Consider the following 115,343-nt stretch of genomic DNA (forward strand, 5'->3'; position numbering starts at 1 on the left):
CATAATTTCATCCATAATTTAACTCTCCTTTAATTACTGATATAGCTGTTAATAAATTATCATAATCTTCAAATAAGGGACCAAGCCCCTTGTATTGCGTAGAATTTATCCGTATTTTCCATTTTTTCCTACTTGCTAAATTCAGCAAGTAAAATACTTTTAAACGGATTAGGACTGTTATCTCTACCCAAACTGTTCAAACTGACGACCAACGTATGATTGCCTCCAAGTGTACCTCCAGCAATCGTAGAAAACCCTAGAATGCCACCTGTGTGTCCCCATATCGAGACACCGTTTGGAAGCTTAGTTTCAAAGATTCCAAGACCATATCCATCGATTCCTGCTCTTCCTGTAGGAACTGTAGTAAGCATTTGTTTTAGTTGCTGTTTCTTGAGTAATTTGCCACCGAGCAAGGAAGAGAAGAATTTATTTAAGTTATCAGCAGTAGAAATCATATCTCCAGCCGAGCTACCTGCACTTGGATTATAATAAGTAACGTCTTTAATCTCACTTGCTTCGTCTGGTTGGGAATATCCCCGAGCATGCTTGGTGCCTGGAATAACGCTTGAATTGCCAGGTAGGAATGTATCCGACAATTCAAGGGGTTCAATAATCCGATTCTCAATCTCTTCCGCATAGCTGTTTCCGGTTAATTTCTCAATAAGAATACCCAGTAATACGTATCCTGTGTTTGAATAAGACCATCCCTTTCCTGGGACAAAATCTGGGGGCAGAGAAATCCCCATCTTAACTATTTCTTCAGCCGTATACGATTTTTTCGTATCCATAAAATCTGCGCCTTTGAATCTTGAGTATTCAGCGATACCACTTGTATGGTTCAATATCTGCCGGATGGTAATTTGTTTACCATTATATCCGTTTCCTTGAATGAAACCAGGCAGCCATTTTTCGATGGAGTCGTCTAGATTCAAGCGGTTCTCTCCAGCTAATTGAAGTACAACCGTTGCGGTGAACGTCTTCGTCACGCTGCCAATGCGAAATCGAAAATCTGTTTCCATTGGTTTCTTGGTGCTCAGATTCGCTACCCCAGCGGCATAACCCCACGTTTTTCCACCCTCAGAAGTTTTAGCAAGTATCCCTGGGAATCCAAGTTGCAAAGTATCCCGCATTGCTTGCTTGACGGAATTATGATCTCGTTGAGTGGTTGTTTGTAACGATCTAGATACATTTTGAGTGGGTTCTGCTTTTACAAATGAGCTTGGCGATGTGTATAGCAGGGAACTTCCAGTTATTAAAAGGGCCAGACTTGCAAATGTAATTTGACTACGCATTTTCATAAGGCATTCCTCTTCTCAATTAATATTGTAAGTTTGAAATCATCTTCCTAATTGTTGTTTTACAAAGTTGAGTCGTCTACTTATTCATCAAATTAATTTTAAATATATCACCCTCATTACCACCAAAAACGATCATCCCACCTACAGGTAGAACTACCGAATGAGTGCTCGTTGCCTTTGAAAAGTTCACAACCATTCCATCTGCGTCATAAACGGCAAATTCTCCACTTACTGGAGTATCAACGTTCATGACTCGATTGGCTGATTGATCATCAATTTTATACCATACAGCCTGACCACCCGATGGTATGGTGCAAAACGAGTCGTTCCCTTCATAAATGGGTTGAATAGCATCTTCACTTATATAGGATTGTCCGTCGATCTTTAAATACTCTTTATGGTTCTCATTATAGAAATTCAAATCGAAAGCATCTCTTCCGTTCAAAGTAGGAATCTCAATTACATTTACTGCTTTATTCTCGTCAACAATTTTAGTGCCGGATGCGTATCCATGGTTGATATCAACGGATATATTTTTGGCCAAAAGCGATTTGCTCAAATACAACATTGAAGTTATCTTTTCATCCAAAGAGTAGTAGTTTTTTTCATTTCTATGTTCCCATATCGTTTTAGTTGACTGATTTAGAGGATTGGAATCTAATTTTTGATATTCGTAGGTTACCGCAACTGTTTGACCTAATCCTGGAGTATCCGTATAAGCGTTAAGTTTTAAATAGGTTGTTCCATTCTTCTGGTGGTCAAAGCTTATGGTTGCATTCCCATCGTTGTTTTTAAATTGTCCATTGCCCGTATATACATATTTTTGAGGCGGTATCGATCCAAATCCTAGATCGGGTAAATCAATCTCTCCGTTCTTTATCTCCAGATTTACCGTTTTACCTACGGTACCGTATAATCCAGAGTAAGCAAGTAAATCGGATGGCATGTCCACTTTCAATGGAGGTTCAAATGTTTTTTTAGGTAGGATTTCTTTAATGATGCCTTTGGCGCTTATATATTCTAATAAAATATTAGATGCAAATATACTATTGTAAATACCACTACCTCCCGATGAAAGTACAGCTATAGAAATGTCATGTTCGGGTAGGGTAGTCAAAGCAGCATGATACATATACGTATCTCCACCTTTGAATAATGCGGTTATTCCGTAATCACTAAATGGTGCTAAACGGACGGCATCCCAACCCAGGCCATAATTAATGGTGTTTGTCTCTTCAGAAACCCACACACCCTTTCTATACTCATGACTTTGCATAGCCATTGCTGACTTCTCAGATAAAATATCCGTTCGATTCCCGATTAATACTTCAGCAAACTTACTTACTTCTTCGGCCGTGGAGTAGATGCCTCCTGTCCCAATGAGATTGGCATTCTCGGTGGGTAAAGCTTGATCGATCCCGGGAAAATAAGTTTTTGTGAGTCTGTCTCTATCAAACGAATCACGTGGTGTTTGGGTAGAGGTTAATTGAAGAGGCTTGCTAATATGGGTTTCAAGAAATTCGCTGTAACTTAAACCGCTCACTCTTTCAACCAAGATTTCAAGCAGTTGAAAACCATCATTACAATATACCGAAAATTCGCCGGGGTTTGACTTTAAGTTATCTGATTGTAATTTGACCAATAATTCATCATGATTTTTCGTGTCATTATCATCAAACAAAAAACTATTCCCATAGTGACTACCGTAAATTCCTGAAGAATGATTCATCAACATGCGTGGCGTAATCTCTTTATATCGTTCATCTGCCATTTTAAAGTCCTTAATGTACGTGGTTAGTGGTTGATCAATATCAACTTGATTAGAATCAGCTAGCATCATCGTTGCAGCAGACACATACGTTTTACTTACTGAGCCTATTCCAAACATCGTCTCTTTGGTTATCGGACTCTTGGTCGCTTTATCGTAGACACCAGCACTATCCGATAAAACAATGGATCCATGATCCAAAATTGCATACTGTAATCCACTTGCACCATAATCGGACACGATCTTCGAAGCCAGCTTCTGTGCCTTTTCTTTTACAGTATCATTATTCGTTAGAGCAAAAGCAGGGGTGACTGGTATTGCAAAAAGTATTGCAGTCATAACTACGGAAACCATCTTCTTCATTATTAATCCCTCCTCGTATTCCATCTAGATGTGACTTACTGAAATCATCATACAAGGAAGAACGCTGTTAGAATGAAAATGGCCCTGAAACGCAAAAAATAATCCCTAAACAACAGGTTGTCTAAGGATTATTGGTATATAATGGAATTAGTGCCATATTATTAAATATTTTATGTTTTGTTTCAATGGTCATATGACCACCGTACTTGTCGCAGATTCTAGCTATGTTCGTTAATCCAATACCATGAAATTCCGGGTTTGATTTTTGGCTGTTTAAGTGGGCAACTTCATTCTCCATATGATTCATGATGTGAATGAGAAGGGTAGACTCGGTAGAATGTATTTTTATAAGAATGTACCTATCTTCTGCGATCTTCAACTTTTTAGAAGCCTCTATTGCGTTATCTAGCATATTTCCAATGACAACACATAAGTCATAACGGTCAATATGGACTTTTTGTGAACATAAGCTAAGCTTTGTATCTATTCTTATGCCATTGGCTTGTCCAATATTAAGTGTATTTGTGACAAGGGCATCTATAACTAGATTCCCTGTGTTTACCCGTTGATAAGCCCCTTCAACTTTATTTAATGTAGTCTTAATATGTTCCCTTGCTGCTGCTAGCTCATTTCGCTCAATACACTCTTCAATATACAAAAACTGTTGATTCGTATCATGAATGATTCTTTTAATGGATTTAAAGCTGTGAACGACTTTTTCGTAATTCGCATCCTGATGGTCCATCTGCTGTTGCAGCTGAGCATTCTCATGCATGAATTGAAATTTATCAATGATATTATCAAAAACATAGAAAATCATAACGTTTAAGAATAGTAATACAATGACGGATATGAAAGAATAGGCGTCCTTATAAGTTAGAATATTCAGTTGGTTTATACTTACGATAGGAATAACCGAAAAAAATATGTAGTAACGATAATGCAAAGAGTAACTTCTACGTTTTGCAAGTAGGCGTATGATCTGAATGATAGCAAACATGATCATGCAACTGAGTAAAATAGCTTTTGTGTAAGCTATTTGATCATATTCATTTACAGGGTCAAAGCTAAACTCAATTGAATATAGGGTATAAAAAATATAAAGGGATATAAAATTAACGAGAGATATTAAAACACCGTAAAACATAGAAAAAATGATCTTGTCTTTAATTTTTACTTGATAAGATTGTGCAAAACTAAATATCATGAGCAAAGGTAGAATCAAAGATAAAATAGGAGAGATAGGAATAACCAGATACAGGTAATCAAGCAACCCAAACATAATGAAATAAATGAATCGGTTATGTTTTTTAGCTGATTTATCAAACACCGAGTTGAAGAAAAAATTAATTTGAACACCCATCACAAGGACAATGCTAAAGACAATAAGAAAATTATTTTGAATCATATCAATCGACCTTCATAATCATAAATTTGGTGTAAGTATCTTTAACCTCATTAATTTTAGAACGACCTATAGGTAATTCCAACCCATTGGACATTAGAACAACTCCGCTAGAAAATTTCTTCACATGAAGCAGATTAATAATAATAGAACGATGGATTTGCAAGAAGTTACAGTCTTTTAAGGCCAAAGCATAATCTGAAATGATGCCTTTGCTTTCATAGGTTTGATTAGTGGTCGTAAAATGTAGTTTGCTTTTTATAGTTAAGCTTTTGGCAGCTTGAATACTAATGAGGTCATCATATTTTAAAATGATTTCTTCATAGGTTGACTTGATAACCATAAACTTTTTATCAAGTGCTTGAAAGTATTGGCATATCTTGATTATTTTCTCCTCCAAGATCGAAGGAGCAATGGGTTTTATCAAATACTGAAATGTCATGACATCAAAACTTTCCACCATATATTCAGGATAGCTTGTCAGAAAAATAATTTGTTCATCTAGGTTATTTAACTCTCTTATTTTTCGGGCTGTTTGAATCCCGTTTATCCCCCCCATTTCAATATCCAAAATTAAAATATGGAATGGAGTTTCATAGCGCTCATAATGGGATACCAATTGCTCTCCCGAGCCGAATAATTCAATTTCAAAATCTATATTAGTCTTTATCGACAAAGTAATCAGGATACTTTTGACAAGCTCTCTTTGTTTTTCCTCATCATCGCAAATAGCCACTCTATACAAAAATGATACACCTCTCATTTTCTATACCTTTATTCTAAAACTCCATATAAACATGATACAACCTTTTGACTTTGTATAGATAGCTTTTGGATGAAATGCAAATTAAAATCCCTCAACACCACATGAACGAATATTTCTTTGACTGCATCTTACCAATTTTCAGAGGTGTTATGAATGTCTTTTTTATAACATCCATATGGAGTTAAGCGAGGAAATATCTGGGAAATGGAAGAGACAGATGACGCTCAGTAAACGAGGACGACCACGCCTGCGGCACTTCCTCTACCTAACCACGATGTGCATGTCAAGAATAACAAAGAATTCAAGGCTCTACATCTACTTAATGTCCAGTTTAAAAAAGCTTGAAAAAATGAAATCCATCATGAAGTTATGTGGAAAGCTGGCTCGACTTTTAGTAGGTCTGGCACGCAGTGAAGAAGCATACACCACAAAGAAAGTCTTTGCATTGGCAGCTTAAAAACTATGCATTACTAACGCAAGTTGGCGTATTCGCAGGATGACAAAGAAAGCACAGAGTATCGGGATACGTTACGCAAAAGGGATGAAATCCTGCGAATACACGAGCTTGCGTGAGGAAGTTAAATCATATCGAGGGAGTTTAGTTAAGCTATCATAGATGGCCTGAAAGATATTCAATTATTTTTTTAATAGCATAAGTTTGTTCCATGCTTTTTGCGATATCTAGAGCAGTTTGGCCTTTTTTATTTCTAGCTAATAGGTCAGCACCATTTACAATCAACATAGTTATCATTTCAAGGTTGGAATTTTCTACCGCAAACATTAAAGCAGTCTCTTCTTCATTTGTCTTATGATTGACGTCACATTTGTAACCTATTAGTAATCTAGCTGTTAAAAGCAGGTCTCTGAACATCAGAAGGCTTGCTTTTTTCCTAGTATATGGATCTATTAAATGTAAACACAGCACTGGGGGGCTCAAAGATACTGAGGGTCGACTAAATCGCTCACTGTAAATGACGAAATGTCGAATAAACCTGCAAAACTACATCTTTAAATGATACGTGGCGGACTAAAGTATAGATTCCTGCAAATTCACAGTAATTATTGCTTAAGAATAAGTCTTCGTGTCATAAGTACGGATATTCCTGTATATTCGCAGGTTTCGACCTAATAAAAGAAGAAATCTGCGCAAAAAGATGCACATTTGCAGTTTTCTTTTGTCTAGCGAAAGGTTTGTATGAATATGAGAAATAAATTCCATTCTAGGTTGTGAGTCGGTGCTCACGATTTATCTTTGTTAAACTCAGAATCAGGGTAGCATCGGAGTCCATGTTTTAAGGCGGTCAAACTCATAGATCGTTCGGAGATGATAGGGTTCTTTTTCATACACTCTTTCAAAAACACCCATGTACCCAACATCATTAAATACAACATATTCAAGAGTAACCAATGGATCGGGACGATTAATTTGCCAATAATAATGTAATTCTAACGGCGCCTTGTACCATAACCAATCTAAATCTTGAAGAGCTACATTTCTGTGTTGGAGAACCCATATACTGAAGGCTACATGAGGATCGTCTACAGGTATTTCTGAGTTTGGATTTTTATCTTTTAAATGAATTGCTGCCTTCTGGAGTACATTGTTAATATCTGATTCAATTTTATAATTAGAAACGGCTTTAACCTGATTAAATTGCTCCGTATATTTGTTACTCTCCGAAAGCGCTTTGATTTGTTGAAAGCTAATCTTAGGGGTATAGAAAATGACGAAGACGGTAATCAACCCATACATTAGCGCCTTTGCGTAAAGAAACTTTTTCTTTTTATTCATATAAATCAAGCCCATGATAAAACCCACAGGAATCAGTAACCCAAATAAATCGACATACAATTCACAAAGTAAAAAAGCTGCAATTATGATCACCCAGTCTTTTAACTTTAATATCTTTCGCTGATCCAAATAAGATAACAGTAATGAAACAAAAAAACAGATCCATAAAATCCAGCTCAATAGAATCAGTCCTCCCTTCTTTCATTATATACAAAACACCCGACAGACGAATCTGCCGGGTGTTTTATCATTATATTTTACAAATCAGGATGTTCATGTTTCGCTTTCAGACGACTCCAGCGACGCTCAACCTCTGCCTCGAAGCTGCGTAAAGCCGGCTCATTCTCAGGCTTCAGTAAATGACGGGTTTTGCCCATTGTCTTCAACCAAGCGGAGAGCTCAACGCGTTTGCCCTTATCCTCTGGATTGTACGTAATATTCGTAGAACCGTGCTCCACTTCATATAGAGGGAAGAAGCAAGATTCAACAGCCAGCGAAACGATGTTGGTACCCTCTTTATCCTCAGACATCCAGTTCAGTGGGCATGCGATCAGGATTTTACCATACACAAGTCCTTCGTTCTGGGCGTACCATTGTGCTTTTGCCGCTTTCTTCACAAGATCCTGCGGGTAAGCTTCGGAACCTGTGAAGACATATGGAATGTTAGTAGCTGCCATGATTTGCGCAGTATCCTTATGCTGTGTAACTTTACCTTGCTGATTCTTACCAATGCTGGATGTAGATGTACGGTGACCCAGTGGTGTGGAATAGGACTGCTGAGCACCTGTGTTCATGTAACCTTCGTTATCGTACTCTACGATAATCATTTTGTGACCGCGTAGTGCAGCCCCAATCGCAGGTCCCATTCCGATGTCCATACCGCCATCACCAGTTACCATTACAAATGTGAAGTCGTCTTGAAGCCCAAGTCCGTCCAATTCACCACGGCGTTTGCGTTCCCAGAACATTTCTACGACACCGGATAAGGTAGCTGCACCATTTTGGAACAGGTTATGAATAAAAGTAGATTTATGAGAAGAATATGGATAGCCCGTAGTTGTTACCATCGCACAACCCGTGTGATAAAGCGCTACGATATCCCCTTCGATGCCTTTGAAGAACGTCTCCAGTCCTGAGAAAATTCCACAACCTGGACAAGCGCCATGACCTGGTGCAAGCCGTTTAGGTTTCTTCGTCAAGCTGCGCAGTGGGGGTATCCGCACACTTAATTTCCCTGTTGCTTCATCCTGTTTAACCGTAATTAATCCTGTCTTCAGCGAATCAAAGTCCATCGGCTTCAATAGACGCTGTGGCGCTTTGTCCGGTGCACCTGGATTGTGACCATAGTAGTCAAATGGAACTTCAATACGGTCTGCAGCAACGGCATCCAATGCTAATTGGAAGAATGCATGACCATCTTCTGCGTAGAAGTCCTTACCGCCCAACCCGTAAATACGGCTAATTACCTTTGTAGTAGTGTTACCATAGGTGAACAAGGCTGCCTTGATCTCATTTACCATATTACCGCCGTGACCACCAACCGAATCCGCACGGTCGCCTACGGTGATTGCCTTAACATTTTTCAGCGCTTCAGCCATTTGCTTCTGCGGGAAAGGACGAATCATATTCGGCGAAATTGCACCTGCTTTGATCCCTTGCAAACGAAGCTGATCCACAACATCTTTAATGATCTCTGACGCAGAGTTCATCAAGAATACGGCTACTTCCGCATCTTCCATCCGATACTCTTCGATCATTGGATAGTGGCGTCCAGTCAATTCAGCGAATTCCTTAGCAATTTCTTCGAAGACTTCACCCGCATTATACATCGCTACCGACTGCTGATAACGGTTGTTGATATAATCAGGTTCGTTCATGTAAGGACCTACGGTAACTGGATTATTGCGGTCTAGTGTATCTGTGAAGCCTACCGGTGGTTGTGGGCCAACGAATTTATGAACATCCTCACGGTGAGTAAATGCCTGTACGCGACGTTTCTGGTGAGAAGTAAAATACCCATCTGATGCTACCATTACTGGAAGACGCACTTTGGCGTGCTCAGCAAGCTTAAGTGCCATCAGATTCATATCATAAACGGATTGTGGATCACGGCACATCAGAATCGGCCAGCCCGTATTTAGCGCAAAATACAAATCAGAATGGTCACCATGAATATTAAGCGGACCGGAAATCGAGCGGCAGATCAAATTCATTACCATAGGCATCCGTGTACCAGCTTGTACCGGCAATTGCTCTAGCATGAACATATAACCCTGGGCACTTGTAGCATTAAATACACGTCCACCAGCCGTCGAAGCCCCATAACAGATTCCTGCAGAACTGTGTTCGCCATCTGATGGAATAAGCATAATATCATGCTGACCGTTCGCTTTCATGGTATCAAGAAATTGAGCTACTTCTGTCGATGGGGAGATCGGAAAATAACCCATGACATGATAATTTATTTGATGGGCAGCATAAGCCGCCATTTCATTGCCGGATTCATATAGGAATTTCTGCTCTACCTTCGTAGAGCTTACTTCTTTTTCGTAATCAATAGCCACGTGTGTTCCACCTTTCCTCCATTAATTAAGCCTCAGTAACAAGATCAAAGATATGCCGGACCGTATGGCTCTCAGCGTAGCCATCTTCCTCGCGTTCGCCAGACAAAGCCGTTGTAGGACAAGCTTCTACGCATTTTAAACAGCCTTTGCAGTATTGATAATCAATGCCTTGAAGGAACATTTGCGGACGTCCCTTCTTATCAGGCTGCTCATCCCAAACAAAACATAAATCAGGACATACCGTATCGCACTGCGCACAATGAATACAATCCTCTAATTTAAAATGAGGCAATAAACCGGATCTTGAAATGCTAAGATTCTTTAAAAAGCTGCTGCCAGGATTCGTAATGGTACCACCAATAGGCTGAGTTTCATAACCTAAGGCCGAAATATCGGACCGAACGAACTCAGGCATAATCGCACCTTCAGGCAAAGGGAAATGCATGAAAGTAACTTCATTAAATCCACGTTCGAAAGTAGTTAGTGCGGATTGAACAGCCTGCGGATATTTTTTGCCAAGTGATTTCTCGATAACACCCTTCATAATTTCAGGATCCAAGAAATCACACATCCGGAACAACGCACCTAACATTGCCATGTTTACGCGGTTCTTCTCATCTAATGCGATCGATGTAGCATCAACGACAGCTATAGTTCCTGCCATCATGTTCAGGGAGGACTTCAATTCCTCTGGCGACTTAGCCGAGTTTACTAGCACCGTGCTATGATCATAAATTCCGCTAGTCACGTTGACGGTCTTTGCCAACGCTTCATGGAATATGCCTACGACGTGAGGTCGTTCTACCGGTGAAGTGTCACGAATATGTGTGTTCAAATCACAAAAACGGATATGTGCCTTTACCGCTGATCCCTTTTTCTCAGAACCATAGGATGAAAAGCTCACTCCATTCATTCCAGCACCGACAACGCCTGCTTCGGCAAGCATTTTACCAGCTAAGTTCGCGCCTAGCCCTCCAATTGATTCCAGACGAATCTCAAAAAATCCGAGTTCGTTCACTTTTGGTAACTGTACCACCGACATAGCCCCTTTCAGAATGTCATCAGTATAATATCCTTTTGACTTTTTCAACGATTGTATCTTGATTTTGGAAGTCGCGAAGTGACAAATCTTGCATTTTCCATGTGTTACCTAAGCTTATTTAGCTACTTTTATTTAGCAATAAAATTAAAAATTAAGATGTTAAATTCATCACATTCTGCATGATAAATATCACACTCCAGTGAAAAGTCACGCCTCTTCATAAAAATGTGTGTTATTTTTACTTTTCAACTAGTCCGTTTCAGGATAAACTGATGCTTGGTGTAATTTTTCGAAGACAGCTTAGGAGGCATTAATTGTGAAGTCAAACGAAGCATCATTACAGAAGAAATTGCTTCCTCGGCATATCAGCTTTATGGCGATGGGCGGAGTAATCGGTACGGGGATTTTTAAAGGAAGTTCTGAGACCATAAGCATTGCCGGACCTGCGGTTATTCTTACTTATGTATTAGCAGGCCTGCTACTCTTAGTGGTCATGGGGGCAATAGCCGAAATGGCTACGGTGTACCCGAATAGGAATATGAAGGACTTCATACGTGAGGCTTTTGGAGAACGACTCTCCTTTATCGTGGGGTGGTTATATTGCTTCATGTGGTTGACCGTTTGTGTGATTGAAGTGCTGGCAGCAGGCAGCTTCTTGCAATACTGGTTACCGGATGTTCCTTTATGGCTGCTCAGTCTTGCAAGTGGCGCTTTAATTATCGGCATCAACATGATGAGTGTAGGTGGTTATGGAGAAACGGAGTTTTGGTTAGCCGGGATCAAAATCGCAATGATCATCATCTTCATTATCTTAGGAAGCTCATTAATTTTTGGACTGTTGCCTATGTCTGAGGCTACGCCTTACTTACACAACTTTACAGACTATGGTGGATTTCTCCCGAGAGGCTGGGCTCCCATTTTCTCTGCCCTTCTTGTCGTCATGTTCTCCTACGGTGGGTCAGAGTTGATTGGGCTAACCTTGACGGAGACACAGGATGCAGAGAAGGTCTTACCTAAGGTTGTCAAAAGCTTCATTCTGCGCGTTATTCTGTTCTATACCTTGCCGATCCTAATCATCTGCGGATTAATACCCTGGAATCAACTGAATGAGCATACAAGCCCGTTTGTTCAGGTATTAGCCGCAACAGGACTTAAGGGTGCCGATCACATCATGAACTTTATTCTGATTACAGCGGTGCTCTCTGCTGCCAATTCTGGTATTTATGGCGCCACTCGGATGCTGCACTCTATGGCGTCACAGGGCGAAGCACCACGCAGCTTGGCAAAAACCTCTGCAAAAGGTGTACCCATCAACAGTCTGAAGCTCTGTGCCGTTGTTCTTGTTATTGGTTCCTTGTTAGCGTACTTCGCCCAGGATGGATTGTTCCGTTTGCTAATGGCGGTTCCAGGCTTTGTGGTTATTCTCGTATGGATCAGCATTTGTATGTCACAACTTAAACTGAGAAAATCTTATCCGAAAGAACCAACCTTTAAGGTATGGGGATTCCCTTATATAACCGTTGTTACACTTGTTTGTTTAACTGTTATCGCGGTTTCTTTTCTCTTCGATGTTCAGAACCGTATCAGTATAGGAACATGCCTAGCAGTTCTGTTGATGCTTACGATTTGGTCCTTCGTGAAATTTAAGAAGAAAAACTGAAGTATTTAGCTTGGACCGATCTATCAAAAAGAGGTGTATCCCTTGTTCTTCACACTAGCGAAGAGAGGGACACGCCTCTTTTTAATTATTGCCACTCTAAACCGAATGTCTTTATCGTGGAAGATTAATTACCATAGCGGGACGGACGCCGTCACGGGCTACACTGACATTCGCATAGCTGCGAATACTGTAACTCGGTCCGACAAAAAACGCACGCGAAGGTTTGTTTCCCTGTGTTCGCAGCCACCACCAAGAGCAGCCAACTTCTTCGCCGTCTTTAATTATATAGTTATCTTTATCCGTTTTATCGTAAACGTATAGGCTGCATCCATCGTGCTTTTTCATTTTAGCAAATTCCGTGCCAACCGCACGCCGTAGTTCTTTTCCGTGTATCTCTGAGAATGCCTTTATCTCATCAACGCTAAGCAAAAAAACGTTATCCTCTGTATCTGGGGTACCCTCTCCGTTATCTGAGCAACGGGTCGTTTTTATTAATACCTTCTCGGCAGCATTGAATGCGCTGTTATAGAATTCATCGTTCAGCCACTCACGCAAATCACAGTCGTGCCACGTAATATCCACGCAATCACGCCATTTAATATCTGCGCTCTTGCCGTGATACCTCTTGCATTCCAAAATGTCCTCGCTCAAAACGAACAGTTCGCTACCTGAGTTATGGAGAACACGCCATTCAATCGGCAGCTCTTTATCATCCGTCGATTGTGAATACGTGCCGAAAGTAATGATTTCGCCTGGCTTAACGTTCCTGTTCAGCGCTAAAGCAAGCTTCCCCTCTTCCATTAAGTTCTCCTCCTTATTTACAAGCCTCTGTAAAAACAAAAAAACGCGGGTATATCACTCTCCCGCGTTAACACTGTTGACAGAATTAATCCTGCAAAATCTATTCAATATCCGGTCGTATATGCTCAGCGATTAACTGCTGCTTGCTAGTCCAGACCTTTTCACTCAAATTCACCCGATATACTTCGGGATTCAGCTTACGTTGATACTCCGGCCAGAATAGGTCCTTTTGCTCCCGATGATAACGGCGAACCTCATTCAAATCCGGCAAAGTATACACTTGGAATCCGTTAACGTATATCGGTTCTAGCATAGGCAATGCCTCGTAACGCTCTACATACTTATGCATGTATGGATGGAGCGGATTAAACAGCTTCAACCGCGCACCGTTACGTGGAGCTTCCTCTTCTGGAAAGCAGATATAATCCGCAAGCGCTTTGCCATTTTTACCGATAATCCGAAATACGTCCTTCTTTCCAGGCGTGGATACTTTTTCAGGATTGGAAGAAATTTTGATCGTCGGGATCATTTCTCCAGTAGCGGACTCAATTTCCACCAGCTTGTAGACGCCACCCAGCGAGGGTTGGTCAGAGGCAGTGATCAGTTGTGTGCCCACACCCCAAGTATCAATCGCTGCGCCTTGCAGCTTTAGATCCATGATCGTGTTCTCATCCAAATCGTTGGAAGCGACTATCTTCACATAATCCAGGCCAGCATCATCCAACATCTTACGCGCTTGACGGGATAGATAAGCCAAGTCACCGCTATCCAAACGGATACCGACCATCTTTTTACCTTGTGCCTCAAGCTTCTTAGCTGTATTGATTGCATTAGGCACCCCACTACGGAGTGTATCAAAGGTGTCTACCAATAGCGTAACTTCGTCCGGCATCACCTTAGCATAGGCATCAAAAGCCTCCTGCTCGCTGCCAAAGCTCTGAACCCAGGAATGTGCATGTGTTCCCTTAGTCGGAATACTAAACATTTTGCCTGCCAGCATGTTTGAAGTAGCATCAAAGCCGCCAATATAGGCTGCTCTAGCCCCCCACACCGCTGCATCGGCTTCTTGCGCACGCCGGGTACCAAACTCCAGCAAGATGTCATTCGGAGCCACCTGCTTAATTCGTGAAGCCTTAGTAGCGATCAACGTCTGGTAGTTCATGAAGTTCAGAATGGCTGTCTCCACCAGCTGAGCCTCCATAATTGTCCCTTCCACACGGATTAATGGCTCATCTGGAAAAATCAAAGCGCCTTCTTTCATCGAATGAACGGTTCCCTGAAAATGAAACTGCAACAGTTCCTCCAAAAAAGCGGGAGCATAGTTTTCTTCTTGCTCAGACAAATAACGGATATCATCTTCGGTAAACCGCAAGCCGCCGATATAACCAACAATACGCTCTAACCCTGCGAACACAGCATAGCCGTTACCGAAAGGTAGCTTACGGAAATAAGCCTCAAATACAGCCTTCCGTTTATGAGTTCCATTCACCCAGTGAGCGTACATCATATTGATCTGATATTTATCCGTATGTAGCGCAAGTTCTCTTCTCAAGTCCTCATCTCCTAATATCTACGCTGCTATATGTGTATGTTCTGTTTTAGTATTATGCCTTAACAACGTCTGCTCCTAAACTTCCCCGGAAATGTTCTAACGCCCAAGTATGTCCATTTGGATTAAAACTGGCAACTGCATCTTCGTGCACAATAATTGCAAACCCTTTGTTATATGCATCTACTGCTGTGTGCAGTACACAAATATCTGTGCAGACCCCAATTAAATGAAGTTCAGTAATGCCACGCTCCCGCAGCTTGATTTCCAGATCAGTTCCACTAAAAGCACTATAACGCGTTTTGTTCATCCAATAGATGGAATCGCGGTTGTGCTCATACACAGATTTCAAACTTCCGAACAACTCACGTCCTTCACTCCCGCGTAGATTATGAGGAGGAAAAAGTTTGCTCTCCGGGTGGTAAGGGTCCTTCTCTTCATGTAAATCCACGGCCATAACGACATAATCGCCACTTTGGACAAACTCCGACGTTAATTGGCTGATTCTAGGCTCGATATCTACGGCTGGCTGACCAACCGGCAGATTTCCGTTAACAAAATCATTCGTAAAGTCGATCACTATTAGTGCTCTCATGAGATTAATCCCCTCTCCTGATTTAAGCCACTACGTGTAGATGGATAACAAAGGCTCATGATCTGTGAACATATAGAGCTGAGCGGGACGCTGGGAGTATTGATTTGAACTAAGCGCATTTCCCTCTTCATCTCTTACTTCTTTTAATATACCCTGACGACTACGTGTTGAAGTGATTTTACGAATAAAATTCGGTTCCTTAAATTCCGGCACTACCGTTTGAATGACTTGATAGAGCTCACTAAGGGTAAAATGTCTAGGTAAAAACTGTCTTGCGATCGTAGTCTGAAGCATTTGTTGTTGAATACGCAAGTATGCATCCTTGATAATATCATGGTGGTCAAAAGCGAGCTCCAGCTCTTCAAGTGCTTCCTGCAATGTAAATAAACCTACCTCGCCAGCATCATCCGAAGCTTGTCTTTGCTCCAACATCCATTCTTCTACAAGGGCAAAAAAAGCATGACTGATAATCCATCCGCGAGGGTCGCGGCCTGGTGTACTGTAAACGCCCAGATATTCCAAATGACCACCATCTACACCAGTCTCTTCTTTGAGTTCACGTGTAGCCGCAGCATAAATGGACTCATCCTCCTGACAGAATCCGCCTGGGAGAGCCCACATTCCAGCACATGGCCATTTCTTTCGTCTAATTAACATTACCTTAAGCTCACGTAAGGGAAGCGTCTTCGTGACCGTCTTACGTTCGCGTTTGGTCAGTGTAAACATTACGATGTCGGCCGGAACTCCGTCCGGTGTACGATATTTTTTGGCGTTATAGGTTTGTTCCCCATTTTCGCTCATATTTGCCCCATCCTTTTCCGAAGCTATAATTTTACTAAATCGTATCTTTAAATGTACCAAACCTTAACTTCTAAAATCAACAACTGGACATAGAAAGATTAGGATTATGTATAGTGTGAAACTTAAAGGGGCGGATCTGCATCCGCCCCCTAAACTGAGTGTGGGTTATCCGCATGTGGTCGGAGGCGCCTCGGTGCCGGCTTCCACATTTATTTTTTCCGAAACGGTATCTCTAATCACGGAAATAACAAGCTGGAGTAGATAATTGATGTCACTCTGGCTCTGCTGAAATTCGTTCACGACTGGAATGCCGTCAATTTCATCCTGTAACACTTCAATTTCATGCTCGATCTTGGCTACCATATCTTTATTTTTAAAGCTTTCGAAGGCGACAATCTCCTTCTGCTTTTTCTTAATCGTTGCAATCAGGCCTTGTACCCGTTCGTGGTTCAGGATTTTTTGCTCAGCCTGCTGAAAATGCTTTACTTCTTCACTTGTCGAGATCAATGTAGCCAGTTCTTTGGCTTTACCCATAATATCCTCGCGTACGATCAAGTCACGGGTATTATAAGTCTTCATTCCATATTTATTCAAACGTTGTTCCTCTGTACTCACAAGCCATCTCCCCATTCGTATGTGATGATTAATGAACAGCAGCAGCTTCTGCCACAATATCCCCTTTGATGTACCATGTTTTGGTATCTGTAATTCTCACTTTTACAAATGTGCCAATAAGCTCCTTCGAACCTTCAAAATGGACCAGCTTGTTCGCACGGGAACGGCCAGAAAGGACTTCCGAGTTATTCTTACTCTCGCCTTCTACCAGTACCTCGACGACTTCACCTAGCATACGGTCATTAATGATCCGGCTATTCTCTTTAATGAGATCATTGAGTCTTTGCAGACGCTCGCTCTTCACTGACATCGGTACATTGTCCTCCATAGCAGCTGCAGGGGTACCTTCACGAGGTGAATAAATGAACGTATATGCCATATCATACCCAACCTCGCGCACTAGCGAAAGAGTATTTTCGAATTGCTCATCCGTCTCACCAGGGAAACCAACGATAATATCGGTACTTAATACCGCATTAGGCACACTTATCTTGATCTTACGAACTAACTCCAGATAAGCTTCACGAGTATATTTGCGACTCATTTTCTTAAGTACGGCAGTACTTCCCGATTGAACCGGTAGATGGATATGCTCCACCAGGTTGCCGCCTTTGCCGAGTACTTCAATCAATTTATCGTCAAAATCACGTGGATGCGATGTCATGAAGCGGATGCGCGGGATATCAATTAAACGCATATCATCCATTAGGTCACCAAAGGTGTAATCGATGTCTGTAAAATCCTTACCGTATGCGTTTACGTTCTGCCCCAGCAAAGTCACTTCCTTGAATCCTTGACGCGCGAGCTCTCTTACTTCAGCAATGACGTCCTCCGGACGGCGGCTGCGTTCTTTTCCTCGTGTAAAAGGTACGATACAGTACGTACAGAACTTATCACAGCCATACATAATGTTTACCCAAGCCCGCATGCCTTCACGTTTTTTCGGTAAGTTCTCAATAATATCGCCCTCTTTAGACCATACCTCCACCACAAGCTCTTTACTGAATACAGCTTCTTTAATGAGGTGTGGCAGACGGTGAATATTATGCGTACCGAAGATCATATCCACGAATCCATGCTTAGACATAATTCGATTAACTACGCCTTCCTCCTGCGACATGCAGCCACACACGCCCAGCAAAAGACCTGGCTTCTCAATCTTCAAGTTCTTAAGGTGACCAAGCTCTCCAAACACCTTATCCTCGGCATTCTCGCGAATCGCACAAGTATTGAGCAGAATGAGATCCGCATGATTCCGATCATCGACGCTTTTGTAGCCCATCTGTTCCAACAGGCCCTTCATCGTTTCCGTGTCATGCTCATTCATTTGGCAGCCATAAGTCGTAATATGATAATATTTGTCTACTCCGAAATTCTGCATCTCTTCAGGAATCTCGAAATCATAATGCACTTCTATTTCTTCCTTGCCACGCCGTTTTCCTTCTTTATAATCAGGCTGGCTATTAATTTGAACGTTTCTTCCTTTAATCCGATAAGTAATCTTACCTTCTTCTTCACTAATTACCTTCGCATCGCTAAAATCAAAATATTTCGAATAATCTTTCGAACCCTTGCCGGATTTTAAGTCCGGTGAGTTATGGTTCCCCTTAGTCATGCTGTTTTCACGTCCTCTATCTCAAATGTAGCTTATTGATGTTTTAACCTAATATAAAATTATAGCACATTCTATAACATTACATCCATCTTAGATGTCCATCCCAATATGCACTGATTTAGGTTTATCAAGTAAAAACTTAACTTGCGTATTTTTTTAAAAAATCAGGTCTATTTTACCACAGCGTGAGAGCAGAGCATACTCTAAAAGAAAATTTTAATAGGTCAGGATAATAGCTCTTCTAAAGACTTCCATAAAAAAAATACCCTGCCGACGAGCGACAGGGCCAAATTATATTCTATAAAGGGGGGTATGATATTTATATACGCCATAAAAACTGTAATGAATCACAGTTCTTGTCTGAATATCGCTTTTAATGAAACTTGTAATAGTACGACTCTTGTTAAATCCCTTTTGTACCAAGTTTCTTTGCTAATTCAGTAAGATCCTGTCCTTTTAGTGCACCTTCTACTAACTGTGGCAGCAGTGCAGGTGTACACGCAAAACAGGGTGTTCCATCGCGAGTCAAAGATCTCGCCACATGCTCATCATAGAAAGGTTTGCCTTCATCAGATAAAGCCAGCAAGCACATCGTTCTAACTCCAGATTCCTTCAGATGACGCATACGACGGATTAAGCCTGCCTGGTTCCCACCTTCATAAAGATCCGAAATAACGATAAATAATGTCTTCTTCGGTTGATCAATAAACTGTTCGCAATAAGCAACAGACTTTTGTATATCTGTACCGCCGCCTAACTGAATCCCGAATAACATGTCAACAGGATCGTTCGCACATTGCTCTGTCAGATCAACGACCTCTGTATCAAATACAACTACTCGGGTACTAAGCGATGGGATGCTTGCAAAAATAGAACCAACTACTGAAGCCCAAATAATTGATTCTGCCATAGAACCACTCTGATCGATATCCACAATGACTGTCCATTCCTTACTGCGTCTTGCCCGATCATAAAAGTAGAATCTCTCAGGGATAATCTGTTGTCGCTCTGCATCATAATGCTTCAGATTGCGTTTTATCGTCCGTGTCCAGTCTATACCACTAAGTGACGGTAATGGAGAATGCTCTCTGCGATTCAGTGCACCCGTCACCGCCCGACGCAGATCTTCCTCCATACGCTTTACAAGATCATCCACAACCGCCTTCACTAACAGGCGAGCCGTATCTTTTGTCTTCTCAGGAATTTTCCCTTTTAGCGAAAGTAGTGTACCTACTAGCTGTATATCAGGCTTCACTGTTGCCAGAACTTCCGGCTCAAACAATAATTGCTTCCAGCCCTTCCGCTCCATCGCATCATGTTGAATAACCGATACGATATCCTCTGGGAAGAAATTGCGAACATCTCCTAACCATTTTGCCAACCGGGGTGCAGATTTACCTGATCCCGCTCCTCTTTGTCCCGTAGCCGAAGAGTTAGCAGCACCACTATTTACGATATCGCTCGTCTCATCATAGATAGCAGCCAGTGCTTGGTCCATGATGAGTTCATCTTCAGACAGGTGAATACTTGCGTTTCCGCTAGAAATCGTCAATTGCGCTTCTGCAGACTGACCAAGAATAAGGCGCCACCGAGCTACAACACTTGAATCCACGGATGTACTCATCGTCATATATCTCCAAAGTCAAATTCATTCAAATCCTCAATCATCTTCGCTTCGGCCTCCTTCAGCTCACCCGTCAGAATCTCAGCAGCCTGCTCGGTGTTCACACCCCACAACTCCCCTAGAAGTTCGGCAATCATCGTCTTTTCTCTTCGTTCAAAGGTGCTGAAAGCACGCCGTAAAAACACTAATGCACGTACAAATTCTTCATCATCTAATGAATTAATATACTCATTCAATTGTTCCCACAGACTTAATCGAGACAACAGTACATATCGATTACGCATAGACATCCCTTCGAACCAGCCTGCTCCAAGTTCTGCGGGTATACCTGGCGACAGGCGCCTCGATACTTCTTCTGAACATTGCTGTGCAGTCATCACATTACGCTCCAATAAAATGGAACACGCCACTCCAGATAAACGCGGATTGCAGTCATCCCTCTCTGACAAGTGTTTCAGCTCTTGTATCCACAACTGCTCATCTACTTCCACACTATGTTCAATTGCTGCCTGATTCAGTATGTTCATAGCTTTTAGCATCTCACCTGAAGCCTCATCGTTACATTGGCTCGCATCCAGCAAGAACAGACAGGCTCGTCTGAACAGTTGTTCAAGCAAAGGAATGAGCGGCTTGGTATCGATCCGTCGAACATCGCCATACTGAATCAGAAGTGATAACTCATGAATGGAAGCAGCAATCTGCACCACATCTCGAGTATCAACAGCTAGACGCTGAAGCGTCTGCCGTCCCGCTTCCATCTGGTGTATCATTCCACACTCATAAGCCGTTCGAATAAGTGCTGACGCTTCCGCAATGGTACTGCTGCCATCTAATTTTTGTTGCAATACATAAGCTGAAGCAATCTCAATTGTTTCCCCAAGTAGCGTAGATTCAACGACCTGGATCTCAACTTCAGGAGACCACTTCATTACCCAATGCTCTGCCCACGTTGCGCCAGTCTGACCACTTGCTCTTATGTTCACTAGATCGATCCCAAGTAATCTGAGCCTATGAAAAAGAAAGGAACGATTTAAGTCTAAATAAGCAGCTTCCTCAGAAGACACTCTTCGGTTCTCTCGGAGATCTAGTTCAAGATCATTTGCCACTGGGGTTTTATATTTCTCAAGCTTCAAGCGCTTTAATTGCCGATTCAGATCATCTTGAATCGGCGTCTGACTGATCCCCTCTGCCAGCTCACCAATAGCAGTACCGATATCTGTACGAGCAAGAGCTTCAGCGATCACACTAAGCTCTCCACGCCCCAGTAAAGTCAGCGCAGCATCTCTTAGATCTCTTAACGTCGGAGCACTTCCACCGTGAAGGGCAGCTAATGATTCAGCTAAGCGAACGGCTTCGATAATTTCCGCTGTGGAACGGTGTGTCCCTGTATTACGCAAGTATCTGGCTACGGTAGACAGATAATGATTCGGCAAGTCTTCAAGTGAGCCATTCATCATACGTTCCCACATCATTTGATAATAATGAGGAGCGAGGTTACCTGCTCCATAGCCAGACAAAGAAGATAACTTATAGTACGTGTAGGGCATAAGTGTTAGCTTCGAATTTAGAGAAGGAAGAGCATCTATCTCCTCATCTGACATACCAGATGCCAGATCAGCAAGCGCCGCTGCATGGTATGCTCCACATACAACAACGATCTTATTTGGTTGATGGCCAGCAGCGATTGTATCCTGAATCTGACGACGCATATAAGCTTCACGTATAGTATTGTGTGCATATTCTATTACGTTGTTATGTCTCTCATTTTCTTCAGAAATCTGACGCATTTGGGATGAGAAGGAAATAATTGCTTCCTGATATGCACCCTTGTTAGTGTTGTGTTCGAAATTGCGCTCCCAATACATATCATAATCAAGCTCACCAGCCAGCTCAGCTACTCTATCATATAGAGATGCTTCTTCAGGAGCCTTCTCAACTGTATTGTTAACTTCAGATTCATCGCTCTGTTCAACAGAATCTCTACTTTTGGTTCGTATATCCTGTAACGCGATGACCACTGATGAAGGTAAATCTATAAAAGCTGTATAAGCCCCTTGCTGCTCCGCCCATCTCATCGCTTGATATTCGGGGGAATATAGCGCAAGCGGCCATAAGGCTGTACGCACAGGAACTTCCTCCGTAAAAGCTAGAATGGCAATAGGAGGTTTGGTTGTCATGTTGATGACATGGCGAATCTCAGGTGTGGCATCCGATGGACCCTCAATTAACACAGCTGTGGGCTCTATTTCATGAAGAAAGCTCAATAGATGCTGCGCACCACCAGGAGACAAATGCCGCACCCCAAAAATATGCACGCCTGCTCCAGTAGTTTCGCTCTCCACTAGTTCATCTCCTTACAAGCCGTATATAACCCCCGCCAATCTGCGCCACGTTTCTTCATAATATTGTCTAGATACTCTCTCCAGACAAGTTGATCCTTATCATCATCTTTCACAATGGCACCTTGCAGCCCTGCGGCCAGATCTTCGTCCGTCAGTTCTCCATTACCGAAGCTTGCGGCCAGCGCCATACTATTCGTTAAGAGCGAAATCGCTTCAGCTGTGGAAATCACACCTGCTGGAGACTTCACCTTCTCCTTCTTATCCAATGTCATCCCGCTACGCAACTCACGGAAGATGGTCACGACCTTATGTAAAGCTTCATCTGCAGGGAGCGCCGCTTGCAAATCGTAGGAAGAGGCAATTTCACGAACCCGTTTCTTCACAATCTCAACTTCAGTATACAAATCCGCAGGGGCTGGAAGGACGATGATATTAAACCGTCGCTTCAAGGCAGTTGACATGTCATTTACACCACGGTCTCTCGTATTAGCTGTTGCAATGATCGAGAAGCCTTTGCGCGCACTCATCTCCTTACCTAGCTCAGGAACGGATATCGTCTTCTCCGATAAGATGGATATCAACGCATCCTGTACCTCAGATGCACAACGAGATATCTCCTCAAAACGTGCAATGCCGCCATCCTCCATCGCTCGCATAATGGGGCTCTTCACTAGCGCTTCCGCCGTAGGGCCTTGTGCCAGCAGCATTGCGTAGTTCCACGAATAGCGCACCTGCTCTTCACTCGTACCCGCAGTACCTTGTACGACAAGTCCTGATTGTCCATATATAGCAGCTGATAAATTCTCAGATAACCATGACTTTGCTGTACCCGGCTCACCGATTAACAGCAGCGCACGATCAGTTACCAGCGTGGCTATCGCCATCTCTATTAATCGCTTGTTACCAATGTACTTAGGTGTAATCTCGGTACTCCCTGCTTTACCGCCAACGATAAACTTCAGTACAGATTGGGGCGACATCTGCCATCCTGCTGGAACCTTACCTGTGTCCGCTTTACGAAGTGCTTCCAACTCATGCTCATACAATCTTTCTGCTGGAAGCCTCATAATATCTTGTAATAGTTCTTGACTCATCAGTAGCTACACCTCTTCTATTGGGTTTGATGATCCTTGCATGAGACGAATGACATACTCAAGTTGTTCTTCTGCAACCTCACTAAATCGAGGTAGAACAGTTATTATTCGACTCGCACAACTCGCTGGAAGCTGACATAGATGTTCAAACGTATACGGTTCAATTAATCGACATTCTGTATTTCTATCATCTTCCAAAGCCACTAGGAGAGCTTCTTGCAAGCGTTGTTTACTTATCCCTGTACGCGCTAAACCCATCAAGAGAATATTGGAAAACCGATGTCGGAATTCAGGATTATCGGTCAATTTACGAAGCAAATACTGCATTGCTTCGGCATGTCCCGGCCTTGCAAAGGCACTTACCAGTTCGTATTGATCCAGCTCTATAAAAGCGTCAAGCCACCGTGAATCCCATTGAACAGCCAGTACCTCGGGCGGCTGCATTTCGACCTTATACATATATTGAATCAGGTCTACAGGTGAATTCCAAACTGCATCATAAGTTCCATGATATCTTTGAACTACAACTTCAGATATGGTGCGTAGCAGTTGCTGCGCCATTGAAGAAGCATGGCTAGTTGAAGATGGCGCATAATGGTTTAGAACTTCAACATATTGTTCATACACACGCTCTGGTGACAAGTAGAGATACGCATCTTTAAAAACATCATTCACATATCTTCTATTGTTTCTATAGTAGACAAGATCACGCTCAAGTGTTTGCTGTAATATACGTCTCGCTTCGATAGAATCTATCTGTCTAAAATAGGAGTTTGCTTCCTCGATCAATGAATTCCACTTTAGCTGATTCATATATAATGGATACTGCTCGAGAACATTAAAATATAGTTTCTCTAGTTCAGGACTGCGTTTGTAAGATAAAACCCGAAGATACTGGACTACCTTATTCCATAATCCGTCTTTTTTCTTCGTATCGCCCATAATCTCTGAGACGGTTTGAAGCATATCTGATAACTCTACAACAAGTCGTTTTGTGAGCTCTTGGGCTTGACATTGTCTCAATGCAGGAACTACAAGTTCACTATCTTTTCCCGTAAATGCCTCATGCAGCCGATTCACCGCATTTACCGAGTCGCTCTTAGCCAGCGCATTATAGGCAGCTTCGCGAATCTTTTTCTTCTTATCTGTACTCCAAGCCAGTAATTCGATTTCAAATTGTCCCTGACCTGCGAGCAGAGAAATAGCCATGGCTCGAACATCTTCTGATCCTGAATCTGCAGCTTGATAGATCAGATCCTGAACGCTATCACCACCTAATACTGCGATCACGTACAGCTTTCTCGTCTCTACTATTCCTCCAGCAGGATCAAATTGATCGATAAGGATCGGAATAATCTGAGGCCCATAAGCTGGCAGGATCTGCTTCATCACAAGCTCGGCGATCTCAACATATGGATCTTGGAGAGCTGCTAACGCGGGATGAAACATTCGAAGATCTTGAAACAATCCTGTCTCAAAAGCTTCCTTGATAATCTCATATCGTCCTCCCCCACGAGTCTTTAATGCCGTCTGTACCGCTGACAGCTTACGATATGAGAACTGAGTAGGCAATCTCACCGGATGGACTTCCACCTCAAGCAGTTCACCATCAGGCGAAGTCGCCCCCTGTGTATATAGCACCGAGCTAAGCAGCACACTGAGCTCCTGTAGGTTCTGAGCAGAGGAAGATCCCTCGGAATGATCTGGTTCAATGACCGCAACGAGTCCCTCTCCTAACCTTTTGAATATGGGAGCACGTTCACCTAACTGTTGAAACTGTGGCAATAGCCGCTTTAAGCGGAAATCCTCAGCAGCGAGCTCACTGCCAGCTATATACAGCCGGTTTACTTCTTGATGAAGCTCTTGTAGTAAAGCTGTACTCATGGATATTCCTCCCAAAGTTTATGTGAAACTTATGCTTTCTTAATTTTCTTAATATAATAGACGGATCATCTCCATCCCTTTGATAAGGGTTAACGGTTGTGCTTTCAATCGTCCTGTATCGAGTTGATGTTCAAACATAAGCAGCATCGTAGTATCCGATAATTCTTCGAGTGTAAAGTATTGTAACAGTGCAAGTGTATCCTGCTCGAGTGCTACTATTTGGTCTAACACCAAATGCTGGCCCGATTCGTCCGTAATGACGAACTGATCTTGCTGCGATTTGCTAATCTTATTCACATGCAGCAGCAACACAGGATTCTTGTCCGCTAGCGGATTCTTCAACTGATTTTTTATCTGCTTGAAGCTGTCGGAATAAGAATGAACTGCCTTAGAAACGATCCACTCTACATCCTGATTAGTCAGAGGCCGTGTTGACATATTCTCGAAACGAACTCTCCGGTTCCGGTCACCAGGATAACGATAGAAAGAAGGAATAAGTGCAACATCAGTAAAGCTATCTTCTTCATGAATATACTTAGCTGCTTTATAAGGACGATATTGGAGCGTACGATGTATATCACCTGTAGATTTTTCTATCCAGTAGCCGAGGTCTACATATTCCTGTCTGGCTTCATCATCATAGCTGAGGAATGAAAGCTGGATCAGCTCTACATCCGAACTCATCAGACCGCATTCCTTAAGCTCCGTTAGCTGCCAAGCATGACCAAGCCATTCTTCAATCGTAGATTCATGATTCAAAGACATATCCGGATCTTCCAGCTTCATTGTTAAATGAGCGCGCCCTTTCTTAATGAACGCATGAATTCGGGTTAGCTGCTCTATTGCTAATGAATAAGTTTTCTCACGATTGTCAGAAGAAGAGAGCAATAAAGCTAATCGTCTTAATTCAATTTGTGCACCAGTTAAATAATAATTGCCCATCATCTTCACGTGCACCTGAATATCCTTTACACCTTTGGCGTCTATTGTTCCAAGTCCTGCACGTATAAGCGATTGGGTCAATTTCTCCAGTACAGCCAAGCCCTCCAGTTGAGCTCCAATCTTTTTCTTAAGTGCGGACTTGTTCACTTTCTTGGGCTTAACATTAGCCCCTTCCGCAGCAAGCTCAGATTTTCGTTCTTCACGCTTACTCATCTTCTCTCGTTTAAGAGCAAGATCTTCAGGTATCGTTGCAGATACGAAAGTCTCCTTGCCTACATAGGCATATAGCAATCCGAGGACATGCTTGCAAGGAATCTGCCTACTTGGACAAGTACAACGCATCACCGGTTTGTCAGAAACAACAAAATCAGCAGAAGGATAATAGTTGCTGCTACCGCTACCACCACATTCACCAAACAGAACCACGCCGTCTTCCGACTGATTCAATTGGACGAATCGTCTCTTCTTAACTAGTCCTTGCCCGTTCTTAATTGCTGCACTGTTCGGTGCTAGAGTATCTATGAAGACTTCTGTGATATCTATCAACCCATATCCTCCTTACCTATTACGCTTTTTAATATCTATGATAATATTAGCCCTTAATGAAAATTATTCTAAAAACAGAGCTGTCCATAACCCGCTGTTCTGTCCCGTTAGTATAGAGTTTTTGTCGATTCAGCCGTGAATGGAATGATCTCGTCTATTGCTCCACTTTGTACTTTGGCAGGCCAAGCCGGATCGCTAATTAATGCTCTGCCCACAGCAACCAAATCAAATTCCTCACGGTCCATTCTTTCTAGTAATTCATTAATGTTATCTTCTGTCTTCTGAGCTGAGTCTTCTGCAAAAAAATCACTGTGAAGACCGATAGAACCCACCGTAATTGATGGTTTCCCTGTGATTTTCTTGGTCCACCCTGCGAGATTAAGCTCAGATCCCTCAAATTCAGGTTGGCTGAAGCGACGAGTGGAGCAGTGGAAAATATCAACGCCAGCATCGCTAAGTGGAGTAAGGAATCTTTCGAGCTCATCTGCATTTTTTGCCAGCTTCTCATCATAGGCACCCAATTTCCATTGAGAAAAGCGTAGCACGATCGGAAAATCTGGCCCAACCGCTTTACGGCACGCTTCAATAACCTCTACTGCAAATGTAGTTCTACCAACCAAATCGCCACCGTAACGATCGGTACGTTTGTTCGTTCCTTCCCAGAAGAACTGGTCTATCAGATAACCATGTGCACCATGAATCTCGATACCATCAAAACCCACTTTTTTCGCGTTCGCTGCTGCTTGAGCAAATGCTGAGACTAAGCTTTCAACTTCAGCTGTAGTAAGTGGCTCTGTCACAGGTTCTCCTGCTAAATTCAGACCAGAAGGGCCAATAGGAAGGGCTTCAACATTTGGACCTTCCCCTATAGTTCGCGCCATTCCCACATGCCATAATTGGGGGATGATCTTACCTCCAGCTGCGTGAACTTCTTCTATTACCTGCTTCCAGCCCTCTAAAGCTGCTTCTTCATGTATATTGGGAATATTGGCGTGGCTGACTGCCGAAGGATGATTAATAGCTGTACCTTCGGTAACGATCAATCCTACTCCACCTTCTGCCCGTCTACGGTAATATGCGGCAACATTACTTCCTGGTACACCATCCGGTGAGTATACGCGAGTCATCGGCGCCATGACGATTCGGTTTGACAGCGAAAGATTCCCCACTTGAATAGGTGAAAATAATAGCTCAGTGTTCATACATATTACCTCCAATTGATTATTTGATTACTTTAAGTAAGGCTAATTATCTCCCCAGAAGATGGAAAATGCAAATTTTTAAGATCTTTATGTAGGAAAAAATCATAAAAAAACCGGACCCCGCTAAATCTGCGAACGCCCGGTTTTCATCCCATTACGAACTTCCTAAACCTCAAGAATACCAGCTTTTGGAGTTACTCCGAACGCCTTAGCTAAATCCCACAGTTGCTGATCTGTGATCTTTTGCTTAATTTCTCTTCCACCAATCAGGTTGTAGATCGTAGCAGCCTTTTCTACAGTCTCTACTAGACCAAAGGTGGCATCCATAGTGGAGCCAGTGCCGAAAATCCCGTGCTGCGGCCAGATCACTAGGCGGTGATCCTTCATTTTCTTCGCGGTTTCACGGCCGATTTCACTGCTGCCAGGAACAATCCATGGAATGACACTAACGCCATCCGGGAAAACAACAAGGCACTCTGTGCACATTTCCCAAAGCGTCTTCGTAAACTTCAATTCATCCAGATCATGCGTGAAGGTCATCGCGATAACATTCGTAGCATGTGTATGCAGTACGATACGGTGCGTAGGGTCCACCTTCAGTCGCTCAATATGGCTCATGAAATGGGAAGCCAATTCACTAGTAGGTACAGCCCCGTTTCGCAATCCCCATAACACTTCTACGCTTTCACCATTGGCACTAACACGAAGCACACCGAGATTGGCTTCCGGGTCTTTGATCACATTTCTAAAATACTTGCCAGAACCTGTCACGATGAAGTATTTGCCGGCTAATTCTTTTACAGGGAACGTAAGTTTAATGGTGCGTAGTGGCTCTAGAACGTTAATATATTTAGCAACCTCATTCTCATCCAGCAGATAGCTGACATTACCGCCATTCAGCTCATCCCAGCCAAGCTCCCACATATGACGGGTAATCTCTGACATTTCCTGAATAAATGGAGCCTCACTACTGGCAATATACCCTTTGGATTCTAATACAGATGTACTCATTGTCAATCTCTCCTTTGTATATGTTGCTCTCCACATCCACTCTAACACTCTATCTTGCAGACAGAACTTCCTGCTCATAACGCTTAACTTCAGCCAGCCATTGCTCCCGAACGGGTGTATCTTGCGATGCACAATAATAATCCCACACGGCTCCAAACGGATACGATTTGAATTCTTCCACCAACGCTAGTCGTGAAGTGTAATCACCTATCCGCTCGATTCGCTTCAATTCTTCCACCGGTTCGAGCATTGCTCGAAGTAACGCCTTAATGGTATTGCGTGTACCAATCACCCAAGCAGCGATATGATTAATACTGCCATCAAAGAAATCAAGTCCGATATTCGTTCGGGAGAGTAAATCCCCACGTACCAATTCACGGGCGATTTCTAGCAGCTCGTCGTCCATAGTTACAACGTGGTCACTGTCCCAACGGACGGGTCTGCTTACATGCAGCAGCAGCTGCTCACTAAACATAAGAATCGAAGATAGCTTATTTGAGATCATCTCAGTAGGATGGAAATGTCCGGCATCCAAACAGATAGCTTTGCCGCGAGTTAAACCATAGCCCATATAGAACTCATGTGAACCAACCACATAACTCTCAGAACCGATTCCGAACAATTTACTTTCTACAGCATCAATATTATAGAGAGGATCTATTTCCACACTAAAAATCTCATCCAGTGACTCTTTTAACCGTACTCTTGGAGCTAAACGATCGACTGGTGTATCTTTATATCCGTCTGGTACCCAAAAGTTAGTCACGCAAGGTTGACCGAGTTCTTTACCAAAATGCTCGGCAATCGTCCGAGAAGCCTTACAATGCTTAATCCAGAAGTTACGAATCTCATCGTCCGAGTGACTTAGCGTAAAACCGTCTGCAGCTTTAGGATGTGAGAAACAAGTAGGGTTAAAATCAAGTCCCAGCCCCCGCTCCTTCGCCCAGTCTACCCAAGATTGGAAATGGCGTGGCTCCAATTCATCTAAATCAACTTTTTCATCTGTATCTGCATAGATCGCATGTAAATTTACTTTGTGCTTGCCTGGAATGAGGGATAATGCCTTTTCTAAATCTTGGCGCAATTGATCTGGCGTGCCAGCTCGACCGGGATAACTTCCTGTTACTGCTATTCCCCCGCTTAGTTCTTTATCTTTAAAAAGAAACCCTTGTACATCATCGCCCTGCCAGCAATGGATGGAAATCTTAATTTGCGCGAGCCGCTCCAGCACTTTCTCCACATCGACCCCATGGGCTGCGTATAATTTTTTGGCTTCATTATAGCTAGTGATAATACTCTGATCCATGCTGTAGTTCCTCCTAAAATCATGTAGCATAAGTTTAATTAGATTTGATGTTGTATTTTGGACAACTGAAGCTCTTTCCAGCGATTTAGAATGTCTTCAAGATGAGCGATCGGGCGCGGTGTATACGACTTTATCTCAAATGATTCAGCGATAATATCTCTTGCTTCATTAATATCAGTTATGCTTCCCGTGCTAATCATCTGCACCACTATATTACCAAGTGCTGTGGATTCCGTTGGGCCAGCCTTAACTTCTCTGCCTATAACATCAGCAGTCAGTTGGCATAACAGACTGTTGTTAGCACCTCCACCCACAATCTGCAGAATCTCGATTCGGCTTTCTATTAGTTCTTCTAGTTCTTCCAAGTAAGTACGGTACGATAATGCCAAGCTGTCAAAAATACAGCGAGCCAACTGACCTGGCGTCTCAGGAACAGGCTGCCCGCTCTCTGCGCAGGCATTACGAATCTCTTCTATCATATTTGAAGGATTGAGAAATCTTGGATCATTACAGGAGATCAGGCTCCGGAAGCCTTCTTCTCCATGTGCAAGCTCTGCTAGTTCCGCAAAGCTATAACGATCGTCCATTAGCCTGCGAACCTCTTGGATGAGCCAAAGGCCCATAACATTTTTGAGGAATCTATAGGTTCCGTATGCGCCCCATTCATTGGTGTAATTGGCCTTCATGGCCATCATAAAATTGAGTGGCTGAGTTCGTTCAACACCGAGCAATGACCATGTTCCACTGCTGATATACGCGGAGTCTCTTTGAAGAGGAGCACCAAGCACTGCAGAAGCTGTATCATGTGTGGCTACACAGATCAGTTGGCAATCCGGAATATCATATTCCTGAAATAGTGCTTCATCTAGGGGGCCAATAATTACTCCAGGTTCAGTCAATGTAGCGAATTGATCTCTTTTAATATTCAGAAAATCCAACAGGTCATCGTCGAAATCTCGACTCTCTAGATTCAATAGCTGAGTTGAAGATGCGTTAGTAACCTCATTGATCTTGCGACCCGATAATCTGTAATACAAATAATCAGGCACGAGTAAGATTTGATCCGCTTTGGCTATTTCTTCTTCACTGTGAACATAAAGCTGATACAACGTATTAAATGATAACTGTTGAATACCCGTCTTTTCATATATAGTTTGAGGAGAAATATGCTTAGCTACCTCTTCCATAGCCTTATCAGTTCTACGATCACGATAAGCGTAAACCTCTTGAATACGGGTTCCCTCTGCATCCACAAGAACATAATCTACAGCCCATGTATCTATCCCCAGCGTACACGCTGTAATGCCTTGCCCCTTGGCTTTCTGAAGCCCTATAATAATCTGCTCGAATAAATAATCTATGTCCCAGAAACAAGAATCCTCTTGTTCTATAAAACGATTGCTAAACCGATGAAGCTCCTCTAAGGTGAGGACGCCCTCTTGCAGTATTCCGCGTACTAACCGCCCACTAGAGGCACCAATATCAACGGCGATATGATTATTCATAAAGAATCTCCTAAAGTAAGGGATGAGTTATAGTATTTTTTTGAATAGTGCAATGACTTCTTCCTTCGTAGGAATAAAAGGATTACCCGGTGCACAAGCGTCCTTCATGGAGTTCTTTGCTAAAAGATCAAGATCGACCTCATCTACTCCAAGCTCGGATAGTTTAGATGGAATGCCTACTTCTTTAGATAACGCCTTGATCGACTCAATTACGAAGTCCGCGCATTCCTTATCAGTTTGACTCTCAACGTTTAACCCTATCGCTTTAGCAATAGCCCTGAATTTCTCAGGCACATATTTGGCATTCTGTTCTTCCACATATGGGAGTAGCATTGCGTTACATACGCCATGTGGCAGATCATATACACCGCCAAGCTGATGCGCCATCGCGTGCACATAACCAAGCCCTGCATTATTGAAAGCAAGTCCGCCTAGGAAAATCGCATACACCATTTGCTCACGAGCCTCAATATCATGACCATTCTTCACAGTACGGGCCAAGTTAGCGAAAATAATCTCCACTGCGGCTAGTGCCGTAGCGTCAGTTACCGGATAAGCCCCTGGCGTTACCAGTGCCTCAATTGCATGTGTCAAAGCGTCCATTCCTGTTGCTGCCGTAAGTGCAGCGGGTTTATCAACCATAAGCTCTGGATCGTTAACTGAGATCGTAGCAATACTGTTCTTATCCACCATTACCATCTTCACTTTGCGTTCTTCGTCTGTGATTACATAATTAATAGTGACTTCAGCTGATGTCCCTGCGGTGGTATTCACAGCAACGATCGGCAGCGATTTATGTTTCGACTTGTGTACGCCCTCATATTCTTTGATGTGACCGCCATTTGTGGCAAGGATACCAATGGCTTTGGCAGTATCCTGTGGCGACCCACCGCCGATGGAAATCAGAGAATCACAATTCTGCGCTTTGAGATAATCTACGCCATCGTGGACATTTTTACAGGTCGGATTGGGCTTCACTTCATCATAAATGGCATATTCAATCCCCGCTTCGTCCAATACCGCCAGCAATTTACCGGCAATGCCGCTCTTCATAAGAAATTTGTCTGTAACTACAAGTGCCTTCTTCAAATTAAGTTCTTGAATGTAAGGACCAATCTCCTGTAAGCATCCCTTGCCCATAATATTGATCGATGGAACGTAATACACATGCGTGCTCATTGCTTGACCAGCCTCCTAATGAGTTCAATAATCGTTGTATTCCGTCTGCTGCGCCTCAGGCTGGCCTCTGAATAGCAGCTGGGCCGGCCTTGCATCACACTAACTCGATTAATCTCTAAGGGAATTATTTCCTTCTTCATCGTATGCTCCTAGATCTTTGTTGTCAACATTTTAAATATTAATTATGTTGTTTTTGTTTGTTTTATATCTGTTTTGTGAATATTATTGGAAAGTACAGAGGTTTTTAAGTTGTTTTTATTGCAAAACACAGATATTAAGCGCTATGATTGTAAAATATAGCTTTGGAAAGGTGATTCCTATGCTTGCAGCCGAAAGACGCAAAAAAATAATAGATCTCGTCCATCAAGATAAACGAGTTCTAGTCTCCGATCTAAGTAAAATGTTTGAGGTCACTGAAGAGACGATACGCAGAGATTTGGAGAAGCTAGAGAAGGATGGCATCCTTAGTCGTACCTATGGCGGAGCTATGCTGAATCGCCATACGAATGAGGATCTGCCTTTTGTTACACGTAATGCCTTGAATACAGATATTAAACGGGGAATCGCTTTGAAGGCGCTCGATTTAATCAATGATGGAGATACATTAATGGTAGATCCAAGCTCTACAGCCTTTGAGTTTCTAAAATTGCTGGGAAACAAAAACAATCTAACCATCATCACAAATTCTATTAACATTTTGCATGAGTTCTCGAATTCAGGGATGGATATCATCTCTACTGGCGGTTCACTTCGTTACCGATCGTTGTCGCTGGTAGGACCGGTAGCCCATGACACCATTCAAAGATACAATGTGGATACAGCGGTAATCAGTTGCAAAGGAATGGATATGGAACGAGGCATCACAGATTCCAACGAACCGGAGTGTGAGCTCAAGAAGTACATGCTACGACAAGCTAATAAGGTCATACTCCTGGCGGATCATACCAAATTCGATAAAACTGCTTTTACAAAGCTGGTTGAGCTTGCCCATATTGATTTCTTGATTACTGACCGTAAGCCTTCTGAAGCTTGGCTAAAACGTCTGAACGAGGACAATATTGAGGTTCTCTATTAACTGAGGTAATAACATACTGAGCCTAATTTAAAAAATGCCGTTCCCCAGTGAGCTATGGGTGACGGCATTTGTTGTATTATTCATCCTCATCTTTCCGTAGAAACCCTAGAAATTGATTTTACATCTATGGAAGAATGAATATGATCTGATTGCTTTACTTGCGTAGAAGCCTTCTTCCTACAAATATAAACAAGCGCTGGCGGGAAATTTAACAGCACCCATTTAACACTCACAATATCAAAATGCTGCATTAATTCCTTCTTCATTTGAGGAAAATATTCAAAAGTGATGAACCAGCCGCCCTCTTTTAAAGAAGATATGATTTGCTCAATGTAAAGCGTCCGATCTGAGGCTGAGAAATTCCTAAAAGACAAACTGCTTACAATGCAATCTAACTTCTCCAAACTTCTATTATGAAGCGCAAGCCTTAGCCGCAGGCAATCGTTAAAAAAAATACGGTCAGGGAATTTAAGTCTTAGTTGATGACGAAAATCAGGATCCTTCTCAAACAGGAGCACATTCATCCCGGTCTCTTCCCCGCTTGGAATAAATCTTGTGATGGCTCCAGTACCAGCACCCAGCTCAGCTATATTATGCATTTGTTGCCACAGAATGATGTCGAGCATCGTTTTTGCCAGCCAGCGCGAACTGGGAGTAACGCTTCCTAGTTGTCGGGGCGCATGCAGAAATTTATACAGAAAATGAAGTCTTTCTCGAATTCTGCTTCGCATGTCAACTCCCCCCTTATCGTAATTTCCCCATCTAACTCTAAAATATGTTAAAAAGGTTAAAGTCGTACTCGATCTATTCTCTCCATTTATTAATTTTCGCAAAACAAAAGCCCAAATCTCACCGCAGAATGAATTGCGAGGAAATTCGGGCCAATGATTAACATTAATTACTTCGTTTCAACGGCATGTCCACCAAATTCATTCCGAAGTGCAGCCACTACTTTACCCGTGAAGGTATCGGTCTCTAGTGAACGGTAGCGCATTAATAACGCCATCGCGATCACTGGTGTTGCAGCTTGCAGATCAAATGCAGTTTCGAGCGTCCATCTGCCTTCTCCGGAGGAGTGCATAATCCCTTTGATCTCATCCAATTTAGCATCTTTCGAGAACGCACGTTCAACCAGTTCCATCAGCCAAGAACGGATGACAGATCCATGATTCCACACCCGAGCGACTTCCTCAAAGTTGTAATCAAACTCACTCTTTTCCAGCACCTCAAAGCCTTCACCGATGGCAGCCATCATGCCGTATTCGATACCGTTATGAACCATTTTTAGAAAATGGCCACTACCAGCTTTGCCGGCATATAAAAAGCCGCTTTCCACAGCTGTATCACGGAAGATGGGCTCCACAACCTCCCAAGCTTCAGGATCTCCACCAACCATGTAACAAGCGCCGTTACGCGCTCCTTCCATCCCTCCGGATGTACCTGCGTCCATAAAGCTGATTCCATGTTCCTTCAATTGCTCATATCGGCGAATGGATTCCTTATAATGTGAATTGCCCGCTTCAATAACGATATCTCCTTTTGATAACAAAGGTGTGATCTCAGCAATGACAGAGTCCACAACCTGATGTGGAACCATAATCCAAATGATTCTAGGCGTTTCCAATTGTTGTACCAACTCAGGGAGCGTCACTGCTCCACTGGCACCTTTAGCTTTCATTTCCTCTACAGCAGGTGCATTCAAATCAAATGCAACAACCTCATGTCCATGATCCAGCAAATTCTGGCCCAAATTGAAGCCCATTTTTCCTAATCCAACTAATCCTACTTTCATGTAATTCCCCTCCGATATATAGATTCTTATGATGTAATTTCTCCAAAATTGGTAAAAAAAACAGGCAGGGGCTTACGCCCCTGGCCGTATAGATTCCTCTGTTGCTGCAACTTCTGCCATAGCAGAGAGAACTTCTGTCTCCTGATCTGCCTCATCGAACCACCAGCGATCTTCACCCAATAGCTCCATAGCCGCATCTGGACCATATGAACCTGAAGCATATGTGTGAAGTGGCATAAGCCCCTCTTCCATCGCTTCCTGAATAGGTGTAACCCACTGCCAAGACAGTTCTACTTCTCTCCAGTGAGCGAAGAAGGTAGCATCTCCACGAAGTGCATCGAAGATTAGATTCTCGTAGGCTTCCGGAACATCTGAAGTACCCGCTTCATAAGTAGCGCGGACAGGCTCAAGCTTTCCTTTTTGCAGCTGATCTTTCGTGTTAAGTTGTAGCGTTATGGCTTCATTCGGTCCAATCTCGATAATCAGTAAATTCGGTACATCATTTCCTTTATTCAAGTTATTACTATCATTAAACGGTTCTTTAAACTCAATAACAATACGTGTGGATTTCTCCTTCATTCTCTTACCTGTACGAACATAGAAAGGTACATCATTCCAGAGCGGATCATCTATAAATAAACGCGCTGCGATAAACGTCTCATTTTGCGAGGATTGGTTAATGCCTGGCTCATTCAAATAACCTGCAACAGGGTTCCCTTTGATTTCACCTTCTGTATATTGTCCACGGACAACATGTTTATTAACCTCATCTTTGCTAATTGGAATAAGATGCTCCATGACGTATATTTTCTTCCCACGGATTTCTTCAGGTGTACTGCCTTTGGGAAGCTGCATTGCCATCATCATCATCAACTGCAGCATATGGTTCTGGAACATATCACGAAGTGCGCCAGCTTTATCATAATAGCCTGCCCGCTCTTCAACGCCGACAGTCTCACTCGCCGTAATTTGAACATTCGCGATATATCTATTTTTCCACAGCGCTCTTAGCACTGGATTAGAATACTTCAGAACTTCCAAATTCTGCACCATCGGTTTACCTAGGAAGTGGTCAATCCGGAAGATTTCTTCTTCAGTAAATACGGCATTCAAGCTATCATTCAGCTCTCTTGCAGATTTCAAATCTGTGCCAAAAGGCTTCTCAATAATCAGACGCTTCCAGCCTTTCGTGGAACCCAGACCGCTTGAGTGAATATTAGCTGCGATTTCCTTGAAGAACTCAGGACCCACAGACAAATAGAACATCCGATTCTCCGGAATATTGAGCAACTGCTCGCGACGTTTAACATGCTCTAGCAGCTTGGAGTAATCTTCGGTATTCCCTACGTCTAGTACGCTATATTCAAAAGCCTCCAAGAACACCTGCAATTGCGGTGAGTCAACGGCTGGTTGTCTAGAAAAAGTCTGTAAGGATTGCAGTACTTGCTTACGGAAGGCTTCGTTCGAAACTTCTCTTCTTCCTAATCCAATCACAGAAAGAGGACCTGAAATTTGACCATCTAAAAAGAGGTTATATAGTGCAGGATAGATTTTACGTTTTGCCAAATCTCCTGTAGCGCCGAATAGCACAAATGTTGATGATTCCACTTTCATTCCTCCTGTTGTTATACATTATTTATATACTTACTTTTAATTACTAACATACTCAGTAGAATCAATCATACGACTGATATTTTCATACGTCAACCTCATTTCGACATTTACGAAAAGTTATTATTTTCACAAAGCTATGAATTGGTAATTATGATTAATGTCACAAAGAAAATAGTATTGGATCATTCGCATTAAATTACTCGGATATTCACGTTGATTAAAGAAAAATCTCAATCCCAGTACGGCTTTAGCCAAATCCCATCCACACCCTCCGATTAGAAAATCATCACAACAGCCACTTTGTAACAAGAATAAAATTTCCAGTCGCCACCTTTACTCGTGCTCGCTCGTATCTTCAAACTAACTTCAAGTAATTAATCATTTTGAAATGGACTACGTCCATAAAATATTACAAATCGATCTTGCTTTTAATCTCAACTTAGATTTTTAAGCATAAAAAAGGTCATCTTCGAGGAAGATTATCAGAGTACGCTTCGGAGAGATGATAAGAGCTATACAGTCCGATTTCTCTCAAAAATGCGCCAACTAAACAAATAGCTGCAATGCAGTCCTTTACGTCAACTCGCGCTGATCTCCTTGGTTGAATCGGACTCGGAAGTCCTTAATTCTTTGCTTGCTACCACTTCATGTAGGACGGTTACCTCCTTGTTCACCCTGCCTCTTGTTTAAGGCCAGTATTTTAAGTGTTATAATTAAAGAACGCATGAATTTCCATTCAGTTTACGAAAGGAAGGAGATTTTTTCATGAATATGAAGCAATGGGATCGAATTCGGACGGGACAGGGATTTATAGCTGCCTTGGACCAAAGTGGTGGAAGTACACCTAAAGCGCTGCTGCAATATGGCATTAAAGAGGACAGCTACTCAAATGAAGATCAAATGTATGCAATGGTTCACGAGATGCGAACGCGCATTATCAAAAGCCCTGCATTTGATTCGAAGAATATACTGGGTGCAATCTTATTTGAGAACACAATGGACCGTCTCATCGACGGAAAATATACTGCTGATTATCTGTGGGAGGAAAAAGGCATTGTCCCATTTCTGAAAATCGATAAAGGACTTGCCGAGCCAGAAAACGGGGTACAGCTCATGAAGCCAATTCCCGGCTTAAGTGATCTTCTGAAGCGGGCCAACGAACGGAATATCTTTGGAACGAAAATGCGCTCGGTGATTAAAGAAGCCAATCCTTCCGGCATCAAAAAAGTGGTTGAACAGCAGTTTGAAGTCGGCAAGCAAATTTTAGAAGCGGGACTGGTTCCGATTATCGAGCCTGAGGTTGATATCCATTCTGCTGATAAAACAGCGTCGGAAAAGCTGTTAAAAGAAGAACTTTCAGCTCAATTGTCTAAGCTGGGCCAAGACGTAAAGGTCATGCTTAAGCTCTCCATACCCACGGAGAATAACTTCTACCGCGAGTTAATGGACGATCCTCACGTTTTAAGAATTGTCGCTTTGTCCGGCGGTTACACTCAAGCTGAGGCCAACGATAAGCTCGCCCATAATCAAGGATTAATCGCCAGCTTCTCACGTGCTTTATCGCAAGGATTAAGTTCCGGGCAGTCAGACGAAGAGTTTAACGCGCTCCTCTCCAAATCTGTCGAAGCGATTTATGCCGCCTCTATTCAATAAATAGCTCTTCCCCTCGTGAAGACGTAAGACATAAAAAGGGCTGTTTCCCTGACAGGTAATTACCTGCCGGGAAACAGCCCTTTTTTTTTAATTTGGATTAACTTTTTTTAAGGGTTTTTCTCGCAAACAGTTAGTTGCCGCTTCTGCTTAAGTCACAGGAAAATAAGTCGAAACTACTAGTATTAAAGCGATGAAAGCTGGAAGGCCTTGCATAAACAAAATAGATTTTTTCACCGTCAGTGCACCATAAATCGCCGCCACTATAACAGTGCAGAGGAAAAAGATTACAACTTGGTGGCCGAAATTCACATTCGGATGAACCAGTCCCCAAATTAAACCAGCAGCTAAAAATCCATTATACAACCCTTGATTCGCTGCTAGAGTTTTAGAAGCATCCGCAACTTCCTGCGTCATTCCAAAAACTCGAAGCCCTTTGGGCTTTGACCAAGCGAACATTTCCAAATAGACAATATAAATATGTATTAACGCAACGAGACCGACCATGATATTACCTGCTATGATCATTTGATTAACTCCCCTTAATTTAATTTGTGTGCAATTTAATTGTATCACATATTAAATAAAAGTTGTACATTCCATCATCATTTTCATATTAAAGCCACTCAAATCCCCTTCTTTGTAATCAACAAAAGAATGCGGAAATCAAGCTACTGATTTATGAAGTTTTTAAAGTCCTATTCGTCTGGTCAACTAATAGAATCTTAACTATAATTAAATGTACGAGACGAAGAACGTCCCGATTCATTCCTTTTTGAATGGATCGGGACGTTCTTTTGTTGATTAAGGGGGAATGATTAAAGATGAACTTCGAAACGGCGCATGCTTCATTTATTCTATACCATTTACAAAAAAGATCAGGGGAACGCAAAGGTCGTTTGGAACGTGGACATCGGGAAGCGGAGAAGCTATTTTGCCGCAACGTTTGGTGGTCTCTTCGATTGAATTTTGACGATCTACATCCAGAATTCGAAGTGCTCGATTGGCGGGGTCAATCCTATTTCTGTGACTTTGCATACATCACTCGGTATGTGAAGCTAGTCATCGAAATCAAAGGTTTTGGTCCACATGTTCGAGATATGGATAGAAATAAATACTGTAATGAATTGAACAGAGAAACCTTCTTATCTGCAATGGGATTTCAAGTTATTTCATTTGCATACGACGACGTCGCTAGTCGTCCCGAGATTTGCATGACACTGTTGCGAATGCTGCTTAGCCGATATCAGTCAGAATCTTCTCCAGTTAGTCTGGAGAGTGTGGCGGAACGGGAAATCATCCGACTTGCCTATACGCTTGCTCGCCCATTACGCCCAATTGATGTAGAGATTCATTTAAATATCAATCATCGATCAGCCGTTCGAATGCTGCATTCCCTCTGCACCAAAGGGGTGCTCTCACCTGTAACCGGACCAGAAGGGAAATATGTTGTAAAGTATGAACTCCAGCCCAACGCGATGAACCGCTTGTAGAAATCCTGCAATTTTACATCTTTTAAGTCCTTTATTCATCCACGGAGGAGTTTTCCTGCATAAATACAGTTTTTCACTAATTTTAAGATAACCAAGGTTAATTTAGAGTCATATTCCTGTATATTTGCAGCAATATCCTTAACCAACACCTAATTAACTGATAAAAACTGCACTTTTGCAGTTTTTAAGTCGAGTTCAGCTTTAAGATTTTGAATTCTGGATTCTGGGCTTCTGTTTATGTAATTTAACATGGCGACCTGTCTCCCGATAGAATTACTCAATTCATTTTTATTGTATCGCTTTCATAACCCTTAAAGTTATAATGGAATTAAAAAAATGTTTGTATTTTGTCATCTTGGAGGGCCTATGAAGCAACTATTCGAACCCGTTGTTTTTGAAGAACATAAGACCTTAGTTTGGGATTACAAAATATATACAGACGACTATTACAAAGGTTATTATCACTGGCATCAATGCTGTGAAATCATGTTCGTGCATGGCGGTCAGGGAAATGTTGTTGTCAATCAGCAGATGTACGATATCCGCAGGGGGATGTTATTCTTTTTCCAGCCCTATCAGCTGCACCGGATCTATTCTGAGGTCTCTCCCGCTTGTCCTTTTGAAAGATCCATCTTCTATATTGATCCACATGTTGCGGAGAACCTGCCAACATTTTCACCATCCTCCAACCCTACATCATGACAATATTCAAACATTTCATTGTATCAAAACAAAACTTTTCAGCCACTAGGAAAGCTATACTCATAATATCTTAACCACCACACTGGAGGCAGTAATTATGACATCATCCTATTGGCAAGAGCTTATGTGCAGACTTGACACAAAAGTAGAACAGATGGTAGAGCAGATTGGTGACAAATGCCCACATTTTGCAGGAAAAGATGGAAAATTTGATGATATTGGTTCAGACTGGTGGACCACAGGCTTCTGGCCCGGGCTCCTCTGGATCATGCATGATATGACCAGAAAAGACTTATACAAGGAAGCCGCTTGGTATTGGGACGGAACCTTGGAGGAATGGTTTATCAAACCAACGGTTGAGATGCATCACGATGTAGGATTTCAATTCCTTCCGACGGGTGTAATCAAACATACGATTACGGGTGACGAAGATGCCCTGCGTAGGGGGATTGAAGCGGCGAATTTCCTCGCTGCCAGCTATAATCCTGTAGGCAAATTCATCCGCGCATGGAATGAAGATAAATATGGCTGGGTAATTATCGACTGCATGTTGAATATCTCTCTACTGTTCTGGGCCAGCAAAGTATCTGGTGATCCACGGTATAAGCATATTGCTATTAGCCATGCAGAGACGACGATGCAATATGGCATTCGCGAGGATGGATCAACCAAACATATTCTATCTTTCGATGCGGAGACCGGGGCATATATTGAGAATTTTGGCGGTCAAGGTTATTCAGCTGAATCCTCATGGAGCCGTGGAACGGCTTGGGGGCTGTACAGCTTCATCAATACCTATCGCCACAGTGGAGATGAACGGTTCTTGAACACCGCTAAGCGGATTGCCCATTATTTCATCTCGGCTTTACCTGAGGATCAAGTTCCTTATTGGGATTTCCGTCTAGCGGATGACGAACGGATGTTCAAAGATACTCTGCGGCATCTATCGCCGCTTCAGGTTTGTTAGAGCTTGCAGCGATCGTACCTGTAGGCGAAAAAAGCTTCTACGCTAATGCAGCGGAGCGAATTCTCCGCTCACTGACCGAAAATTACGCGACTTGGGAGCAGCCAGAGCATGAAGCAATTTTATTACATGGAACGGGCAGCGGCACTTCCTTTATCGATGTATCGCTGATGTATGGAGACTACTATTATATTGAAGCTGTCACTAAATTGAATGGTTGGAAACATCGGATTTTCTAACAGATAAACGATTAACTTAAAATAACAAAAAAGAAGCCTCTCTTTTTTTAAATGGAAGATCAATGCACCTTTTAAAAAGAGAAGCTTCTTTATACGCCTTTAAGTTACTCCCTCATGAGTACAGCGGCTCCTTCCAGCAACATCAAGCCACTGAGTTGAATACTCAGTTGAACCGGAAGCTCCGGTTTCAATTCCCACGATGGACTGCAAAGACCCAACTGTTTATCCAGACCTTTTTCCCATAACTGCTGAGCATTGGCCATGATTACCTCACGAATCCTGCTAGCCTCAGGAACCTCTCCACAAAGTTGAACCAGATAACGAATCAGAATCCCTTTGAATAATCCAGTATCATCGATGCCTTCATCAGGCAACATCATATTCATCGGATCGCATAGACGATCAATACAAGTATTAGCAGTTCGATTCGCATCTTCTAAGTAATGGACATCCCCCGTATTCTTATACAGCTCTAAGCCCGCACCTAGAAACACTCCCTGACAATAAGTAAATTCCCAATCGAAATCGATCTGGCCATCCCCGAGTCTGTTCACTCCATCCCACACAAAACCAGTCGCAGGATCCACTAAATATGTTTTGTTCCATTCATAGATACGGAGTGCCCACTCCAGATCCTCCTGCTTTTGAAAAAGTTCATATAACCTAGCTGCTAGAATGACGGCTGGTGCATTGGCAGGTGTGTTTTTATAATCGAGCTGATCCTTCTTCCAGGCCAAACCGCCTCCAAAATGTTCATTCCAAGCTGATTTTATATCCTCCCATAGATCTAGCACAGCGTCTAAGTAGGCTTCATATCCAGTTGCCCGATAAGCTCGTAGCAGCGCCAATGCCGTCCATTCCATATCATCATAGTAATTATGCCTGAAAGTCCCACCGTTATAAGCTTGGAGATGTTCACTCAATTCCTTGATTCTCAGTGAATATGCAGGATCTCCGCTACGCTCGTAGCCATCCACTAGAATATCAATGACATGAGCCTGCCACCAATAATAAAAATTCTCACCTGCAACGTTATACTCTCTGGGATACCATTGATTCATGATGCCTGGCTCCGCATTATAATAATTACGTTCTAGACATTGTTGGAGCCACTCCGACCTTCCCTGCCAGTTAAGCGCTTCTAGGGCTTCTTTTGCTTGTGTCATTAAAAGTTCACCTCAAATCTGATCCTTAGTTAATTCAGCCATCTTCTCCAATAACTTCATTGCACTAAGCTGGGAGCTGAGCTGAATTACACCAGTAGATGACAAAGTCCAATCTGTGCCAAACAAAGCTGCGTCCTCTGACTTTCCTTGCTCCCAGAGAGATTCAGCATTCCTAAGCAGAAAATCGACAGCTTCAACAGCTGCGGCATCAGCTTTGACCCATTCTGCCGTATACCGAATCAGGATTCCTTTGAACAATCCAGCATCTCCATTTCCTTCGTCTGGAAGTACACCGCCCTTAGCCTCAGCAAGCTCATGAGCAGCAGCGGAAAAAGTTAATCGAGCATCCTCCAAATAGGATGGGTCCTTAGTGATACGATAGAGTTCTACAGCTGCGCCAATATAGATACCTTGGTTATAGGAGTATCTCCAATCCTTATCGATCTGGCCATTGCCCGTGCGATTCATGCCATCCCATACAAAACCCGTCGTCGGGTCTACCAGTTGCTCTTTTTGCCATCTATAAATTTTTAGCGCCCATTCTAGATTCTCAGCTTCACCGAAGGCTTGATACAAACGAGCCGCCAGTATAGCTGCTGGTGCATTGGCAGGTGTATTTTTATAATCCAACTGTGACTTCTGCCAAGCGATCCCACCACCCATATACTCGTTCCAGCCTGTCTGAATGTCTTCCCATAAAAGAAGGGCTGTATCTTTATAAACTTCCTCTCCTGTTGCTTGATAGGCACGGAGCCACGCGAGAGCCATCCATTCCATATCATCATACAACTCGTTGGGCCACACTCCCCCATTTCGTCGCAAAAGACCTTCATGAAGCGCGGAAAGCCGTTCGGCATACCATTCCTCTCTAGTTCGCTGTAATCCATCTACCAATACATCCACAGCATGAGCCATCCACCAATAATGAAAAATGGTATTACATTCTCCGTTTGGACAAGGTGTTTCTATATTGTACATTTTGATCGCGTCATTCCAGAATAATGAATCCAGCGCGGCTTGTGCTTGATTCGCCCGTTCCTCCCAAATCCCGATCTCCAATTGGTTCATATAAACTCTCTCCCTGATTCGATTTTTATTGAATTAACCTTTAATGCCACTGAATGCAATCCCCTGCACAAAATAACGCTGAAGTGCCAGAAAGAGCACCAATATCGGCAAGATCGCAACAAGCGCACCAGCCATCATTGGACCGTAATCCGTTTGGAAATTATAGGAGAACGCTTGAAGTCCCATCTGGATCGTTGCTTTATCCGGGTCATTCAGTACAATCATGGGCCATAGGAAGCTGTTCCAGCCCGCTTGAAAAGTAAAGATGCTTAAAGTCGCCAGCGCTGGTTTGGTCAGCGGCAAATAAATACGCCAAAATATCTTAAACTCTCCACAGCCTTCGATCCGGGCCATTTCCATCATGTCACTAGGTAGGGTAAGAAAGAATTGCCGCATAAAGAACACAGCAAAAGTTCCTGAAGCTCCCGGAAGAATAATCCCCCAGAAGGAGTTCATCAACCCGTTCCCCCCGCTGCCAAAAATATCGTTACCTCCGAAAAATGGAATATGACGCATGACATAAACTGTAGGGATCATCGTCACTATGCCCGGTATCATCATCGCCGCTAGCAGCACGCGGAATATTGGCTTATTGAGCTTAAAATTCAACTTTGCGAATGCGTAGCCACTGATCGAACCAAAAAACAGATTCGCAAGTACACCAGCTACAGCAAGCACAAGTGAATTCCAGAAAAAGAGGGCAAATGGAACCGTTGTAAACGCCTTACGATAATGCTCTAAGGTCAAATGTGAAGGAAACCACCGAATAGGCATGGCGAATATTTCTTCGTCCGGCTTCAGGGATGTAAGTACACTCCAATAGAAAGGTAGAAACATTACGATTGCAATAACAATGCACACTATATAATATATAGATTTACTTAAGCGTCTTTTTAATAACGAACTTCCACTAGTATCCATACCTCTATCCCCTTTCTGCATGACAAGCCCGGCTTATACAATGGACTCCTCCGCCTTTGTGATCCGCATGTTTATAAGTGAGAATATGAGAATCGCCACAGCAAGCACAAAAGCTTGTGCAGACGCATACCCCATTTGCAATTGATTAAAGCCCTGTTGATAGATCAGATAAACCGGAGTCTTCGTCATATTCGCCGGACCACCCTGCGTCAGCACAAAAGCTTGGTCGAACAACTGTAACGCACCAATGATTGCCATCGTGCTGACTAGAAAGGTCGTAGGACGTAGCTGCGGCCAAGTAATATACCGGAAACAATCCAGTTTATTGGCACCGTCCAGCCTTGCGGATTCATACAAATAGTCAGGCACACCTTGCAGACCTGCCAAGTAGATAATCATATTAGAACCTACCGACTGCCAGAGGGTAAGCATAATAATGGACAACATCGCCGTTCGGGTCTCGGATAACCAAGCTGGACCTGTAATCCCAACATAGGACAACAATCCGTTAACCAAACCAAATTCAGGATGCAAAAGCCAGATCCAAACGGTAGCAGCAGCAACGGCGGATGTAAGAGTCGGCAGATAATTCAGAGTGCGGAACAACTTCACCCCACGCCAGCTTCGACTAAGTAGAATCGCGAGGAGCAGCGAAATCAGGATATTTAGCGGAACGAAAATGATAGAATAAAAAAATACATTTCGGAATGTTTTCCATAACAAACTATCTTCTATCAAACGGCGATAGTTATCAAAACCGATCCAATCATTTCTACTAAGTACATCGTAATTGGTAAAGCTTAAATACAACGCCATTACCACGGGGATGACCGTGAATACTGTAAACAACAATATCGTGGGTGTAATAAACAGATAAGCCGTCCGCGCCTGATGTTTCTCTAGCTTTCTGATGGAAGCCATTTCAGCTACCCCCTCCTAAGCAAAAGGGAGGCAAGACCTCCCCCTTACTTCAAATGTCTTACTTATTACTTCGCTACCTCATTATCCTTAAGCATTTTGTCGCCTTCTTCTTGTGATTTCTTCAAGGTTTCGTCAATACTCAGCTTGTTCTGCTGGTTTAGCTGCAAATTGGGTGCCAACGCGTCGGTTTCCATCACGGAATAACCAGGGTGGTTTGGACGAACCTTAGCGAACTCCAGTGTTTCTAGAAATGGCTGCCACTTGGGATCATCTTTGAAGAATGGATCTTCCATAGACGGCTTATAGCCAGGCAGATTCAGACTGGTCTTGGCCCAGAGCAATGCGTTATCCTTGTTCGCTGTCCACCATTTAATGAACTCCCACGCCTCTTCTTTATGTTTGGAGCCTTCTGGAATCACCAGACCAAATCCACCCATAACACTGCCTTTATCCCCGTTTGGTCCAGCTGGAGGGGGAACGATTCCATAATCTAGATCTTTACCATATTTGTTATAAGTGCTGAGCATCCACGGACCGGAATACAACATAGCAACCTTGCCTGTGACAAAAGCATCTTGCCCTTCCCCAAGTCCAAGCTCAAACCCTACTTTATACACCTTATCTTTGTTCATCAGGCGATCCCAGAACTCTAGCACCTGTTTGCCTTTATCATTATTAAAATTGGTCTTTCCATCCTCCGTAAGCATGGTGCCGCCAGCCTGTTGGAGATACATATTAAAAAGCCCCAAATCCCCCATTGAAAAACCTGCAATTTCTAATTTGTTGCCGTTCCATTTGGTGAGCTTCGTAGCAGCCGTCTCTAGCTCATCCCATGTTGTTGGAGGCTGAAGTCCTGCATCTGCGAGCAGCTTCTTATTATAGAAAAGAGCACGAGCATCTACCGTAAGCGGCAGCCCATATAATTTGTCATCGTATGAAAGCTCACGAAGGGATTCGCTGTAGAAGTCATCTTTGGAAATTCCGTCACGCGTTAAGTATTCGTCAACCGTATGCAGGACGTTTTTTGGAGCATACAATGAAGTTCTCCAGCGATCCCAAAACAGCACATCAGGAGTGCCGCCATTGGTTGCGGAAGTCAGGAACTTCGTGATCATATCCTGCTGCAGCACATACTTTACATGAATCTTATCCTGAGATTTATTAAAGGCATCGACCATAGTCTCAAATTGTTTCTGTCCCTCACCGCCCCAATCCCCCCAGAAGGTAAGCTCCGTCTTTTTTCCTTCACCACTCCCAGGTTTACTCGCATTTCCGGACTCTTTACCTGTAGATCCATTACTGCCACCGCAGCCCGTAGCAAGTGAAGCTGTCATAACCAAAGCAAGTGTGGTAACCAGCCATTTTTTCATGTTCTCTATCCCCTTTAGAGTCGATTGAAAAACTTGTAGACATTAACCCCGCTTAACTTGTAACCCGCAGCGCATAAGCACTAGCTCGCAGAACATCATATTTGCCCAAGAGAACCATGGACGTGTAAATTCGTCAGGATTATCCACATGAAACCCTTCATGCATAAATCCGGTGCCCGCATCTGTCTTCTCCAGCAGATTAAGCAAGGATTCCCGTTCCTCATTGCTGGTAGATGTCATACCCTGGATCGCTAAAGCTATAGGCCAGATATAACGACTAGGCGTATGTGGACTTCCAATACCTGAAGCCTCCTTTCCAGCGAAGAAATAAGGATTATTGCTACTTAGAATAAACTTTCGGGTATTTTTGTAGATAGGATCATCGGCACTCACATAAGACAAATAAGGGATTGAGAGCAGACTCGGCACATTTGCATCATCCATCAAATTCACTTGTCCACGGCCATCTACTTCATATGCATAGACTGACCCAAACTCTGGGTGGTCTACGATTCCATACTGGCGTATTCCCTCATTAATCTGTTCAGAAAGTCTTCTAGCTTTCAATTCCAGTTCCTGATCCCTTAGGATCTCTCGGGCAATTTCACTCACATACTCTAAAACAACCACAGCGAACATATTTGCAGGAACCAAATACCCGTATTCACAGGTATCATCGCTAGGACGAAATCCAGACCAAGTCATTCCTGTATATGCTGTCAACGTTCCTTTGCCTTCACGCGCTAATGTATCCGTAGGTGGACAGTTCATCCGTTGAAAAAGATAATTGGAATCGCTCTCATGTTTCTGTTCAGTAGTCCATAATGCAATAATTCTTTCTACACTCTTAACAAATGAATCATTAAACTGACTAGTTCGGCCCGAATTCTTCCAGAGCAGATAACCCAGTTGGATCGGATAACATAATGAATCAATCTCATATTTTCTTTCCCATACTCCTGGGCTCATCTCTGTAAGATCCTCCTGATGGCCATTCCCATTTTCTTCTTCATTGAACGCGTTCGCATAAGGGTCAAGCTGAATACAGGCGAATTGTCTTAGTACAAGTCCCTCAATCATGTCCGCAATTTCTTCATCCTCGGAGGCAAGGATCAGAAAGGGTCTAACCTGAGCGGCCGAGTCCCGCAGCCACATCGCTGGAATATCTCCGGTAATGACAAAAGTGGTGCCATTCGCCATTCTTTTTAAGGTTGTATTCCAGGTGTTAGCCATACATTTCTCGAACATTTCGGCTAATTTTGGACGATCACTCAGCTGCGCTTTTACATTAGATGCCAGTTTCTTCATCGACTCAGGGATTTCTCTGGTTGCTTTCAGTTATAATACCCCCTTTTTCTTTTTCCTTTGAAGCGCTTTCACAAATTAGTATATTGTCATGTGATTAGTATGTCAATATGTTTATTTATTGATAATGATATATCAATACTTCTGTAATGATAAACATCTATCTAAAACAAACAAAAAAACCCATCCAAAGAGATAGGTTTTTATAACAACTAATTTATGGATAATCGCATAAAATTAATTAGAATTAGATGGTTTAGCAGAACCCGTAGATTCACCAGAAATCAACTCAGCTTCCAACATTATCTTATTTGATACAGTCTGGCCGTTCATAATTTGCAGGACATTCTCAACTGCCAGTCGCCCCATTTCTTCTTCATTCTGCCGCAAATGAGTGAACGCATAACCCGAGCCGAGTGGAGTTGGTGGACTATCAAAGCAAATGATCGAAATATCCTCTGGAATCCGCAGCCCAAGTCGTTCAACCGCAGTTCTTGCCAGCAGGGCAATATTATATTCCACGGCAAAAAGCGCCGTTATTGTTGGATTCTCTTGTAAATGAGAAACTAGCCGTGAGATATCGTGTTCAATATTCTCATCATTAAAAGAATTTGGTAATGTTGAGGTTAAATCACTAACCCACAACCCCTTATCTACAGCTATCCCCCGCTCCGCATGTGCTTGTATAAATCCCTCCACCCGCTCCTCAAGAGCCGTCGTATCCGCTGGAGGTGGAGAGAGGAAAGAGATATGAGTATGCCCGAGATCAAATAAGTACTCCGTCCCTTTAAGTGCAGCCTTTAAGTTATCCGTGCCGATCGAAGCAGCCGCTACTCCTTTCAGATGGCGATCTACCAGAACTAATGGGAAACGCCCGATCACCAATTTTAGAATCTCAGCATTAAAAAATTCGCCTTGAGCTGGAAAAACAATCAGACCATCTACACCCAAGCTAAGCAACTTCTGAATAGACTGTTCTTCGTTCTCTGGTACGCCAAATGTTCTTCGTAGAACGAGGAAGCAATCATTATCACGGGAAGCCTGTTCCATCCCATAAATCAAGCCTGTTCCATAACTGTTGCCAAAGTCAGTAATAATCAGACCAATCGTCTTTTCCTCATGGTTAAAGGCATTAAAAACAGTCCCGTCGGAGGTCGTCTCAGGAGACATAACTGAATCTATGTAGTCAACTGCCGGATCAGCCACAAACGAACCTCTTCCCGGTTTTCTCACAATCAAATGCTCGGCGGCTAGCATTTCCAGAGCTTTTTTACTCGTAATCCGACTTACATTATAGGTTTCGGCCAGTTCTTTTTCTGAAGGAACTCGCTCCCCTTGTCCATAGGATTTATTTACAATAAGCTGCTTCACTTCATCAAATATTTTTTCATACATCGGTTTGGATGACATTGTCTCATTCATAACTTTCGTTATCTCCTGACTCTAATTTTTTCATCTTTATACATAATAATATATCATGATATATTAAGTTTGTCGACATTTGTACTGAAGCAGTTGAAAAAAGAGGGAGGAAGGGTTCAGAGGGTAAAGCGAAAAAATTCTAAGATTCGTATAGAAACAGAGATAAACCGTATTCTAAGAATACGGTTTAAGAGAGGCTAAGTAACAAAGCTCTGAATAGACTCCTTTAATTCTCGAGCTCCCAGTCTGGATTCCATGCGACTTCCCACAAATGCCCATCGGGGTCCATAAAGTGACCGGAATACCCTCCCCAAAAGGTATCATGTAAAGGGTCAACGATCTTCGCACCAGCCTTTTGAGCTAGCTCCATAACCTGATCTGCTTCCTTTTTACTTCCTACATTGTGGCCAATCGTTATTTCTGTTGAACTGGCTGGGGATAATGGAACCTTCGCCTCATAGGCCACATCTTTCCGATTCCAAAGTGCCAGCTTCAAGCCTGCCTGCAATTCAAAAAAGGCAACCGCTCCATGTTCAAATTCTTTGCCAATGATCCCTTCGGTCGGGAATCCTAATCCATCCCTATAAAAAACCAAAGCTCTCTCCAAATCATCCACACATAGTGTTATTACTGTAATTCGGGGTTTCATCTATATCGAGCCTCCTATTTTCGCTTCGTTAAATTGTACGAGTGCGCTCATTAATTGTATTCAGTACTTCTTCCCAAAGCATCTTCATCTGCTCTCGCATAACTGGATGGACCATTTTCTCTTGATAAGATCTACTATATTCATAGATAATATCAAACCACATTCCGCTTAACAAGTTTTTACACTTTTGTACATTTGTTCTTTTTTCGACCATAAAAAGCTTACACAGGTCTATCGTAAATGGCTGTTCAGATTATATAATAGAGACTATCTGGTATAGAAAGGAAGTTGATTTTTTTATGAAATTTGATGATTACCGCTATGAGCGTCCGGATGTAGAGAAATTCAAGCAAGACTTTAACGCCCTGCTGAAAGATCTCAACGACACATCACCACTAGAGGTGCAAAAAGCTTCCGTCACTGCCATTAACAAGCTTCGCAATGAGTTTGACACGATGCAGACATTGGTTAGCGTTCGTCATTCTATCAACACGACAGATGAATTTTACAAAGCCGAACAAGAATTCATGGACGAAATCGGGCCTGTCGTTCAGGAATACATAACTGACTACTACAAAGCACTCGTACATTCCAAATATAGAGCCGAGTTTGAAAAGGAATGGGGTGCGCAGTTACTCCAGCTTGCTGAAGTATCGCTACGGACGTTTAGTCCGGAAATCATTGAAGATTTACAATTGGAGAACAAACTATCAACTGAATACTCCCAGCTTATCGCATCTGCCAAGATTCTTTTCGAAGGTGAAGAGCGTACACTGCCTCAACTCGCACCTTTCGAATTGTCTACAGACCGTGATATGCGTAAAAGTGCTTCTGAAGCTCGTTTTGGTTTTATGTCAGAACACGAGACTGAATTTGACCGCATCTATGATGAGCTCGTAAAGGTCCGTGACCGCATAGCTAAAAAGCTTGGGTACAGTAACTTTGTTCAGCTAGGTTATGACCGTATGATGCGTACCGACTATAATGCTGAAATGGTTGCTAATTTCCGCAAACAAGTTCTTGAATATATCGTACCTGTCTCCCAGCAGTTAAAGAAGCGTCAGACTGAACGACTGGGTCTAGATGAATTGAAATACTACGACGAGAACTTTAGCTTTAAGACCGGGAACGCTACCCCTAAAGGGGATCCAGACTGGATTGTAGCTAACGGTAAGAAGATGTACAAAGAACTCTCCCCTGAAACGGATGAATTCTTCACCTTCATGCTGGACAATAATCTGGTGGATTTAGTAAGCAAAAAAGGAAAACAAGGCGGCGGATATTGCACCTATTTCAGCCAATACCAAGCCCCTTTTATTTTCTCAAATTTCAACGGAACCTCTGGGGATATTGATGTCTTAACTCACGAAGTGGGTCATGCGTTCCAGGTTTATGAAAGCCGCAATATTAATGTGCCAGAATATGCTTTTCCAACCTATGAAGCATGTGAGATTCATTCCATGAGTATGGAATTTTTCGCTTGGCCTTGGATGAATTTGTTCTTTGAAGAAGATGCAGATAAATACCGCTTTAATCACTTATCTGATAGCCTTCAGTTTATTCCTTACGGGGTATCTGTCGATGAATTCCAACATTTTGTTTATAGCAACCCTGAAGCAACTCCTGCTGAACGCAAGCAAGCTTGGAGAGACATCGAGAAGAAATACTTACCACATCGTAATTATGAAGGTAACACTTATCTGGAACAAGGGGGCTTCTGGCATAAACAAGGCCACATCTTTGCCTCACCGTTCTACTACATTGACTACACACTAGCACAGCTATGTGCCTTCCAATTCTGGAAACGTTCGAACGAAGATTTCAAATCTGCTTGGAGCGATTATTTGGAGCTATGCCAAGCTGGTGGAAGCAAGTCCTTTATTAAACTGGTTGAACTAGCGGGTCTGACTTCACCATTTGAAGATGGCTGCATTAGCTCCGTTATTGGGGATATTGAAGGTTGGCTGAACAGCATTAATGATAAAGAGCTTTAATCCATACTCTGATAAGCTCATCACAAAAAAAGCAATCCTTGCCTTATGGCTTGGATTGCTTTTTAAAATTGAATGATCCAACTTCACCCATGTATGTTATCGATAACGAATCAATAAATCTATAGGGTAACGACCCGCATTGCGACCATATAAGGCTAAGCCTCCACCCTCTGCTTGAAGCTCCAAACGGAAAGTACGATTGCGATCTAGTTTAGCTGCTAACTGCCCCGGTACACTTACTTTACACAGATAGCCGTAAGAGCCCGCCTCATCCAACTTATTCGCTAATGGCTGATAATGCCAAGATAATACACCTCGGCTGTCAGCCGGATCATCTGGCAAATAGAAGGAGCCAATCCGTTGACCTTCTATCAGAACATTCACACGTGAAGGATGACGTTCTTCGTCGGTCATATAATACGTATTCGAATTATACTCCACCCTAGCATCTGCACCATGCATGAGATCAAGTCCCATTTCATTTTGCTTTGCGCCTTCAACATTTCGAGCCAATACTCGCTTTGCGCTGGCTTCGAACATGATTTCGATCTCGCCAATCATCTTTTTCTCCATATCATCTGGAAGAGTTACATCATATGCATAACGGCCTTGCCCAGCTCCATTGATTTTTGCGCATTGAATAGCTTCCCATTGTTGTTCAAAGTTGTGTTCTTTATACGCACCAACAGGGATACTAATACAATCTCCATCCCCTTCAAACCTTACACCCTGATTACCGCTTCTTACATCAAACGTAATGAAGTTGCGAGTGATTACCTCTCCCTTATTATTTATCAAAGAAACTGCCAGCACTGCAACTGCATCCTGATCGGGCATAATGATAAATAGTGGTGGTAAATCTGCTACTCCATATCCGTCCCACTTCACTGATATATGCTCACTTTGTGTAACAACTCGTGTTCCCAAATTGTCGTACCAAAGTTCCCACTTCACCTGTAAATGCTGTCCATGATATTTATCTGAGAAACTGGAACGAAGAAGTGGAACTTTAACTTCATCCTTTGCGTTTACTGTCTGGCATGGCGGTGCATCGATCACGATGAAGTCCGGAGAATGCAGATCAGAAATCGTCATCCCTGGAACAAAGGCATCATAACCAAAATCTTTATCGCTACCGTCTAACCGATAATAACCATTGAACTCGTTCGTAACATCGCGAAATTCGGTAAATACGAAACCACATAGCTTATCATGCCGCCGGAATTCATTCATCATATAGCGGTAATGCCATGCTAAATCACTATCCCCTGCCCCGCCTTCGATACCCCATACGTTTCCACATTCACTGTTCATCAGCGGGGCATCAGATTGTACATTACCTCCGATACAGTTAAAGTCTGAACCTGGGAAAGTTTTGTCTACAACCTCATTCAAATGAAATCTAAGCTGATCATAACCATTAATGTAGAAATGCCAAGTATTGATATCAGATTCCACATGATCATAGTTACAAGGTGAGTTATCTTCAACGATTCTAGATGGATCTAGTCGTTTAGCAGAGCGATATTTTTCCCGAACCCATTCCTGTGTTTCTTTGAGATAACTAGTCTGCTGCTGTAAATCACTCGTCAGACTAGTGTCCTGAGCGTTCGTCTTCAAGCCCCATGTCTCGTTAAACATTACCCAAGAGAAAATCGATGGATGATTATAGTCTCGTTCAATAATCTCAAGTGCTTCACGTTCATACGCGTTACGTGCTTTTTCATCGGGATTTCCCCAAAAGCAAGGCATGTCTTCCATCACCAAAATACCCAGTTTATCCGCCCAATATAGTTTGCGTGGTTCTTCTGGCTTGATATGAATACGCACAAAGTTCAGTCCCAAACGTTTCATTAGATAGATTTCATCCCGCATATCTTCATCAGACGGATAAGTGAAATATCCCGTTTTGTGATAAGACTGGTCAAGGGTACCGTTTAAATAAATCGGCTTACCATTGAGGGTAATCCAGCGATAACCACGCTCATCAAAACGCACAGTTTGGATTTCTCGAACTCCGAAATAGGTACTGACTGTGTCTGTGCCAAAAGATCCGCTAAGTTGTAGTTCGCCTTCGTACAAATAAGGTGTATCTGGACTCCACAAAATTGGATCTGTTATATGAATAGAGAGCTTAAATTCATTCTCCCCTGCGATAAGATCTATTTTCTCAGTATGCAATATAGAATTCTCTGCGAATTTCAGCGTGAAATCTGCCGTACCAGTTTCTTGTGCAATGATTCTTGTAGTTACGTTCACTTGCCCATCAATAGTGGTCACAAACTTAGCATCTTTCATATAAGTCTGAGGCCGAGATTCTAGCCATACGGGCTGCCAGATTCCGCGAATTTCTCCATAACCTTGTTTGCCACGTGCTTGGTAATCATGATCGAAGTCCTCTACTCTAACGACAATTGTATTGTCTAAATCTTCAAACCAGTACTGAGTAACTTCGAACTCAAATGAACCATATCCACCTTGGTGTGAACCAACATGTACTCCGTTAATCCAAACGTCACATGAATAATCCACTGCCCCGAATCGCAAAAATAGTCGTGTCTGAGAGTCGGTAGTCTGCCATTTCAAAGTCCGCCGATACCATCCTATCCCTTTATGATCACTGACAATACCTGATAATGGACTTACCCAAGAAAAAGGAACAGTAATCATCGAACTGTAAGCGATTTCGGAATTGGAATACCAATGTTCGCTAATTCCTTCATTGCTCGGATCAAAGCTAAATGACCATTCCCCATTCAAATTCATCCATTCGTTGCGCTGCCAGTGTGGATGCGGATGTTCGGGACGAGGAATCGGAAGACTCTCAACATTCAGTACGGAAGTTGTCATGATATGAGCACAGCCTTTCAAAATAAGAAGTTGAGCTCATTTTAGCACCAGTATATAAAATTCGCAATGTATATTATAATTTTACAATATAGAATCTTCAGTGTACAATATCCTCAACCTATCCTAACGAAAAGGAATACAACCAATGAATGATATTTCGCAAGAAACGATACGATACCCCGCATCACGCATCTTAGATGTTGCTAAAGCACTTTCTGGAGATGTCAGAGTCCGCATTCTTGAAGCCCTTGGTGACAAGCCCATGAGTGTCAGTCAATTGGCCGAGACACTTGGCGTAGCTCAACCAACAATTTCAATCAATGTACAGACCCTTGAGCAAGTTAACTTAATCTCATCTACACAGGGTGCAAATCGCGAGAAAATATGCGCGGTCACCTGCCGATCCATCCATCTCGATCTTCCTTCGAAGCTAGGCGATGGTCTGCATCAAACGGAAGAAATACATATGCCCATCGGGATGTTCTCCCACTGTTCTATTCAACCCTCTTGTGGTATGGCTGGAAAAGACGGCGGAGTCATCGGTTCTCAGGATGATCCACGGGTATTCTACATGCCGGAACGAGTTGATGCATCTCTCTTATGGTTCGCTGACTCTGGGTATGTCGAATACTATTTTGCCAATCCACTACCCCCTGGTGTCGAGCTTGATGAGATTCGGATTTCGGCTGAGGTTTGTTCTGAAGCACCTGCATTTCGGGAAGATTGGGCAAGTGACATCACATTAACTATAAATGACCTACATGTCGGTACTTGGACTTGTCCATCAGATTTCGGTAACCGGAAAGGAAAGTTAACACCCGAACGATGGAAGGGTGGTACAGAATATGGAATGCTGACAGAGTGGAGTATCTCAGAACAGGGTAGCAAAATAAATGGAACTGCTTCTTCCCCTACTACAATTAGCTCACTGAAGCTGGCATTTAATGAGCCCATTCGAGTACGATTTGAGATTCGCGAGGATGCCCTCAATAGACGAGGACTTAATCTATTCGGAAGTGGTTTCGGAGACTACTCACAGGATATTATCCTGTCGTTTGTTCGTCGTTCAGTATCGGGTACATGATAACACGTAAGAATTGCACACCTGAAACCAGAGTAGATCGAAAGCTTCAGATGTGCCAGTGGACAATGTTTTCTTTACACACCAATTACTTACGCTTATCTTCAGCTTTTTTGATATTCTCAGCCACTCTAAACTTCACGATCTTACTAATTAATTCATAGGGCATCGGCTGATTAAGAGGGAATTGAATGGATCCTTTTGCTCCTTTATAGACTGATAATTCTTCTTTGAAAGCGTCAATACCATTAGGCGTTGGATAAAATCCAATATGGTTTTTGAAAGCCGCAAAATGCACCAGATTTCCGTGCAGTGTAAAAGTAGGCATCTGATAGCTAATCTTTTCAATCGCATCAGGTGCCGTTTCTTTTATTACTTTTCTTATTGTACTAAGGATTTCCTGAATCTCAGATGGAAACTTGGAAATATAGTCATCGATCGATTCATACGTGATTTTAGCCTCCACAATAAGTCCCCTCTCTGTTTCAAGTTCACATTTAACTTTGATGAAGTGCTGCCAATGCCTCGTCTTCTGTACTCTTGAACAATATTTTATTCCCCTGATTACATTCGTAAATAAAATCATTCAGACTTTTACTATTATAGCCAGTAAATTCTCCCACAATAGCAACTCGCATCTGATAGTTTGTATACTTTTGAAGAATCTCTCCGGCAAGGCCCGTCTTTAACTCAAAAAAATCATCTGTGATTTGCTCTTTTCTTAGAATCATTTTATCGCATTCTTGATATCTCACGTTTGCCATTAGATCGAGTGCATCATTTACATTATTAATTACAATACCTTCGCTGGAAATCAAAGCTACTGTTGAATTGTCTTTACGGTTTAATGTGATTTGCATTCTAAATTGCTCCTTTTTCAATAAGAAATTCTTTTACGTTGTGGTTTCCTTGTTGGATAGCTATAGCTAATACTGATTCACCACCTTCAATTTTAGCATGGATGTCTGCTTCGTGTTCGATTAACAAGCGTATCAGCTCCACATTATCCGAATGAAAAGCTGCAGAATGCAAGGCAGTGTGCCCATTGCTATCAAAAATATGTGTCTGAGCACCCTTGTTCAATAGCAGTTGGATAACACCCATATTCCGCTCCCCAGCAATTGCAGCATGAAGTGCAGTATTAGAAGGAATGAAATTAATCTTGGAATGGGATACTGCATCAACCTCAGCACCATGGTCTATCAATACCTGCACCGCTGCTTCTTTACCGAAATGTGCTGCATATCCCAAAGGTGTAAGGCCCTCGTTATTTTCCGTATTTGCAAGAGCCGGATGGAATTCTAAAATTTCTGTTAGCCGTGCAGCATCGCCATGTTGTGCCGACTGAAAAACTTCATTAATACTTTGCCGTAGTTCCATTAGATTTCGCCTCTTTTCAATTGATGAAGAAATGATTTAGCTTATTTTTTCTGGATAGTTAGGCCATTCTCCTGCTAACAAGAAGAAACGACGTTGTCGTTTTTTAAAGACGATAACCATTTCTCGTAAAAATATAAGGATAATGTAGAGCTTGAAACTTATACTTTCAACTATTTCAAAACAATAATAAACATAAAAAAACAATACAAATTTATTGTAAATCAATAAATTAAATGCTAAAATCATGAAGTTATTAAATAAGTGAGGTGTTTTAAATGAATGTTAAACGAGGTTCAACCACTTTCTTAAAAGTAATTATTTTTCTGGTTGGAATTGCAGTGCTTGCTTTGTGTATCTGGTTGCCTGAGATAGCGGTAAGAGATGCAAGGGTACATCCAGATACGGCTTACTTCCTGATTCCCTTTTTAGTATGTGCTTACGGATTCTGTATTGCATTTTCTGTTGCGCTGTATCAAGCATATAAACTATTAAACAACATCGAAAAGAACAATGCTTTCTCTGAATTATCCCTTAACTCTTTGAAGATTATAAAGAAATGTGCTTTTACAGTCATTTTCCTCATTTTGTTAGGAATAGTAAGCTTAAGGGTGCTTGCTAAAGTTACAGTTAGTGATGATGCAGCGGGTCCTACATCATTATGTCTAATGGGTCTTTTAGCAACAAGTATCATCGCAGCCATTGTGGACGCACTTCAAAAGCCATTAAAAATGACCCAGATATAAAGCCAAAAAATGTATGATTTACAGTCAAATATCAACATTAGAATTTAATATAGCCAAAAGAAAAGAGTATTCATTCGAAGGTTATCGAATGAATACTCTTTCTTTTTAATGTATATTGTGAGCCACTTCTTAAATTAAATCAGACTTTTGAAGAAGCCGCTTAACGATCGCTGCAACCTCAGCTCTGGTCATATCATCCTTGGGAGCAAGTACATTGCTGCTTCGTCCCATGATTACGCCTGCCTGCAAGCAGTCAGCAATTGCGCTAATCGCCCAGTCAGATGTTTTGCCGGCATCGGTATATGGGTTCAAGAAGCCTTCAGCGGATTGATTAGGAAGGTTAGCCTTTAGCGCTGTAATTTTCATCGCTTTGGCGATAATTAGCATCGCTTGTTCACGGGTAATTTGGTCATCAGGGCGGAACATGCCATCTTCAAAACCATTGATTAATTGATAAGCATATGCAGTATTAATCGCACTGTTATACCAATCCGTAGTTTTAACATCCGAAAATGGTGTTGCCGCTTGATCCAATTCAAGTCCAAGACCGCGAACGACAATCGCTGCAAACTCTGCACGGGTAATGGCTTGATCAGGAGAAAATTGACTATTACCTGTTCCTTCGACGACTAAACGGGAGCCCATATCATTCACTGCGTCTTTTGCCCAATGGTTAGCAACATCGCTAAATTCAAGCGGATGCCAGATTACAGAGTAAGTACCGCCACTAAGACTGTTGATGGTAGCAAAATACTCGCCGCCAATTACAACTACTTTAGTGGGTACATGATGAACTGTTCCATCAGCATCAACATATACTCCAGTTGTAATCTTGTTCGGGTCCATCCCCTCAGGAATAGCAATGGTACGCTTCACATACGTATTGAATTGTGAAAGTTCAATGCTCTTATCTCCGTAAATCCCTCTAACCGTAAAAGTTACTGGCGCAGAGATTAATGAAAATGATCCTTTTTGTGCAGCAGCCTCTAAAGCACTTACAGCATCGGCTGTTGGTTTACTAACTTCAATCTGTATCTTAATATCCTGTAAAGCCACAGACTGTCCCACCTGCTTGGATAGGGCGTCCAAGTTAATCTGCCCTGCAGGCAAAGTAATAGTCGCATTACCAGTTTTGATTTCAAGTACGGCTTGATTACCCTGCATATTTTTAACCATCTGTCCGTTTAGTTCGCCAACGATAACATCAGATTTACTAGTGGCAGTGATAGAAACCACAGCACCTTTACCTTCAGCGGCGAGCTTGTCTTCCAGCTTCTTCTGGTCTAAAGCAATGGTGGTTAGCGATTGATCATTCCGTTTACCATTCGTTGCAGTTCCCACGGTTTCCGCTTTACCATTGATTAAAATGGAAGCATCATTTGCCACAGGTGCCGGCGTTGCTGATGGAGTTGGTTGAGAAGGAACATCAACACTGGATGGAGCGCTCGGGATGACTGTATTGGATTCTGCAGATGATTCGCTAAAGCCAGCCTTATTGATGGCCTGTACCGTAAAGGTGTAGCTAGTACCATTCATTAAGCCACTGATAGTAAGCGGACTTCCAGTTCCAGAAACCGTTAATTCTCCCGGATTAGCCGTTACAAGATAACCTGTGATTTCGCTTCCTCCATCGTTGGTTGGTGGCGTAAAGGTGATGATCACTTGACCATTTTCTGCAGTTGCAGTTACGGATGTTGGAATACCCGGTGCTGTAATTGGCTTAGCAGGAGCCTTCACAGTAACGGTTGTTGAAGCTTTATAACTTCCATCTTTCGTTGTAACCGTAATGATGGCTGTTCCCTCACCAACTGGAGTTACTTCTCCATTCACAACCTTGGCTACAGTCTCATCGCTGGAGCTCCAGATCAGGTCTGGATCTGTTGCATTTGCAGGCTCTATTGTCGCTCTTAGTATTCCCACAGTTTCACCAGCTGTTAAATCGAGCGTCTCCTGATCTAGCCTCACCCCAGTTACATTCACAACTGGTGGAATTGGTTCACTTACATGTACTGTTGTTGAAGCAGTAAAACTTCCATCTTTAGTCGTAACCGTAATGGTGGCTGTTCCAACACCAACCGGGGTTACTACTCCGTAAACAACCTTAGCTACTGTTTCATCACTGGAGCTCCAGATTACCCCCTTATTGGTTGCATCGGCAGGTGCGACTGTCGCTTGTAGCGTTTTATCACCTTCTCTAACTGTTAAATCAAGTGTTGGCTGGTCTAAGGTTACTCCGGTTACTATAACAATTGGTGGCTTAGGTGCTGCCACATTCACAGTTGTTGAAGCCTTAAAACTTCCATCCTTAGTCGTTACAGTAATAATTGCTATTCCCTCACCAACTGGTGTAACCACTCCATCCACGACTGTTGCAACAGTTTCATCGCTGGAGCTCCAGATCACATCTGTATCTGTCGCATTTGCAGGTTCTATTGTCGCCTTTAGTAAGGCATCTGCTTCACCAGCAGTTAAGTCGAGCGTCTCCTGATCAAGCTTCACTCCGGTTACGTTCACAATTGGAGCACTCACAGTTACGGTGGATGTCGCAGTATAACTTCCGTCTGTTGTTGTTGCTGTTATCGTTGCCGTTCCAACGCCAACTGGGGTGACCACTCCATTTACAACTGTCGCCACAGTTGCATCACTGGAGCTCCAGATCACGGTTTTGTTCGTGGCATTAGCAGGTTCTATTACAGCATTTAGTGTATCTCCTTCTCCTCCCTCTGTTAAACTAAGTGATGTTTTATTCAAAGTCACTCCAGTTACGAGGACATCTCCCACATCGTTTACCTGCACATTGAAGGTGTATAAACTACTTATAGTGCCATCATTTACAGTAACAGTAATCACACTGTTTCCGTAGGCATTCTTCGCTGGTGTTATTTCTAACGTCCGCACATCCCCACTTCCACTTACTTTCAGTCCATTATTCGGAATTAGGGAAGTATTAGAAGATGTAGCTGATACATTTAGGTCATCCCCATCCACATCAATGACCTTAAAGGAGCGTGATACAGATTTATTTTTTTCCGTTGTAGTACTTCCCATAAAGCCTGTGTCCTGCTTCCAGCTTGCACCAGTGATTGAACCGTTCTTAGCTGAACCAGCCGGTGTATTGACAGCGATAATACCATCATTGCTATTCGAAAATTTATAGTTTAAAGCCAGATTAGGCTCTGATCCATTCAAATCGACGTTCATTTCGCGAACAATTTCGCTCTGGGTTTTAGCTTTACTCCAAAACCTTACGTCTCTCATCCCACCGCTGTAATCTCCGTCCTGTCTCCAGGTGCTTTTACCAAGCCAGTTGTTCGGACGTGCCATATTTCCAACTGTACTTAAATCCATAGCCCCTTCTGCCTTAAGAACACCATCCCAATAAATACGCCCCTTCTTCTGACTGTGATCGTAAACAATCGAGACATGTACCCACTTGGATATCGGGAAATCGTCTGTGACATTAATATCTCCTTTATTGGTGTAAGCGATGAAATGCATTTTTTTGCCGTTAAAGCCCACAAAAATATTGTGGTTCTGCTCTGCGATCGAAGATTCGAAGAATCTCATCCAGGTATTAAAACCATTGACTTTTAAATTACCTTCAATTGTAAAAGAATTCTTGTATAACAGTTGATCTGGGAACGTCACATAATCCCCATTGCCGTCAAAACTAAGATAGTCCCCACCATTCAGTTCTGTCAGATAAGGTGCATCGTTCACTGGATTTACAGTAATTGTAGCAGTACCTAGATCTGGGTTGAATGCTGCAGAAACAGTGGTATTCGCATTTTTTTGATAATTTTGATAGCCGACTGCTGTTGTGTCCCATAGCTTAAAGTCAATGGAAGCTGTTCCGTTCCAGTCTTTAGCGGGGACAAAACGAATTTTCTCCGATTTCAGCAGCAGAAAAGCTTTAGTGTCAGACACTGGCTCGATATTATACCAAATATTTGCTTGCGTGTTGTAATATTGCCAGGCCCCATTGGTATTATCAAATGACACCACAGCAATTCCTGTTGAAGCTGGGTCAGTTACCTTACCCGACAAAAGACTAGACACAACAACGCCTGCGTTGGAAGAATCGTCTTCATTGATGGACGGTATCACAGCTGGGCTATTCACGATCCAACCAAAATCCGATTTTGCACTCACTATTTGAGTGTGGATCGGCCCCACACCTTGCACCACAACTCCAGTGGCTAACGAAATACTAATGCCTATTTTCATAAATGATGGCTTCAAACTCTTTTTCCCCCTCTAGCTTAAATCATGTCATCATTTCGACAATAATCGAGAGTATTATACAAAATTATGATAAACGAAAAATAAACAAAAAAAGAACCTTCGAATTCTAATCGATTCGTCGGTTCGCTTTTTCTTTATACTAGTTCATCATCTTCTTAATCAGAGCTTTGAGCTTAGGATCAGGTGAAGTTCCAAGCTCCTGTTGAAGGGTCTCTTCCAATTGCCCATATCGCCGATAAGCTTCATTCATACGCCCTAGTTCAATATACAAATGAATGATTTCCTGATGGATATCTTCTCTCAAGGGATCCAATTTCAAGATTCTCTCAAAGTAGTGCAGCGATTGTTGACGCTCGTTCTGCTCCATATGAAATCTAGCAGCTAGTTCCAGCAGTCCAATAAAATCCTGTTCAAGTCGGCGTGTCTTCCCACTAGCCCAATCGTATGCTTTACCTTTGAGAAAGGACCCCGTATATAATGTTTCTACTTGATTGAACCATTCAGAATCTTTTTTCGAGACCTGCCTAATTTGCTTCAGCTGTCGCTTAAACTCATACAAATCACAATAAATACTGCGTTCCTCTATACTAATTTCGGTTCTGCTGGCTTTAATAAAGCTAGTTCCGATTGCTTTTCGAATATAGTATAGGGTTGAGTTCAGATTCTTCAACGCTTTATCAGGCTCCAGCCCGCTCCATAAGGTATCGATAATTTCATCTCGGCTAACCGTCCCTTTACTAATCAAAAAGACAAACAATTCTTCGGTTTTTGGGCTCCTTAGCTTGATGGGCTCTCTGTCTTGCGTACGGCGGTATATCTTTAGTCCATTAAATAAGAGAACTTCTATGACGGGCTGAACCGTCACACCTCTATTCATTTTTTTGATCTTATCCAAAGTTTTAGTTAAACGCTGTGCAGTTACAGGCTTCAGCAAATAATCCACAGCACTCAGTTCGAAGGCTTGCAGTGCGTATTCGTCATACCCTGTAACAAAAACCACATTAATCGATTCATCTAGTTCATGCAAAAGGGTGGAAAGCTTCATTCCATTTGTGTCAGGCATAGAAATGTCCAAAAAAGCTACATCAATCGAATTCCCCTTCACAAATTCATAGGCTTCCGTCGGATCCAGAAAAGTATCGTATACTTCAATCTCTCCACTCTGAGATAATATCCTTTTTAAGCGCTTTACTGATAATTCTTCATCATCCACGATAATGGCCCGCAGCATACTTCAACCTCCTATCCGCTTCATGTGTTGTTTGGGGATATCAAAAGAAACCCGTGTGCCTTTTCCTTCAACACTTTGAATACGAATGTTCTTTCCATAGAGAAGTTTGATGCGTTGACTAATATTCCAAAGCCCTACGCCTCTTTTATCTACATCTGATTTCATGATTTCCTCCAGCTTGTGCTCACTCATTCCGCGTCCATTATCTTCTACAACAAAGCTGACTACAGAAGGATCCGACTCTTTCACAGATATAGTTACCTTTCCTCCCCTTAAATTGGACATCAGTCCATGTCTTATAGCATTTTCTACTAATGGTTGTAGGATAAGTGGGGGAATCCGGCTATCCGTATTTGCGGTTATATCATATTCCACTTGTAATCTAGCACCAAAGCGCACTTTTTCAATATTAATATAGGCTTTAACTAGCTCTAGCTCACCCTCCAAGGTAGTTAACGAATCCAACTGTTTGAAGTCAAAGCTGCTTCTCAAATACTGTGACAGCTCCAGCGTTAATTCTTCCGCCTGCTCAGGTTCTTCCACACATAATGCAGCAATTGAATTCAGGGCATTGTACAAGAAATGCGGTTTGATCTGAGAACGTAAAAAGGCAATTTCGGCATCTTTAGCTTTCTTCACAGAAGCTCTCAATCGGGTCAGACTTTTCACACGCGCCATTAATTCTTCCGCTTCAAATGGCTTCCCCACATAATCATTTGCCCCATTATCCATGGACATTTTCATATCGCTAACTCTATTCTTCGCCGTTAGCATTAACACAGGCAGCTCAAAGGGTGTGAATCTCTCTCTAATCTTTTGCAGAACCTCATAGCCAGAAATATCCGGCATTGTAATGTCCAGTACAACGAGAAAGAAGTCTGAATTCTTCGATAACTCATCAAGTGCCAGCTGCCCGCGGTTCACAACAACAATGGAATATCCCTCAAGCTTGAACAAGTTGATCATAGATTGCAGGTTGGCAAAATCATCGTCCACGACCAAAATCGGCTCATTGATTTTACCTTTGATATATATAGGATACTCCTGGCGCGGAAAGAAAACTTCTCTATAAGGAAGAGTCTTATCCACGATTGGACCCGTGACTTGATTAGATGTTCGATCCCATCGTGGAAGAGTAAATATAAAGACCGATCCTGTACCAGTAACAGAGTCCACTCTAATGTTCCCGCCATGTAACTCAACCAGCTTCTTGGTAATGCTTAGTCCGAGACCTGTCCCACCATGACTGTGAATTTCAGCTTCGTCCACTTGCTCAAAGGCCATAAAAATACGTTTCTGCATATCCGGTGCAATTCCGATTCCCGAGTCTGCCACACGAACCTCAACCCATTCATGAGTAAATCTGGCACTAATATTTATTTCACCCTGCTCCGTGAATTTAATCGCATTATCTACCAAGTTGTGCAAAATCTGAATCAAACGGTTGCCATCTGCATGTACAGGTGGAAACTCTGAAGCAACATTGTTTACGAGAAAAATCGACTTTTCTCCGAGCAGAAACGAATGTATACCGATAACAGAATCTACAACAGCTTTCAGATCTAGGGTGCTTTTATATAAGGTGATATCTCCATGCTTCATTTTGGAATAATCGAGTAATTCGTTTACCATATAAGTTAATCTTCTTCCACTTCCCATTACGATCGCTAGATTCTGCGCTTGCCTTTCGGTAACTGGACCTTCAACCCCATTAAGTAGTGTAGCAGTAATGTTGACTATGGCATTCAGTGGTGTCTTCAGCTCATGAGAGGTATTGGAGAGAAACTCGTCCTTAATTTTGTCCAGACCGATCAGTTGGTTTTTCATTTCATCTATCGTATGATAAGCCTCGAAAAAACGGAGAACAATCAGAACGATCATAATGATATTAAAGGCTACAATGTAAAACTGTCCTAGCCAAAGATTTTCTTTCATCGAAAGAGCAAACAGAATGATGTCTATCGAGTACAGATTGATAGCAAGAATCGCCAAGAACAGCAGCAACGATTTGATCCGATTTACTTCAGGGCTTCTGATGTACAAGATAGCCACTCTAAACAACATCCAAATTAACATCAATTCATATACAATGATCACATAGGTAGAGAAAAGCGTGTAAGTACGAATAGGCAGGATTGCTACCAATATTATAAAGCTGCCTAGTATAATCGTTACGACTTGCGTAAGTTTTAAAGAGATTATGCTTTTGTGCATTTGGTAGAAAAATATAGCCAGAACAATAAAACACGATATGGAGCTAATATCCTTCACTTTGTATAACACAATGAACGAAAGGTTTGGGAAAAATAGTAACAGCGAACGTTCTCCAATCAAGCCATGATAGATCGCAAGCAGTAAACAAATAATAGCAAATACAAGTAAGGAGTAATCCTTCTTACGGTATAAAGCAGCCGCCACAAAGCAGATGACAAAAATAAGTGATAATGTTCCCAATATTGCAACTGTACTAAATTCACGAGCCGTACTCTTCTGCTGGTTCTCCAGCATAGCGGCTTCCTCGCCAAAAGTAAGAGATACGGGAATACCTGCATTTACATATTCATAGTTAGAAACTTGAATGATGATCTCTACATCACCTTTTTCAGACGAAAAAAGCCCAATCTGCGGAATATTCCCCGACTGGTAATCGGCAGTACTCATAGTGGGGTTTCCATCCTTAATGAGTAAATGCCCATTCACATAAATCGCACTCGAAAAGCGGATATTCGTTTTTTTCAATGCGAATACACCGTTTATAGGTAAGTTTTTCAGCACCATCCGATAAGTAGCAGAACCGAATGCAGGTAAAGGTTGTCCATCAACCACTTTGCCATTCCATCGTGAGGGGACCTCCATTAATGCTGTAGGAGCAGGTTTGTCTGTGCTTGATTCTATAAAATGCTCAGGCATTAGCAGCTGGTTCCAATAAAATTCCCACTCACCATCTAACTTGATGATCTTTTGTTGCCCATAATCCCAAGTTGAAAGATCCATGCTCCCCTTCTGAACTTGCAGATAATTCTCATGTTGATCATTATCTATAAAAATGGATAGTGGGATTGTTGCTAACGAGATGAAAGCAATTAAATAAATAAGTAACGTCCTTTTGAGCATCGTAGGCCCCTTTTCTATGGTGATGTTAAGCTGCGCAAACGCTTGGGGCATCGTGCAACACTTGGATTATATAGGATAGATAACGATAGATAACGATAGATAATTCTATAAAATTTTCTGTTTTCCTTCATGTTTCGACAAATTAAATGGTGATTAGCGATTACACGAAACTGAGATCCACGCTTGACCTTAGGTCAGACCTAAGGTTTATAGTTAAATCAACAAATACCAATATAGATAGGAGCACCTCCATTGAATCATTACATTACGATTGGTGAACTTTCAAAACTTATGAATGTATCCGTTCATCAAATCCGATATTTTGAAGAGAAAGAGATTTTATTTCCAGCCTATACCGATAGCAATCAATACCGGATGTACGGAATTAATGAGATTTATCAGTTGGCCCAGATCCTATTACTCCGCAAATTGAACGTGCCTGTCAGTACGATTAACAAAAGCATGAATAACTTCACCAAAAATGACTACCATCAACTTTTGGAGCAGTCTCTAAGTAAAATAAACTCTGAAATAAACCAGCTAATGTTGTTGCAGCAGTTTTTACAAAAGATACTTAAGGAATACGAGCACTCCGACATTCTAGAAGACAAATATCACATTAAACAATTGGATACTCGTCATTTAAAAAAATGGATGGAAATAGAGCAAGATGAGTCACTCACCGCTCGAAGTCTGTATGAAAAAAAGCCGCAACCAACTCATTTATTTGAAACAGATCTACATTATTTATACGGTACTGAACAAGTAACCTTATGTTTTGAAAGCACTCACTTACCGGACATCATCCTAGAAAAAGGCAGCTACTTATATAAAGCATTTTTCGTGACGGATGATCATGATATTGAACTTGAGATTGCTCAACTGGAACACTATATAACACAACATCACTATACAATTCAGGGACCATTGATCCTTTTGGAAAAATCATATCTATCCCTATTCAACAATGACAAGCTTCATTATGAAATCCAAATTAATATCAAGCATGACCCTGACGGTGTAGCATGATAAGTCCGAACAAGATAACAATCGCTCACTACCAAGAACAAGATCATAGAGCAGTGTGCAGTCTTTTAGTGGATGCGTTCCACGGTAAATTCCACTCCCTCATCTCATTAGAGGACGATGATATTGCTGAACTACTTTTTGGGCTCTGGGAGCATGATCAACCGTCCGCATCATCACAACAAATCGTAGCTAAAGAAAATGGAGAGGTTGTCGGTACGCTCAGCATTAAGTGGAAGGACAACCAAGCCTCAGACAGAAGTAAATTTATATCACCTCACCATAGTTCCTTTTCACAATTATTTAAGCAATTTGGATATCTAAATGTATGTAAGTTAATGGTTGGGTTACATTTTTTGAATTATCAGCCTCGCGCAAAAGAATGTTATGTCGATCATTTGGCCGTTCGATCTAGCCACTGTAATAAAGGAATCGGTAAGCAGTTGCTTAGTTGGGCAATAGATTTTGTAAACAGTCACTCCGAAGTGGACAAATTAACGCTACATGTTGCTAAAAATAATAAACGAGCTATTCATATGTACCAACAGATGGACTTTGCTATCGATCAATCAAACTATAGCGGGATTAGACACCTTCTTTTTAAAGAGGCTAATTGGCATTACATGACGAGGCGTTTACCACTACATCCTAGGAGCTCAATAAATGAAAAAAAATATTAAATTAACCGCATGCTTGATCATTGGCTTAATGGCAGCTTCAGTCTTATTCGTATTAAATCAGCATTCATATGCAATGAATGAGCAAAAGATAGAAATCGAAACCCCTCAGGGTAAACTAACAGGAACTTTAATTCTACCCCAGCACTATTCTGGAAACGTAGGGCTAATAGTTTTTGTTCATGGTGATGGTCCCATAAATGACACATACGATGACGGATATAAACCTTTATGGGAGAAATTCGCATCTGCCGGATATGCTTCTTTGTCTCTTAACAAGCCTGGTATTGGTGGTTCCTCTGGTAACTGGATGGAGCAAAGCATGGAAGATCGTGCTCAGGAAACGATATCTGCGATTAACTGGGCGAAGAACTTACCAATGATTGATAAGAAGTCTATTGGCTTGTGGGGAGCAAGTCAGGCCGGTTGGGTGATTCCCAAGATTGTAAAAGAAGTTCCTGATCTCGCGTTCAGTATTCTTGTATCGCCTGCGGTGAACTGGATTTCTCAAGGTAAATACAATACAAGATTAGAAATGAAACAAGAAGGCTTCTCGGAAAATGAGATCCAAGCCAAAGAACATTATAATGCTCAAGTATTACAATTACTTAACGAACGAGCATCTTACGAGGATTACTTGCGTATTGCACATTCCGAGAACTTGATTTCTAAGGAACGCTGGGGATTTATCGCCAAAAACTATCAGTCTGATGCCACCGAAGAACTTAGTTACTTCAATGCTCCTGTCCATTTAGTACTCGGCGGTCAAGATATCAATGTAGATATTGAGGAAACCGAACGTATTTACCGTGAAAAAATACCTGCCAACTTGCTCTCCGTCTCTTATTTTCCCAACGCTGACCACTCTATGCTGTCAAAGAAGAATGCCGCATCCCCCTTAAGGACTTATTTAACCGCTGTTTTCTTTCCACGACAATTGGTGGAAGATCAATATTTAGATGATCTAAGCCGATTTGTAAAGACACAACCGTAAACCTATTTTCAGATAAGAAGTCTGACTATTGACTTTACCCTTAGGGAAAGGTGCATAGTGGAATTGAACAAACCACCGAAATTCAAAGTTTATATATCATTAATTATCGAAGAAATGGAGATGAGATTGTTGCTGTCCATAGGAGAATTCTCGAAGATATGCGAAGTGTCAACCAAAACGCTGCGGTATTATGATGAAATTGGATTAATTCATCCCGATGAGATTAATCCCGAGAACGGTTATAGGTATTATTCCATCAAACAACTAACAAAAATGCTCTTTATCAATCGTTTGAAATCTTATCATTTCTCACTTGAAGAAATCAAAGATATTCTGGAATGGGAGCAGGATCATTTTGAAGAGAAGCTTAGTACAGCCCTAAATCTCAAAAAAAGAAAACTACAAGAGAAACTACGAACTTACGAATATACATTAAAGCAAATTAATAGTGATGTTCTAAATTTAGAAAAAGGAATATCGATGATGTCCTACCTAAATAAGATAGAAGTGCAACTTGTTGAAACCAAACCAATGAATATCCTATATACACGTCAAATGTTGAGCAGTGATGATTATGCGTTTGGATATGGTAAGTATTTTAGCAAACTGTATGAAACTATTGCCACTGAAAAGCTGACCTTGCTGGGCACGCCAATAACAATTTATCACAGTGAGGAATATAATCCTGCCGGGAATGATACAGAGTTTGCCCTACCTATTGAGGAGATCGTAAATGGAACGAGGGAATTACGTGAAGGGCTGTGTGCGAAGTCTGTTTATAAGGGCGCTTATTCAGAATTAACATCGGTTTATGCGAAGCTCACAGAATGGATAGAAAATGAAGGTTATGAAATGGCGAACTCACCCTATGAAAAATATATAACAGACCCCACGCAAACTTCTGATCCTGAGGATCTTGTTACTGAGGTGTATTTTCCAGTTAAGAAAAGATCGTAGCCACACTCATATTCACACCAAAATTTGATTAAAGGAGTTATCGATATGCACAGAAACTACTGGCCTACAAAAGACTGGCAAACTTCAGATCCGGCTACCTTAGGAATGGATGGTGAACAACTTTCACAACTAGAAGCTAAGATTAAAACCGACTATAGTAATATAAACGGAATTGTAGTGGTGAGAAATGGATATATTGCCTATGAACAATACTTCAATGGCTATGGTCCGAATGATCTGCATCATGTGGCTTCTGTAACGAAAAGCATCTTATCCGCCCTCATTGGTATTGCCATTGATGCCGGCTTTATCAAGCATGTTGATCAGGAGGTGCTGGATTTTTTCCCCGACTATGTTCCCGACGATGCTGCTGCCAATCTACAAAAACGAGAAATCACTATACGCCATTTGCTCACCATGACAGCTCCCTATGCTTTTGAAGACTGGCACGAGCCACTGGAGCAACTCTGTAAATCGTCCGACTGGGTCAAATACACACTTGATATCCTTGGCCACCAAGGGAATATCGGTGATTTTAAATATTCCACCTCAGGGGCGCACTTACTGTCAGCTGTCATCACTCGTTCCACAGGAAAAAGTGCCCGTGAGTTTGCTAACGAGCGATTATTCAGCCCTATCGGCATGACGGAAATCCCGGATTATGAGATGAAATCATTTGGGTTTGATGATTTATTTGGGGTAAATGTGAAGGGATGGGTGAAAGACCCCAATCATATCACCACAGGAGGATGGGGACTTACGTTGTCTTCACGTGATATGGCGCGTTTTGGTTTATTATATTCGAACCGTGGAAAATGGGAGAATAATCAGATTATTTCGGAGACATGGATTGAAGAATCAACAGCGATGAACCCTAATCATTACGGTTATTTGTGGTGGCTACGCGAAGAAGATGGGACTTACACTTACTCAGCGTTAGGGGATGGTGGTAATGTCATTTGCTGCATTCCAGAAAAAAAACTTGTCGTAGCTATCGCCTCAGAATTCACACTTCAGCCTCGTGACCGGTGGCCTCTGATTAAGGATTGTATTATTCCGTCTGTAGTAGAGTAAAGAAGATAGAAAACATGCTGGTTGCCACTACTTCATTAACAACTAGGAGAGCAACCAGCTGTCTACACTCTAAATCATTTTGCTTCAAGGAAAAATAATATCGCCTTCGTTGCTGCTTACATCAAAAAATCCTACTTTGTGTTTTATAGCCAACTTCCGCATCGCCGTGTAAGCTTCGTCAGCTACGGAATACGCGAACGCCGCATAGATGACGGATGTGCCAAGCGAGTAGTCAGTCAACCGGTTATCCGTTCCGGCTTCCTCCATCGCCTCAAAAATCTCATCCTCTACATTCATATTAGGAAATTGCTCGGACAACTCACTATAAAAGCGTTGCAGCGCCTCCGATAAAACTGATGGATCATTATAAGCATGGTCTTCCGACCACTGCACTTGCTGCTCATACCACTTCATAAATGCTGCTCTCTCTTGCGGTGCTTTAGACGTCTCGAACGCCATCAAATCATAACTCATTTAAAATCCTCCTCTAAACCACCCTAATCGTGCATTTTCAGTTTCTATAAATTGTTGGGCTGTTTTGATTATATATTAAAAATCATCAGACCCATACTATAGAATCATGATACTTACTCACCCATTAAATATTTAAATATCATGTGAGCTCAGGTGTATCTACAAAAGTAACCACTGGCTCCATTACGCCATGTAATTCAAACAAGATTAGTTCGTTCCCGCCTTGACGCAAAAGCGGTGCCGGTATGTAAAGCGTTTTTGTCGGACCCTCCTCCCAGTAACGACCTAGATTAAAGCCGTTTATAAAAACTTGACCTTTACTCCATCCGTCCAGCCGCAAAAAAGTATCCTCAGGCTTACTGACTTGAAAGCTCCCCCGGTAGAAAGTGGGCCGCTGACGTTCTTCGCAATCTATCGATGTGAATGATAATCCTTTAAGATCTGTTAATGGCAAGGAACGAATGGTCCAATCATGCAAAAATTGATAGCCGAGTCTAACGCCACAGGTTATGCCCTTCGGATCACGAAGCAGAGGGCCATAATTTACGCGTCCCATGTTCTCCACAAGAATGTCGATTTGCAGTCCCTCAATCGGGATCTCTAATGAAATTCCTCGCGGATCCCAGCGTTCAACTGTACCGACAAAGGCCCCATTCGCGAATACAAGCGCACGATCGCGAACTTCTTGAAGAACGAGCTCCGTACTGCTGCGGGGTCCACTGATCTTCGTTGAATACAAGATAAATCCATAATCTTGACCCAGTTTCTCCATTGGCTCGGGACATGCTCTACGTTCTGGACGAGACAAAACGTCTAACTGAGTGAACAGTGGTGCTGCTTCTGTCATCAACACTTTACCATAAGCTTGTGACTTTATTAACGGCGGTAATTCCAGTGGCGGCAACGTTACGTATTTCTCAATAATTTTTCGAGCTTCATAAAATTTTGCAGTTGGCTTACCCGATTCGTCCAGCAGTGTATCATAATCGTAGCTGGTTACGATGGGCTCATATTTGTCAAAAAGATTTGCCCCATTCATAAATCCAAAATTCGTCCCCCCATGAAACATGTAGAAGTTAACAGAGGCTCCTAGAGCCAGCATTTCATCCAAAGTCTCCGCTACTTCGGATTCGGGGCGGGTATTATGCGGTTTCATCCAGTGGTCAAACCATCCATTCCAGAATTCCATACACATCAACGGTCCCATAGGCTGATATTCACGTAGTTTAGCAAAGGCTTCCTTTGCCCGTGAACCGAAATTTACGGTGGCGAACACTCCGTCAATCATACCGCCTTGGAGCATATGATCTTCAGCTCCATCTGAAGTAAACAGCAGAACGTCCATGCCGCGGGCGATCATTCCTGCTTTTAGATCATTCAGGTAAGTCTTATCACTACCAAAGCTTCCATATTCGTTCTCTACTTGAAGGGCAAGCACAGGGCCACCGTTAGTGCTTAACAAAGGCCGCAGACGTGGAAGCAACTCATCGAAATATGCATCCAACTTAGATAAATAAACGTTATCATTACAACGCAGTTGGATGTTATCGTCCGCAAGTAACCAAGCTGGCAACCCACCGAATTCCCATTCCGCACAAATGTAAGGACTTGGCCGCAAAATCACGTGCAAACCAAGCGCTCCGGCAAGTCTAACGAAAGCCTCGATATCAGCAAAGCCGGCAAAATTGAAGCTACCCTCCTCAGGTTCATGTAAGTTCCAAGGAATATAGGTTTCAACAGTATTTAATCCGCAAGCCTTCAGCTTCAGCAAACGATCCTGCCAATATTCCGGAACGATCCGGAAATAATGAAGCGCACCAGAAAGTAACCGGATGGGTTGTTCGTCTAATATAAAATGATCCCCTGATATGGATAACTTCCGCATATAATTTCTCCTCCAACATTGAGATAGACTATTCAATTATAGGTAATAAAAATATCAACCCATATGGACAATTCTAATGAAATATATGGAGAATTCATTGGTTGCTAGAGGCTTTTGTGATGCTATAAACTATATTCATAGGAGGTTTTACGGATGTCAAAAAGAACTCATATTTGGTTAATTACCACAGATCAAATGCGTGCGGATGCACTAGGTATCGAGAACGCTCCCGTACTGACACCTGAGCTTGACAAGCTTGCTTCAGAAGGCACGCTTTTCACTGGAGCTTACTGCGCTAGTCCCGTTTGCACGCCCTCACGTTCCTCCATTTTTACTGGAAGGTACCCTCATGTCCATGGTGCTTGGAACATCGGTACTGCGCTTGGAGAAGACGAACTTACCTTGTGCGATCATTTAAAGACAGCGAATTATAAAACCATCGGTATAGGAAAGATGCATTTCCGTCCACAAATGAAAGGGGACTTTTCACAAGAATATGAAGATCCTGCTTATCGAGATCGCGGAAGAGCTTCCGATGGAACGTACTACGGATTTGATGAGCATCATATTACTGAAGACAATTGTATCGGGGAATATATGGAGTGGCTTAGGGAACGCAACCCGGAAGTAGCAGAACGATTCAGTAAAGACCGTTTCAGAGCCTCCGATGCTCAACACGATGTGTGGGAGAGCGAAATTCCTCCGGAGCTGCATCAGACTTACTGGATTGCTGAACGGAGTATCGATGCTATCCACGCCCACAAAACCGAGCAACCGTTATTCTTATGGTCCAGTTTCGTTGATCCGCATCATCCCTTTGACCCTCCAAAAGTTTATACGGATATGTACGCGGACATTGACATTCCATCACCAACCAGAGAAGCTGACGACGTTCATCTTCGTCCTCCACATCTGCTGCGTCAGAGTCAGGGAGGATATTGGCCTGGTGGCGGTGAGGAGCATTCTCTTAATGAAGCGCATATGAAACGGCTCACTCGAAATTATTATGCGATGATTACCTTCATTGATGAGCAGATCGGACGTATTATAAAAGCTTGGCGTCAAAAAGAAATGTATGATGATGTTGTTATCCTCTTTACCAGCGATCATGGAGAACTGCTCGGTGACCATGGACTAATTTACAAGGGACCGTGGTTTTATGAAGGGTTAACACGGATCCCGATGATCGTACGTGGTCCTGGGATTGCTTCCGGGCAACGGGTCTCTGCTTTGATGGAACATGTTGATATTGTCCCCACACTGCTTGAATCCGCAGGTCTCAAATTCCCCTACGGAATTCAAGGCATGTCACAGATGGAAGTGCTAGCTGGCAGGGAGTCCCATGTACGTAATTCTGCCCTAACTGCTTATATTGCTCATGATCGAGGCATAAACGCTAAGTGTTTGCGAACTACACGTTATAAGCTAGTTATCTTTGCAGGAGAGACCTACGGCGAATTATATGATCTGAAAGCGGATCCTCATGAAAACCACAATCGTTTTGAAGATCCAGATTATAGTGAAATTCGCCGATCGATGGTAGAATTGCTCGTCCATCGAATGATTCAAGATCAGGACCCATTGCCTCAGCGCCGGAGTAGCTGGTAAATCAAAACACATGCTAAACTCCTTAATCTTTCCGTAACAGGCGAAGGACAACCTGAATGTTCAGGTTGTCCTTCGTTAAGATCATTTCCCCAATTCGGATGCCTTTAGAATATGAGAAATTGGACGTCCGGCAATCAATTCGCCGTTGTTTACAAACCCTTCCTCTCGTCCCTCCAGCTCGTGAATAAGACGCTCTCTCCATTCACGTATACGCTCTAAATTATCGGTACATCCGATTGCATTAACCTTCTCTAAGGGATCGGTCACTAGGTTAAAGTACTGCTCTTCGCCTGTCTGAGAATACCATATGAATTTCTCTCTTCCATCCGTTAAAAAGTGGTGAGACTTTTCTCCATAGGCTTGCTCCCCATGAATATAAGACCGCCACACTATCTGATCTCCCTTACACAGCGGCAACACACTTTGCCCTTCTACTGTAACTGGTATTCGGACGCCAGCAGCTTCAAGAAACGTCGGCATAATATCGCGAAGCTCTACAATGGAATCAAGCCGGGAGCCTGCAAGAAGTCCAAGCGTTTCTCCCGGATCAAACACTATGAAAGGAATCTTAACACTTCCTTCATAAGGAAGTGATTTGCGGAAGTAATGATGATCCCCCATCATTTCACCATGATCAGAAGTAAATAGAATCAAAGTTTCATTTAAAACTCCATATTCCTGCAGCCCATTGATCAACCTCCCAATTTGGTCGTCAAGATGCGTTATTAGTGCATAATATGCGGCACGGGCACGATCCAATCTGCGCTTTGGCAAATGAGTGAACGAAGATGTTGGATCCTTAGCACTGTTTAAAGCTGCATTCTCGTCCACCCAATCTCCGACTGGAGGATCAGGAATTTCCAAATCCATGTACATATCTAGATAACATTGCGGCGGATCCAAGGGGGAATGTGGGCGAACGAAGGAGGACCATAGGAAAAATGGTTTTCCAGGGTCTCTTCTTCGTAAGAAGTCTAGCGATTCGGTTACGCACCAATTCGTTGGATGCATCGATTCAGGCAAATGCCAGGGGCGGGCAACCGTTGAGGCATTGCAATCAAGTCCTAAGTCAGTGATATCCGAATTAGCATTGGTTTGTCTTCGCAGCCACTGTAAATAATCATCTACTTGATCATAGTGTTCATCATATATGGCTTGGCTCTTGTCCCGATTGTAGTGAAGATATCCATCATGAAGCACTACATTATGAAATCCACATAGATTACGCGCAGGATACACATGCATCTTGCCAACACACTGCGTATGATAACCAGCTTGAGCAAGCTCTCCGGCAATCGTATGGGCGTAATTCCATTCAACCTTATCCTGATACCCCACCCGCCCATGTGATCGTTGGCCCAATCCTGTCATGATAGCAGCCCTCGCGGGAATACAACTCGGGGTAGCTGAGTAAGCGTGTTCAAATAATATCCCTCTTGATGCAAGAGAATCCAGGTTGGGTGTCTCAACGACGGGATGTCCCATGATGCTCAGGCAATCAAAACGCATCTGATCCACTGTGATAAGCATAAGGTTGGGCCGCTTTGAGCCATTTTGATGGTCCAGATTTGTGTCAATCATAACCTCACTCCCTTCTTATACTCCTGCGATGACGGACGGTGTTGCGATCGTGTGCCACAAATTCGCACTTATCGCCCTTGGGCCGTCATCGTCAACGAGACCGTCGAACGTCAGTAGCTCCTCTTCTAATTCAGCTATCTGTTCCACTTTCCCTTCGACATAACTATTGATTCGATGAATAGCCGTCCTAATCCTCTGAAGCATACCTCCCATACGAAGATCAAAAACATCAAGACCAAACACCTTATTTTCCAGCTCCCATTGCACTCGATAGTCGTCCATGAATTGTCTGGCCAAATCAGATAATTGTGGCAAAGTCACCTTGGCAAAGTGAGCCAATTCCTCTAAATTCCCACGATGATAAGCGTCGCGTATAGAAATCCCGATTTCGCTCTTTATTTCGAGCAAGCGACACAAGCTGGCTTGTACAGAGAATAAGGATTGCCAAGGCGAATTGCGAGTGATCGCCTGTTCGAGCTTTTCTGCACTTTGCTGATAATGCTTCGAATACGCGCTAGGAATAACATGTCGATCAAACAAACCACACAATATATCTTGATAAAGCAAGTATTTAGCCGGATTGATAGAACATCCCCCCGGTGCCGAATTACCCGGAACCAGGTTGGCCGCATCGAGTGCCATAAAGTCATCATAATTGCCTTGCACGCAGCTACTGAATCTTTCTTTGACATGGTTCTCCACGAAACATCCCGTGTAGCAGAGCTCAGCCCAAAGTTGAAGGGTAGGAAGAACCGAGAAAACGGAAGCTTCAGCACCATTATCTCCCCATGCAGTAACCAGCACTTCATGAATTCCATGCTTAACACAGCTATCATGTGCCAGCAGACTGACATGGCGGCTGAATTCATTGTTTGGAGCGAAGCCCATCCATTTCCAAGCACCACCTGCAAATCCAATATGATCATTCAGCTGCTTATGTTTGCGCAACATTCCGTCATATTTCTCCTGCGTTTCCGAATAGTAATCCCAATAGATCAAGGTAACATCTTCAGGAATCAGCTTAACAATATCAGGGCTGATTGGACTTTCAGAGTCGTAATATTCTCCGGAACTGGCCAGACGGAAAAACATGTCGCTCCACATCATCGTACGGAAACCATATTTCCAGGCGATTTCCATAACAGTACTAAAGTGTTTTAACATCAAGGAGGATCGATCTTGATACCCATGCTTGTCTAGATATTTACCAAGTCCCATCATATGCGCTTCGTCCATCCCAATATTTATGCGGCGACTGCTTACATGGGTCGCCATGAAAGCGAACATTCGATCAATTAATTCGTAAGTTCTCGGATCATCAATGAGGAGAATGTCTTGGAAATCCACTAGCGGTGCATGTACTTGCCATTTCAATGCTTGGCCCAGATGAGCCAGCGTCTGGATACAAGGAACTAATTCTATACCAAATAACGCGGCATACTGGTCCATCTCCCGAATTTGCTCCCCTGTATATCGACCTCTTAAATAACCAAAATAAGGATACCCCTCAAGTTCGTAGGTGTCTTCCGTATACAGTTGAACCGTCGAATATCCCATAAGCGCTAAGCGCAGAATCAATTCCTTATATCCTTCATGGTTAAGAACAGCATTTCTTGAGCAGTCTACCATGAAACCTAGCTGTTCATAAACGGGCATTTCATTAATTTCAACTCTCTCACCACGACGTAAATTCTCAAGCAATCGGCTGAGTGCCCGGATCAACTGATGTTCCTGTTCATACTCAATGGTGGCCTGAATCTTATCGTAAGATATTCGAATGCCCTTCCCTTGCTTCTTACAAATTACTGGAATCCCTGACCGTTCTATTCGAATACTCAATATTCCCGCTACATCTGAAACAGCTGCTAACTGTTTCTCGGTTAACCCTGTCAAGTGAATGCTATGTATCATAGACTTTACCCTCCTAATCTTATTATAAGTATGCGATCAGTAGCGCCGTACATTCTTGGTTCTTCTTCAAATCATTAAACGGAAGATCCGGGCTGCTTCAGCCCGGATCTTCTCTATCAATCAATTATTCAATACCTTGTTCTTTGGCCTTCGCATTTACTTCTTCTATCATTTTATCAAGACCTTTAGCCTTATAATCGTTCACAATGTTATTCCAGTAACTCTCAACGGGTTCTTTGGAAAGCATGATCTTAAGCAGATCATCATGGTCCAGCACAGTAAATTTATCCTTTGTTGGGGTGGACAAATACGTTAACCGAATGTCGTATTCTGGAACCTTCGTATTGTTCTGAATCCAATCGATATAATCGACAGCTTCTTTGCGGATCCCTTCGTTAGCGATCGTCGGGTTATCCATGTTATAGCTATCTGAAGTTTCATAAGCCACCAAATTTTTTAGAAATCTGCTAGCAGGGTACTTCTCATTTAATGAACTCTTTTCAATGACAACCTTCTGCCCATTTTCGATCTTGTAATCGACACCTTCAATGCCATAAGTCAACAGGTCCTTACCTTCAGGAGACAACACATAATCATAGAGTGCCATGATGCGATCCATCTTTTTATCGTCAACCTTATTGCTGAAATAACTTTCAGACCAGTACGTTTTAAAAATAGCATGTGAGCGTTCACCATCAGGTCCAATAAGTGGCTTGAGTGCCTTTACGCTCTCCATGATATCTTTATCCGGATAAGCTGTTTTCCAGCGTTTTTCATACATATCGCTATTTAAATTTATAAAACCGCCACCGCTTAGAAGAGCAGCTGCTTTACCTGCTACGAAATTGTCATAAGACTCTGCAGGCTTTACAAGCGCGATGTCTGGATCGATCAAACCTTTTTCGTACATATTCTTCATGTTTTGTAACGCCGGAAGTGCATTTTTCGAAAATACAGCAGGTATAAACTTACCGTCCTCTTTGATCCATTTAAAGTCACTGCCGCTTCCATCACTCGTGGCGACCGGGTTACCGTACAACCAGAAGAATCCGCCCAGCATCTTGGTAGTTGTCGTCGTAAGACCGGTAATATGCTTTCCTTCCGGATCCGACTTGACGATTGCATCAAGCATAGCTTCAAACTCTTCCCAGGTCTCGGGTTCTTTTGTGATTCCAGCTTTTTGAGCAAGATCCCATCGATAGAACACCATACGATCCAGCGCGCTCCAATCGACACTCGGGAACATCCGGCGAGGAACGGTATAATACTTTCCGTCTACACCTAAACCTTTAATGTCCGGCGATTCGAAGTATTTTGCAAGGTTAGGATACTTAGAAAGATCCGGAAGTGCTTTGACAACACCTTGTTCAACCCATTTACGCTGATATTGCGTACCGACAGCGTCGATTGCGAAAATATCAGGTAATTGACCGGAAGCAGCCCACATTTGAATCTTCTGGGTATAGTCATCCCAGGTCATATTGACAGGTTTTAATGTAATGTTGAATTTTTCTAATACTTGTTTGGCGATCGGGTCTTTTTCGATGTTAGCAATTTCAGCATCCGCGTCCCAGAAACCAAGAGAAATGGTCATTGGATCCTTGTAAGGGTTGTCCGTGGAATTAGAAGAATCCGGAGATACTTCACCGTTTGATGCCGCCTGCCCTTTGTCGTTATTGCCTCCACCACAAGCCGTGAGCACCGAAGCCAATAAAGTTATGCATAATGCCAGTGTCATCATTTTCTTTCTAAGCATGCTTGAAACCTCCCTTTATACTATTTTAGGATAGAATCAATCTATTTAAAATCTTTCTTATCCTTTTATCGAACCAACCATAATGCCTTTATTAAAATGCTTCTGCAGGAACGGATAAATAACAATAATCGGAATACTCGAAACTACAATTGCTGCCATTTGAAGTGCAGGTGTGTAGACCTTCCCCGTCTGCTCCTGCTCTGCCATCGTCTGTGCCATTTGACTTAGCAAGGAATTCGAAGTAATGAGTGTCTCACGTAAATAAATCTGAAGCGGGGCCTTTGAAGCGTCACTGATAAAGATCAACGCGTACCACCATTCATTCCATCTTTCCACGGCATAGAACAAAGCAAAGGTCGCCATGAATGGGGCAGAGATCGGAATAATGATTTTGTAAAGGATGTACAGATCATTTGCCCCATCCAGCTTAGCTGACTCTTCCAGACTTTCTGGAATCGTGTTGAAATAGTTTTTCATAATGATCAGGTAAAACGTATTGAGACCTGCGGGTATGATCATGACGAGTATATTGTTTACGAATCCTAGATCTTTAACGACTAGATAAAAGGGAATTAAACCGCCATTGAAAAACATAGTGAACAAGATCAAACTAAGCATTATGTTTCTTCCCGGCATGCCCCGTTTGGATAATGCGTATGCTCCCGCTACAGAGATCGTCATGCTGAACAAAACGCCAACCGCCGTTACGATGACAGAATTTAAAATCGAAGTCCAAAACTTCATATCCTGAAGCAACAGCTTGTATGCCGACAGGTCAAACGAAAGCGGAAAAATATAAAAGTCGCTTTTACTAATCGTTTCGAACTTTGCAACTGAGATAATAAGAACATTATAGAAGGGAAAAAATGTTACTAGTGCTAGAAGCCCCAGAACCACGAATGCGACGATATCGAAGACACTCCATTTTTTTCTCTTTTTAACCGTTGTGTCGGTCACTTGCTTCTCCCCTTTTCCTGCAAATTAATACAGTCCTTCCTCACCCATTTTCTTAGCGAACGAATTGGCCGCCCATAAAAGGATTAGGCTGATAATGGACTTGACGACACCCACGGCGGTCATATATCCAAAGTCGCCTCCAATCGTGAATGAAGTCCGATAAATGTATGTATCGATCGTGTCGGCAACCGAATATACCGGTGAACTATACAGATTGAATATTTGCTCGAAGCTCGAACCTTGCGTCAATAATTGTCCAACTTGAAGAATTAACAAAACTGCGACGGTACTCTTCAAGCCCGGCCATGCGATGTTTAGCAGACGGCGAAACCGGTTCGCTCCGTCCACTTCCGCCGCTTCAAACAGCTCAGGATTGATCCCTGCAAGCGCCGCTAAGTAAATGATTGAATCCCAACCGATCTCTCGCCACACATGTGTGATATACAGAACGGGTCTAAATGCACTTTCATCTACAAGCGGAGAATTTGGATCCCCGCCAAACAACATGATGATCTGGTTATAAATCCCGTCCTTGCTTAAAATATTGATGATAATCCCTGACAGCACAACCCACGAAATAAAATGTGGAAACGTCAGGATCGTCTGAAAAAACCGCTTCATTTTTGTCCTGGAAAACTCATATAAAACAATCGCCAGGATAATGGGCATCGGAAAATGAGTGATCAGCTTCATCAAGCTGATAATGACCGTATTCCAAAATGCCCTGCGAAAATCGGGGTCGGTCAACAGCGTTTGAAAATTCTCTAAGCCAATCCAGGGACTTCCCAGGATCCCCTTACTGTAATCAAATGATTTGAATGCTAACGTTACACCGTACATGGGAGCATAGCTGAAGAGGGCGTACCAGATTAACACCGGTAGAACCATGAGGTAAAAATACTTGTACTGTAAAATCGTTTTTCCTAGGCTTTGCTTAGGAGCACGAGTCTTTAAGCTTCGCTTAGGTGTACGAGCGGTTACAGATTCAGCCAATCTTCTCCCCACCTTTCTGTATGAGATTGTTTATGCTTGTAAGCGGTTTATATGGTAAATTATATCGGGAGTGTAAATTCTCTTGTATAGAGGATACAACTCCGGTCATGTGGATTTTTCACACCTTTGTGGGTGACCTTCCTGTGACACGTAATATCGGACATAGTGAGCGTAAGATAGTCCATACCCCCCTTGATCCACAATCGCTAGGATAAATCTAAGAGCTCCATATAGAAAGGGGGATTCACTTATGCGTTCAGTGATTATTGCAGATGATGAGAAGTGGATTGTAGAGGGAATTAAAGCAGGAGTGAATTGGAAGAAATACGGCTTTGAAGTGATCGACGATGCCGAAAACGGGCAAGAAGCCCTGCAATTAATTCAATCGCTTCGCCCCACCCTTGTTCTAACAGATATTAAAATGCCTGTAATGAATGGGCTAGAGCTCATTCAACGTGGCAAAGCCATCGCACCTGATACAATTTTCATCGTACTCAGCGGACATGCAGAGTTCGCTTATGCACAAAAAGCGATGAATTATGGTACGTTCGGATACTGCCTGAAACCTTTTGAAATCGAAGAAATTGAAGGAATGCTTAACCGAATAGCCCAGCAACACGAATCGAAGGTGGTTAAAGAAATCCCTGTCCATGACTTCGAACTATATGAAGCGGTTTGTTCCGGAGATCTTGAACGAATTAGCTTATGGTTGGACGAGAAGCGAATACCCTTGTCGGAAGATCGCCCTCATATCCCCATTGTTATCCAAGGGTTAAGTTCGCCCGCAGATGTCGGGCAATTCTCTTCCTTGGTCTTCCCGATGAGCCGCCGACGTTATGGTTACTTATTGGAAGAGTGCCAATACGAAGTCTTCCTTCGGGGTCTTGAACATACAGAGGTTGTACAAGAATGCGGGGTCGGGATCGGTCCTCCTATTTCGGATATACTTCAACTGGATGCGGCTTTAGAATCCGCTTCTCATGCTGCTTTCAGTATGTTCGCAACGGGGATGCCTGGATGTTATAGGGTGAATCCACAACAGGAAATACCGATCGACGAGAAGCTCAAAGAGATCTCCCGGATTCTTCATAATAAAGACCGGCTCGGTTTTATAGCAGCCATGGAATCGATAAAGAAATTATTCAAAGAGGGAACGTTCACCATTAAAGAAGCCTATTTGCTCTACACATCGATCCTCTACTTATTTCCTCGGGAAGGGACTCGGGTTAACGGCCGTTTTTTTGAAGGATATGAACAGCTCTATTATCGATACGGTACGGCTGAAGCTATGATCGATGATTTGATTCTTATGACACTTGATATTTTTATGAACAGAAACGAAACTGATATTTCACGAATTTCAAACCACAAAGTCAAAGAAATCATGTTGTATATCCGCAACCACTTCAATCAAGAAATTTCGATTCAGCATTTAGCCAATCAGTTCTTCTTAAGTCCAAATTACTTATGCCAACTATTCAAGAAAGAAGTCGGCGAGACCATCATCGAACATATCAGTCGTTTAAGAATTGAATACGCTTGTAAAATGCTGGTCGAGACCGACCTTTCCATTTACCAAATCGGTGAGAAATGCGGTTTTCAGGATTATTTCTACTTCACACGAATTTTTAAGCGGCATCTCAAAATGACACCTACGCAATATAGGGAACAAAGCAATGAAGACATTTAAGAGATTATCCATCCGTACTCAGGTTCTGTTATTTGGTTTATTTATTGTTGCCATTATCCCAATCATCGTTTCACGAGTCTACCAACTATCAAGCGAGACCATCATTAATCAAAATACGCAATACAATACGGAGCTGGTCTCCCTTCTCAAGCAACGGATTTCTAACAACTATGCCAACGTTTCTTCCATGATGATGAATGTAGGATACGATTCGACCGTCCAAAAGTTCCTAGTCGAGAATGATAAGCTTCGTGGCTACGACTTATCCCAAAAAGTAGAGGGGCTATTGAGTATCGCGCGAAATATGAATACGGACATTTTAGATATTATTATTATTGGTAGCTCTAACACACGTATTTCATTAGCGGGAAGAACCAAATATGCCGTCGATCTTATGAAGACGGCTGGGGATGATGGAATCGTTCATTATCGAGGATATAGTCCTCCAGACAAGGTCATCGACAAGAGAAAATTACTGTTCGGGATGAACATCTTTGCTTCAGGTGACACGTCCCTATATGGCGAAAAAATCGGCTACATCGCAGTTATTGTGGATATGAAGGCTATTCAAACTGAAATTTCAGAGTACCCTCGATTAGTCGGAACCAGCTTTTTTATGAGGGATGATAAAGGGCTGATCTACTCAAATAGTGATGAGCCGGAGGACATGCTCCAGCAGTTTCAAACTCGGGCAACTGGAAGAGATGGAGAGTCAATCGTCGATACAGTTAACGGAAAGAAATATGCAATTCAGTCCTTTATCTTACCGGAGATCTCCGGAAAAATTATAACCGCTGTTCCTGTCCATAATTTAATGAAAGAACTGGAGAAATTAAAGAAGGTCAGCTATGCTCTTCTAGCATTAATCTTATTGGTCGTCTCTATTCCCTACTCTGTACTCATGATGAATCTCTTAAGACCGTTGTCTAGGCTTATGCGCTATATGAATCAATTAAAAGGCGGAAGTCTAGGAATATTGAACAATAAGGTCGATTTAAAAGGCTATGCTGAAATTGAAATCATCTCTCGACAGTTCAATGATATGACAACGCGGATTCACGATTTGACGGACCAATTAATCGATGCAAACACCCAGCTTTACCAGACAGATCTGGAAAAGCAACGTGCCGAATACTCGTATTTGCAAAGTCAAATTAATCCCCATTTCTTAAGTAATACTTTAGATACAATCAAAGGCGTTGCGATCGTAAAAGGAAATCGGGAAATCTACGAAATGACTACCGCCTTAAGCACAATGCTCAAGTACAGCATCAAAGGCAAGGAGGAGGTAACTCTTGGGGAAGAGCTGAAAATCGCAGAATCTTGTGTGAGGATTTACCAAGGCCGTTTCCCTGACAAATTCAGTTACAAGCTGTTCTGTCCACAGGAATGGTTACACATTCCCGTACCTAAAATGATCCTTCAACCTATTGTCGAAAATGCGCTTGGTCATGGACTTGAGGCTCAAGGTCAGGGAGTCTTGCTGATCACAGTAGAGAAAAGCGAAGCGGGACTGCTTGAAATCGCTGTAGAAGATAATGGTGTAGGCATCGTTGCTGCGAGACTGGAACAGCTAACCGAGCTGCTGGCTGGTAAGAACATAGAATCCGGTGATCATATCGGGCTCCTAAACGTCAACAACCGTCTAAATCTTAAGTACGGTGATCCCTGCGGCGTTCTGCTGTACAGTAAGGAAGGTAGCGGGACGAAAACCGTTTTGAGCCTTCCCGGGGCTTTAATTGATCAGCAAGAAGCCAGAGAATAAAAAAGGAGGTTGCCCATTCAGGGGCAGCCTCCTTCTCAGTTGTCTTTCTTTCCTCATTCAAAGGGACAACGCTAAGCATCCTGTGAGGATGAGCTCGCGTACTCTTTCGCATGATAGGGTCCACCTTCCATAAGTACCGTCCATAATGGATCGATATCACAATCCATGGAGCTCATCATGTTGTCATGCCATTCATTCAACAGATAGACAGCCTTCATACAAATGTCTTTACGCACTTCGGCGAGATTATGTTGTTCGTAAGGATCATGCTTCAAATCAAACAACATTTCTTTCGGAAATCCATGGTGTCCGTCATGATAGGTGCGTATATATAACCAATCCTCAAATCGGATGCTGCGTTGACACACATGCGCGCATTGTGAGATTACGAGATACTCACGCCCTCCTGATTGTCCCTCCAGAATGGTATCAGCATAACTTTCACCATCCCAAGAAGGAGCCCCTTTCAAATTCAGAAGGCTTGCTAATGTCGGTCCGAGATCAAGGTGATAATGTAGCCCATCCTGCACTATTCCCTTCTTGCCGCCTGGCCAGCGAATAATCATCGGAACGCGGCAAGTCGCCTCGTCTGCCGTGCCGTGTTCGGAGTAAATCCCTAGCTCGCCCAGGCTCTCTCCGTGATCCGCTGAGATCAAGATAGCCGTATCTTCCATCACGCCAAGTTCTCTCAGCTTAGAAAATACTTTCCCGAGATGCTCGTCCAGATACTTAACTCCAGCATCATAGTTGTCAAAGATAACTCGCAGGTGATCACGATTCTCTATCTCCTGCTGATGCCTAAAATGCTGATGATAATGCGATTTCGCGAGTGCATTCATATCTTCAATACTATGCTGCCCCTTTTTACTCCGGTGAAGCTCAAACACGTCTTCCGTGATCCAATCAGGTAAAGGCTCCTTCTCGAACGGATTACCGTAGCTCTCGGGTGTACGATAAGGCGTATGAGGATCCCAGAAATTCAGGTGCAGAAACCAATTTTCGGACTCCCCATTATCCTCAAGCCATTTAAGTGCCACAGGAAGCACCTGCTCTGCCGTCTCATGCCCCCTTCCACCAACATTGAACACTTCTTGAAAACCGGCATTAAAAGTCCAGGCCGAGTGCCGTTCGGCGAAGGTGCTAATCGACGCGGTTTTCATGGCCGCTTGCCTTAATATAGCGGGAAGACTCTCCATTCCCAGCCGGTCATTAAATTCGCGTTTCGCCCCTTCTCTACGCATATCAGCAGCGGTCCCGCCATGTCCTACAATCCCATTATGAATGCCAAATCGTCCCGACATTAAAGCAGAACGGGACGGTAGACACGGCGCATCTGAACAATAGTAGTTGGTAAAGGTGACACCTTCTTTAGCGATTGAATCGATATTCGGGGAGGTATTCCGATGATAGCCATAACATCCCAGATGGTCCGGGCGAAGCGAATCCAAATCCAAATACAAGATTCTCATGAGTTATACCCTGCCTTTCCTTTTAATCGAAATGGTTACGCATCGATTCGGGCAGTTCAGAATGATCTGCTCATGCTTATAGAGTAAATGAATATGGAAAGCTCCGCTATGGAGTAGCGATGTTTGTTTTTGTATATTCGATACTTTTTCGGTACTCTGCCGGACCCCTGCCGTATTCGCCACGAAATACCTTACTGAAATGCGAAGCATCATAATAACCACATCTCTGGGAGATATGCTCGATGGTATAATCCGTATACTCCAACATTTGTTTAGCTTGCTGCAGCCGTAATTTTCGTAGCATTTGCATAGGTGTCAATTTATATATTTTCTGAAACGCCCGGCTAAAATAAACAGGATTCATATGATAGAGCTTGGAAAGCTCCCCTCTACTAATCTCCTGATCAAGTCTCTCCTCCATATATTGCAACGCCTCATTAAAGCGGTCCGTGACATAGGGATCTCGTGATGAGCGGCGCCCGCCAAGCTTGGTGCTCTCCATAATTTCATAAAGGAGAAGAAATGCCAATGAACCGACCTGAACATTTCTGAAATCATCCTCCTCCTGCAACCACAGGCTTCGCAGCTCGTCAAACCTTCGCTCATACTCGCTTTGATTCCGAATCCGAATCACCTTGCCTAGCGGGAATAACTTGAAGAAATCATCTCCGTCTTTAACTTTAGCGTTAATATTAAACAGATAATGTACGCCTTCCATTTTTGAGATTACATTAAAAGGCTCATTAGGACGGTGGATCATCACGTCTCCGGCAGAAGCAACATATTCTCCCTCGGAGGATGTCGTCAATACCTCACCTTTTTGGATATAAGAGACGGTATAACAAGACTGGACGTAATCGAATAAGACCCGCTTCTGATATTGAATTTTTATGACGTCCAGCACGGTGATATCAAACTGACTATGAATGATAGAGGACAAAGAAGTTCCTCCTTCTAATGTAGTATTCTTTATGTATTCTCAACCGGTATAATCAGCCGCACATCGAAAGCCAATATTTCCTGCAGAGCTGTCTGGTGTATTTTTGCTCCTGGCCGCCACCCGATAACGGTTACAATAAGATTTATGGCACAAATACGATCCTCCGCGCATCGACCTTGCTACACCACTTACCGGGCCTCTCGGATTCACTGATTCGGAAGTTAAATGATAAGCCTTAGTAAACCAATCCTCGCACCATTCCCACACGTTTCCTGACATATTATAAAGACCATATCCGTTAGGTAGATAGGATTTCACAGGTGCCGTACCTGCATAACCGTCGCTGGCATGATTTTTATCAGGGAACTTTCCTTGCCAAATATTGCAGCGATGCTCACCGCCCGGTTTTAATTCGTCCCCCCAAGGATATCGTTTCTGAACTAGACCCCCTCGTGCGGCATACTCCCACTCCGCTTCCGTAGGCAGACGTTTGCCGGCCCAGCTGCAATATGCATCAGCATCATGCCAAGATATGTGGATCACCGGATGATCAAGGCGTTCGTCTATTTGAGAATTCTGACCTTCCGGATGACACCAATTCGCTCCCTCTACCACCCACCACCAGGGAGTTTGAGTAGCTACTTGGGTCACCTTTTTCCCTGTCTCCATGGAAACAAAAGAATGAAACACATAAGACCAACCGAAACGCTCCGCATCTGTAACGTAGTTTGTTTCCTTGATAAAAGCAGCAAACTGCTTATTCGTAACTGCCGTTGCATCAATCAAAAAGGGAGATAAGGTAACATTCCTAGCAGGCCCTTCTCCGTCTGCGGGGAACCCTTCTTTGTCATCCGTCCCCATAAGAAAAGTGCCTCCAGGAATAAGGATCATGTCCGAGAAATCTTTATCCCCTTCTGGTCTTTGGATAGTTGTGTTCTCCTTACAAACATCGATGAAACCTTGTTTCTCGACTTGATTTCGACTAGCTGAACAGCAAGCCCGTATATTCTCTGACATGTACTTACCTCCAATCTGGGATCGTCTCGGCTCTGTCTAAAAAAAGGCTACACCAAGAATGCCAGAGGCAACGATAATGGTGAGCGGATGCAGCTTATATTTCATTAAACCATAAAGTGCAGCGAATACAATGATCAACGTGCCAATGGTTTGCCAAGTAACGAAGGCGTGTTCCACGCTATTTAAACCAAACCGAATCGCAGCATAGGCAATCAAACCTGTAATCACTGGTCGCAACCCATAAAATAACGTTTTAATCCATTGACTGTCCCTCACCCGATAAAAAAAGATGGAAATAACAATGATGATGATTAATGAAGGCAGAACCATGCCTAATGTGGACACAATCGCTCCTTCTATTCCGGCTACACGATATCCAATCAAGGTTGCACTGTTCGTTGCAACAGGGCCCGGTGACATCCCTGCGATGGAAACTACCTCTTGAAATTCCCTTTCAGATAACCAACCACCAGCCATAGCTTCATGCTGAATCATCGGAATGATGGCGTACCCTCCTCCAAAGGAGAGCAGTCCAATTTTTATAAAGATAAAAAATAAATTCCAAATCACATCGCTTCCCCCTAGATGTAATACTCCGGATAATTCGATTCTTCATCAGAAGCTTTCAAGGAATCCTTCTCTGTCCGAACTTGGAGCCCTAAGAGCTGTTTGATTGGCATATATACAAAACCGATAATCAATCCAACTGCGATCACGTAAATGGGATTGATTCCGAAAACTAATAAAACAATAGGTATAAGCAACGCCGTAACAGCCGTAGTCTTGTCAAATATAGCGTTCTTGGCCATTCGATATGCTGCTACTAGGATCAAGGCAATAACAGCACCATGAATCCCCTTCATGGCGGCAATAACTTTTGGTTGGTCGGCCAGTTGTGAGTAAACGGCGCTAAGCAAACAAACAATGATAAAGGTTGGAATCGTAATCCCAACGATTGCAGCAATCGCACCCTTCACTCCAGCAAGACGATAACCAATGAATGCTGCCGCATTTACACCTACCCCACCTGGTGCTGCGCCAGCTAAAGATAGAATTTCATCCATCTCCTCTTCAGCCAGCCATTTCCGTTTAGTGGAAATTTCCCGTTCGATCATAGGGATCATCGCATAACCTCCCCCGAAAGTTACGGGACCGATTCGAACAAATACCCAAAACAACTGGAACAATAGACTTATCCTTAGGTCTGTATTCGTCGTCGCATTTGTTTTCATAGTTGTTCTCATGGATTCCACCCTTATATTTTCTGTCGTAATTTCATTATATCACTTCTTCCCAAAATGGAATTAAGTTTTTTGAACGGTAAAATACAATCTATGGTTTATGCGTTATACTATATTAATGTTAATAAATACAAACTTTATAAAAAACGATCTTACTAGTTCATCCTATATATAGCTTGGAGGTATATCGTGGAAAAGCGCTCGACACACATTCCATCCCCAAAGAAACTCCTATACGACCGAATCGCCGAACAAGGCACAGTTTCCAAGTTAGATCTTCTACAAACATTTTCACTTACCAAAAGCACAATGACCCGAATATTAGATGAAATGACGGAAGAAGGCTTGCTGATAGAATGCGGATTCGGGGAATCAAGCGGAGGCAGAAGACCTATTTTATACCAGATCAATCCTTCCTACGGCTACATCATCGGTTTAGAGATTTCCAGGCTGTATTCTTCCCTTGGTTTATTTGATATGCAAATGAACCCAAAATCAATTGTTCACTGGCGAATGGATCAGGCATTCACACCTGAAAGATTTATGGATCACATAAGTAATCAAATACGCGCCTTCCTTAGAGACCATCAGCTGAAGAACAGTCAAATTATTGGGATAGGAATAGGAGCCGTGGGACCGCTTGACCGGGAAAATGGTTTAATCTTAAAACCGCTACACTTCCCTTCTTCTGGCTGGAACAATCTTCCTATTTGCAAACTGGTGGAGGAACGAACGGGCTTCAAAGCTTTACTCGACAACGGTGCCAATTCCGCACTCCTTGGAGAACGATGGTCCATCCGTCACGCTAACATTCAACATATGCTCTATGTTCATGCTGGAGCAGGACTCCGCTATGCGATGATGTCGCATGGAAGTATTGTTCATGGCACGATGGATATGGAAGATGCCATTGGTCAAATGATCATCCAGACAGATGGACCCCGATTAAATAATGAAGGGAACTACGGAGCTCTGGAAGCATTCGTATCTGTGCAGGCGCTAGAACAAAGTGCGCGCTCAGAGGCGAAAATAGACAACGATCTGATCTTCCAAAGATATAAAGTGGCGCCTGAGAAACTAACTTATGATGTATTGGTACAAGCCTTTAGAGACGGTAATCCACATGCGCGTGAATTATTTACTCAAGCCGCCATTCACTTCGGTATTGGCCTCGCCAACGTTATCAACCTGTTTCATCCTGGGACCATCATTCTAGGTGGTGCGCTCATCCACTCTCACGAGTTGTTTTTCCAAACGGCGGTTGAAGTGGCACAGCGAAACACTTACCGTTATCCTGAATACCAACCTCACTTCTCCCTAGGTACATTAAAAGAAGAAGCTGTGGTGACTGGTGCGGCTATTCTGGTGAGAAATCAAATGGTTCTTTAACATAATAAAAAGGTTGTCCCACAGCCATTTGCATGATTGTTGGGACAGCCTTTTTTTTAATTTGAGCTATAGTGGTTGACAGCAACTCTTAAATTTTTTCCCGCTTCCGCAGAGACATGGATCATTTCTACCTGGAAGTGGTTTGGCACTTTTCCTGAACTCCAGCATCTGCTCCGATTTAAGTCGGTTTGCTAGCAGTATCATCCGTTCATAGGCATATGAGTAGAACATTTTATAACTACGGCAGAAATAATCAACCTCAGTACGATCATGAACATCAAGCCAATTCCGGTTGCGCGGGCACCCCCCATTGCAAAAGCTAAGATACTCACACTTATAGCATGATTCATTCATATTGGGTTTCATTAACAAAAAGTCATCATATATGGGGCTGGTAAGCAATGCTTCAAGGTCGGTATGGCCGATATTTCCTAACTTGTGCTCTTCATCTATAAAGAAATCGCAAGGATAGGCATCCCCGTTCGTTTCAAGCACCATCATCTTCGGGCAGAATGAGTTATGGACGCATAACTCCGCCTCACGATGCATGAATACTAGAAGCATATTCTCAAAAATACGAATGGGAAGCTCCGGATACCCCTCGTTGTACCACAGATCAAATGTACGGCATAAAAACGCTCCGTATTGTTCAGGTGTAATTCGAAAGCGGCCGGACATATCACTCTTCTGTGAGACAAAATCCATGCAAGGGATAAACTGAATATAAGGAAATTGTTGTTCCTGGTAGAATGCCATCAATTCGTCTGGTTTCATCACATTATCTTCGTGAATCACCGTCAGAATACTATATTCCACACCTTCATTCTGTAGATGGCGAATCCCACGCATAACTAGATCATAACTACCTTTCCCCGAACCCGTTTTACGATGTGCATCATGAATGGGCTCAGGACCGTCCACACTAATCCCAACCAAAAAGTTGTACCGTTTAAAAAATCCCGCCCATTTCTCATGAATTAGCGTTCCGTTGGTCTGCAGCGCATTACTGATCATCGTATGAGGTGGAGCGTACTTAGCTTGGAGTGAAATCACGCGTTCAAAATATGAAAGTCCGGCTAATAGCGGCTCCCCTCCCTGCCAAGAGAAAGTCGCTATACCAGATGATCTTTTCATGTACTGAGCGATAAATCGCTCCAGAAGATCCGTATCCATCACTCGGATTGGTTGATGAGGATGTCCCCCTGCTGTGCTGTAATAGCAATAATCACAGGTTAAATTACAATCCTCTGAGACGGTTTTCCACATGACATGAAGAGTCTCAGGCCTTGAGATCTGTATGCAAGTTGTCATATGATTCTGCCCCTCCTATAAAAATACAACCTTAATGAAACCTATTTCCTATTTCTTCAATTAAATCATAGGTATGTGCATCAACGATGAGTAAAACATCATACTTTGTCGAATATCTAGAGATAAAAAAACACACTCCCCATTGTCTGTCGAGACAATGGGGAGTGTGTTTTCTTTGAAGATAAATAGAGCATTACCAGACACTGTTTCTTTAATTACGGACGTATTCCTTATTCGCTGTTTCCAACATTGATTTCCAATCCGCAAATTTAGTCTCTCTAACTACATGACGATCAAAAAGTTCATCAGGTATGTCAGCAACATCTTCTTCTGTCTTTACTTGAAAGTTTCCTTTGGTTACAAACTCATCGAAACTTTTGTAATTGGAATACTTACTCATAAACGCTTCATTAAACAATTTCTCGAAAGAGATGTGATTGGGATCTTCTTGATACGTTTTCTGTCCTTGTAACTCATTCATCAATTCTTCCATGGTCATTGGTTTTTGTCTTCTCAAATTACCACTCCTAATTTTCTGTTATAGTTGTAGAATATCATGTTAATCCATAAATCACACGAATCCTAAGCTTACCATAATTTTCGCTATTTCACCTTTCAAATTTCACTTAATATGCAAATGATCCGCCTCTATACTTAAAATACAACAAAAAACCTCCCTTATTCATAAGGAAGGCTCTTATTTTTAGGACAATTTCACCAGGCTGTAGTTTTTCTTACCCTTACGGATAATGATAAACCGGCCGCCGATAGCTTCGCTAGCTGTAACTTCCAGTGCTACGTCGCTAACTTTCTCACCATTCATGGAGATTGCTCCTTTGGTGATATCCTCACGTGCTTGACGCTTAGACGGCTCGATACCGAGATCAACCAACCACTCTACGATATTTTTAGATTCCAGTGTAGTTTCGTAGGTCGGCATTTCCTTGAAGCCTTGCTCGATCTCATCAGCAGTTAGGGATTTGATATCTCCACTGAACAGAGCAGCAGTAATACGTTTAGCCTGCTCCAGCAATTCTTCACCATGCACGAATCTGGTCATTTCTTCAGCAAGTGTTTTTTGTGCTTCGCGTTTATGCGGTTCAGTCTGTACTTTTTCCGCAAGTGCATCAATTTGCTCTTTAGATAGGAATGTAAAGTACTTCAAGTATTTCACAACATCACGGTCATCAGTGTTCGCCCAGAACTGGTAGAACTCAAACGCAGTCGTTTTGTTTGGATCGAGCCAGATTGCCCCTCCAGCTGATTTACCGAATTTTGTTCCATCAGCTTTCAACATAAGCGGGATCGTTAGACCGAATGCTTTTGCTTCAGGTCCTTCTTTTCTACGGATCAGATCCAGACCGCTTGTAATGTTGCCCCATTGATCGGAGCCACCAATTTGGAGCTGCACATCTTCATGCTGGTACAGATGCAGGTAATCTAGGGATTGCAGGATTTGGTAGGAGAATTCAGTAAAGGAAATTCCGCTGTCCAATCTGCTCGCTACAACATCTTTGGCAAGCATCGAATTGATGCTGAAGTTCTTACCATAGTCACGCAAAAATTCGATCACATTGATTTTATGCGTCCAATCGTAGTTATTCACCATACGAATTTGATTGTCGCCATCAGTAACGAACAGTTTTTTCATTTGTGCGGTAAGCGCATCTACGTTAGCTTGGATTTGCTCCAGCGTCTGCAATGAACGCTCGGATTGTCGTCCACTTGGATCACCTATCGTACCTGTAGCACCGCCAATCAGCATAACCGGACGATGTCCTGCAAGCTGGAATCTTTTGAGTACCATGAACGGAATCAAGTGACCAATATGCATACTGTCACCCGTCGGGTCTACACCGCAGTACACCGAAACGGATTTCTGGTTGGTCAATTCTCTAAGCCCTTCGGCATCGGTTTGTTGATTGATGGCATCGCGCCATTCTAGTTCATCGATAATATTCATTGCCTAACACCCCTTAAATTAGTAGATATCCTATAACGAATCATCAGTCCGCCAAGCGAATATAAGGATAGTTGATGAAGAGAAACATATAAATCCTTATATTTGAAAACAAAAAAAATCGTCCCCCTGTCTATTGTAGACATAGGGACGATTGAATAACCGTGTTACCACCCAGATTGCACCAATGAAACGCTAATGCTAAAACACAGCATTGATGCCACTCGTGACGAGATATCGTTCGCCATTCCGCTCGGTGTTAGCCGAGATACTCCAAAGTGTAATTCGTACTCTTAGTGTGTACCGGGTTTCATCAACCCCCAGCTTTCTGAAACAGGGACTAAGCTACTACTGGGCTTCTTCAACGTATATCGTATATAAGATTACAGCCAGTATAGTGAAATAATTCTTCAATGTCAACATCTTAAGCTGAGAATGCTGAGACACACTCCTGCTGTGACGCACTACTAGTCATTGCCTGTTTTTTTCTGTTACAATTACAAAAAAAGAGGTGAACGACTCCGTATGCTTGATCCAATCGATAATCATATTTTAGAACGCCTAACTCAAAACAGCAGAATTTCCTACACCGATCTAGCTAAAGAAGTTAATTTATCAAGTGTTGCGGTTAAGGATCGTATTGATCGGCTCGTCAATCAAGGAATTATTGAGCAATTCTCAATCGTCATCAACGCAGAAAAATTAGGAAAGAAAATTTCGGCGTATCTAGAGCTTGAAGTGGAGCCTGCCCATTTAAATTATATTGTCAGAGTCCTAAAAGAAAATGAACGCGTAGCCGTACTTTATGAAATGACAGGGCCATGCATTCTTCACATTCACATTCTAGTTGAGAACCTTGAAGAGATGGAGCGGTTTATGCATGAATCCATCTACTGTCTGGATGGTCTAGTCCGTGTAGAAAACCAAATCTTATTAAAACGCCACAAAAATCAGGATGGTCTAAATATATAAAAAAAAGAACCGACTTTAAGACGGTTCTTCTCTGGTTTGGATCTTATTATGATTATGAAATGATTGCTAATTCGACCTACTCTGTTTTAGATAGCTTAGCTTTATAAAATTTCGCGAAATATTCGCTGATCTCAACCTTCTCGTTCACAACACTTATTGGGGCTACAAGTTTCACTGTCTCTCCATTGTACATTCCTGTCGTCGCCCCGACTTTCATCTCTAGAACATTATTATTGTAGCTTATAGTTACTGTCTGAGTATCCGGTTTCCAGCTCACCTTCGCACCAAAGCTTTCAAAGCTGCTACGTAATGCCACTGCCTTGCGCTCCGAATCACCGAATTGGCCTTTATCGATCAAAGCATGCACACCCCAGTTTCCATCCACCACCTGTGTAATTCCAAAATCCGCTGACACAGACATCAGTGAGTACGCTTCATCCTCACTCAAATCCATGCCACCCATTAGAAAATCTTTCGTTTTATGAGCAGCATCCTTCATCGCTTTGTCGATGGAAGAGTTTTTAAAGATATCCTTTTGTGCACTTGCTCCGAGCGCTTCCAAATAATTCGCGTAGCTGAAGCCATGTACAACCCATTCGTTCTCATTCTCTAGTAATGGGAAACTTAACCCATTCAGTTTTTTGTTAAGCGTTGCTTTTTTATGAAGAATGACTTGAATATCACCCGTGACTGATGTCTCGATTGCTGTGCCGTTAATCTCCGAATCCCCTTGACCGGCATGCGGATCACCAATCGACAGTAACGCACCCGGTACGGATACAGGATAATACATCGTAGCACCTTCTGTAATCCGCCAATCATCAACGTTGCCACCATTGTATGAAGGAGGTACTGAATCTACGATATCCGCTTCTTTAGGCGCCACACCCATCGTACCGAAGTGGAGACGTACTGGAATCTTCACACCTTTCAATACATCAAAATTCTTATCAATCGTATTATGGTCTACAATAACACCTGGGTAGTCGATTGTCGGGTGCACTTGACCATCCGGATCAGTTTGCACTGTCCATTTGTAGTTATAAACAGCTGTTGCATAATCCGTCCCACCCTCAGTATCCATCTCATAGATAGTGACCACTTCACGTTTTTTCGGCTCCTCCACCATATCTCCGTATAGATAACCCCAGTTCGCCGCGGCATTCACGCCATAGGTTTTACCTGCGTATTTGTCATTTCCATTAGGTCTCAGCTTCATGTCCAGAATTTTCACTTCCAGAACATCCCCTGGCTCAGCGCCTTCTACTGCGATAGGTCCCGTCATAATATGTACGCCTGGTCCACGCAGCGCTTCGTTCTTCTCCCCTTCTATCCAGTGAAAAATATCTTCAACACCCGCATCCCCTTTAATCATTCGATCGTAGTCATCACCGGAATGATGCGTAATAGCCTCAACCGTCACAATATCTCCCGATTGTACCGTTAAAGCTGGGTCACCTTTACCAATATTCCCCCAGCGAACAGTCTCCGAATTCGCCTTTAGAACATGCGTTTTCGGTTTATACGCACTTTCCAGCGTGTCAGCAAAAATAACACCGACTGACGAGTCAGCTAACAAAACCGTCGATAAAATGACACTAACCTTCAGAAATGTTTGTCTTTTCATAGTCAAATCCTCCTAAACTCAATTCAATGTTATATTTTATAACATTTTGTGTTTTTGAGTATAACAGAAGGATTCCAGATTAACAATATAAATATTTATACGCTTCTAGGTTTAAATAATAAATCAGAACTATTAGATATCTTTAATTATCCAAGCCTCCTTCTTCGTTACAATAAAAAAACGCCAACACTTATTAGCTAATTAGCCATAGTGTTTGACGTTTATCATCCATTCTAAAGCGACAATTCATTTTCAACGTAGATCAGTAATACTCCTAGTTGCCCGTGTTACAATCCGTTTCGTTTCCTTGGAATCCGAAGAAATTAACCACTTCTCACTAAGCTGTTGCACCCAGTCTGGATTGCTTTTACTCGCATCGTTCAACCAATTACTTACAGAATCCTGAACGTATTTTGCCGGATCTGACTTAAGTGGTTCTAATAATGGAAGTGCTATTGCTGGGTTTTCTTTTAGCGCAGTAATATGCTTCGCCCATACCCCATGTGGCCGCGTCAATTCGATTGCATATCTCCTTATGTTCGTATCTTGATCATGAACCCAGCTCTCTAAGAACTTAATGGATTCATCCAATTCTGCAATGACCGATTCCCTTAAAGCCATCCATGAAATCTCACGTACCCCAAAATGATCATCCGCTGCAAAGGGACGGATATCCATTAGCTTTTGCGATAGGCTTAAAGATTGATTTAGACCGATCATATAGGCAGCCCAACAGCGGACACTATCGGAACGATGCTGCGCTAATGCTGAGAATACTCGGACTTGTTCCACCTCTGATTTACATTCCAATACCTGTTGCCACTCCCGCGCGATAGCCGGTATGAGCTTCATGATTTTCTTTTCCGATGAATCGCGAAGCCTTTTTAAAATTGGTTCGGATTCCTGTCCAAAACCTAGCTCGTCCAGCACATTTTCCAACAAAACCATATGGTCCACAGCAAGCCATTCCGTTAGATTTACAGTCTGTAATTGTCCTTTATGCAATAGTCCAACAACATCAGCAGGAATATCGCTAACTTTTCGAGCTCCCTTCCTATTCTCCATAGAAATCTTCCCTTCACCTATGATTTTAAAGGCTTGGATAACCTTCTTCTTATATCTAGGATACGGGTATTTCTAACCATAAAGATGTAATCTCATTTACAGCTCATAATCTTTATAAATTTCTTTCCAAAATCCTATCATGATGGATACGTATAGATCTGAACCCAGTCTGAAGCACCTCAGCTTTTACCAATTCTTGCAATGCCACAGTAACCGCTTCTCTGCTCGCACCAATCAAATTGGCGATTTCTTGATGTGACAGTGGAACATTGATTTTATAATAATCATCCTCACTTTTAACGCCTAGTTGATCCGATAGCTTTAAAAGAACGCACAATATTTTATCATGCAGATTTCCGATGGCTAGGTTTTGAATTAACTGACTCATACTTTTTATACGATCGCTCAATACTTGCATTAATGACATCAAAAATCTAGGTCGAGTAGCTACGAAATCTTCAAATCTAACAGGATCAATTGTACAGATATGACACTCTTCCATGGCTTCAATGTAATGATCTTTGGTTCCAAACGAAATCACGTTCATTTCACCAAAAACATTACCCTCACTCAGAATATCCGAAGTAAACTGCTTCCCATCCGCATTCAATCGGTATAAACGCACCTTTCCTTTTTTCACAAAAAATAATCCTTCAGAGAAGGTTGTCGGTGTCTGGATATATGTATTTTTCGGGACTACTGTTATTCGAGTTAACTCTTCCATTTCCATTAGATCTTCCAGCGCTAACGATTGAAGCAAATTGAATTGAGATAAATAATGAATAGTCTCCATTGCCCCTCCCTTATATAACGTTATTCGTTATTTTAGTATACCGCACAAAAAAAGCCACGTCCTAAGGACGCAGCTTATTCGTTAACTGTTACTTGCTTCCCAGCGCGCTACTTCTTCACGAACACGAGGAGCTACTTCCGTTCCCAGCAGTCTAATCGCCTGCATAACATCCTCATGAGGCATTGTACCGTGGGGCATATGTAAAAAGAATCGCGTAATTCCCACATGCTTGCGAAGATGAATGATTTTGTTCGCAACGGTTTCTGGATCACCTACGTACAGAGCGCCATCAAAGCTGCATGCTGCATCATAATCAGAACGATGGTATGGCGGTGTCCCTTTTTCCTTCGCCCGCACATTGGTCCGAGCATGCGTTGAAGGGAAAAATTTCTCCAGTGCTAACTCATTAGTCTCAGCAATAAACCCGTGTGAGTGTGAGGCAATAGGCAGGCTTGAAAGATCATAACCGGCTTCAGCCGCTGCTTTTTTGTAGAGCTGCACATGCTTCGTATAATCAAGCGGCTGAACATTTCCAATAATAGCTAATACAAAAGGTAAACCTAATGCTCCAGTGCGGATCGCAGACTCTGGACTGCCTGCACTCCCAATCCAAATCGGTAACGGATCTTGAACCGGACGCGGGTAAATCCCCAGATTGTTTATGGCTGCTCGATGTTTGCCACTCCAGGTTACTTTTTCTGACTTTTGGATGGCTAATAACAATTCCAGCTTCTCATTAAAGAGTTCTTCATAATCTTTCAGATCATAGCCGAATAATGGAAAAGACTCTGTAAACGAGCCGCGGCCGATCATAATTTCTGCGCGTCCATTCGAAATGCCATCTAGCGTTGCAAAATCTTGAAATACACGTACGGGATCTGCTGAAGAAAGGATCATTACGGCACTGGTCAAACGAATTTTCGAAGTCAACGATGCAGCTGCAGCTAACACAACCGCAGGTGATGAAGCCGCATAATCATTACGATGATGCTCGCCCACTCCGTATACATCTAGTCCCACCTCTTCGGCAAGTACAATTTCCTCCACTACTTCACGTAGTCGTTCCGCATGACTTATTGTCTCACCCGTTTGGACATCGGGCGTTGTCTCGACAAAGGTACTTATTCCAAGTTCCACTTTCGTTTCCTCCTAAAGTTCTGCACGATGCATTATTCTCTGGATGTAAATGTTTGAATATTCATAATTACATTTAATCAAGAAACCCATTATAATAGGATTCACCGATAATTCCAAGTATTTCAGATCCCCTCGATTATTGATCGGTCTGAGGAGCCCTTATTTTAATGATTTTGTCCATTTTGCGAGATTATCGGACTCAGATGCTGCTTTTTGCTCAAAACCAGTAGCACAATGTGTGTTTTTATGGAAATGAGAACCATACGGTCCGAAACTAGTGCGATGTAAGAGCCAAGACAATATTAAAAGACCACTAATCACCTGAAAAACGGAAATTTAGTGGTCTATTTTTAGCTAGTTCATGTTCCCTATACTCGAACTTATGGGCTTATCCAGCGGTTTCGGAGGTTTTCTGTGATTGATTCCAATCCCGACTCGACCGAACACAAAGGCTCCGCCTGGAATACGATTCGCTATGTTCATGATGATCGCCGATCCTACCACACATCCGACAAATTGGAGAAGCACACTGAATAGTCCAAGGTTTTGCAACCCGAACGAAGAAGGAAGTTTGACGAATAAAGCCAACAACAACGGGTGAAGCAAATATATGCCGAAGGAGTATCTACTGCTCCACTCCAGCACACGCGGCACTTTTTTCAATGAAGAAGCCACTGTGAAGAGTAGTAGAATCATGCTCATGGCGAAAAGTAACATATCAATTCTCTTGGAACTATGTGCCGTAATCCAGCCTTGCCCATTCACGAATAGCACAAACGCGCCTGTTACAACTGGAAGCACGTAGACAGCTAAACGGAACTGTTTTAATTTTTCCCGGAACCAAGCCTCATTTCGCCCCAAGTAATAAGCCACAGTAAAGTAGAAAATCCACCCCGGAGAGAAAACCCAATACAATTTATCCCAAATATATTGAGCAGCTACCGTATCTACGGGTTTGGTGAAATTGAAAAAACCTAAATAAGCCACATTTATAACGAATGACGCAATCAGTATAGAGCGTGGAGTGAATTTTTTGGCATGCTTTTGAAATAAGAGGAACAAGGCATAAAACTGAAAGATAATTAGGATAAAGTAGCCATGAAAATCGCCAAGTAACCAATGACGCCAGAGAAAGTACCAAAAAGCCTGAAGAAGCGGAATCCCCTCACTGCTCGCCATATCCAATCCTTTTAACCCTGCGTACAAAGCTCCGAAAAAAAAGTAAGGAAGCAAAATATACTTGATCCGTTTCTCCCAAAATTTCGCGGGAATTCCGTCCGGGTATGCAAAAGACAATACGAATTGCGAGATAAATACGAATACCGGTGTGCCAAATGTAAGCAGTAGACCCACTGACTCTACCCAAGGCGTGTTCCCATCCTCATAGACTCGATATAAAGCATGTAACAGCGCTATACTTAAGCAGGCTATACTTCGTAGAACAAACATTTCCGAATTTAATTTTCTTTCCATGGGGATAACCCCTTTCGATATTTGCGATTAATGGTCCACAGCACTGCCTACAGTCAATCGGGCTGCAATCGTCTTCTTGAGTCCCTGGTGAAGATCATGGTGAGGAGACCAGGACATCAACTCGTTTGCTTTACTATTGTTTAAGTAGCTGTGAAGAATATCTCCCGGTCGAGCCTGTTCATAGGTTGTCTGGGATTCCCGACCTGTAATACCGCCTATCATTTCTACAATCGTATTAATGGAGGTCGCCACCCCGCAGCTAATATTTATGATCTGATTATCCGCATTCTCATCTGTACAAGCCGCATTTACAAACGCCTGTGCAACATCCTCAACATAGACAAAATCCCTGGTCTGTTCTCCATCCCCATAAATCACAAGCTCCTTGCCTTGCTTTATGCGATCCAGAAAAATCGAAACGACACCAGCTTCACCATGCGAGCTTTGTCGAGGTCCATATACATTCGCAAGACGAAGAATGGTGTACTTTAGCCCATGCATGCTGGCAAACATCCGAATATAAGACTCAGGAACACTTTTTGATACCCCATAACAAGATTCAGGATTTAAGGGATGTTTCTCGTCAATGCTCAAATATTCAGGATTACCGTATACAGCGGCCGACGAGGCGTACACGATCTTTTCAACCTGATGCGCCTCACACATCCGCAGGACGTTAAGTGTGCCAACAATATTCACATTCGCATCAAACAATGGATTGCGCTGAGATTCTCTTACGTCAATCTGTGCAGCCAGATGAATGACCGCATCCGGTTTCTCACGGATAAAGACTTCACCCAGTGTCTCGTCCCGAATGTCGTACGGATATAAAAGAGCGGAAGGATTTCTATAGAATGAGCCGGAAGCACCCGATAAATTATCTACAATTACAGTTTCGATCCCCTCTCTTATAAGCCGGTCAACAACATGCGACCCAATAAAACCAAGCCCCCCAGTTACTAATACCTTCAAATAAAAAACTCCTTTCGCCCTGTAAAGTGCTCTTTGTACCATGCATCTGTAGAAAAGTTCACATAAAATACTTAAGAAGAAACGATGTTGTCATCCTTTATGGACGACAACCGTTACTCGTAGAAATATAAGGATGATTTATAACGTGAAACTTAGCCTTATATTTCAAATCAAAAAATAAAGGAGTGAAGTATATGGCAACTGCACCTATTCCAGATAACTCTGTAACAACGTCCGTTATTGCGGACGGAGCAGTCACTTCTATTAAATTAGATCCTGAAACTAACGGTTACGTGAATGTTCGATCTTATGGAGCTACAGGGAATGGTACCAAAGATGACACCGTCGCGATTCAAAATGCAATTAATGCTGGAAATGCCAAACGCAAGGTTGTTATTTTTCCGCCTGGTGTATATAAAGTCTCTTCCGGCCACATGCGTAACCCTTCAGTCCTAGATTGGTGGTGTCTTCGTATTCCAACCGGAACTAACCTAAGCTTTGATGCCGGCTCAAAATTGGTGCTTGCCCCTAACCCACCATCGGATACTCGAGTTCTTGTTATGTTAAATGCCTCAAACATCACGATATCCGGCAGCCTCGAAATAGACGGAAGTGCTTCGACTGTTAAAACAGCCGTCAACGATCAACTTCATGGCTTGTTCATTTCTTCTTCGCAAAATATAACGATCGAATCGGTGTACTCTCATGATTGCTATGGTGATAATATTTTCATTGGAGGGACAGAAGATATCCCATCCGTTAATGTGCATATCGGATATGCGTACTGTGAAACGGCTGGTCGAAAGAACTTTGTAGTCCATTTTGTAGACCAGCTTCATGTCAACAGAGCGGTATTAAATAACAGTCGAGGTGGTGCACCTGGGTTTAATGGCGCCAATTCACTCGATGTAGAACCCGACATCTTCAAGGGAACGCGTAGCTTTTATCAGCGATTCGACTCTTTGACAACAACTGGTTTCGGCAATGATATGACAACTGGACTTTCAGATGAGATAACGAGACTCTGGACTCTCGACATCGGTTCACTAGATATGCGTGTAAGTGGATCAGTAAGTCCAGCATTGCTGTCCTATGGATTGACGCTAAAAATCAGCCATTTGTCTATTCGCTCGACGGATCATAAAGCTAATTACGGTCTACAAACGATCTATTCACAATTTATTGATATCGGAAGCGCAAGGTTCGATGGAATCGGCGGCCCTGCGATCTACGCTGCGTTTAATGCTGCTGGAGGAAAACCAAGATTGCATATCGGCTCGTTAGGGATGTACGGCTCGGGTTCCACCTTAGCAAGCGGAGTCCGAATCGACGGAGGAGATCTTTATGTGGGGACGATAGATGCACAGGACTTAACGGGCAGTACCTTACAATTATTCACAACAGAGTCTGACGCGATGGTTACTGTCGACAATATGATTGTCCGTAACAGCGGGACGAATCAAGTCGTGCTAGCGTCATCTTATGGTGCAGCTAAGCCCTTCCTGCACCTGAACAATGTAGCAGTGTTCGATACCCGTTCTGTAAAGGTAAAACGCATTCTAGAATTCGAAACTTTGGTTGCCATGCAGGGTACTTCTCTTGGTACCTTGTATAATCCGTATGCTTTAACTGAATGGTTCTCTACCTATGGCAACTTCAAACGGGCAGTCCGACTCGTTGGTGGAACATTACTTCCTGCAGTATTTATTGTGGAAGGATCGCCTGAGGGAACGATTACCGCTCCGATTGGCAGTCTGGCTATGCGAACAGATGGTGTAGCGAAAGCCACTTTTTATGTGAAGGAAAGCGGAACCGGTGCTAACGGATGGATTGCTAAGTAATTTTTCAGTGGTTCTGAATACAAGACTCTATCGCATCCATTACGCGTACCAGATCATCATCCGATAAAGAGCTACCGGAAGGTAGACATACACCTTTTGTGAACAATTGATCAGATACACTATGTCCCTCCATGTATGGATAATAGAAGGCGTTCTCGAACAGAGGTTGCAAATGTAGAGGTTTCCATACAGGTCTAGCTTCTATATTGTTGAATTCCAGGCACTTTAAGAGTTGATTAGCGGAGAAGCCTGCAATTTCTTCATCAATCGTTAGCGCACTTAACCAGCGTGTACTGCGACAATTTGGCGCTTCCGGCATGAAATGAAGACCCGGAATGGATCCCAATCGATCTGAGTACACTTGAGAAATATATCTACGTCGTTCGACCTTTTCCTCAAGTAGCTCCAGTTGCCCTCGTCCTATGGCTGCCAACAGGTTACTTAGCCGGTAGTTATAACCCATTTCGGAATGCTGATAGTGTGGAGCAGTGTCACGTGCTTGGGTAGACCAGAAACGGGCTTGATCTAATGCATCGGTATCATCCGATACAAGCATACCTCCACCTGAGGTTGTAATAATTTTATTCCCGTTGAAAGAATAGATTCCGAAGCGGCCCCAAGTACCACTGGCCTTTCCGTGATAAAAGGCACCGAGGGATTCCGCAGCATCTTCTATTAAAACAATACCGTAACGATTCGCGATTTCTACAATTGGCTCCATGTCTGCGCTCTGCCCGTACAAATTGACAACAACAGCTGCTTTAGGCAGTATCCCTCTATCATTCAAATCCAGGCAGGCCCGCTGAAAGGCTAGTGGACACATATTCCATGTCTCTGGTTCTGAGTCTACGAATACAGGTGTAGCCCCCAAATATAAAATAGGATTGGCACTAGCTACGAACGTGAGCGTCGAACAAATCACGTAATCTCCTTGAGAAACGCCAGCAAGACGTAGTGCGAGATGAATTGCCGCTGTTCCAGAGCTTAACGCAAGTGCACCCTTTGAACCTGTATAGTCGGCCATCTCCCGCTCGAAAGCATCGACTTGTGGTCCGATGGGAGCGATCCAGCCAGAGTGAATTGCATCCTCCAAATAAGCCTGTTCACGTCCACTTACATGCGGTGGGGATAACAAGATTCGTGGTAGAATGCTTGGTTGACGAATACTCATGCCTTGCTCCTTTCTCCATTTGGATGCTTTAATCCAAATGGAATACATATCTTATTGTCTTACTTCAGAGCGTGGTCCATGATATTTTGATTCAACAGAGATGGATGCCGGTAGAGCGGAAAATAATTTCCCGCAACCCCAGTGTCACAGAGTGTAATCATTCGTTCATACACCTCAGGGAAAAATATTCGCTTACCTAAGTAATAGTCTAGTGGTTCTAGTTGAGTAGCGAATCTTAGCTTGAACTGAAACAACTCGTCATTCCCCTTATATCCCCCACCGAGATGGAATTTTTCGTATCCATTCTCCATCCCCCACACGGCTGCTGCGTGGATGAGAAATTTGGTGGGTGACCACTGCAGATAAGCTCGATCCCAACCGCATAAGTGATAATGCATCCATGGTCGATCAAGGAGTACAATACTTGCCCCTACACTCCTCTCCCCATCCATCGCCTCAAACAGCGCTACCCGTCCTTCTGGCATAAGGCTTGTATCTTCTATAAATTTTCGAGGGAAATAATAAAAGGGATCTGCTTGTAAATCATTTAACGTCCCGTAATATAACTCGATGAAAGGCTCGATCCGATCCTTAAGATCCGACTTTCGAATGGTGAATGGAGCTGACTTTAATTTACGGATATTTCTTTTATGATTGCTGCCATAGTTCTGGATTAGCACTGACTCTGAGCCAACTGTCAAATCCATGTATACTGTATTCCGATTGAGCTCCGTAGTAAGCCCTTTTTGGTATTCAGCGGCATTGCCTATGAAAGGATGGAATCTTACAAACTCGGTCATGATCTTTTTCTCTCTGCAGTAATCTGTAAACGTATCACTGAATTGTCGATACAATTCCGTTCGTTCCGCTCCTATAGGCACATTAGATATTGGCCCCCCGTATCCATAAGGTGTGCTGATGTCATACCATTCTCCTTCAAGTCCCAGCTGGATGACTGCGGGAAGATGGCTAATGGAGCGAAGTAAGTAAGGATAAATGATGAGCTTCTCACCCTGCTTAAAAACAAACAGCTCTGCCTGTTGATGATCATCATCCTCAAACAGCCGAAAAAAATCTGCAGAAAAATAGATATCCTTACTATCCATCTGATTCAAATAAGCATCCCATTCTTCAGAATGCGAGCTATTAAGCACAATGAAATCACTCATACGTCACCTCCTAAAAGTTATGTTAGCGCACGCTTCCTTGAGGTACTTCGACAAAACTTACTTTGGAAGCATTCGCTGCTAATCCAATATCTTGATCATACGTATACTTTCAGTGCTTAAGCTTAGCGCTGCGTCTCTCTCACGTAAGAATGCATCGGATGAAAGCAATAACAGCTTTCTCTCCCGGTCAAGGTCGAGTAACACATCGGTTAGTGGATATCCGCCGTCCCACTCATCACTTTGCAGTTGGATGCGAAAATACTGCTCGCCGAGCCGACCCACAACTGAAGTCTTCTGCTTCGTTCTAATCCTAAATGAAGAAAATCCGTATTTTAGATGATGTGCCTCTGCCATTGGGTAATCATCAATAATGTAATTCACTTCTTCATCATCTATATCCGCTCCAGAAGCAATAACATCTGCGCTAGCCGTTAATGAACGATCCAGATCCCTCACATACCAATAAGTACGTCCTTCTTCTACAAAGCCAAGCCGAAGGTACCAAGAATGCGCCTGTTCATTCCATGAGAACACATCCAGTACCAACTTCTTAATATCGTCCTTCTTGGCTAATTTCTCTCCGTACGCCATAAGCATTCCGCCAATACCGTCCTTGCGAAACGCCGCATCCACATTTAAATTATTCAGAACCAATATTTGTTCCATTCTTCGCCATTCCGCGAATCCAATGAGTACTTCTCCAATATAGGCTCCAATCAACAATGTGGCCGAATGACCTCCACACTTACAAGCCGCTTGTAGATATGCTGGATAACCCGTACAAGCAAATATCGTTTGATTGTACACATGCTCCGGTAAATTGCTCTTCAAGAGCCGGCATGCATGATGTATATCGTCTTCATGCAGCGGTCTAAACTGCACACTCATGCCTGGCCCTCCTTTTTATTCAGCCTATACTCATCCAGAGGCAGGCTATGCCGACCTGGATTGGCTACAACATCATCTTGGCGAATCACCTTCAAGACGGTCTTGCATAATATCAGCGCATCAAGTCTGAAACTTAAATTCTCGACATAGGTGACATCATACGAAAGCCGGTCTTTCCACGACGAAGTATTACGTCCTGACACCTGTGCTAATCCCGTAATTCCTGGTCTTACTGAGAAACGCAGCCTCTCCTGTTCGGAATAATATGGGCTATAACGCATGAGTAAGGGTCTTGGTCCAATCAGACTCATTTCTCCCTTCACAACATTCACCAATTGTGGTAGTTCATCCAGACTTAGCTTCCGGATGATTCCGCCAAATTTGATATATCGTCGCTCATCTGGTAACGGCTGACCCTGCGTGTCATACAGTTCAGCCATGGTCCGAAATTTGTAGATAAAGAAGGGTTTCTCTCCCCGTCCTGGTCGTTGCTGCTTGAACAAGATTGGGCTTCCAAGCTTCATTCGAATCAACAACGCCACCACAGCCATGACTGGACTAAATATACATAACATAACGATCGCTCCCACAAGATCGAAGCCTCGTTTCATATGGCGATACATGTTAGTACTCCTCCCGCCTTTCTCTTAATCCGTAAAAAGACGTTCCTTCAGTGAGTTCACCTGTTTTAAATCAGCACTCCAGTAGTACACCTTAGTTCTGACTAGCGGATCAGAACCAAAACTGTTGTTGCCTGGAATCTGCTCGTATTTAAAGTCCTCGGAAGTTATTCCCTTGAATAACCAAGCTAAGCTAAGCAAATCACTGTCACTGAAGCTTGTATCGATAATGTCTTTCTTTTCATGGAGCAATAATCCCGCCAGATCCGGAAGATGCTCAGGGCTCAACAGCTTATTGGCCACAGCTCTAACGATATTGAATTGCTCCTCTTGACGACTAAAGTCACCGTTCGGAGTAGAGTAACGCGCCCTAGCAAGGTAGAGAGCATGCACACCATCCAAATGCTGTTCGCCTTTTTTGATGGTAATCTCTGGGGTTATTGTGACATCCTGATCGATTACCATGTCGATCCCACCGATTGAATCGATGAAATCACGAACTCCAGAGAAATTCGTCTTGATGTAATGATGAATGGGAATATTCATAAAGTCGCTCACCGCTTGAATGAGCGTCAACGTTCCTTGCTCATTCCCACCTTTGGACTCACCAACAATATGAGCATGATTAATTTTGGTGTATCCAACATTTTGTACATAAACCCTTGTATCGCGCGGTACAGAGACGATGTTCACCTTCCGCTGTTCCGGCATTACATGCACAACCATTATCGTGTCTGCACGCGAGATTTCCCCACCCCACGTATCTGTTCCAATTAATACAACATTAAAGGATGAAGTTTTTTTATCGGTTGCTTCTGGCGATGCTGCTGGTTCAGTCGATGGTACTACCACGCCATCCGAATTTGCTGGACTTTTCGGAGTCCCATCCGACTGCGTCTTCCCCACAGGTACTGCAGAAATTTTCGAGTTAGGTATCGTTAATGGATTAAGGGCAGCCTTTTGAAATCGCTGCTCAGCATTTAATACCCCTCTAATCCAAATGCCACCAATTACAATCACAACCAGAAAACTAATCAGGGCGAATCTTCCAATTCGCCGCATGACTATTTGCTTTCTTGTGAAATTCTTGTCACTCTTGCCACGCAAACGCAATTTCTTGTTCCATCTACTCATAAACGACTTCATCACTTAGATCCCCGCATGAACTTCGGATTTGATCCGTTCAAGCTCATGAGTAGCCACCTGTGGTTCTTCCTGAAAGCCCGAATAGCTTGGAATAAGCTGCTTTAATAATTTCTTAATCTGATAACTGCTTGGCACAAATTCGTACCGTTTGCACAAATTCTCCAGCACACCAAGGACCAAATTCAATTCGGATCTGGAAACACTTTGAGGCCGACTGATCATGATGCGATAGTTATTAGTGACCATCAATCCCTCCTCTTCTGTCAGGAGTTCCTCAAATAATTTCTCTCCAGGACGAATGCCCGTGACCACGATAGGGATATCTTTATCGGGTTCTAAGCCCGACAGACGTATTAAATCTCTTGCTAGATCGTATATCCGAACCGGTTTACCCATATCAAGCACGAACACCTCGCCACCTTGTGCCAGTACGCTCGCCTGAATAACCAATTGCACTGCTTCAGGGATCGTCATGAAATACCGCACCATATCCATATGGGTAACCGTAACCGGGCCACCACTCTCAATCTGTCTTTTGAATAACGGAATAACACTCCCCCGACTACCGAGAACATTACCGAAACGGACAGCAGCAAAAACCGTTTTGCTGGATGAATTCTGATCATTAATAATCATTTCTGCCGCTCGCTTCGTAGCTCCCATAACACTTGTTGGATTAACCGCTTTGTCCGAAGAAATGAGAATGAACCGCTTAACACCATATTTGGCACTCGCTTCCGCTACATTCCTTGTTCCGATCACGTTGTTCTTAACCGCCTCCACCGGATTCATCTCCATAAGGGGCACATGTTTATGCGCAGCGGCGTGATACACAATCGTAGGTCGGAAATTCTGAAAAACACTATCGATCCGCGACACATCCTGAATATCAGCTATGATAGGTTGAATCTTCTGATCGGGATATAACTGGCGTAGCTCTTGTTCAATCAGGTAAATGCTGTTCTCACCATGACCAAGCAGCAACATTTCCTTCGGACGATACGCAGCTAGCTGACGGCACAGTTCTGAGCCAATAGAGCCTCCTGCACCTGTGATGAGAATACACTCACTCCCTAAATTCTCACGAATCTCTTCAGTATTAATCTCAACAGGAGTTCTACCCAGCAAGTCATTTACGGACACTTCACGGATTCGATTGACTGCCATTTTCCCGTCCAAAATTTCTGTCATACTAGGCATTAGCTTAATCTGTGCTTTTGTTGATTTGCAGATCTCGATAATCTCCATTAAGTCGTTATGTGGCGCTGTCGGGAGGGCAATAATAATGAACGCAATGTCCAGCTGTTTCACGGCCTCGGGAATGAAATTTCGGTTACCCACAATTGGCAGTCCCATTACTTCCAGCTTTTGTTTGGATGCATCATCATCAATGAAAGCGACCGGATGCATAAATTTGAACCTTGAATGCTTGATATCTTTCGTAACGAGGATTCCTGCTTTACCAGCCCCAACGATTAGAAGATTACCTTCGAAGGCATCCTTCACACCCGTTGTCTCAAATCCATCATTTAGAAGACGTTTAACCATTCGTAACCCAACTATTCCCAGAAACACATAACCCGCTGCAAAATAAATAGAAATCGGAAGTCGATAGGAAGGAATTACTGCATGGGTGGATACGTTGACAGCAATCACTCCCACGAGGGTTAATACACTCACTTTTAGAAGCTGCAGTAACTCTCTCATTCCGGTGTATCGCCAGATATTGTTATACACTTTGAATCCAAATGAGAAGGCCGCATACACCGCAATGTGAATCAATATTGCCCACGGAAGCATCCACACGTACATCTCAGGGATTTGAAAATCAAACCGAAGTAAAAACACAAGCCACACTGAAGCCGCAATAATCCCTGCATCCAACATGACCAAACGGACGATCCGCATTCTCATCACTTCTTTCTCCCTAATTAACTAAAAATTCATTTACTCGCCTTTTAAGTGAGAGTGAATATTCAATCCCCCGATAGGCTGGCATGCATTTCAGACGGAACCCGCTTTCTTTCCTCCTTGTTTAGCGCTTCTATATAGATCGAGTCCATTTCACGGAGCACCGCAGGCAACCCGTAACGAATGATCCTCTCCTTGTTTGCTTCTCCCATTGCCGTAGTTAATGCTGGATCATCACGTAATTGAGTAAAAGCCTTAGCGGTAGCGGTAATATCACCAACAGGAACCAACATGCCTGTTGACTCATGTTCGATCAAATCATGAATCCCCCGAATATGCGTACCTATAACGGGTTTCCCTATTGCCATCGCCTCCATAATCGCCCGAGGTAGCCCCTCGCGATAAGACACAAGTGCAGCAACATCACATGCTCTGAGTAGATCCGGAATATCTCTACGGTACCCAAGCATATGCACCCGATCGCTGACACCCAGCCGATTAGCAAGTTCCAATAGAGTCTGCTCGAACGGTCCTGTACCCGCAAAAGCCAGATGGATGTTGCCTGCTTGAGACCCCAACTGACCCAGCGCTTCGATCAACTGCTTCTGGTTCTTGTTGGCGTTCAATTCAGCAACGCATAGGATGACGAAGGGAGGTTCATCATGCTCACTCTTCGGCAGATCAAACAGTTGGCGTCGCCTATCTGCCTTCTCCGACGCAGTTTCAGGATGACTCTGTTCACTGCCGTAAACCTGGAGATCAAGTCCTACACCACTCACATAAGTCACCTTTTTCCGTATAGAAAATTTCTGGGCACGTTCATAATCTTCTCTATTTATGGTGATTAGCACATCTGTCCAGCGGGACATTAACCTTTCGAGCGGATAATAAAGCATCCAGTTCAGAAGAGGAGCTCCCTTGAAAAAATGAAAACCATGCGCTGTATACAATGTGCAAGGTACACCTGCTTTATGGGCCGCAATCCGTCCGAGAATCGAAGCGACTGGCGTATGTACATGGATGAACTGGAACCCCTCCTCCTTGAAGCTTTCCGTTAATATCCCTAGCGCCGCCCAGTTCTGCATCTGTAATGGGCTACGCTGAATGGGCACATCATGGCACACGATCCCCTTCTCTTCTAACCGTAATCTCGCTTCCCCGGGCTGCGCGTAAGCATGCACTTCACAACCTTTTTGCTGCAATAACGCCATGTAAGGTAGATGGAAACTCTCAAAATGCCCAAAAATGGAGGCTACAAAAGCAACTCTTACCGGCCCACAGTCTTCAGCAGGTATGCTCCCGAACACCTTATTATTGCGCTTGTTGCGCTTGTTCTGTTTGTTGTCGTAGGTTACGACCCGTTGACTTTTCAGTGCCCTTGGTTCGATATCGCTGCACTCCTTTCCATCCCGTATTCGTTAATCGGATGCAAGCTGCGTTCATAGCCATCATGAACCACCAATACCGCTGGAATAAGGCTTCAATACCCATCGAAAGTCCAATCATCGCTGCGTGAGACAGCAGTAATGCCATAATGATCGGTCTGTTCACCCTATCTGCCGCGCGATAAGAGCGGATCCCAACGATGAAGAACCAGATCATGAATCCGCCGTACACAATCAAGC

The 115,343-nt window shown here is 42.8% G+C and carries 95 protein-coding genes and 1 other annotated feature (2 of these 96 running past the window's edge); of the genes, 22 read left to right on the forward strand and 73 right to left on the reverse strand.

Translation table 11 applies throughout. From position 1 onward, the window contains the following. From MKY52_RS29545 to MKY52_RS29565, 5 genes are all read right to left on the reverse strand, one after another. Positions 1-15: the 5' end (the start) of a DUF1700 domain-containing protein gene (locus MKY52_RS29545; RefSeq protein ID WP_341055399.1), read on the reverse strand. It extends 540 nt beyond the left edge of the window; 15 of the gene's 555 nt are visible here — the first part of the coding sequence; its start codon is at positions 13-15; the stop codon falls past the left edge of the window. A 113-nt stretch (positions 16-128) separates the two neighbouring features. Next, positions 129-1,298, reverse strand: coding sequence for a serine hydrolase domain-containing protein (locus tag MKY52_RS29550; protein ID WP_341055400.1), 1,170 nt, complete (start codon positions 1,296-1,298; stop codon positions 129-131). A gap of 76 nt (positions 1,299-1,374) precedes the next feature. Then, a complete protein-coding gene (locus tag MKY52_RS29555) occupies positions 1,375-3,429 on the reverse strand; it encodes a serine hydrolase domain-containing protein (RefSeq protein ID WP_341055401.1) in 2,055 nt (684 codons plus the stop codon). Between the two features lie 121 nt (positions 3,430-3,550). Then, positions 3,551-4,837: an ATP-binding protein gene (locus MKY52_RS29560; protein ID WP_341055404.1), complete on the reverse strand. Its 1,287-nt coding sequence runs from the start codon at positions 4,835-4,837 to the stop codon at positions 3,551-3,553. Position 4,838: 1 nt separating this feature from the next. Beyond that, positions 4,839-5,579, reverse strand: coding sequence for a LytR/AlgR family response regulator transcription factor (locus MKY52_RS29565; protein WP_341055406.1), 741 nt, complete (start codon positions 5,577-5,579; stop codon positions 4,839-4,841). 196 nt (positions 5,580-5,775) lie between these two features. Here MKY52_RS29565 and MKY52_RS29570 point away from each other — a divergent pair, with 196 nt between their 5' ends. Beyond that, positions 5,776-6,057 (forward strand): transposase, encoded by a 282-nt coding sequence (locus tag MKY52_RS29570; protein WP_341055408.1) that lies wholly within the window; start codon positions 5,776-5,778, stop codon positions 6,055-6,057. A 153-nt stretch (positions 6,058-6,210) separates the two neighbouring features. Here the strand turns inward: MKY52_RS29570 and MKY52_RS29575 are convergent, their stop codons facing one another. The 4 genes from MKY52_RS29575 to MKY52_RS29590 form a co-directional block, all read right to left on the reverse strand. Next, positions 6,211-6,471 (reverse strand): ankyrin repeat domain-containing protein, encoded by a 261-nt coding sequence (locus MKY52_RS29575; RefSeq protein WP_341055410.1) that lies wholly within the window; start codon positions 6,469-6,471, stop codon positions 6,211-6,213. Between the two features lie 396 nt (positions 6,472-6,867). Then, complete coding sequence (locus MKY52_RS29580) at positions 6,868-7,572, reverse strand: hypothetical protein (protein ID WP_341055412.1); 705 nt, start codon at positions 7,570-7,572, stop codon at positions 6,868-6,870. Between the two features lie 77 nt (positions 7,573-7,649). Beyond that, entirely contained in the window at positions 7,650-9,956 is a 2,307-nt protein-coding gene (locus tag MKY52_RS29585) for a thiamine pyrophosphate-dependent enzyme (RefSeq protein WP_341055415.1), read from the reverse strand. Between the two features lie 25 nt (positions 9,957-9,981). Further along, entirely contained in the window at positions 9,982-10,992 is a 1,011-nt protein-coding gene (locus MKY52_RS29590; RefSeq protein ID WP_076283479.1) for a 2-oxoacid:acceptor oxidoreductase family protein, read from the reverse strand. Positions 10,993-11,314: 322 nt separating this feature from the next. Here MKY52_RS29590 and MKY52_RS29595 point away from each other — a divergent pair, with 322 nt between their 5' ends. Further along, complete coding sequence (locus tag MKY52_RS29595) at positions 11,315-12,658, forward strand: amino acid permease (protein WP_076283478.1); 1,344 nt, start codon at positions 11,315-11,317, stop codon at positions 12,656-12,658. Positions 12,659-12,769: 111 nt separating this feature from the next. Here MKY52_RS29595 and MKY52_RS29600 read toward each other — a convergent pair whose 3' ends face one another. From MKY52_RS29600 to MKY52_RS29675, 16 genes are all read right to left on the reverse strand, one after another. Continuing rightward, the gene (locus MKY52_RS29600; RefSeq protein WP_341055416.1) at positions 12,770-13,459 is read right to left on the reverse strand and encodes a DUF6273 domain-containing protein; all 690 of its coding nucleotides are present in this window, start codon (positions 13,457-13,459) and stop codon (positions 12,770-12,772) included. A 100-nt stretch (positions 13,460-13,559) separates the two neighbouring features. Then, positions 13,560-15,011: a nicotinate phosphoribosyltransferase gene (locus tag MKY52_RS29605; RefSeq protein ID WP_076283476.1), complete on the reverse strand. Its 1,452-nt coding sequence runs from the start codon at positions 15,009-15,011 to the stop codon at positions 13,560-13,562. Positions 15,012-15,063: 52 nt separating this feature from the next. Then, positions 15,064-15,603: a cysteine hydrolase family protein gene (locus MKY52_RS29610; protein ID WP_341055417.1), complete on the reverse strand. Its 540-nt coding sequence runs from the start codon at positions 15,601-15,603 to the stop codon at positions 15,064-15,066. A 30-nt stretch (positions 15,604-15,633) separates the two neighbouring features. After that, positions 15,634-16,404: an NUDIX domain-containing protein gene (locus MKY52_RS29615; protein ID WP_042128449.1), complete on the reverse strand. Its 771-nt coding sequence runs from the start codon at positions 16,402-16,404 to the stop codon at positions 15,634-15,636. Between the two features lie 165 nt (positions 16,405-16,569). Then, positions 16,570-17,019 (reverse strand): RicAFT regulatory complex protein RicA family protein, encoded by a 450-nt coding sequence (locus MKY52_RS29620; RefSeq protein WP_341055420.1) that lies wholly within the window; start codon positions 17,017-17,019, stop codon positions 16,570-16,572. Between the two features lie 28 nt (positions 17,020-17,047). Further along, positions 17,048-18,634: a tRNA (N6-isopentenyl adenosine(37)-C2)-methylthiotransferase MiaB gene (gene miaB, locus MKY52_RS29625; protein ID WP_341055423.1), complete on the reverse strand. Its 1,587-nt coding sequence runs from the start codon at positions 18,632-18,634 to the stop codon at positions 17,048-17,050. A gap of 403 nt (positions 18,635-19,037) precedes the next feature. Further along, positions 19,038-20,258: a VWA domain-containing protein gene (locus MKY52_RS29630; RefSeq protein WP_341055426.1), complete on the reverse strand. Its 1,221-nt coding sequence runs from the start codon at positions 20,256-20,258 to the stop codon at positions 19,038-19,040. A 2-nt stretch (positions 20,259-20,260) separates the two neighbouring features. Continuing rightward, positions 20,261-22,600, reverse strand: coding sequence for a DUF5682 family protein (locus MKY52_RS29635; RefSeq protein ID WP_341055427.1), 2,340 nt, complete (start codon positions 22,598-22,600; stop codon positions 20,261-20,263). Further along, complete coding sequence (locus tag MKY52_RS29640; protein WP_149647188.1) at positions 22,600-23,694, reverse strand: ATP-binding protein; 1,095 nt, start codon at positions 23,692-23,694, stop codon at positions 22,600-22,602. Before MKY52_RS29640 ends, MKY52_RS29635 begins: the two co-directional genes overlap by 1 nt. A 6-nt stretch (positions 23,695-23,700) precedes the next feature. After that, entirely contained in the window at positions 23,701-25,578 is a 1,878-nt protein-coding gene (locus MKY52_RS29645) for a HEAT repeat domain-containing protein (RefSeq protein ID WP_341055430.1), read from the reverse strand. A 48-nt stretch (positions 25,579-25,626) separates the two neighbouring features. Continuing rightward, positions 25,627-27,066, reverse strand: coding sequence for an SWIM zinc finger family protein (locus tag MKY52_RS29650; RefSeq protein ID WP_341055432.1), 1,440 nt, complete (start codon positions 27,064-27,066; stop codon positions 25,627-25,629). Positions 27,067-27,173: 107 nt separating this feature from the next. Next, the gene (locus MKY52_RS29655) at positions 27,174-28,268 is read right to left on the reverse strand and encodes an NADH:flavin oxidoreductase (protein WP_341055435.1); all 1,095 of its coding nucleotides are present in this window, start codon (positions 28,266-28,268) and stop codon (positions 27,174-27,176) included. Between the two features lie 165 nt (positions 28,269-28,433). Next, positions 28,434-29,279, reverse strand: a complete 846-nt coding sequence (gene rhaD, locus MKY52_RS29660) for a rhamnulose-1-phosphate aldolase (RefSeq protein ID WP_042128469.1) — start codon at positions 29,277-29,279, stop codon at positions 28,434-28,436. A 49-nt stretch (positions 29,280-29,328) separates the two neighbouring features. Further along, the gene (rhaA, locus tag MKY52_RS29665; protein WP_341055437.1) at positions 29,329-30,585 is read right to left on the reverse strand and encodes an L-rhamnose isomerase; all 1,257 of its coding nucleotides are present in this window, start codon (positions 30,583-30,585) and stop codon (positions 29,329-29,331) included. 38 nt (positions 30,586-30,623) lie between these two features. Continuing rightward, positions 30,624-32,090: a rhamnulokinase gene (gene rhaB / locus MKY52_RS29670; protein ID WP_341055439.1), complete on the reverse strand. Its 1,467-nt coding sequence runs from the start codon at positions 32,088-32,090 to the stop codon at positions 30,624-30,626. Positions 32,091-32,117: 27 nt separating this feature from the next. Then, positions 32,118-33,269 carry an iron-containing alcohol dehydrogenase gene (locus tag MKY52_RS29675; protein WP_341055441.1) on the reverse strand — a complete coding sequence of 384 codons (1,152 nt, stop codon included), beginning with the start codon at positions 33,267-33,269 and terminating at the stop codon, positions 32,118-32,120. 319 nt (positions 33,270-33,588) lie between these two features. Here MKY52_RS29675 and MKY52_RS29680 point away from each other — a divergent pair, with 319 nt between their 5' ends. Continuing rightward, a complete protein-coding gene (locus MKY52_RS29680; protein WP_076283464.1) occupies positions 33,589-34,344 on the forward strand; it encodes a DeoR/GlpR family DNA-binding transcription regulator in 756 nt (251 codons plus the stop codon). An 86-nt stretch (positions 34,345-34,430) separates the two neighbouring features. Here the strand turns inward: MKY52_RS29680 and MKY52_RS29685 are convergent, their stop codons facing one another. From MKY52_RS29685 to zwf, 3 genes are all read right to left on the reverse strand, one after another. Continuing rightward, positions 34,431-35,075 carry a class I SAM-dependent methyltransferase gene (locus MKY52_RS29685; protein ID WP_341055443.1) on the reverse strand — a complete coding sequence of 215 codons (645 nt, stop codon included), beginning with the start codon at positions 35,073-35,075 and terminating at the stop codon, positions 34,431-34,433. A 167-nt stretch (positions 35,076-35,242) separates the two neighbouring features. Beyond that, positions 35,243-36,136, reverse strand: a complete 894-nt coding sequence (gnd, locus tag MKY52_RS29690) for a phosphogluconate dehydrogenase (NAD(+)-dependent, decarboxylating) (RefSeq protein ID WP_042188983.1) — start codon at positions 36,134-36,136, stop codon at positions 35,243-35,245. Positions 36,137-36,208: 72 nt separating this feature from the next. After that, positions 36,209-37,744, reverse strand: a complete 1,536-nt coding sequence (gene zwf, locus MKY52_RS29695; protein ID WP_341055444.1) for a glucose-6-phosphate dehydrogenase — start codon at positions 37,742-37,744, stop codon at positions 36,209-36,211. Between the two features lie 771 nt (positions 37,745-38,515). On the opposite strand from zwf, the gene MKY52_RS29700 reads away from it, so the two are divergent. Then, a complete protein-coding gene (locus MKY52_RS29700) occupies positions 38,516-39,403 on the forward strand; it encodes a fructose bisphosphate aldolase (protein WP_341055445.1) in 888 nt (295 codons plus the stop codon). Positions 39,404-39,550: 147 nt separating this feature from the next. On the opposite strand, the gene MKY52_RS29705 is transcribed toward MKY52_RS29700, so the two are convergent. Further along, positions 39,551-39,928 (reverse strand): DUF1304 domain-containing protein, encoded by a 378-nt coding sequence (locus MKY52_RS29705; RefSeq protein WP_042188986.1) that lies wholly within the window; start codon positions 39,926-39,928, stop codon positions 39,551-39,553. A gap of 296 nt (positions 39,929-40,224) precedes the next feature. Here MKY52_RS29705 and MKY52_RS29710 point away from each other — a divergent pair, with 296 nt between their 5' ends. The 4 genes from MKY52_RS29710 to MKY52_RS29725 all read left to right on the forward strand — a co-directional run bounded on the left by MKY52_RS29710 (position 40,225) and on the right by MKY52_RS29725 (position 42,798). Beyond that, positions 40,225-40,893: a DUF559 domain-containing protein gene (locus MKY52_RS29710; protein ID WP_341055446.1), complete on the forward strand. Its 669-nt coding sequence runs from the start codon at positions 40,225-40,227 to the stop codon at positions 40,891-40,893. 366 nt (positions 40,894-41,259) lie between these two features. Beyond that, on the forward strand, positions 41,260-41,595 hold the full coding sequence (locus tag MKY52_RS29715; RefSeq protein WP_341055447.1) for an AraC family ligand binding domain-containing protein: 336 nt from the start codon (positions 41,260-41,262) through the stop codon (positions 41,593-41,595). A gap of 97 nt (positions 41,596-41,692) precedes the next feature. After that, a complete protein-coding gene (locus MKY52_RS29720) occupies positions 41,693-42,562 on the forward strand; it encodes a glycoside hydrolase family 88 protein (protein WP_341055448.1) in 870 nt (289 codons plus the stop codon). Continuing rightward, positions 42,556-42,798 carry a hypothetical protein gene (locus MKY52_RS29725; RefSeq protein WP_341055449.1) on the forward strand — a complete coding sequence of 81 codons (243 nt, stop codon included), beginning with the start codon at positions 42,556-42,558 and terminating at the stop codon, positions 42,796-42,798. The genes MKY52_RS29720 and MKY52_RS29725 overlap by 7 nt, the downstream gene beginning before the upstream one ends. Positions 42,799-42,902: 104 nt before the next feature. On the opposite strand, the gene MKY52_RS29730 is transcribed toward MKY52_RS29725, so the two are convergent. The 8 genes from MKY52_RS29730 to MKY52_RS29765 form a co-directional block, all read right to left on the reverse strand. Beyond that, the gene (locus MKY52_RS29730; RefSeq protein WP_341055451.1) at positions 42,903-43,964 is read right to left on the reverse strand and encodes a glycoside hydrolase family 76 protein; all 1,062 of its coding nucleotides are present in this window, start codon (positions 43,962-43,964) and stop codon (positions 42,903-42,905) included. A 12-nt stretch (positions 43,965-43,976) separates the two neighbouring features. Continuing rightward, a complete protein-coding gene (locus MKY52_RS29735; protein ID WP_341055453.1) occupies positions 43,977-45,032 on the reverse strand; it encodes a glycoside hydrolase family 76 protein in 1,056 nt (351 codons plus the stop codon). Between the two features lie 33 nt (positions 45,033-45,065). Further along, positions 45,066-45,953, reverse strand: coding sequence for a carbohydrate ABC transporter permease (locus MKY52_RS29740; RefSeq protein ID WP_340970470.1), 888 nt, complete (start codon positions 45,951-45,953; stop codon positions 45,066-45,068). A gap of 33 nt (positions 45,954-45,986) precedes the next feature. Further along, positions 45,987-46,874 (reverse strand): carbohydrate ABC transporter permease, encoded by an 888-nt coding sequence (locus MKY52_RS29745; RefSeq protein ID WP_076298808.1) that lies wholly within the window; start codon positions 46,872-46,874, stop codon positions 45,987-45,989. A 65-nt stretch (positions 46,875-46,939) separates the two neighbouring features. Beyond that, positions 46,940-48,244 carry an ABC transporter substrate-binding protein gene (locus tag MKY52_RS29750; RefSeq protein ID WP_341055455.1) on the reverse strand — a complete coding sequence of 435 codons (1,305 nt, stop codon included), beginning with the start codon at positions 48,242-48,244 and terminating at the stop codon, positions 46,940-46,942. 42 nt (positions 48,245-48,286) lie between these two features. Beyond that, positions 48,287-49,552: a glycoside hydrolase family 125 protein gene (locus MKY52_RS29755; protein WP_341055457.1), complete on the reverse strand. Its 1,266-nt coding sequence runs from the start codon at positions 49,550-49,552 to the stop codon at positions 48,287-48,289. Positions 49,553-49,786: 234 nt separating this feature from the next. Next, the gene (locus tag MKY52_RS29760) at positions 49,787-50,971 is read right to left on the reverse strand and encodes a GntR family transcriptional regulator (RefSeq protein ID WP_341055459.1); all 1,185 of its coding nucleotides are present in this window, start codon (positions 50,969-50,971) and stop codon (positions 49,787-49,789) included. A gap of 226 nt (positions 50,972-51,197) precedes the next feature. Continuing rightward, positions 51,198-51,620 carry a VOC family protein gene (locus MKY52_RS29765; RefSeq protein ID WP_341055460.1) on the reverse strand — a complete coding sequence of 141 codons (423 nt, stop codon included), beginning with the start codon at positions 51,618-51,620 and terminating at the stop codon, positions 51,198-51,200. A gap of 299 nt (positions 51,621-51,919) precedes the next feature. Between MKY52_RS29765 and MKY52_RS29770 the strand changes: the two genes are divergently transcribed. Then, the gene (locus MKY52_RS29770; RefSeq protein ID WP_341055462.1) at positions 51,920-53,614 is read left to right on the forward strand and encodes a M3 family oligoendopeptidase; all 1,695 of its coding nucleotides are present in this window, start codon (positions 51,920-51,922) and stop codon (positions 53,612-53,614) included. Positions 53,615-53,710: 96 nt separating this feature from the next. Here MKY52_RS29770 and MKY52_RS29775 read toward each other — a convergent pair whose 3' ends face one another. Then, positions 53,711-56,464, reverse strand: a complete 2,754-nt coding sequence (locus MKY52_RS29775; RefSeq protein ID WP_341055465.1) for a glycoside hydrolase family 2 protein — start codon at positions 56,462-56,464, stop codon at positions 53,711-53,713. Positions 56,465-56,609: 145 nt separating this feature from the next. Between MKY52_RS29775 and MKY52_RS29780 the strand changes: the two genes are divergently transcribed. Continuing rightward, complete coding sequence (locus tag MKY52_RS29780; RefSeq protein WP_042189014.1) at positions 56,610-57,548, forward strand: ArsR/SmtB family transcription factor; 939 nt, start codon at positions 56,610-56,612, stop codon at positions 57,546-57,548. A gap of 85 nt (positions 57,549-57,633) precedes the next feature. On the opposite strand, the gene MKY52_RS29785 is transcribed toward MKY52_RS29780, so the two are convergent. Genes MKY52_RS29785 through MKY52_RS29795 form a run of 3 tightly spaced genes read right to left on the reverse strand, consistent with a single transcriptional unit; the run spans position 57,634 to position 58,925 of the window. Continuing rightward, positions 57,634-58,014 carry an iron chaperone gene (locus MKY52_RS29785; RefSeq protein ID WP_042194061.1) on the reverse strand — a complete coding sequence of 127 codons (381 nt, stop codon included), beginning with the start codon at positions 58,012-58,014 and terminating at the stop codon, positions 57,634-57,636. Between the two features lie 28 nt (positions 58,015-58,042). Then, positions 58,043-58,405: a DUF4180 domain-containing protein gene (locus tag MKY52_RS29790; RefSeq protein ID WP_076283444.1), complete on the reverse strand. Its 363-nt coding sequence runs from the start codon at positions 58,403-58,405 to the stop codon at positions 58,043-58,045. 1 nt (position 58,406) lies between these two features. Then, on the reverse strand, positions 58,407-58,925 hold the full coding sequence (locus MKY52_RS29795) for an ankyrin repeat domain-containing protein (protein WP_341055468.1): 519 nt from the start codon (positions 58,923-58,925) through the stop codon (positions 58,407-58,409). 275 nt (positions 58,926-59,200) lie between these two features. Here MKY52_RS29795 and MKY52_RS29800 point away from each other — a divergent pair, with 275 nt between their 5' ends. After that, positions 59,201-59,668, forward strand: a complete 468-nt coding sequence (locus MKY52_RS29800) for a DUF2975 domain-containing protein (RefSeq protein ID WP_341055471.1) — start codon at positions 59,201-59,203, stop codon at positions 59,666-59,668. A 129-nt stretch (positions 59,669-59,797) separates the two neighbouring features. Here MKY52_RS29800 and MKY52_RS29805 read toward each other — a convergent pair whose 3' ends face one another. From MKY52_RS29805 to MKY52_RS29815, 3 genes are all read right to left on the reverse strand, one after another. Further along, positions 59,798-63,910: an S-layer homology domain-containing protein gene (locus MKY52_RS29805; protein WP_341055473.1), complete on the reverse strand. Its 4,113-nt coding sequence runs from the start codon at positions 63,908-63,910 to the stop codon at positions 59,798-59,800. A 142-nt stretch (positions 63,911-64,052) separates the two neighbouring features. After that, complete coding sequence (locus MKY52_RS29810; RefSeq protein WP_341055475.1) at positions 64,053-65,144, reverse strand: response regulator; 1,092 nt, start codon at positions 65,142-65,144, stop codon at positions 64,053-64,055. A 3-nt stretch (positions 65,145-65,147) separates the two neighbouring features. Further along, the gene (locus MKY52_RS29815) at positions 65,148-68,258 is read right to left on the reverse strand and encodes a hybrid sensor histidine kinase/response regulator (RefSeq protein WP_341055478.1); all 3,111 of its coding nucleotides are present in this window, start codon (positions 68,256-68,258) and stop codon (positions 65,148-65,150) included. A gap of 252 nt (positions 68,259-68,510) precedes the next feature. Here MKY52_RS29815 and MKY52_RS29820 point away from each other — a divergent pair, with 252 nt between their 5' ends. From MKY52_RS29820 to MKY52_RS29840, 5 genes are all read left to right on the forward strand, one after another. Beyond that, complete coding sequence (locus MKY52_RS29820; RefSeq protein WP_341055481.1) at positions 68,511-69,287, forward strand: helix-turn-helix domain-containing protein; 777 nt, start codon at positions 68,511-68,513, stop codon at positions 69,285-69,287. Next, the gene (locus MKY52_RS29825) at positions 69,284-69,964 is read left to right on the forward strand and encodes a GNAT family N-acetyltransferase (RefSeq protein WP_341055482.1); all 681 of its coding nucleotides are present in this window, start codon (positions 69,284-69,286) and stop codon (positions 69,962-69,964) included. Before MKY52_RS29820 ends, MKY52_RS29825 begins: the two co-directional genes overlap by 4 nt. After that, on the forward strand, positions 69,948-70,955 hold the full coding sequence (locus tag MKY52_RS29830; protein WP_341055484.1) for an alpha/beta hydrolase family protein: 1,008 nt from the start codon (positions 69,948-69,950) through the stop codon (positions 70,953-70,955). The genes MKY52_RS29825 and MKY52_RS29830 overlap by 17 nt, the downstream gene beginning before the upstream one ends. A 129-nt stretch (positions 70,956-71,084) precedes the next feature. Next, positions 71,085-71,912: a MerR family transcriptional regulator gene (locus MKY52_RS29835; RefSeq protein WP_341055685.1), complete on the forward strand. Its 828-nt coding sequence runs from the start codon at positions 71,085-71,087 to the stop codon at positions 71,910-71,912. A gap of 45 nt (positions 71,913-71,957) precedes the next feature. Continuing rightward, complete coding sequence (locus MKY52_RS29840; protein WP_341055486.1) at positions 71,958-72,986, forward strand: serine hydrolase domain-containing protein; 1,029 nt, start codon at positions 71,958-71,960, stop codon at positions 72,984-72,986. Positions 72,987-73,070: 84 nt separating this feature from the next. Here the strand turns inward: MKY52_RS29840 and MKY52_RS29845 are convergent, their stop codons facing one another. Continuing rightward, the gene (locus MKY52_RS29845; RefSeq protein WP_341055488.1) at positions 73,071-73,460 is read right to left on the reverse strand and encodes a hypothetical protein; all 390 of its coding nucleotides are present in this window, start codon (positions 73,458-73,460) and stop codon (positions 73,071-73,073) included. A 139-nt stretch (positions 73,461-73,599) separates the two neighbouring features. Continuing rightward, positions 73,600-75,345 carry a glycoside hydrolase family 35 protein gene (locus tag MKY52_RS29850; protein WP_341055490.1) on the reverse strand — a complete coding sequence of 582 codons (1,746 nt, stop codon included), beginning with the start codon at positions 75,343-75,345 and terminating at the stop codon, positions 73,600-73,602. A 153-nt stretch (positions 75,346-75,498) separates the two neighbouring features. On the opposite strand from MKY52_RS29850, the gene MKY52_RS29855 reads away from it, so the two are divergent. Beyond that, the gene (locus MKY52_RS29855; protein WP_341055494.1) at positions 75,499-76,953 is read left to right on the forward strand and encodes a sulfatase family protein; all 1,455 of its coding nucleotides are present in this window, start codon (positions 75,499-75,501) and stop codon (positions 76,951-76,953) included. A gap of 81 nt (positions 76,954-77,034) precedes the next feature. Here the strand turns inward: MKY52_RS29855 and MKY52_RS29860 are convergent, their stop codons facing one another. The 5 genes from MKY52_RS29860 to MKY52_RS29880 all read right to left on the reverse strand — a co-directional run bounded on the left by MKY52_RS29860 (position 77,035) and on the right by MKY52_RS29880 (position 84,151). After that, positions 77,035-78,534 carry an arylsulfatase gene (locus MKY52_RS29860; protein WP_341055498.1) on the reverse strand — a complete coding sequence of 500 codons (1,500 nt, stop codon included), beginning with the start codon at positions 78,532-78,534 and terminating at the stop codon, positions 77,035-77,037. A 15-nt stretch (positions 78,535-78,549) separates the two neighbouring features. Beyond that, positions 78,550-80,445, reverse strand: a complete 1,896-nt coding sequence (locus MKY52_RS29865) for a family 20 glycosylhydrolase (RefSeq protein WP_341055499.1) — start codon at positions 80,443-80,445, stop codon at positions 78,550-78,552. A 124-nt stretch (positions 80,446-80,569) separates the two neighbouring features. Continuing rightward, entirely contained in the window at positions 80,570-82,201 is a 1,632-nt protein-coding gene (locus MKY52_RS29870) for an extracellular solute-binding protein (protein WP_341055501.1), read from the reverse strand. Positions 82,202-82,258: 57 nt separating this feature from the next. Continuing rightward, positions 82,259-83,158 carry a carbohydrate ABC transporter permease gene (locus MKY52_RS29875; RefSeq protein WP_341055503.1) on the reverse strand — a complete coding sequence of 300 codons (900 nt, stop codon included), beginning with the start codon at positions 83,156-83,158 and terminating at the stop codon, positions 82,259-82,261. A gap of 24 nt (positions 83,159-83,182) precedes the next feature. Beyond that, positions 83,183-84,151 carry an ABC transporter permease gene (locus MKY52_RS29880; RefSeq protein ID WP_341055505.1) on the reverse strand — a complete coding sequence of 323 codons (969 nt, stop codon included), beginning with the start codon at positions 84,149-84,151 and terminating at the stop codon, positions 83,183-83,185. Positions 84,152-84,401: 250 nt separating this feature from the next. Here MKY52_RS29880 and MKY52_RS29885 point away from each other — a divergent pair, with 250 nt between their 5' ends. Further along, positions 84,402-85,841, forward strand: coding sequence for a response regulator (locus MKY52_RS29885; protein ID WP_341055506.1), 1,440 nt, complete (start codon positions 84,402-84,404; stop codon positions 85,839-85,841). Beyond that, positions 85,828-87,606 carry a sensor histidine kinase gene (locus tag MKY52_RS29890; RefSeq protein WP_341055507.1) on the forward strand — a complete coding sequence of 593 codons (1,779 nt, stop codon included), beginning with the start codon at positions 85,828-85,830 and terminating at the stop codon, positions 87,604-87,606. Before MKY52_RS29885 ends, MKY52_RS29890 begins: the two co-directional genes overlap by 14 nt. Before the next feature lie 71 nt (positions 87,607-87,677). Here MKY52_RS29890 and MKY52_RS29895 read toward each other — a convergent pair whose 3' ends face one another. The 5 genes from MKY52_RS29895 to MKY52_RS29915 form a co-directional block, all read right to left on the reverse strand. Beyond that, positions 87,678-89,075, reverse strand: coding sequence for a sulfatase (locus tag MKY52_RS29895; protein WP_341055508.1), 1,398 nt, complete (start codon positions 89,073-89,075; stop codon positions 87,678-87,680). A 106-nt stretch (positions 89,076-89,181) separates the two neighbouring features. Further along, positions 89,182-90,015, reverse strand: a complete 834-nt coding sequence (locus tag MKY52_RS29900; RefSeq protein WP_341055510.1) for an AraC family transcriptional regulator — start codon at positions 90,013-90,015, stop codon at positions 89,182-89,184. Between the two features lie 39 nt (positions 90,016-90,054). Further along, positions 90,055-91,032, reverse strand: a complete 978-nt coding sequence (locus tag MKY52_RS29905; RefSeq protein ID WP_341055511.1) for a formylglycine-generating enzyme family protein — start codon at positions 91,030-91,032, stop codon at positions 90,055-90,057. A gap of 36 nt (positions 91,033-91,068) precedes the next feature. Next, a complete protein-coding gene (locus tag MKY52_RS29910; protein ID WP_076298782.1) occupies positions 91,069-91,602 on the reverse strand; it encodes a chromate transporter in 534 nt (177 codons plus the stop codon). A gap of 11 nt (positions 91,603-91,613) precedes the next feature. Then, positions 91,614-92,276: a chromate transporter gene (locus tag MKY52_RS29915; RefSeq protein ID WP_341055513.1), complete on the reverse strand. Its 663-nt coding sequence runs from the start codon at positions 92,274-92,276 to the stop codon at positions 91,614-91,616. A gap of 186 nt (positions 92,277-92,462) precedes the next feature. On the opposite strand from MKY52_RS29915, the gene MKY52_RS29920 reads away from it, so the two are divergent. After that, positions 92,463-93,662: an ROK family protein gene (locus tag MKY52_RS29920; protein ID WP_341055514.1), complete on the forward strand. Its 1,200-nt coding sequence runs from the start codon at positions 92,463-92,465 to the stop codon at positions 93,660-93,662. Between the two features lie 66 nt (positions 93,663-93,728). Here MKY52_RS29920 and MKY52_RS29925 read toward each other — a convergent pair whose 3' ends face one another. The 3 genes from MKY52_RS29925 to tyrS all read right to left on the reverse strand — a co-directional run bounded on the left by MKY52_RS29925 (position 93,729) and on the right by tyrS (position 96,936). After that, positions 93,729-94,973: an anaerobic sulfatase maturase gene (locus MKY52_RS29925; RefSeq protein WP_341055516.1), complete on the reverse strand. Its 1,245-nt coding sequence runs from the start codon at positions 94,971-94,973 to the stop codon at positions 93,729-93,731. Positions 94,974-95,184: 211 nt separating this feature from the next. Then, a complete protein-coding gene (locus MKY52_RS29930; protein WP_042189061.1) occupies positions 95,185-95,472 on the reverse strand; it encodes a hypothetical protein in 288 nt (95 codons plus the stop codon). A 204-nt stretch (positions 95,473-95,676) separates the two neighbouring features. Beyond that, entirely contained in the window at positions 95,677-96,936 is a 1,260-nt protein-coding gene (gene tyrS, locus MKY52_RS29935; RefSeq protein WP_060624193.1) for a tyrosine--tRNA ligase, read from the reverse strand. 140 nt (positions 96,937-97,076) lie between these two features. Continuing rightward, positions 97,077-97,307 (reverse strand) — a binding site (T-box leader). Positions 97,308-97,458: 151 nt separating this feature from the next. Between tyrS and MKY52_RS29940 the strand changes: the two genes are divergently transcribed. Further along, positions 97,459-97,905 (forward strand): Lrp/AsnC family transcriptional regulator, encoded by a 447-nt coding sequence (locus MKY52_RS29940; RefSeq protein WP_341055519.1) that lies wholly within the window; start codon positions 97,459-97,461, stop codon positions 97,903-97,905. A gap of 76 nt (positions 97,906-97,981) precedes the next feature. Here the strand turns inward: MKY52_RS29940 and MKY52_RS29945 are convergent, their stop codons facing one another. The 6 genes from MKY52_RS29945 to MKY52_RS29970 form a co-directional block, all read right to left on the reverse strand. Further along, positions 97,982-99,532: an acetamidase/formamidase family protein gene (locus MKY52_RS29945; RefSeq protein ID WP_341055521.1), complete on the reverse strand. Its 1,551-nt coding sequence runs from the start codon at positions 99,530-99,532 to the stop codon at positions 97,982-97,984. A gap of 252 nt (positions 99,533-99,784) precedes the next feature. Further along, positions 99,785-100,597 (reverse strand): DNA alkylation repair protein, encoded by an 813-nt coding sequence (locus MKY52_RS29950; protein WP_341055523.1) that lies wholly within the window; start codon positions 100,595-100,597, stop codon positions 99,785-99,787. 112 nt (positions 100,598-100,709) lie between these two features. Continuing rightward, positions 100,710-101,390 carry a Crp/Fnr family transcriptional regulator gene (locus tag MKY52_RS29955; RefSeq protein WP_341055525.1) on the reverse strand — a complete coding sequence of 227 codons (681 nt, stop codon included), beginning with the start codon at positions 101,388-101,390 and terminating at the stop codon, positions 100,710-100,712. 81 nt (positions 101,391-101,471) lie between these two features. Next, positions 101,472-102,527 carry an LLM class flavin-dependent oxidoreductase gene (locus tag MKY52_RS29960; RefSeq protein WP_341055527.1) on the reverse strand — a complete coding sequence of 352 codons (1,056 nt, stop codon included), beginning with the start codon at positions 102,525-102,527 and terminating at the stop codon, positions 101,472-101,474. Positions 102,528-102,881: 354 nt separating this feature from the next. Next, on the reverse strand, positions 102,882-104,000 hold the full coding sequence (locus tag MKY52_RS29965; protein WP_341055528.1) for an acyltransferase family protein: 1,119 nt from the start codon (positions 103,998-104,000) through the stop codon (positions 102,882-102,884). A gap of 27 nt (positions 104,001-104,027) precedes the next feature. Next, positions 104,028-104,972: an NAD-dependent epimerase/dehydratase family protein gene (locus tag MKY52_RS29970; RefSeq protein ID WP_341055529.1), complete on the reverse strand. Its 945-nt coding sequence runs from the start codon at positions 104,970-104,972 to the stop codon at positions 104,028-104,030. A gap of 194 nt (positions 104,973-105,166) precedes the next feature. Here MKY52_RS29970 and MKY52_RS29975 point away from each other — a divergent pair, with 194 nt between their 5' ends. Further along, positions 105,167-106,813: a glycosyl hydrolase family 28-related protein gene (locus tag MKY52_RS29975; RefSeq protein WP_188114681.1), complete on the forward strand. Its 1,647-nt coding sequence runs from the start codon at positions 105,167-105,169 to the stop codon at positions 106,811-106,813. A gap of 4 nt (positions 106,814-106,817) precedes the next feature. On the opposite strand, the gene MKY52_RS29980 is transcribed toward MKY52_RS29975, so the two are convergent. The 8 genes from MKY52_RS29980 to MKY52_RS30015 form a co-directional block, all read right to left on the reverse strand. Then, positions 106,818-107,984: a DegT/DnrJ/EryC1/StrS family aminotransferase gene (locus MKY52_RS29980; protein ID WP_341055532.1), complete on the reverse strand. Its 1,167-nt coding sequence runs from the start codon at positions 107,982-107,984 to the stop codon at positions 106,818-106,820. A gap of 59 nt (positions 107,985-108,043) precedes the next feature. Further along, complete coding sequence (locus MKY52_RS29985; protein WP_341055534.1) at positions 108,044-109,153, reverse strand: GNAT family N-acetyltransferase; 1,110 nt, start codon at positions 109,151-109,153, stop codon at positions 108,044-108,046. A 78-nt stretch (positions 109,154-109,231) separates the two neighbouring features. Continuing rightward, the gene (locus MKY52_RS29990) at positions 109,232-110,041 is read right to left on the reverse strand and encodes a GNAT family N-acetyltransferase (RefSeq protein WP_341055535.1); all 810 of its coding nucleotides are present in this window, start codon (positions 110,039-110,041) and stop codon (positions 109,232-109,234) included. Then, positions 110,038-110,664 (reverse strand): sugar transferase, encoded by a 627-nt coding sequence (locus MKY52_RS29995; protein WP_143759584.1) that lies wholly within the window; start codon positions 110,662-110,664, stop codon positions 110,038-110,040. Before MKY52_RS29995 ends, MKY52_RS29990 begins: the two co-directional genes overlap by 4 nt. Positions 110,665-110,688: 24 nt before the next feature. Next, complete coding sequence (locus tag MKY52_RS30000; protein WP_341055536.1) at positions 110,689-111,807, reverse strand: LCP family protein; 1,119 nt, start codon at positions 111,805-111,807, stop codon at positions 110,689-110,691. A 3-nt stretch (positions 111,808-111,810) separates the two neighbouring features. Then, positions 111,811-113,721 (reverse strand): polysaccharide biosynthesis protein, encoded by a 1,911-nt coding sequence (locus MKY52_RS30005; protein WP_341055537.1) that lies wholly within the window; start codon positions 113,719-113,721, stop codon positions 111,811-111,813. A gap of 62 nt (positions 113,722-113,783) precedes the next feature. Next, a complete protein-coding gene (locus MKY52_RS30010) occupies positions 113,784-115,025 on the reverse strand; it encodes a glycosyltransferase family 4 protein (protein ID WP_341055539.1) in 1,242 nt (413 codons plus the stop codon). Between the two features lie 4 nt (positions 115,026-115,029). After that, positions 115,030-115,343 carry the final stretch of an O-antigen ligase family protein gene (locus MKY52_RS30015; RefSeq protein ID WP_341055542.1) on the reverse strand. The gene runs 958 nt beyond the window's last position, so 314 of the gene's 1,272 nt are visible here — the last part of the coding sequence; the start codon falls outside the window, past its right edge — the gene reads right to left on this strand; the stop codon is at positions 115,030-115,032.

It is taken from the genome of Paenibacillus sp. FSL P4-0184 (assembly GCF_038004625.1).
GTDB lineage: Bacteria > Bacillota > Bacilli > Paenibacillales > Paenibacillaceae > Paenibacillus_AQ.

What these genes read in the sequence shown, in the direction of transcription:
- MKY52_RS29550 (WP_341055400.1), bottom strand. Translation starts at nt 1,298, where the DNA reads ATGAAAATGCGTAGTCAAATTACATTTGCAAGTCTGGCCCTTTTAATA.
- MKY52_RS29555 (WP_341055401.1), bottom strand. Translation starts at nt 3,429, where the DNA reads ATGAAGAAGATGGTTTCCGTAGTTATGACTGCAATACTTTTTGCAATA.
- MKY52_RS29560 (WP_341055404.1), bottom strand. Translation starts at nt 4,837, where the DNA reads ATGATTCAAAATAATTTTCTTATTGTCTTTAGCATTGTCCTTGTGATG.
- MKY52_RS29570 (WP_341055408.1), top strand. Translation starts at nt 5,776, where the DNA reads ATGGAGTTAAGCGAGGAAATATCTGGGAAATGGAAGAGACAGATGACG.
- MKY52_RS29575 (WP_341055410.1), bottom strand. Translation starts at nt 6,471, where the DNA reads ATGTTCAGAGACCTGCTTTTAACAGCTAGATTACTAATAGGTTACAAA.
- MKY52_RS29600 (WP_341055416.1), bottom strand. Translation starts at nt 13,459, where the DNA reads ATGGAAGAGGGGAAGCTTGCTTTAGCGCTGAACAGGAACGTTAAGCCA.
- MKY52_RS29610 (WP_341055417.1), bottom strand. Translation starts at nt 15,603, where the DNA reads ATGAGAGCACTAATAGTGATCGACTTTACGAATGATTTTGTTAACGGA.
- MKY52_RS29615 (WP_042128449.1), bottom strand. Translation starts at nt 16,404, where the DNA reads ATGAGCGAAAATGGGGAACAAACCTATAACGCCAAAAAATATCGTACA.
- miaB (WP_341055423.1), bottom strand. Translation starts at nt 18,634, where the DNA reads ATGACTAAGGGGAACCATAACTCACCGGACTTAAAATCCGGCAAGGGT.
- MKY52_RS29630 (WP_341055426.1), bottom strand. Translation starts at nt 20,258, where the DNA reads ATGAGTACATCCGTGGATTCAAGTGTTGTAGCTCGGTGGCGCCTTATT.
- MKY52_RS29640 (WP_149647188.1), bottom strand. Translation starts at nt 23,694, where the DNA reads ATGAGTCAAGAACTATTACAAGATATTATGAGGCTTCCAGCAGAAAGA.
- MKY52_RS29645 (WP_341055430.1), bottom strand. Translation starts at nt 25,578, where the DNA reads ATGAGTACAGCTTTACTACAAGAGCTTCATCAAGAAGTAAACCGGCTG.
- MKY52_RS29655 (WP_341055435.1), bottom strand. Translation starts at nt 28,268, where the DNA reads ATGAACACTGAGCTATTATTTTCACCTATTCAAGTGGGGAATCTTTCG.
- rhaD (WP_042128469.1), bottom strand. Translation starts at nt 29,279, where the DNA reads ATGAGTACATCTGTATTAGAATCCAAAGGGTATATTGCCAGTAGTGAG.
- rhaA (WP_341055437.1), bottom strand. Translation starts at nt 30,585, where the DNA reads ATGGATCAGAGTATTATCACTAGCTATAATGAAGCCAAAAAATTATAC.
- rhaB (WP_341055439.1), bottom strand. Translation starts at nt 32,090, where the DNA reads ATGAATAATCATATCGCCGTTGATATTGGTGCCTCTAGTGGGCGGTTA.
- MKY52_RS29675 (WP_341055441.1), bottom strand. Translation starts at nt 33,269, where the DNA reads ATGAGCACGCATGTGTATTACGTTCCATCGATCAATATTATGGGCAAG.
- MKY52_RS29680 (WP_076283464.1), top strand. Translation starts at nt 33,589, where the DNA reads ATGCTTGCAGCCGAAAGACGCAAAAAAATAATAGATCTCGTCCATCAA.
- MKY52_RS29685 (WP_341055443.1), bottom strand. Translation starts at nt 35,075, where the DNA reads ATGCGAAGCAGAATTCGAGAAAGACTTCATTTTCTGTATAAATTTCTG.
- gnd (WP_042188983.1), bottom strand. Translation starts at nt 36,136, where the DNA reads ATGAAAGTAGGATTAGTTGGATTAGGAAAAATGGGCTTCAATTTGGGC.
- MKY52_RS29700 (WP_341055445.1), top strand. Translation starts at nt 38,516, where the DNA reads ATGAATATGAAGCAATGGGATCGAATTCGGACGGGACAGGGATTTATA.
- MKY52_RS29705 (WP_042188986.1), bottom strand. Translation starts at nt 39,928, where the DNA reads ATGATCATAGCAGGTAATATCATGGTCGGTCTCGTTGCGTTAATACAT.
- MKY52_RS29710 (WP_341055446.1), top strand. Translation starts at nt 40,225, where the DNA reads ATGAACTTCGAAACGGCGCATGCTTCATTTATTCTATACCATTTACAA.
- MKY52_RS29715 (WP_341055447.1), top strand. Translation starts at nt 41,260, where the DNA reads ATGAAGCAACTATTCGAACCCGTTGTTTTTGAAGAACATAAGACCTTA.
- MKY52_RS29720 (WP_341055448.1), top strand. Translation starts at nt 41,693, where the DNA reads ATGACATCATCCTATTGGCAAGAGCTTATGTGCAGACTTGACACAAAA.
- MKY52_RS29730 (WP_341055451.1), bottom strand. Translation starts at nt 43,964, where the DNA reads ATGACACAAGCAAAAGAAGCCCTAGAAGCGCTTAACTGGCAGGGAAGG.
- MKY52_RS29735 (WP_341055453.1), bottom strand. Translation starts at nt 45,032, where the DNA reads ATGAACCAATTGGAGATCGGGATTTGGGAGGAACGGGCGAATCAAGCA.
- MKY52_RS29740 (WP_340970470.1), bottom strand. Translation starts at nt 45,953, where the DNA reads ATGGATACTAGTGGAAGTTCGTTATTAAAAAGACGCTTAAGTAAATCT.
- MKY52_RS29745 (WP_076298808.1), bottom strand. Translation starts at nt 46,874, where the DNA reads ATGGCTTCCATCAGAAAGCTAGAGAAACATCAGGCGCGGACGGCTTAT.
- MKY52_RS29750 (WP_341055455.1), bottom strand. Translation starts at nt 48,244, where the DNA reads ATGAAAAAATGGCTGGTTACCACACTTGCTTTGGTTATGACAGCTTCA.
- MKY52_RS29755 (WP_341055457.1), bottom strand. Translation starts at nt 49,552, where the DNA reads ATGAAGAAACTGGCATCTAATGTAAAAGCGCAGCTGAGTGATCGTCCA.
- MKY52_RS29760 (WP_341055459.1), bottom strand. Translation starts at nt 50,971, where the DNA reads ATGAATGAGACAATGTCATCCAAACCGATGTATGAAAAAATATTTGAT.
- MKY52_RS29765 (WP_341055460.1), bottom strand. Translation starts at nt 51,620, where the DNA reads ATGAAACCCCGAATTACAGTAATAACACTATGTGTGGATGATTTGGAG.
- MKY52_RS29770 (WP_341055462.1), top strand. Translation starts at nt 51,920, where the DNA reads ATGAAATTTGATGATTACCGCTATGAGCGTCCGGATGTAGAGAAATTC.
- MKY52_RS29775 (WP_341055465.1), bottom strand. Translation starts at nt 56,464, where the DNA reads ATGACAACTTCCGTACTGAATGTTGAGAGTCTTCCGATTCCTCGTCCC.
- MKY52_RS29780 (WP_042189014.1), top strand. Translation starts at nt 56,610, where the DNA reads ATGAATGATATTTCGCAAGAAACGATACGATACCCCGCATCACGCATC.
- MKY52_RS29790 (WP_076283444.1), bottom strand. Translation starts at nt 58,405, where the DNA reads ATGCAAATCACATTAAACCGTAAAGACAATTCAACAGTAGCTTTGATT.
- MKY52_RS29795 (WP_341055468.1), bottom strand. Translation starts at nt 58,925, where the DNA reads ATGGAACTACGGCAAAGTATTAATGAAGTTTTTCAGTCGGCACAACAT.
- MKY52_RS29800 (WP_341055471.1), top strand. Translation starts at nt 59,201, where the DNA reads ATGAATGTTAAACGAGGTTCAACCACTTTCTTAAAAGTAATTATTTTT.
- MKY52_RS29810 (WP_341055475.1), bottom strand. Translation starts at nt 65,144, where the DNA reads ATGCTGCGGGCCATTATCGTGGATGATGAAGAATTATCAGTAAAGCGC.
- MKY52_RS29815 (WP_341055478.1), bottom strand. Translation starts at nt 68,258, where the DNA reads ATGCTCAAAAGGACGTTACTTATTTATTTAATTGCTTTCATCTCGTTA.
- MKY52_RS29825 (WP_341055482.1), top strand. Translation starts at nt 69,284, where the DNA reads ATGATAAGTCCGAACAAGATAACAATCGCTCACTACCAAGAACAAGAT.
- MKY52_RS29830 (WP_341055484.1), top strand. Translation starts at nt 69,948, where the DNA reads ATGAAAAAAAATATTAAATTAACCGCATGCTTGATCATTGGCTTAATG.
- MKY52_RS29840 (WP_341055486.1), top strand. Translation starts at nt 71,958, where the DNA reads ATGCACAGAAACTACTGGCCTACAAAAGACTGGCAAACTTCAGATCCG.
- MKY52_RS29845 (WP_341055488.1), bottom strand. Translation starts at nt 73,460, where the DNA reads ATGAGTTATGATTTGATGGCGTTCGAGACGTCTAAAGCACCGCAAGAG.
- MKY52_RS29850 (WP_341055490.1), bottom strand. Translation starts at nt 75,345, where the DNA reads ATGCGGAAGTTATCCATATCAGGGGATCATTTTATATTAGACGAACAA.
- MKY52_RS29855 (WP_341055494.1), top strand. Translation starts at nt 75,499, where the DNA reads ATGTCAAAAAGAACTCATATTTGGTTAATTACCACAGATCAAATGCGT.
- MKY52_RS29860 (WP_341055498.1), bottom strand. Translation starts at nt 78,534, where the DNA reads ATGATTGACACAAATCTGGACCATCAAAATGGCTCAAAGCGGCCCAAC.
- MKY52_RS29865 (WP_341055499.1), bottom strand. Translation starts at nt 80,445, where the DNA reads ATGATACATAGCATTCACTTGACAGGGTTAACCGAGAAACAGTTAGCA.
- MKY52_RS29870 (WP_341055501.1), bottom strand. Translation starts at nt 82,201, where the DNA reads ATGCTTAGAAAGAAAATGATGACACTGGCATTATGCATAACTTTATTG.
- MKY52_RS29885 (WP_341055506.1), top strand. Translation starts at nt 84,402, where the DNA reads ATGCGTTCAGTGATTATTGCAGATGATGAGAAGTGGATTGTAGAGGGA.
- MKY52_RS29890 (WP_341055507.1), top strand. Translation starts at nt 85,828, where the DNA reads ATGAAGACATTTAAGAGATTATCCATCCGTACTCAGGTTCTGTTATTT.
- MKY52_RS29895 (WP_341055508.1), bottom strand. Translation starts at nt 89,075, where the DNA reads ATGAGAATCTTGTATTTGGATTTGGATTCGCTTCGCCCGGACCATCTG.
- MKY52_RS29905 (WP_341055511.1), bottom strand. Translation starts at nt 91,032, where the DNA reads ATGTCAGAGAATATACGGGCTTGCTGTTCAGCTAGTCGAAATCAAGTC.
- MKY52_RS29915 (WP_341055513.1), bottom strand. Translation starts at nt 92,276, where the DNA reads ATGAGAACAACTATGAAAACAAATGCGACGACGAATACAGACCTAAGG.
- MKY52_RS29925 (WP_341055516.1), bottom strand. Translation starts at nt 94,973, where the DNA reads ATGACAACTTGCATACAGATCTCAAGGCCTGAGACTCTTCATGTCATG.
- MKY52_RS29930 (WP_042189061.1), bottom strand. Translation starts at nt 95,472, where the DNA reads ATGACCATGGAAGAATTGATGAATGAGTTACAAGGACAGAAAACGTAT.
- tyrS (WP_060624193.1), bottom strand. Translation starts at nt 96,936, where the DNA reads ATGAATATTATCGATGAACTAGAATGGCGCGATGCCATCAATCAACAA.
- MKY52_RS29940 (WP_341055519.1), top strand. Translation starts at nt 97,459, where the DNA reads ATGCTTGATCCAATCGATAATCATATTTTAGAACGCCTAACTCAAAAC.
- MKY52_RS29945 (WP_341055521.1), bottom strand. Translation starts at nt 99,532, where the DNA reads ATGAAAAGACAAACATTTCTGAAGGTTAGTGTCATTTTATCGACGGTT.
- MKY52_RS29950 (WP_341055523.1), bottom strand. Translation starts at nt 100,597, where the DNA reads ATGGAGAATAGGAAGGGAGCTCGAAAAGTTAGCGATATTCCTGCTGAT.
- MKY52_RS29955 (WP_341055525.1), bottom strand. Translation starts at nt 101,390, where the DNA reads ATGGAGACTATTCATTATTTATCTCAATTCAATTTGCTTCAATCGTTA.
- MKY52_RS29965 (WP_341055528.1), bottom strand. Translation starts at nt 104,000, where the DNA reads ATGGAAAGAAAATTAAATTCGGAAATGTTTGTTCTACGAAGTATAGCC.
- MKY52_RS29975 (WP_188114681.1), top strand. Translation starts at nt 105,167, where the DNA reads ATGGCAACTGCACCTATTCCAGATAACTCTGTAACAACGTCCGTTATT.
- MKY52_RS29980 (WP_341055532.1), bottom strand. Translation starts at nt 107,984, where the DNA reads ATGAGTATTCGTCAACCAAGCATTCTACCACGAATCTTGTTATCCCCA.
- MKY52_RS29985 (WP_341055534.1), bottom strand. Translation starts at nt 109,153, where the DNA reads ATGAGTGATTTCATTGTGCTTAATAGCTCGCATTCTGAAGAATGGGAT.
- MKY52_RS29990 (WP_341055535.1), bottom strand. Translation starts at nt 110,041, where the DNA reads ATGAGTGTGCAGTTTAGACCGCTGCATGAAGACGATATACATCATGCA.
- MKY52_RS29995 (WP_143759584.1), bottom strand. Translation starts at nt 110,664, where the DNA reads ATGTATCGCCATATGAAACGAGGCTTCGATCTTGTGGGAGCGATCGTT.
- MKY52_RS30000 (WP_341055536.1), bottom strand. Translation starts at nt 111,807, where the DNA reads ATGAAGTCGTTTATGAGTAGATGGAACAAGAAATTGCGTTTGCGTGGC.
- MKY52_RS30005 (WP_341055537.1), bottom strand. Translation starts at nt 113,721, where the DNA reads ATGAGAATGCGGATCGTCCGTTTGGTCATGTTGGATGCAGGGATTATT.